At 72.9% G+C, this 95,214-nt stretch carries 90 protein-coding genes and 2 pseudogenes; 50 read left to right on the forward strand and 42 right to left on the reverse strand.

Annotated features, from left to right (window positions below; all coding sequences use genetic code 11):
* Both A2U95_RS00090 and A2U95_RS00095 read left to right on the forward strand, forming a co-directional pair.
* Window positions 1-1,027 (forward strand): 1-phosphofructokinase family hexose kinase (locus A2U95_RS00090; protein ID WP_338104396.1); only part of this gene is annotated, 1,027 nt, incomplete at its 5' end.
* Entirely contained in the window at window positions 1,008-1,850 is an 843-nt protein-coding gene (locus A2U95_RS00095) for a class II fructose-bisphosphate aldolase (RefSeq protein ID WP_166020167.1), read from the forward strand. The genes A2U95_RS00090 and A2U95_RS00095, both read left to right, overlap by 20 nt.
* Window positions 1,851-2,073: 223 nt before the next feature.
* On the opposite strand, the gene A2U95_RS00100 is transcribed toward A2U95_RS00095, so the two are convergent.
* The 3 genes from A2U95_RS00100 to A2U95_RS00110 form a co-directional block, all read right to left on the reverse strand.
* On the reverse strand, window positions 2,074-2,529 hold the full coding sequence (locus tag A2U95_RS00100) for a contact-dependent growth inhibition system immunity protein (RefSeq protein ID WP_166020169.1): 456 nt from the start codon (window positions 2,527-2,529) through the stop codon (window positions 2,074-2,076).
* A gap of 241 nt (window positions 2,530-2,770) precedes the next feature.
* Complete coding sequence (locus A2U95_RS00105; RefSeq protein WP_420856934.1) at window positions 2,771-4,297, reverse strand: helix-turn-helix domain-containing protein; 1,527 nt, start codon at window positions 4,295-4,297, stop codon at window positions 2,771-2,773.
* 114 nt (window positions 4,298-4,411) lie between these two features.
* Window positions 4,412-4,702, reverse strand: coding sequence for a helix-turn-helix domain-containing protein (locus A2U95_RS00110; protein WP_166020171.1), 291 nt, complete (start codon window positions 4,700-4,702; stop codon window positions 4,412-4,414).
* Window positions 4,703-5,190: 488 nt separating this feature from the next.
* Here A2U95_RS00110 and A2U95_RS00115 point away from each other — a divergent pair, with 488 nt between their 5' ends.
* The 3 genes from A2U95_RS00115 to A2U95_RS00125 all read left to right on the forward strand — a co-directional run bounded on the left by A2U95_RS00115 (window position 5,191) and on the right by A2U95_RS00125 (window position 7,510).
* Complete coding sequence (locus A2U95_RS00115; RefSeq protein ID WP_166020173.1) at window positions 5,191-5,973, forward strand: MEDS domain-containing protein; 783 nt, start codon at window positions 5,191-5,193, stop codon at window positions 5,971-5,973.
* Window positions 5,970-6,926 carry a sensor histidine kinase gene (locus tag A2U95_RS00120; RefSeq protein ID WP_166020175.1) on the forward strand — a complete coding sequence of 319 codons (957 nt, stop codon included), beginning with the start codon at window positions 5,970-5,972 and terminating at the stop codon, window positions 6,924-6,926. Before A2U95_RS00115 ends, A2U95_RS00120 begins: the two co-directional genes overlap by 4 nt.
* A 206-nt stretch (window positions 6,927-7,132) precedes the next feature.
* Window positions 7,133-7,510, forward strand: coding sequence for an STAS domain-containing protein (locus A2U95_RS00125; RefSeq protein WP_166020177.1), 378 nt, complete (start codon window positions 7,133-7,135; stop codon window positions 7,508-7,510).
* A 72-nt stretch (window positions 7,511-7,582) separates the two neighbouring features.
* Here A2U95_RS00125 and A2U95_RS00130 read toward each other — a convergent pair whose 3' ends face one another.
* From A2U95_RS00130 to A2U95_RS00140, 3 genes are all read right to left on the reverse strand, one after another.
* Entirely contained in the window at window positions 7,583-8,710 is a 1,128-nt protein-coding gene (locus A2U95_RS00130; protein ID WP_166020179.1) for an SGNH/GDSL hydrolase family protein, read from the reverse strand.
* Window positions 8,711-9,466: 756 nt separating this feature from the next.
* A complete protein-coding gene (locus tag A2U95_RS00135; protein WP_166020181.1) occupies window positions 9,467-10,033 on the reverse strand; it encodes a hypothetical protein in 567 nt (188 codons plus the stop codon).
* 1,037 nt (window positions 10,034-11,070) lie between these two features.
* Window positions 11,071-12,450: a cellulase family glycosylhydrolase gene (locus tag A2U95_RS00140; RefSeq protein WP_166020183.1), complete on the reverse strand. Its 1,380-nt coding sequence runs from the start codon at window positions 12,448-12,450 to the stop codon at window positions 11,071-11,073.
* A 310-nt stretch (window positions 12,451-12,760) separates the two neighbouring features.
* Here A2U95_RS00140 and A2U95_RS32290 point away from each other — a divergent pair, with 310 nt between their 5' ends.
* The 5 genes from A2U95_RS32290 to A2U95_RS00165 all read left to right on the forward strand — a co-directional run bounded on the left by A2U95_RS32290 (window position 12,761) and on the right by A2U95_RS00165 (window position 16,768).
* The gene (locus A2U95_RS32290) at window positions 12,761-13,000 is read left to right on the forward strand and encodes a DUF6411 family protein (protein ID WP_420857006.1); all 240 of its coding nucleotides are present in this window, start codon (window positions 12,761-12,763) and stop codon (window positions 12,998-13,000) included.
* A 66-nt stretch (window positions 13,001-13,066) separates the two neighbouring features.
* Window positions 13,067-13,996, forward strand: coding sequence for a polyphosphate kinase 2 (ppk2, locus tag A2U95_RS00150; protein ID WP_166024604.1), 930 nt, complete (start codon window positions 13,067-13,069; stop codon window positions 13,994-13,996).
* A gap of 443 nt (window positions 13,997-14,439) precedes the next feature.
* The gene (locus A2U95_RS00155) at window positions 14,440-14,868 is read left to right on the forward strand and encodes a phage holin family protein (RefSeq protein WP_206282920.1); all 429 of its coding nucleotides are present in this window, start codon (window positions 14,440-14,442) and stop codon (window positions 14,866-14,868) included.
* Complete coding sequence (locus tag A2U95_RS00160; protein ID WP_166020185.1) at window positions 14,865-15,314, forward strand: DUF3618 domain-containing protein; 450 nt, start codon at window positions 14,865-14,867, stop codon at window positions 15,312-15,314. The genes A2U95_RS00155 and A2U95_RS00160 overlap by 4 nt, the downstream gene beginning before the upstream one ends.
* Before the next feature lie 368 nt (window positions 15,315-15,682).
* A complete protein-coding gene (locus A2U95_RS00165; RefSeq protein ID WP_240957141.1) occupies window positions 15,683-16,768 on the forward strand; it encodes an acyltransferase in 1,086 nt (361 codons plus the stop codon).
* A 126-nt stretch (window positions 16,769-16,894) separates the two neighbouring features.
* Here A2U95_RS00165 and A2U95_RS00170 read toward each other — a convergent pair whose 3' ends face one another.
* Entirely contained in the window at window positions 16,895-17,542 is a 648-nt protein-coding gene (locus A2U95_RS00170) for a dihydrofolate reductase family protein (protein WP_166020187.1), read from the reverse strand.
* A gap of 699 nt (window positions 17,543-18,241) precedes the next feature.
* Between A2U95_RS00170 and A2U95_RS00175 the strand changes: the two genes are divergently transcribed.
* Window positions 18,242-20,566, forward strand: coding sequence for an FhaA domain-containing protein (locus tag A2U95_RS00175; protein WP_166020188.1), 2,325 nt, complete (start codon window positions 18,242-18,244; stop codon window positions 20,564-20,566).
* Window positions 20,567-20,831: 265 nt separating this feature from the next.
* Here A2U95_RS00175 and A2U95_RS00180 read toward each other — a convergent pair whose 3' ends face one another.
* Entirely contained in the window at window positions 20,832-21,818 is a 987-nt protein-coding gene (locus A2U95_RS00180; RefSeq protein ID WP_166020190.1) for a helix-turn-helix transcriptional regulator, read from the reverse strand.
* Window positions 21,819-21,881: 63 nt separating this feature from the next.
* Between A2U95_RS00180 and A2U95_RS00185 the strand changes: the two genes are divergently transcribed.
* A complete protein-coding gene (locus A2U95_RS00185; RefSeq protein ID WP_166020192.1) occupies window positions 21,882-22,268 on the forward strand; it encodes a VOC family protein in 387 nt (128 codons plus the stop codon).
* 509 nt (window positions 22,269-22,777) lie between these two features.
* On the forward strand, window positions 22,778-23,020 hold the full coding sequence (locus A2U95_RS00190) for a hypothetical protein (RefSeq protein ID WP_166020194.1): 243 nt from the start codon (window positions 22,778-22,780) through the stop codon (window positions 23,018-23,020).
* A gap of 138 nt (window positions 23,021-23,158) precedes the next feature.
* On the opposite strand, the gene A2U95_RS00195 is transcribed toward A2U95_RS00190, so the two are convergent.
* The gene (locus A2U95_RS00195) at window positions 23,159-23,521 is read right to left on the reverse strand and encodes a hypothetical protein (protein WP_240957142.1); all 363 of its coding nucleotides are present in this window, start codon (window positions 23,519-23,521) and stop codon (window positions 23,159-23,161) included.
* A gap of 265 nt (window positions 23,522-23,786) precedes the next feature.
* Between A2U95_RS00195 and A2U95_RS00200 the strand changes: the two genes are divergently transcribed.
* Both A2U95_RS00200 and A2U95_RS00205 read left to right on the forward strand, forming a co-directional pair.
* Window positions 23,787-24,350 (forward strand): SMI1/KNR4 family protein, encoded by a 564-nt coding sequence (locus tag A2U95_RS00200; protein ID WP_240957143.1) that lies wholly within the window; start codon window positions 23,787-23,789, stop codon window positions 24,348-24,350.
* A gap of 94 nt (window positions 24,351-24,444) precedes the next feature.
* Window positions 24,445-25,116: an MBL fold metallo-hydrolase gene (locus A2U95_RS00205; RefSeq protein WP_166020198.1), complete on the forward strand. Its 672-nt coding sequence runs from the start codon at window positions 24,445-24,447 to the stop codon at window positions 25,114-25,116.
* A 200-nt stretch (window positions 25,117-25,316) separates the two neighbouring features.
* Here A2U95_RS00205 and A2U95_RS00210 read toward each other — a convergent pair whose 3' ends face one another.
* From A2U95_RS00210 to A2U95_RS32295, 4 genes are all read right to left on the reverse strand, one after another.
* The gene (locus A2U95_RS00210) at window positions 25,317-26,045 is read right to left on the reverse strand and encodes an amino acid ABC transporter ATP-binding protein (protein WP_166024612.1); all 729 of its coding nucleotides are present in this window, start codon (window positions 26,043-26,045) and stop codon (window positions 25,317-25,319) included.
* 23 nt (window positions 26,046-26,068) lie between these two features.
* Window positions 26,069-27,022: an amino acid ABC transporter permease gene (locus tag A2U95_RS00215; RefSeq protein ID WP_166020200.1), complete on the reverse strand. Its 954-nt coding sequence runs from the start codon at window positions 27,020-27,022 to the stop codon at window positions 26,069-26,071.
* Complete coding sequence (locus A2U95_RS00220) at window positions 27,019-27,903, reverse strand: ABC transporter substrate-binding protein (protein WP_166020201.1); 885 nt, start codon at window positions 27,901-27,903, stop codon at window positions 27,019-27,021. Before A2U95_RS00220 ends, A2U95_RS00215 begins: the two co-directional genes overlap by 4 nt.
* Before the next feature lie 110 nt (window positions 27,904-28,013).
* Window positions 28,014-28,232, reverse strand: coding sequence for a hypothetical protein (locus tag A2U95_RS32295; RefSeq protein WP_240957144.1), 219 nt, complete (start codon window positions 28,230-28,232; stop codon window positions 28,014-28,016).
* A 757-nt stretch (window positions 28,233-28,989) separates the two neighbouring features.
* On the opposite strand from A2U95_RS32295, the gene A2U95_RS00230 reads away from it, so the two are divergent.
* Together A2U95_RS00230 and A2U95_RS00235 are read left to right on the forward strand one after the other, a co-directional pair.
* Window positions 28,990-29,757: an SDR family NAD(P)-dependent oxidoreductase gene (locus tag A2U95_RS00230; RefSeq protein ID WP_166020203.1), complete on the forward strand. Its 768-nt coding sequence runs from the start codon at window positions 28,990-28,992 to the stop codon at window positions 29,755-29,757.
* Between the two features lie 32 nt (window positions 29,758-29,789).
* Window positions 29,790-30,161 carry a MerR family transcriptional regulator gene (locus tag A2U95_RS00235; RefSeq protein ID WP_166024614.1) on the forward strand — a complete coding sequence of 124 codons (372 nt, stop codon included), beginning with the start codon at window positions 29,790-29,792 and terminating at the stop codon, window positions 30,159-30,161.
* Between the two features lie 146 nt (window positions 30,162-30,307).
* Here A2U95_RS00235 and A2U95_RS00240 read toward each other — a convergent pair whose 3' ends face one another.
* Window positions 30,308-30,589 carry a hypothetical protein gene (locus A2U95_RS00240; protein ID WP_166020205.1) on the reverse strand — a complete coding sequence of 94 codons (282 nt, stop codon included), beginning with the start codon at window positions 30,587-30,589 and terminating at the stop codon, window positions 30,308-30,310.
* 382 nt (window positions 30,590-30,971) lie between these two features.
* Between A2U95_RS00240 and A2U95_RS00245 the strand changes: the two genes are divergently transcribed.
* The gene (locus A2U95_RS00245; RefSeq protein WP_166020207.1) at window positions 30,972-31,637 is read left to right on the forward strand and encodes a class I SAM-dependent methyltransferase; all 666 of its coding nucleotides are present in this window, start codon (window positions 30,972-30,974) and stop codon (window positions 31,635-31,637) included.
* A gap of 173 nt (window positions 31,638-31,810) precedes the next feature.
* On the opposite strand, the gene A2U95_RS00250 is transcribed toward A2U95_RS00245, so the two are convergent.
* Window positions 31,811-32,443 (reverse strand): SMI1/KNR4 family protein, encoded by a 633-nt coding sequence (locus A2U95_RS00250; RefSeq protein WP_166020209.1) that lies wholly within the window; start codon window positions 32,441-32,443, stop codon window positions 31,811-31,813.
* Window positions 32,444-32,761: 318 nt separating this feature from the next.
* Here A2U95_RS00250 and A2U95_RS00255 point away from each other — a divergent pair, with 318 nt between their 5' ends.
* From A2U95_RS00255 to A2U95_RS00270, 4 genes are all read left to right on the forward strand, one after another.
* Window positions 32,762-33,364, forward strand: a complete 603-nt coding sequence (locus A2U95_RS00255) for a SigE family RNA polymerase sigma factor (RefSeq protein WP_166020211.1) — start codon at window positions 32,762-32,764, stop codon at window positions 33,362-33,364.
* Complete coding sequence (locus A2U95_RS00260) at window positions 33,361-34,227, forward strand: hypothetical protein (RefSeq protein WP_206282783.1); 867 nt, start codon at window positions 33,361-33,363, stop codon at window positions 34,225-34,227. Before A2U95_RS00255 ends, A2U95_RS00260 begins: the two co-directional genes overlap by 4 nt.
* A gap of 83 nt (window positions 34,228-34,310) precedes the next feature.
* A complete protein-coding gene (locus tag A2U95_RS00265) occupies window positions 34,311-35,141 on the forward strand; it encodes a pectate lyase (protein ID WP_166020213.1) in 831 nt (276 codons plus the stop codon).
* A 213-nt stretch (window positions 35,142-35,354) separates the two neighbouring features.
* Window positions 35,355-35,795, forward strand: a complete 441-nt coding sequence (locus tag A2U95_RS00270) for a winged helix-turn-helix transcriptional regulator (protein ID WP_166020215.1) — start codon at window positions 35,355-35,357, stop codon at window positions 35,793-35,795.
* A 220-nt stretch (window positions 35,796-36,015) separates the two neighbouring features.
* On the opposite strand, the gene A2U95_RS00275 is transcribed toward A2U95_RS00270, so the two are convergent.
* The 3 genes from A2U95_RS00275 to A2U95_RS00285 form a co-directional block, all read right to left on the reverse strand.
* Window positions 36,016-36,888, reverse strand: coding sequence for an aldo/keto reductase family oxidoreductase (locus A2U95_RS00275; RefSeq protein ID WP_166020217.1), 873 nt, complete (start codon window positions 36,886-36,888; stop codon window positions 36,016-36,018).
* Between the two features lie 378 nt (window positions 36,889-37,266).
* Complete coding sequence (locus A2U95_RS00280) at window positions 37,267-37,950, reverse strand: ABC transporter ATP-binding protein (protein WP_166020220.1); 684 nt, start codon at window positions 37,948-37,950, stop codon at window positions 37,267-37,269.
* On the reverse strand, window positions 37,947-39,035 hold the full coding sequence (locus A2U95_RS00285; RefSeq protein WP_166020223.1) for an ABC transporter permease: 1,089 nt from the start codon (window positions 39,033-39,035) through the stop codon (window positions 37,947-37,949). The genes A2U95_RS00280 and A2U95_RS00285 overlap by 4 nt, the downstream gene beginning before the upstream one ends.
* 172 nt (window positions 39,036-39,207) lie before the next feature.
* On the opposite strand from A2U95_RS00285, the gene A2U95_RS00290 reads away from it, so the two are divergent.
* The 4 genes from A2U95_RS00290 (at window position 39,208) to A2U95_RS00305 (ending at window position 43,549) form a co-directional block, all read left to right on the forward strand.
* The gene (locus A2U95_RS00290) at window positions 39,208-40,428 is read left to right on the forward strand and encodes a sensor histidine kinase (RefSeq protein ID WP_166020225.1); all 1,221 of its coding nucleotides are present in this window, start codon (window positions 39,208-39,210) and stop codon (window positions 40,426-40,428) included.
* The gene (locus A2U95_RS00295; protein ID WP_166020228.1) at window positions 40,425-41,060 is read left to right on the forward strand and encodes a response regulator; all 636 of its coding nucleotides are present in this window, start codon (window positions 40,425-40,427) and stop codon (window positions 41,058-41,060) included. Before A2U95_RS00290 ends, A2U95_RS00295 begins: the two co-directional genes overlap by 4 nt.
* Before the next feature lie 410 nt (window positions 41,061-41,470).
* The gene (locus A2U95_RS00300; protein ID WP_240957145.1) at window positions 41,471-42,718 is read left to right on the forward strand and encodes an alpha/beta hydrolase family protein; all 1,248 of its coding nucleotides are present in this window, start codon (window positions 41,471-41,473) and stop codon (window positions 42,716-42,718) included.
* 81 nt (window positions 42,719-42,799) lie between these two features.
* Window positions 42,800-43,549: a hypothetical protein gene (locus tag A2U95_RS00305; RefSeq protein WP_166020230.1), complete on the forward strand. Its 750-nt coding sequence runs from the start codon at window positions 42,800-42,802 to the stop codon at window positions 43,547-43,549.
* Window positions 43,550-43,645: 96 nt separating this feature from the next.
* Here the strand turns inward: A2U95_RS00305 and A2U95_RS00310 are convergent, their stop codons facing one another.
* From A2U95_RS00310 to A2U95_RS00320, 3 genes are all read right to left on the reverse strand, one after another.
* On the reverse strand, window positions 43,646-44,137 hold the full coding sequence (locus A2U95_RS00310) for an RNA polymerase sigma factor (protein ID WP_166020232.1): 492 nt from the start codon (window positions 44,135-44,137) through the stop codon (window positions 43,646-43,648).
* 73 nt (window positions 44,138-44,210) lie between these two features.
* On the reverse strand, window positions 44,211-44,864 hold the full coding sequence (locus A2U95_RS00315) for a class F sortase (protein ID WP_166020234.1): 654 nt from the start codon (window positions 44,862-44,864) through the stop codon (window positions 44,211-44,213).
* Entirely contained in the window at window positions 44,861-45,256 is a 396-nt protein-coding gene (locus A2U95_RS00320) for a Tat pathway signal sequence domain protein (protein ID WP_166020237.1), read from the reverse strand. The genes A2U95_RS00315 and A2U95_RS00320 overlap by 4 nt, the downstream gene beginning before the upstream one ends.
* A gap of 671 nt (window positions 45,257-45,927) precedes the next feature.
* Between A2U95_RS00320 and A2U95_RS33940 the strand changes: the two are divergent.
* A pseudogene (locus A2U95_RS33940) lies at window positions 45,928-46,179 on the forward strand (transposase); the annotation flags it as partial.
* Window positions 46,180-46,714: 535 nt separating this feature from the next.
* Window positions 46,715-47,272, forward strand: coding sequence for a hypothetical protein (locus tag A2U95_RS00330; protein WP_166020240.1), 558 nt, complete (start codon window positions 46,715-46,717; stop codon window positions 47,270-47,272).
* 260 nt (window positions 47,273-47,532) lie between these two features.
* Here the strand turns inward: A2U95_RS00330 and A2U95_RS00335 are convergent, their stop codons facing one another.
* Window positions 47,533-48,312, reverse strand: coding sequence for an SDR family oxidoreductase (locus A2U95_RS00335; protein ID WP_166020247.1), 780 nt, complete (start codon window positions 48,310-48,312; stop codon window positions 47,533-47,535).
* Window positions 48,313-48,412: 100 nt separating this feature from the next.
* Between A2U95_RS00335 and A2U95_RS00340 the strand changes: the two genes are divergently transcribed.
* Window positions 48,413-49,264: a helix-turn-helix transcriptional regulator gene (locus tag A2U95_RS00340; protein WP_166020248.1), complete on the forward strand. Its 852-nt coding sequence runs from the start codon at window positions 48,413-48,415 to the stop codon at window positions 49,262-49,264.
* Here the strand turns inward: A2U95_RS00340 and A2U95_RS00345 are convergent.
* From A2U95_RS00345 to A2U95_RS00355, 3 genes are all read right to left on the reverse strand, one after another.
* A complete protein-coding gene (locus tag A2U95_RS00345; RefSeq protein ID WP_166020249.1) occupies window positions 49,258-49,848 on the reverse strand; it encodes a transposase in 591 nt (196 codons plus the stop codon). The genes A2U95_RS00340 and A2U95_RS00345 overlap by 7 nt on opposite strands.
* Window positions 49,845-50,099, reverse strand: coding sequence for a helix-turn-helix domain-containing protein (locus A2U95_RS33670; RefSeq protein ID WP_277350926.1), 255 nt, complete (start codon window positions 50,097-50,099; stop codon window positions 49,845-49,847). Before A2U95_RS33670 ends, A2U95_RS00345 begins: the two co-directional genes overlap by 4 nt.
* 312 nt (window positions 50,100-50,411) lie before the next feature.
* The gene (locus A2U95_RS00355) at window positions 50,412-50,930 is read right to left on the reverse strand and encodes a MarR family winged helix-turn-helix transcriptional regulator (protein WP_166020251.1); all 519 of its coding nucleotides are present in this window, start codon (window positions 50,928-50,930) and stop codon (window positions 50,412-50,414) included.
* A gap of 93 nt (window positions 50,931-51,023) precedes the next feature.
* Between A2U95_RS00355 and A2U95_RS32300 the strand changes: the two genes are divergently transcribed.
* From A2U95_RS32300 to A2U95_RS00370, 3 genes are all read left to right on the forward strand, one after another.
* Window positions 51,024-51,599, forward strand: coding sequence for an NADPH-dependent F420 reductase (locus tag A2U95_RS32300; RefSeq protein WP_166020252.1), 576 nt, complete (start codon window positions 51,024-51,026; stop codon window positions 51,597-51,599).
* A gap of 139 nt (window positions 51,600-51,738) precedes the next feature.
* Window positions 51,739-52,176 carry a DoxX family protein gene (locus tag A2U95_RS00365; RefSeq protein ID WP_166020253.1) on the forward strand — a complete coding sequence of 146 codons (438 nt, stop codon included), beginning with the start codon at window positions 51,739-51,741 and terminating at the stop codon, window positions 52,174-52,176.
* A 245-nt stretch (window positions 52,177-52,421) separates the two neighbouring features.
* The gene (locus A2U95_RS00370) at window positions 52,422-54,248 is read left to right on the forward strand and encodes a glycoside hydrolase family 3 protein (RefSeq protein ID WP_166020254.1); all 1,827 of its coding nucleotides are present in this window, start codon (window positions 52,422-52,424) and stop codon (window positions 54,246-54,248) included.
* Between the two features lie 295 nt (window positions 54,249-54,543).
* Here A2U95_RS00370 and A2U95_RS00375 read toward each other — a convergent pair whose 3' ends face one another.
* A complete protein-coding gene (locus A2U95_RS00375) occupies window positions 54,544-55,662 on the reverse strand; it encodes a serine hydrolase domain-containing protein (RefSeq protein WP_166020255.1) in 1,119 nt (372 codons plus the stop codon).
* A 197-nt stretch (window positions 55,663-55,859) separates the two neighbouring features.
* Here A2U95_RS00375 and A2U95_RS00380 point away from each other — a divergent pair, with 197 nt between their 5' ends.
* Entirely contained in the window at window positions 55,860-56,519 is a 660-nt protein-coding gene (locus tag A2U95_RS00380) for a TetR/AcrR family transcriptional regulator (RefSeq protein ID WP_166020256.1), read from the forward strand.
* Between the two features lie 91 nt (window positions 56,520-56,610).
* Here the strand turns inward: A2U95_RS00380 and A2U95_RS00385 are convergent, their stop codons facing one another.
* From A2U95_RS00385 to A2U95_RS00405, 5 genes are all read right to left on the reverse strand, one after another.
* Window positions 56,611-57,144 carry a 2'-5' RNA ligase family protein gene (locus tag A2U95_RS00385; protein ID WP_166020257.1) on the reverse strand — a complete coding sequence of 178 codons (534 nt, stop codon included), beginning with the start codon at window positions 57,142-57,144 and terminating at the stop codon, window positions 56,611-56,613.
* 155 nt (window positions 57,145-57,299) lie between these two features.
* On the reverse strand, window positions 57,300-59,069 hold the full coding sequence (locus A2U95_RS00390) for a ThuA domain-containing protein (protein ID WP_166020258.1): 1,770 nt from the start codon (window positions 59,067-59,069) through the stop codon (window positions 57,300-57,302).
* 16 nt (window positions 59,070-59,085) lie between these two features.
* Complete coding sequence (locus tag A2U95_RS00395; protein WP_166020259.1) at window positions 59,086-61,947, reverse strand: PQQ-dependent sugar dehydrogenase; 2,862 nt, start codon at window positions 61,945-61,947, stop codon at window positions 59,086-59,088.
* A gap of 239 nt (window positions 61,948-62,186) precedes the next feature.
* Window positions 62,187-63,248, reverse strand: coding sequence for an ABC transporter permease (locus tag A2U95_RS00400; RefSeq protein ID WP_166020260.1), 1,062 nt, complete (start codon window positions 63,246-63,248; stop codon window positions 62,187-62,189).
* 123 nt (window positions 63,249-63,371) lie between these two features.
* Entirely contained in the window at window positions 63,372-64,547 is a 1,176-nt protein-coding gene (locus A2U95_RS00405) for a spore photoproduct lyase family protein (RefSeq protein WP_166020261.1), read from the reverse strand.
* 575 nt (window positions 64,548-65,122) lie between these two features.
* Between A2U95_RS00405 and A2U95_RS00410 the strand changes: the two genes are divergently transcribed.
* The gene (locus tag A2U95_RS00410; protein ID WP_166020262.1) at window positions 65,123-67,225 is read left to right on the forward strand and encodes a SpoIIE family protein phosphatase; all 2,103 of its coding nucleotides are present in this window, start codon (window positions 65,123-65,125) and stop codon (window positions 67,223-67,225) included.
* A gap of 313 nt (window positions 67,226-67,538) precedes the next feature.
* Here A2U95_RS00410 and A2U95_RS00415 read toward each other — a convergent pair whose 3' ends face one another.
* Window positions 67,539-68,015 carry a peptidoglycan-binding domain-containing protein gene (locus A2U95_RS00415; protein WP_166020263.1) on the reverse strand — a complete coding sequence of 159 codons (477 nt, stop codon included), beginning with the start codon at window positions 68,013-68,015 and terminating at the stop codon, window positions 67,539-67,541.
* Window positions 68,016-68,258: 243 nt separating this feature from the next.
* Between A2U95_RS00415 and A2U95_RS00420 the strand changes: the two genes are divergently transcribed.
* Both A2U95_RS00420 and A2U95_RS00425 read left to right on the forward strand, forming a co-directional pair.
* Window positions 68,259-69,161, forward strand: a complete 903-nt coding sequence (locus tag A2U95_RS00420) for a peptidoglycan-binding protein (protein WP_166020264.1) — start codon at window positions 68,259-68,261, stop codon at window positions 69,159-69,161.
* A gap of 7 nt (window positions 69,162-69,168) precedes the next feature.
* The gene (locus tag A2U95_RS00425; RefSeq protein ID WP_166020265.1) at window positions 69,169-70,104 is read left to right on the forward strand and encodes a helix-turn-helix domain-containing protein; all 936 of its coding nucleotides are present in this window, start codon (window positions 69,169-69,171) and stop codon (window positions 70,102-70,104) included.
* Between the two features lie 62 nt (window positions 70,105-70,166).
* Here the strand turns inward: A2U95_RS00425 and A2U95_RS00430 are convergent, their stop codons facing one another.
* Window positions 70,167-70,685, reverse strand: coding sequence for a MarR family winged helix-turn-helix transcriptional regulator (locus A2U95_RS00430; RefSeq protein WP_166020266.1), 519 nt, complete (start codon window positions 70,683-70,685; stop codon window positions 70,167-70,169).
* A gap of 111 nt (window positions 70,686-70,796) precedes the next feature.
* Here A2U95_RS00430 and A2U95_RS00435 point away from each other — a divergent pair, with 111 nt between their 5' ends.
* From A2U95_RS00435 to A2U95_RS00455, 5 genes are all read left to right on the forward strand, one after another.
* Window positions 70,797-71,210: an organic hydroperoxide resistance protein gene (locus tag A2U95_RS00435; protein WP_166020267.1), complete on the forward strand. Its 414-nt coding sequence runs from the start codon at window positions 70,797-70,799 to the stop codon at window positions 71,208-71,210.
* 162 nt (window positions 71,211-71,372) lie between these two features.
* Window positions 71,373-71,627, forward strand: a complete 255-nt coding sequence (locus A2U95_RS00440; RefSeq protein WP_166020268.1) for an HU family DNA-binding protein — start codon at window positions 71,373-71,375, stop codon at window positions 71,625-71,627.
* A gap of 15 nt (window positions 71,628-71,642) precedes the next feature.
* On the forward strand, window positions 71,643-72,029 hold the full coding sequence (locus tag A2U95_RS00445; protein ID WP_166020269.1) for an SRPBCC family protein: 387 nt from the start codon (window positions 71,643-71,645) through the stop codon (window positions 72,027-72,029).
* A gap of 497 nt (window positions 72,030-72,526) precedes the next feature.
* Window positions 72,527-73,414, forward strand: a complete 888-nt coding sequence (locus A2U95_RS00450; RefSeq protein ID WP_240957146.1) for a helix-turn-helix domain-containing protein — start codon at window positions 72,527-72,529, stop codon at window positions 73,412-73,414.
* Window positions 73,415-73,727: 313 nt separating this feature from the next.
* A complete protein-coding gene (locus tag A2U95_RS00455) occupies window positions 73,728-74,930 on the forward strand; it encodes an MFS transporter (protein ID WP_166020271.1) in 1,203 nt (400 codons plus the stop codon).
* Window positions 74,931-75,029: 99 nt separating this feature from the next.
* On the opposite strand, the gene tpg is transcribed toward A2U95_RS00455, so the two are convergent.
* Together tpg and tap are read right to left on the reverse strand one after the other, a co-directional pair.
* Complete coding sequence (gene tpg / locus A2U95_RS00460; protein ID WP_166020272.1) at window positions 75,030-75,587, reverse strand: telomere-protecting terminal protein Tpg; 558 nt, start codon at window positions 75,585-75,587, stop codon at window positions 75,030-75,032.
* Between the two features lie 12 nt (window positions 75,588-75,599).
* Window positions 75,600-77,837, reverse strand: a complete 2,238-nt coding sequence (gene tap / locus A2U95_RS00465) for a telomere-associated protein Tap (protein WP_166020273.1) — start codon at window positions 77,835-77,837, stop codon at window positions 75,600-75,602.
* 333 nt (window positions 77,838-78,170) lie between these two features.
* Here tap and A2U95_RS00470 point away from each other — a divergent pair, with 333 nt between their 5' ends.
* From A2U95_RS00470 to A2U95_RS32305, 5 genes are all read left to right on the forward strand, one after another.
* On the forward strand, window positions 78,171-78,692 hold the full coding sequence (locus A2U95_RS00470) for a Pycsar system effector family protein (RefSeq protein WP_166020274.1): 522 nt from the start codon (window positions 78,171-78,173) through the stop codon (window positions 78,690-78,692).
* Window positions 78,693-78,760: 68 nt separating this feature from the next.
* Entirely contained in the window at window positions 78,761-79,069 is a 309-nt protein-coding gene (locus tag A2U95_RS00475; RefSeq protein ID WP_166020275.1) for a transposase, read from the forward strand.
* On the forward strand, window positions 79,066-79,452 hold the full coding sequence (locus tag A2U95_RS00480) for an IS3 family transposase (protein ID WP_166020276.1): 387 nt from the start codon (window positions 79,066-79,068) through the stop codon (window positions 79,450-79,452). The genes A2U95_RS00475 and A2U95_RS00480 overlap by 4 nt, the downstream gene beginning before the upstream one ends.
* The gene (locus A2U95_RS00485) at window positions 79,449-79,679 is read left to right on the forward strand and encodes a DDE-type integrase/transposase/recombinase (RefSeq protein WP_166020277.1); all 231 of its coding nucleotides are present in this window, start codon (window positions 79,449-79,451) and stop codon (window positions 79,677-79,679) included. The genes A2U95_RS00480 and A2U95_RS00485 overlap by 4 nt, the downstream gene beginning before the upstream one ends.
* A 34-nt stretch (window positions 79,680-79,713) precedes the next feature.
* A complete protein-coding gene (locus A2U95_RS32305) occupies window positions 79,714-81,096 on the forward strand; it encodes an IS30 family transposase (RefSeq protein WP_420856935.1) in 1,383 nt (460 codons plus the stop codon).
* On the opposite strand, the pseudogene A2U95_RS00495 reads toward A2U95_RS32305, so the two are convergent.
* Both A2U95_RS00495 and A2U95_RS00500 read right to left on the reverse strand, forming a co-directional pair.
* Window positions 81,003-83,195 (reverse strand): annotated as a pseudogene (locus A2U95_RS00495) (FdhF/YdeP family oxidoreductase); the annotation flags it as partial. The gene A2U95_RS32305 and the pseudogene A2U95_RS00495 overlap by 94 nt on opposite strands.
* Window positions 83,196-83,390: 195 nt before the next feature.
* A complete protein-coding gene (locus A2U95_RS00500) occupies window positions 83,391-83,906 on the reverse strand; it encodes an SRPBCC family protein (RefSeq protein WP_166020278.1) in 516 nt (171 codons plus the stop codon).
* Between the two features lie 147 nt (window positions 83,907-84,053).
* On the opposite strand from A2U95_RS00500, the gene A2U95_RS00505 reads away from it, so the two are divergent.
* Window positions 84,054-84,545, forward strand: coding sequence for an AAA family ATPase (locus tag A2U95_RS00505; RefSeq protein WP_166020279.1), 492 nt, complete (start codon window positions 84,054-84,056; stop codon window positions 84,543-84,545).
* A 24-nt stretch (window positions 84,546-84,569) separates the two neighbouring features.
* Here A2U95_RS00505 and A2U95_RS00510 read toward each other — a convergent pair whose 3' ends face one another.
* From A2U95_RS00510 to A2U95_RS00525, 4 genes are all read right to left on the reverse strand, one after another.
* On the reverse strand, window positions 84,570-85,769 hold the full coding sequence (locus A2U95_RS00510; protein WP_166024622.1) for a phospholipase D-like domain-containing protein: 1,200 nt from the start codon (window positions 85,767-85,769) through the stop codon (window positions 84,570-84,572).
* A 225-nt stretch (window positions 85,770-85,994) separates the two neighbouring features.
* Window positions 85,995-86,468 carry a carboxymuconolactone decarboxylase family protein gene (locus A2U95_RS00515; RefSeq protein ID WP_166020280.1) on the reverse strand — a complete coding sequence of 158 codons (474 nt, stop codon included), beginning with the start codon at window positions 86,466-86,468 and terminating at the stop codon, window positions 85,995-85,997.
* A 95-nt stretch (window positions 86,469-86,563) separates the two neighbouring features.
* A complete protein-coding gene (locus tag A2U95_RS00520; protein WP_166020281.1) occupies window positions 86,564-87,376 on the reverse strand; it encodes a DUF305 domain-containing protein in 813 nt (270 codons plus the stop codon).
* 201 nt (window positions 87,377-87,577) lie between these two features.
* Window positions 87,578-89,005, reverse strand: coding sequence for an amidase (locus A2U95_RS00525; RefSeq protein WP_166020282.1), 1,428 nt, complete (start codon window positions 89,003-89,005; stop codon window positions 87,578-87,580).
* A gap of 198 nt (window positions 89,006-89,203) precedes the next feature.
* Here A2U95_RS00525 and A2U95_RS00530 point away from each other — a divergent pair, with 198 nt between their 5' ends.
* On the forward strand, window positions 89,204-89,956 hold the full coding sequence (locus A2U95_RS00530; RefSeq protein ID WP_166020283.1) for an enoyl-CoA hydratase: 753 nt from the start codon (window positions 89,204-89,206) through the stop codon (window positions 89,954-89,956).
* A gap of 358 nt (window positions 89,957-90,314) precedes the next feature.
* Window positions 90,315-91,634 (forward strand): alpha/beta fold hydrolase, encoded by a 1,320-nt coding sequence (locus A2U95_RS00535; protein WP_206282785.1) that lies wholly within the window; start codon window positions 90,315-90,317, stop codon window positions 91,632-91,634.
* Window positions 91,635-91,973: 339 nt separating this feature from the next.
* Here the strand turns inward: A2U95_RS00535 and A2U95_RS00540 are convergent, their stop codons facing one another.
* Complete coding sequence (locus A2U95_RS00540) at window positions 91,974-92,363, reverse strand: hypothetical protein (protein ID WP_166020284.1); 390 nt, start codon at window positions 92,361-92,363, stop codon at window positions 91,974-91,976.
* A gap of 390 nt (window positions 92,364-92,753) precedes the next feature.
* Between A2U95_RS00540 and A2U95_RS00545 the strand changes: the two genes are divergently transcribed.
* Window positions 92,754-95,153 carry an ATP-binding SpoIIE family protein phosphatase gene (locus A2U95_RS00545; protein WP_166020285.1) on the forward strand — a complete coding sequence of 800 codons (2,400 nt, stop codon included), beginning with the start codon at window positions 92,754-92,756 and terminating at the stop codon, window positions 95,151-95,153.
* Window positions 95,154-95,214 lie beyond the last annotated feature (61 nt).

Here is a 95,214-nt window from a genome sequence, read left to right on the forward strand (position 1 = left end):
ACCGGGCGGGGTGCGCCGGCGCCGGACCGGCCGCCCGGCGGAGCGCGGGCGGCGCGCGCGGCGGCGCCCGCCGGACGGAGGCCCGGCACCCGTGATCCTCACCGTCACCCTGAACGCCGCCCTCGACGTCACCTACGGCGTCGACGCCCTGCGCCCGCGCACCTCGCACCGCGTCGGCACCACCCACCGGCGCGCCGGGGGCAAGGGCGTCAACGTGGCCCGCGTCCTCGCCGCCCGCGGGTACGGCGCCACCGTCACCGGACTCGTGGGCGGTCCCACCGGCGCCCTGCTGCGCGACGACCTGCGCACCGTCGCGAACCTCCACGACGAGCTCGTCGCCGTCTCCGGCACCTCGCGGCAGACCGTCACCGTGGTCTCCCGCGACGACGGGGACGCCACCGTGTTCAACGAGCGCGGTCCGCACGTCGCCCCGCGGGAGTGGCGGACCTTCACCGACCGCTTCGCGTCGCTGGTGCGCGACGTCCCGGTCGTCGCCCTCTGCGGCAGCCTGCCGCCCGGGCTGCCGTCCGACGCGTACGCGCGCCTGGTCCGCATCGCCGCCCGGGCCGGAGCGCTCACCGTGCTGGACACCGGCGGTCCCCCGCTCCTCGCCGCGCTGGACGCCGGCCCCGACGTCGTCAAGCCCAACGCCGCGGAACTCGCCGCCGCCACCGGGTGCGAGGACGTCGTGGTGGCCGCGCGGCGGCTGCGCGCCCTCGGCGCGCGTGCCGTCGTGGTCTCCTCGGGCCCCGACGGCCTCCACGCACTCACCCCGGACGGCGGCTGGCGCGCCGCACCCCCGGAGCGGCTGGCCGGCAACCCCACCGGGGCGGGGGACGCCTGCGTCGCCGCGCTCGCCGCGGGGCTCGCCGACGGCCGGCGCTGGCCGGACGTCCTGCGCGAGGCCGTGGCCCTGTCGGCCGCCGCCGTCCCCTGCCCCGTGGCCGGTGACTTCGACGCCGCCACCCGCCGACGTATCCGTCCCGCCGTATCCGTGGAGGACCTCCATGCCCCTCACCCCCACTGACGACATAGTCGCTCCCGCCTCCCGGTCCGGTGTGGGTGTCGGGGCCTTCAACGTGGTACAGCTCGAGCACGCCGAAGCCATCGTGGGCGGGGCCGAGGCCGTGGGGCTGCCCGTGATCCTGCAGATCAGCGAGAACACCGTCCGCCATCACGGCGCGCTCGCGCCGATCGGCCTCGCGTCCCTCGCGATCGCGCGCGCGGCCCGCGTGCCCGTCGCCGTCCACCTCGACCACGCGGAGTCCGTGGACCTGGTGCACGAGGCCGTGGAACTCGGTTTCACCTCCGTCATGTTCGACGCCTCCAAGCTGCCCTTCGAGCAGAACCTCGCGGCGACCCGGGAGGTCACGGACCACTGCCGTGCCCGGGACGTGTGGGTGGAGGCGGAGCTCGGCGAGGTCGGGGGGAAGGACGGTGCGCACACGCCGGGGGTGCGCACCGATCCGCGGGAGGCACGGGACTTCGTCGCCGCCACCGGGGTCGACGCCCTGGCCGTGGCGGTGGGCAGCTCCCACGCCATGGTCACGCGGGACGCCGTCCTCGACTTCGCCCTCATCACCCGGCTGGACGAGGCCGCCGGCGTCCCTCTGGTCCTGCACGGCTCGTCCGGGGTGGCCGACGCGGCACTCGCCCGCGCGGTCGACGCCGGGATCACCAAGGTCAACGTCTCCACCCACCTGAACAAGGAGTTCACCCGGGTCGTCCGGACCTGCCTGGAGGAACAGCCGGACGTCGTCGACCCCCGCGTGTACCTGGGCCCCGCCCGAGACGTCGTCGCGGACGCGGTGGCACACCTGCTGAAGGTGCTGCGCGGCGGGCACGGCTGAAGCGCGGCCGACGCGCCTGCCGGGGCCGCCGGTGACCGTGGGGACGGAGCCGGGGCCAGGCTGCGATGCCCCGGCCCGTGCGAGCCGCGGGCGGCGAGCACCATGTCCTCGCCGACGGAGGGGGCGTTCCGCCCGCGGTACCGCCGACCGGTGGAAGTCCCAACGGCGTCACGCAGTTGCTGCCCCTTCGCCAGGGTCTCCATCCCTGGTTCGGATCACCGGTTCACTGCGGGTTCCTGGTTCCTTCGTCCGGTCGGCGAAGCGGTTCGGTCCGGGCGACGAAGCGGGCGAGTTCCTCGGCTCCGCCGCGGGGCAGACTGGCCACCGCCGCCTCCGGCAGTGCCATGATCACGGTGCGCACCCGTGCCGCGAGGTTCGGGAGCAGGGTCCAGGCCGACGCCGGAACGTTCACCGCGGCAAGCAACAGGTCTCCCTCGTAGAAGTAGGCGTCAAGCATCGGTTCATCGAGCAGCAGGTTCCCTGCGAGCGGAAGGACGTGGGGCAGCGCCACTTGCTGGGAGATGAGGGTGCGTAGATCCGCCGGCCCGAGCTCGCCCAGCGGAACCCGCCGCAGTTCATGCACCCTGCGCACCAAGGAGGTTGCGTCAGGGCCGGCAGGCGCCCAGCGAGGCGGGTCCAGCTCATCGAGCGTGCGGTCGAGGTGCAGCAGACGGTCCATGGGGGTTCATTGTCACTGGAACAAGGAGGGAATCCCCGGCTCACCTCACCAGGCTGTTCCCGCAGATCACCTGACAGCGTCATCCCTGTCAGGTCGATCGTGGTTTTCTGCGTCGGCATGCGGCCGACCGTGTTCACGCTCAGTCGGTGTCGCGCCTGTTCACTGGTGCCCGGTGCAGGCGAACAGCCCGGCGCCTGCCGCGATCAGCTGTTGCGGGACGGCCTTCAGTCAGGGGTGCCCTTCAGCCAGGGGTGCCGTCGAGGGTGTAGGTGTCCTTGATCTTGACTTCGGTGAGGGCGCGTCCCTCGGTGTAGACGGTGCGCCAGTCACCGGTCAGGTGGAGTTCGTCGGTGCCCATGACCCGCACCAGGGTGAGGCCTTGCTCGTGGGCCTTGTAGGCCTTGGTCCAGAGGTTGGCGAACGCCTGGGAGCGGATGATGTGCATCCAGTCCGGGCGGTAGAGCTGCCGGTTGTAGTTCGACTCCCCCATGGTCGAGACGAACTTGGAGTACATGGCCTTGACGTAGTCCAGGGTGAGGTCGTCACCGGCGGCGATGGCCCGGTCGCGGGCGTCCTTGAGCAGGACACGGAACTTCTCCAGCAGGTTCTCCGTCGCCCCGGAGGTGAACGACTCGTGGATCACGGGTGGCTCGCACAGGCCGTGGCGGGGGCCGGACAGGCGCAGCAGGAGACGCAGGGTGGGCTCGGTGACCCATACCGGGCCCGGTTCTTCCCGGTTGCCCAGTGGGTTGGGGAGGACGTCGTCGTGTTCCCAGCGGGGAGGGGTGATCAGGTGGACGCCGGAGCGGCGCCGGTCGTGGTGGGGGCCGGTGGAGTGTTCGAGCTGGCCGATGGGCAGGTGGGTCTTCAGGGCGGACAGGTAGGCACCGTTGATGTCGAGGGCGGTGACGTGGTGACGGCCCGTCGGGAGGTGGGGCCGGGTCCACTTCGGACGCGCCTCCCACACCTGGTCGGCGCCATGGGCGGTGGGCTTGCGGAGGATGTCGGGGATCCAGGGATGCGCGATGACGTCGTAACGGCCGCCTTTGCGGACGGTGTCGAGGAGCGTCATCGCGTCGGGGATGGCTCGCTTCACCAGTGCGGCGGCCGCCGCGTCGATGTCACCGTGATGATCGGCCAGGGCCTTGTCCACAGCCGCGGTGATGAGGTGCGCGGCGGAACCGGCACCCGTGATGGAGGCTGAATCACGACGGGCAGCAACCGGCCTTCCGGTGCCGGCGACAGGGGTGGGAGAAGGCGCGGCGGTGGGCGCCGGGGTCCGGAGCGGCGTGGAAGCCTCCCTCGGGGCCGAGACCGGGGACGCCGAAGGGCCGACCGCGGGAGAGGATGCGGCTCCGGCGCAGGCGTCGGGTGAGAGGTGCTGCGGGAAACCGGCCATCCGGTACCAGGTCGCCGCCGCGCACAGAACACAGGGCTGCGGAGCGGGAAGCAGCTCCACGTCGTCGTCCCCCGGCACGGCCGGCACCGCAGCGGAGGCGGCCTCAGGGGCGGAGGCGGCGGGGTTCTCCCGGGAGTCGCGCATCGGCGCGTCCTCGACGGCGGCGTCCTCGGGGGTGGCGGCACCGGTGAGAGCCGCCGGGGCTGCGCGGTGCGGGTCCGGGTCCGACGCGGGGTCGGGGCGGCCGGTGAGGCGGGTGCGGGCGCGGTCGAGGAAGTAGGCGTACTTCTCACGGGTGTCGCCCGCGGGATCACGGCCGGTCTCCCAGCCGGCGACGGTGGACGGGCTCACGCCCAGGGCGCGCGCCACCTGGGCGCGGGAGAGGCCCAGGCCCTCACGCAGAGCGCGGCGTTCCGCCGGGGGGCGGCAAAGGCGTGTGCGGGCCGGCGTCGGCGAGGAGGGCGTCGATGGCGTCGAATCCGGTCACCGGGCCACCGCCCGGGACGCGGCGCGCACGGTGACGCGACGGCGTCCGGCAGGCACGCGGTCGCAGGCACGGGTCGGGCCCGCGAAAAGATCGAGGACATCGATGCCGTAGTGGGCGGCGACCGCCTCGCAGTCCGCCAGGCTCCACGCCACCGTGCCCGACTGACGACGGCTGACCTGGGCCTGGGCAACGCCCAGCACACGAGCGAGGTCGGCCTGCGACTCGCCCGTCACCTGCAGGAGTGCTGCCACCGACAATCGGACCCGCTCCTCCAACGACACACCCATACCCCACAACTTAACACCCGTCACGCATCTCTCATGCGGAAAACGCATGAGAGATGCGGGGTGGAGGAGTGAGGACACGACCCCCGCACGCGTCCCGTGCGACCCGTCGTTTTCTTCACGGCTCCGCGGCAGGGGCTCCGGCCTGCGGGTCCGGCAGGACTTCCTCCTGTCGCTGATGACCCGGGGAGGGTGTCGCAGGGCCCGAAGGCATCGACGGACCTCTGACGAGGGGGCCGCGCAGCGGCTTCGCCCGAAGCCGGACCCCTGGCCGGTGCCCGCCCGGAAGCGGCCGTCCCCGTCCTCGGAGACGGCCGCTTCCGGGCTCTGCGCCACACCATCGCCCCGGGAGGCGGCCGCCGTCGCCCGCCGGACCAGGGACACGCGCCAGGCGGTGAAGATCGCGTTCAGGTCGCCCTGGCGCCCTCGAACGGCTGGCGGAACGGGCCGCGGATGTCAGTAGAGTGAGGCCAGGAAGCGAGGGAGGAGTAGTGAGAGCGCCGCGCACTCTGACAACCCTGGACGAGGTCGACACCGGTGACCACGTCTGCCAGGTGCTGGATCGCACCGAGGACGTCATCGACCGCAGCCGGGCCTTCGTCGCGGACGGAGCACTGCACGGTGACAAGGTGGTGATCGTCGGGCCCGCCCTCCAGGGAGGGAGCGAGTTCGCCCAGCTCGTCCTCGATCCTGCCCGGCTGGACGTCTCCCTCCTCGCCGCGGTGCGCCGTGAGGCGGCCAACGCCGGCCGCGAGGGGTTCCGCTCGCTCCGGGTGCTGCACCACGTCCGGCCCGGCTGCCCCGCGAAGCAGACGGGGGAGTTGCTGCGCAGCGAGCTGGAGCTCGAGGAGTTCGCCGCCGACACCGGATCCCTGGTGGTCTGCGCGTACAGCGGTGCGGGCTGGGACCCGTCCACGCTCGAGCAGATCGCGTGCGTGCACCCCCACCATCTGGGCAGCCGTGCAGCGTCAACGGCGTTCCGGGTGTATCGGGCCGGCCAGAGGGGATGGGCGGTGGACGGGATCGTCGACAGCGACGGCGCGGTGCTCTTCGGCACCGTCCTGTGCACTCTTCTCGCCCGGACGGCGACGGTGCGTCTGCTCTGTCATGCTCTGGAGTTCTTCGACGCCGCCGGGATGAGCGCCCTGGCCGATGCGGCAAGGCACCTTCCGGATCGCAAGGTGATTCTGGAAGGAACCAACGAGACCGTGCGACTAGCCTGGGAACTGTCCGGCTTCGCAGTCCCCGACATCCCGGTGGTGATGGCGCCATGACCGCCTCACTCCAGCCAGTCACCACCGCACCGGGCAGCGGGTACCGGCACGAGTTGTACCCGTACGCCGGAGGGGACGAGTTCGTCCAGGGCGCGCTGCGTTTCATCCAGGACGCGCTCGAGGGGGGCGAGGCCGTCGTCGTGGCCGTCCCGCAGGACAAGGCGTCCATGCTGCGGGCCGAGATCCGTGAGGACGAGGCCGTCCGTTACGTCGACACGAGCCGTGTGGCGCACCGTCCGGGCCGGCTCATCGACGCCTGGCAGGGATGGATCAGGAAGCACGTCGAGGAGGGGCGGCCCGTCCGCGGGATCGGTGAGTCCCCCTGGGACCAGGTCCGCAGTCCCGCCGAGGCCGCGGAGCTGCACTACCACGAGTGGCTGCTCAACAAGGCCTTCGCCGAGGGCCCGGCCTGGTGGCTGCTGTGCCCGTACAACGTCGCTCACGGCGGGAGCGGCCTGCGGGACATGGCCCGGTGTCACCCGGAGATGCGCAAGGACGGCCGGACGATGCCGTGCGGGGACTACGACCCGCAGGCGTCGTACGCCTTCGTTCCGCTCACCCGCCCGTGCGACCCGTACGAGGAGTTCACCTACACCGGCGGTGACCTGCCCGCCCTGCGGGGAAAGATCACCGCCTGCGCCGAGGAGCACGGCCTGAGCGGCCGGCGGCTGCGCGAACTGCACCTGGCCGCCACGGAGGTGGCGACCAACAGCATCCGGCACGGCGGCGGACACGGGGTGCTGCGCACGTGGAGCGAGGACGGTCGCCTCGTGTGCGAGTTCCGGGACGGGGGCTACATCGAGGACCCCCTGTCCGGGCGCGTGCGGCCGAACCCGCGACAGATCGGCGGACGCGGGCTGTGGCTCGTCCACCAGCTCGCGGATCTGGTCGAGATCCGCTCCTCGCCGGACGAGGGGACCACGGTGCGCCTCCACACCGAACTGCCGGGGTGAACATCACCGCTGCCGTCCCCCGCCTGGACGACGGTGGCATAGGGTCGGTACACGTGGTCGGCCCCTGCGGGAAGGACCACGTGGACGACGCACAGGCGAACGGGCGCGCCGACGTGTAGGCGGTGGGCCGGTGGGAAGGCGTGTGATTACGCCTGGTAGCGGCATGGCAGGCGAAATCGGGACGAGTCGGGAGTATCGAGTACGTCATGCTCACCGTGCGAATGCAGGGCGAGAACACGGCGGTCGTGCGGTTGCCGCAGCAGGTGGACTACGACAACGCCTCCGTCGTCGGCGCGGAGTGCGAGGAGCTGGTCAGGCGGGGCTGCACCACCCTGGTCGTGGACGCTTCCCTGATGGAGTACCTCGACTCCTCGGGCATCAGCATGCTCATCATGGTGTCGCGCACGGCCGACGCCCATGCCGGCACGCTGCGCCTTGCCGCCTTCAACGACCACTACCAGCAGATATGGCACATGCTCGGCCTCGAGACGCTGCTCCCGCTCTCGCCCACCGTGGGCGCCGCCCTCTCCGCCCCCGGCGCGGACGAGCCTGCCGAGGCGCTCGAGGCGTCCGACCACGCCTGAACGGCGCCAGGAGTGAGGCGCTCCGGCGGGGCGGGCGGTCCGGACCCCGCCCGGCCGGGACCGCCCTCCCGGTCACCAGTCCAGCGGCAGGGTGGCGAGGTACTGGTCGAGCAGACCGGAGATGATCCGGTGGTCGTGGAGCGAGGGGTGCCAGTCGCAGCCGAGCCGGTCCAGGGCGGGATCGTCGTAGTACCAGTGGCCGACCCGGTCGTCCCCGCGCGCGTTGCGGTCCCTGACGATGCCCCGGGTGGTCTCGGCGAAGGCGGTGCCGGACACCGAGGTGGCACTGACCACCAGGAAGGTGCTGCCGCCGTACCGGGCCCGCAGCTTGTCGAGGAAGCCGTGGTAGGCGTTCGTGTAGGCGGCGATCAGCTCGCTCTGCGCGGCCCACGGCTCGCCCGGCCGCAGCGGGGTCGAGAAGTCGTTGATGCCGAGGCCGACGACGACGACCTGCGGCCGCCAGGCCCGCGGCTTCCGCCAGACGTCGCCGGCGACGTTCAGCAGGGCCCGGTCGTAGTAGGTGCGGTAGTCGGTGCCGGGATCACTGCCGTTGTAGTTGCGGACCATGCCGCGGCCGGAGAACGCGTTCTGCTGGTGATCGGCGTCGAGTTTCCGGGCGGTGAGGGCGCCGAAGGCGAGATCCGCGTTGCTGTTCCGGTCGACTCCTCCGTTGGCCGAGCAGTCGCGCGTGCCCGAGGTGTTGCCGTACCCGGCGGTGTAGGAGTCGCCGATGAACTCGATCTGCCTGCTCCGCGCCGCGGGGGCGGGCAGGATCCTTCCTCCCCGAGCGGCGACGAACCCGCTGAAGCGGCCGACGGCCCACGGGCTCTCCGTCCGCTTGACGAGCCGCACGGTGTGCCGGGTGTCGGCGAGGTCCTCGACCCAGAACGTGGTCCGTCCGGGAGTCACCAGCGTGCTGACGGTCTCGCCGTCGATCTGGACGTCGTAGTCGTTGGCGGCGTCGTCGAGCACGATCCCGACGCCGGTGCCGCGGAACCGGCCTTCGAAGGCGATGCCGGGCCAGGTGTACTGCACCGAACCGTCGGCCGCCTCCTTGACCCGGCCCACCGTCCGGAACCCGGCGAGGGCGGCGGGCCGCGCGGAGCTGGAGGCGGCGGACGCCTGGGAGGGAACGGCGGCGGTGACGCTCGCGGCGGCGGCCGTGAGCAGTGCCCGCCGGGAGAGAGGGGGAGTGCGCATGAGCGGTCCTTCCGGTGCCGGGGATCTGCACGTGCGGAGGTACGGGAGCGCTCCCATCATGGCCGTGCGGGCGGGGCGTGGGGAGTGGTCGGTGGTGACGGGTACGGAACACGCCGGGCGTGACGGCCGCACGGACGGTCCGCCGAGGCCGGTCGGGTGCGGCGACCCGCCCGTCCCGCGAGCCGCCGGCCGTTCCCGGGCGGCCGCCACGTCGGCGGCTTGGGGGAGGTCCGGTTCGCGGAGGACGTCGAGCACCTGGAATCCGGGCTGCGGCAGTCGTGCGCCGGCCTGCCCGTGGGACCAGGGGCGCGCTTCGGTCGACGAGAGGCGTGGGTGAGGCTCCCGCACCTCCCGGTGCTCCCGCTCCCGTCGCCGACCGTCCCGGGGCCGGTCCGGAGCTGACGGTCATCGGCACCGCGGCCGTGGCGACGGGCCCACCGGTGCCTCACCGGGTCCGGCGCCCCGCACGCAGTCCGTGCCCGTAGTGCCGCCGCACGCGGACGACGACCCGCACGGCTGCCTCACCCGTCTGCGACCGGAGCCGGGCGCGCGGCTCGCGCGCGGCGGCGACGCCACGCGCGGTGCGACCTCGTTCCGCCACCCGCAGGGGTCCCGTCCCGGCCGGTGGCAGCCTGCGGCCCGCCGCGCGACCGGAACGCGCTCGAGGCCGGTGACGAGGAGGAAACGGGGTCCGGTTCCGGCCCGTCCCGAAGGCCTCCTCCTCCGCCGCGTGTGGTCGCCGGGGGGCGTGTACCGCTAGGCGCCGCCGGTCATGTTCGAGGTCACCTTGCGGAGCATGCCCAGCTTCTGCTGGGAAGGCCGCTGCTGTTCGCCGTGCAGGGCGTTGAGGACCAGCACACCGGCGGTCAACGCGGGCACCGCCCACTGGAGCATGGCCAGCTTGTGCTGAGCTTCCTCCAGGCTCATGGGGTGGGCGTCCTGCTCGGCGGCATCGGACATCGGCGAGGAGGCGAGCTCGACCTTCTTGCCCGCCACGCGGCTGTAGGCGGTCACCGCCAGCGCCGCGCCCGTCAGCACCATCTTGGCGACGGTCGAGGCGCCCACGCCCTGCTGGTACTGCACCCGCGCGCTGTTCGCGCCCAGCAGGCCCGCACCGCCCACGAGGTGCGCGCCGATCGCCACGGCGTTCACCGGCGTCCAGGCGGCCCAGCCGGCACTGGCGATGCGGGCGGTGGACATCTCGTCGCTCCCTGTCCGCTCGGCCGCCTTGTTCAACCCGACGGCGCCCATCAGCGAGCCGCCGAACCAGGCCGCCAGACCGATGTCGTGCAGGCTGCGGAGCACTGTGTTGCGTTCCGACATGTCATTCCTCTCCTAGGCGAGCGGGGCAACGATGTAAGCCTGGCGTCGGGCGGTGAAGCCGGCCAACCGGTGAACCCATACGGGTGGGCCCGGCCCCCGCCTCCCCGTCGGCCCCCGGAAGCGGACCGAGGCCCCCGCCACGGCCGACCGGCCGCGCCGGCCTCGAGGCCGGCGATCCACCCCTGCCAGGGCCGGAGGAAGTCCGCCTGACAAGGGCCCGGAAGCGGTCCGGTGGGGCGCCGCGAAACGCCCTGACGGGAGCGTTGCCGGTGTGACCGTCGGGCCGAGGCACGGTGGTTGTCACCGAGGCGGGGACGTCGTCACTTCGCGTCCGTCGGCCGGCAGGGACCATGCCGTCCCGGACGACGAAGGTGCCGCCGGCGATCAGCGCGCCGCGCGCGGGCCCACGGGCCGTGGTCCGCCCGCCGCGGCACCTCCACGGGCCCGTCGCGCGTCACGGCCCCGCCCTGGTGCTGAGGGAACGTCCGCGACAACCGGCCCGCCTTCCGGACCGCCTCGGCCCGCCTCTTCCGCCGGCCTGTTCGGCTCCGCCGCCGACGACAGACGGTGACGGTGCTCAGCTCCGTGGAGTTGCTGCGGGGGTTGTCCGAATGCGCCGCGAGCGGGGGGGACCGTAAGGTCCGGACATCATGAACACGTTCCTCCATCAGCCACGTCTCCCGGCCGGCGAGCTTGTCCGTTCCCTGCGCGCCTGCTTTTCCCGGGCGCGCCCGGAGCGGGCCACGACAGCCGCGGGCGTTGAGGTCATCGGTGTGTCTGTGGCGCGGGAGAGGGTGCGTGACGTCTGGGAGGAGTGGCGCGGGAGGCACGGCGAGACCGGCTGGTAGCCCTACGTCAGCCTGAGGTCACCGGATGACGTGGCCCGGGCCGGTCTGCAGGACGGCTTCGACGCGGCGGCCCTGGAGAGCAGTGCCGTCCGGTGGGCGGTGGGCGGTGGGCGGGCACCGGAGCGCCCCCCTGGTTCCCCTCCCCGCCGTCGGGACGGGGCTCCGGTCCGGCCGGAGCCCCGTCGACGGTCAGCTGGTCGGGAAGGAGTCCGGGGTGCTGATCCGGCTCTTGAGCAGCGCACCGGATTCGGTCAGCACGCCGCTGCTGCTGTAGTCGGTGCCGTTGCAGGTGCCCGGCTTGAACGCCGCGCTGCCCTCATCGGCGTCGGAGTACGTCCAGTTCGCGTAGCCGATCTTGTGCCGGTCCAGGAGGTCCAGCCAGGCCGTGGTGCTCGCCCGGTCCACCGCTCCGCCACCGGTGTAGGTCACCGTGCCGAACTCGGTGACGAACAGCGGGAGCCGCGTGGCCGCCCGGTTCACCACGGTGCGGTAGTTGTCCGTGTGGCTGGCGGCGTAGAAGTGGAACGCGTACATGATGTTGGTCGCGTTCACGGGGTTGTTGACGATCTCGCTCTCGTCGGAGCCGTCCGAGACGCCGAGCGAGGACCAGCCCCGGGTGCCGACGATGACGACGGCGTCCGGGTCGGCGGCCCGGATCACCGGGATGACCTGCTCCGCGTAGCTCTTGATCGTCGCCCAGCTCACGCCGTTGGGCTCGTTGGCGATCTCGTAGATCACGTTCTTCTTGGCGGCGTTGCGGGCCGCGACGGACGCGAAGAACGTCTTGGCGCGCTCGAGGTTGTAGGTCGGGTCGCCCGGCGTCAGCGTGTGGAAGTCGATCATCGCGTACATGCCGCGGGCCTCGGCCATGTCGACGAGGCTGTTCACCCGGCTGGTGAAGCCCGCCGGGTCGGTCTCGTAACCGCCCTCCTGGACGTACATGGCGGTGCGCAGCAGGTCCGACTTCCAGTCCTTCGCCAGCGCGTCCAGCGACGCGCTGTTGTAGCACTTGCTGAACCACTGCAGGCCGTGCGTGCTCATGCCCCGCAGCTGTATGGGACGGTTGTACTGGTTGCACAGGTTCACGCCGCAGACGCGGAGCTGCCCGTTGATGCCCAGGGGGGTACCGGTCGCGGGCGGCGGGTCGGTCGGCGAGGGGCCTTCGACGGAGCCCGTGCAGGCGACGCCGTTGAGCTTGAAGGACGTGGGCTTGGGGTTGGCGCCCGTGAACGAGCCGACGAATCCCACGTCGGTCGCCGCGCCGGTGGCCAGCGTGCGGTTCCAGTCGACCGCGGCGGCGGTGACGGTGGAGCCGGACTGCGACACGGTGGCGTTCCACCCCTGGACGACCTTCTGCCCGGCGTCCGGCCAGTCGAAGGTGAGCTTCCAGCCGGTGACGGGATCGCCCAGGTTGGTGACCTTCACGCCGGCCTGGAAGCCGCCCTGCCACTGGCTGGTGATCGTGTAGTCGACCTTGCAGCCGGTGGCGGCCGCGGCCTGGGGGGCGCTCAGCGCCGTGAGGCCCAGACCCGTCGCACAGGTTGCCAGGAGGGCCAATAAGCGTTTCAAGGTGTTTCTCCTCGTGTGGGGGTGCGAAGCGAGAACAACGAGATGGGAGCGCTCCCAAAGCCCATCGGGTCGAGACCGTACACCCGTACGCCGAGGTGCGTACAGAGAGTCGACCATGGAGGAATTACCGGCACGGAGCGGCGGGTGGCGGCGAAGCCGTCGGGTGACGGCGCCGGCCCCGGCCAGGACGGGCGGGGAAGGCTTCGGGCCCGCGCGACTGGTCACGGCGCAAGTGGGCACGCGGTTCACAGCGGGCGCGCGGTGCGTGTCCGTGTCCGGCTCCACCGTCGAGACTCAGGAGTTCTCCATGATGATCGTCGGCGTGGCAGGTGCCCGTGTCGTCCCGGCCGTGCCGGCCGTTCCGCCGCCCCGGTCGTCCCGGTGCCCGCGGAACGGCGCCCGGCGCGTGCCGGGAGCCGGTTCGGGCACCGGGTCCAGGGCTCCTGGCCCCCTGGGACGCCGGCTCGGTGAGCCCTTCGGTTCCCGTTCGCGTGCCGTGGGCCGCAGTGACCCTGTCGGCCGGCGGACGCACCGGCATCTGCCGGTCTGATCATCAGGAGAGAGAGGAGTGGACGTGGCCGAGGACGAGCTTCTCGACGGTCTGACGGTGAACGAGATGCGACCGGAGAAGCCGATCCTGCTCAACGCCGACGGCAGCCCCGTCGAGACCTGGCGGGAGAACCATCCCTATGACCGCAGGGTGCGCAGGGTCGAGTACGAGCGGCAGAAGCGGGTGCTGCAGATCGAGCTGCTGAAGATGCAGCGCTGGGTGAAGGACACCGGCCAGCGGATCGTCGTGGTCTGCGAGGGCCGGGACGCGGCCGGCAAGGGCGGCACCATCCAGCGGTTCACCGAGCGGCTGAACCCGCGCGGCGCCCGCGTGGTGGCGCTGGAGAAGCCCACCGAGCGGGAGGCGGGCCAGTGGTACTTCCAGCGGTACGTGTCCCACCTGCCCGCCTGCGGCGAGATCGTCTTCTTCGACCGCTCCTGGTACAACCGGGCGGGCGTCGAGCGGGTGATGGGCTTCTGCACGGAGGAGGAGTACCAGCGGTTCCTGCGGCAGGCGCCGATGTTCGAGCGGATGCTGACCGACGACGGCATCATGCTGGTGAAGTTCTGGTTCTCCGTCTCCCGGGCCGAGCAGCGCACCCGTTTCGCCATCCGCCAGGTCGACCCGGTGCGCCGCTGGAAGCTGTCGCCGACGGACCTGGCCTCGCTGGACCGGTGGGACGAGTACACGACCGCCAAGGTCGAGATGTTCCGCGCCACCGACACCTCGTACGCCCCCTGGACGGTGGTGAAGAACAACGACAAGCGGCGCGGCCGGCTGGAGGCGATGCGCAGCCTGCTCGACCGCTGCGACTACCCGGCCAAGGACCACACCGCCGTGGGCAAGCCGGACCCGCTGATCGTGGGTTCCGCCGACACCCTGCTGGAGCCCGGCGAGGAACCCGCCGACCTCTCCCCCACCCCGCTGGCCGGTGACCACGACGGTCCGGGGATCCATCCCGGCCGGGAGGACGAACGGCCGGAGGGAACCGCGTGAGCGCGCGCCCGGCGCCGCTGTCCGCGTCATGGGCGCCTCGCCGGCGGGACGGGGCCGCTGCGGTGTCCCGCCGGGAGGAGCCCGTGCCCGGGGTGGTGCGGGCCGACGGCGGTGACCGGTCCGGGGAACCGTTCACGGTGACGACGTTCCCGCCGGGTCCGCCGGCGATGCGGCGCCGCCCGCACCGGTGACCCGAGTGGCGCCCGGCACGGCCTGCGGGCCGGGCGCCTCCCGGCCACGACGACCCGTTGCCCGCCAGGGCCGCGAGGACGGGACGCGTACCCGGGTGAGGAGGGGCCCGTCCGCACCGGTCCGTGCAGATGAGTCTCCCCGGGTTGCCCTGAATCGGATCTTTCTGGGTATTCGCGTGCTTACCCGACGGTCCTGTGCGGCTCGTCGTCATGAATCAGAAGCGGAGATGGGAGGTGATCGTCGTGTCGACCATGCAGCCACCGCATGCCGGCGCCGGTCGCGGCAGTACTCACGGCGCCGACGAGCCGGTGAGCGAGCTGGTGCAGCGCGCGTCGCAGCAGCTGACGGAGCTGGTACGCGGCGAGATGAAGCTGGCGCAGGCGGAGATGAAGGAGAAGGGCAAGCGCTACGGCAAGGGCGGCGGGCTGTTCGGCGGCGCCGGGGTGATCGGCTTCCTGATGCTGCAGGCGCTGGTGACCACCGCGATAGCCGGCCTGGCGGTGCCGCTGCCGGTGTGGGCCGCGGCGCTGATCGTCACCGTGGTGCTGGGCGTGGTCGCCGGGGTGATGGCCCTGAGCGGCAAGAAGCAGATCCAGGAAGGCGCGCCGCCGACGCCCGAGCAGACGGTGCGCAGCGTGAAGGCCGACGTGGCCGAGATCAAGGAGAGTGCAAAGCGATGACCCAGCCGTCCCACGACGAGCCCACCGCCTCCGACTCCGAGGAACTGCGTGAGCGGGTCGAGGAGACCCGTCAGGAACTCGGCAGGACGGTCGAGGCACTGGCGGCCAAGGCCGACGTCAAGTCCCGCGCCCAGGAGAAGGCCGCCGAGGTCAAGCAGCAGGCCGCCGCCAAGGCCGGGGAGCTGAAGGCCAAGGCCGCCGGGACCGCGGCCCAGGTGCAGGAGAAGATCCCCGATCCGGTGAAGGAGAAGGCCGCGTCCGCCGCCGGGCAGGCCCGGGCCAAGGCCGCCCAGGCCGCCGATCTGCTGCAGGAGAAGACACCCGAACCGGTGCGGCAGAAGGCGGCCCAAGGAGCTCGGGCGGCGCGGGACAACCGCACCCTGCTGTTGACGGCAGCCGGTGTGGCCGTCCTGGTCTGGCTGGCATGCCGCCGTTCGAAGGGGTGAGCGGCTGAAGACCTCGGAGGTCGTCGGCGAGCCGGACGGTCTCGCCCCGGGAGGCTTCGAAGGCGGCCCAACCGGAGCTGCGCTCGCGTAGGCGTGGAGGGTGCCTGGCCGCGACGAGGACGCCCCGGCGCCACCGGTGAGGAACGCGCTCGGCCGAGGTGCGGTGCCGCCGGGCGCCACCTCGCCGGGCGCGCTCCTCGCCGGGGCTGCCGGGGCCACCGGGGCTGCCGGGGCTGCCGGGGCTGCCGGGGCCGAAAGCCGCCGGCGGTTCCGGAGGGCCCCCGCGGACAGTCAACCAAAACCCAGTGGCCACGACACGGTCACCCTTCCGCCAACTCCCGTACACGACGCCACCCGAGAGTTGCGCGGTGCAGAACGACACCGCCGTACGCATGCCGCGACAAAGGGGCAGCGTCGCCTCCGAAAAACCCACCGTCCCCGCGCGCGAACACCGCTTCGACATCGATCTGATGCGGCTGATCTGTTCTGCGACCATCATGCTGGGCCACGTGGGCGCCCAGTTCATCCACGCCACCGGCAACGACCCGGCGAACGGCGCGGGTGCGTACTGGGCGGGCCATGTCGCCGAGGGGATCAACGCCTTCGCCGTCCCCATGTACTTCGCCATAGCCGGCTGGGCCGTACTGGCCGGCGCGCCTCCCCGCGACGGCTCCCGCATGTGGCAGCGCGTCGTCCGCAACGTCGTCCCGCTCTTCGCCTGGACGGCGGTCTACCTGATCTGGGCGTGGCTGCGGGACCGCAACGACCGGCCCATGACCGAACTGGCGGCGAACTCCCTCTTCGGCTCGGTGCAGCCTGCCTACCACCTGTGGTTCATGTACGCCTACGTCCCGATCATCGTGCTGCTCGCCTTCGCGGTGCTGATCAAGGCGGGGCAGCGTCCCTGGGGGCTCGGGGCGGCGCTGCTCGGCATCGCCGTACTGCCGAGCGCGCTGACCACGATCGCCGAGGTGACGGGCCGCGGGACGCCCCCGGTGGCCTGGGGGTTCAGCACCTACTCGCTGGTGTACGCGGTCGGCGGCGCGCTGCTGTTCAGCCTCCCTGCCGGGGTCGTGCGCAAGCGGTGGCCGGCCGTGCTGCTGCCGTTCACCATGGCCGGGGCGCTCTGGTACAACACGCAGGTCCACTACGTGCTGCCCAACGCGCACCTGTTCGTCGCCGCGATGAGCGTCTGCGTACTGCTGCTGGTCAGCAGGGTCCGGGTCCCCGAGAAGTGGCGCCCACGGCTGCGGAACCTGGCCGATGCGGCGCTGGGCGCGTACATGGTGCACGTGCTGTTCGTCGAGGAGATCGTCCACCCGCTGGTGTCGCCGGACCTGGGCGGACCCGTGGCCGGGCTGCTGCTGGCCGGTCTGGTGGTCACCGTCATGGTGCTGTCGTTCGCCACCAGTCTGCTGTGGGGAAGGCTGAACCTGCGGCGGCTGCTCGGCTGACCCGCTCCCCCACCACCGGGAGCGGTGGCCCGCCGTACGGGCCGGACCGCCGCTCCCGCTCCCGCTCGCCGGGCGGCCGCGGCCCCCCGCACGGGCCGTGGCGGCGGCCGCCGGGCGGGCGTGCGGTCACCTCCGCCAGAACAGGTGGTGCGTCACCCCGCTCGCGCTCGGCACGACGTCCAGGTGGAAGCGGTCGAGCAGTTCGTCGGGGGATTCCCACAGGCGCAGTCCGGTTCCGTACTTCACCGGTGAGACCGCCACGTGCAGGGTGTCGACGAGGTCCGCGTCCAGGAACTCCCGGATGGTGGTGACTCCGCCGCCGAGCCGGACGTCCTTGCCCTGCGCCGCCTCCCGCGCCTGTTCGAGGACCGCGGCCGGGTCCCCGCCGACGAAGTGGAACGTGGTGTCGGACAGCGTGATCGAAGGGCGAGGGTGGTGGGTCATGACGAACACCGGGGTGCGGAACGGGGGCTCGTCGCCCCACCACCCTTGCCACTCGTGGTCGTGCCAGGGTCCGCGCTGGGGACCGAACTTGTTGCGGCCCATGATCTCGGCGCCGATGTTGCGGGCGAAGTCCCGCGTGAAGTAGTCGTCGAGTCCCCGGCTCCCACCCGGGTCGGTGCGCATGGGCCAGCTCGCCGTGGCGCCTGCCCAGGCGAACAGTCTCTCGGCGCCGTCGAGGCCGAACGGGTTCTCCAGGCTCTGGTTCCCGCCGGCGGCGACGCCGTCACTCGACACGTTGAAGTTCTGCACTCTCAGCAGTTGTTGGGCCACGGGCTTCCTCCTGTGCTGGGTGGCACGACGGTGAGGGGACTCCCCGGGCCGGGAGAACTCATCGTCGTGTCCACGACGGCGGTGCGGGAGGGGGGCGATGTGCCCCCGGCCCGGGTGGTGCGCCGGACAAGCATGGTCCGCGTCAGCCGGTGCCGGTCGTCGTCGGCGCGCCGACGGCGACCGCCGGGTCACGAAGGCGCAGGAAGGCGGTGCGGGGCAGCGGACCGTCCGGCGCACGGGATCCCTCGGCGTCGCGCGGATCGTCCGGGCGCGGGCCGGGCACGGACACGGCCGGTCCGCCCGCGTCCCAGGTGTCGCCGCGGGAGCGGACGGACGGCCGGCCCGAGGTCCGCCTCGCCCGCCGAGCCGTCGTCCGGCGGGCGTTCGCCGTTCCGGATCGGTTCAGGCGGGTGGCGGCGCACCCGAAGCCGCGGTCCCCGACGGGGGCGGGCTTCCGGCCGCCCTGCCCTCCGGAGCTCCCGGGCGTCCGTCCGGCGGTACACGTGACGTGGGGAAGTGCCAGGCCACGTGGCGCGCCGGCAGGCGGAGCACCACCGGCGGGCGCCGGTCACGGCCACCGATCCGGTGAATTATGGCGACACGCCGCGCATGATCACGCACGGCGGCTATATCACCACTATCCGCAATCTTTTCATTTCATCTGATTGCACCACGGCAGATCAACACCCGGAGGCTGCAATGGGGGCGCTGAACAAGATCGAACGAAGTTTCGAGACCTTGGTGAACGGCGCGTTCGCCAAGGTGTTCAAATCCGCGGTCCAGCCCGTGGAATTCATCGGCGCTCTCAAGCGCGAGTGCGACATCAACGCCAGGATCTGGGACCGCGACTGCGTCGTCGTGCCCAACTGCTTCGTCGTCGAGCTGAATCCGGGCGACCACGAACTGCAGAGCGGGTGCCTGGTCATGCTCGGTGAGGAGCTGGTCCAGAAACTGCGCGAGTACGCGGAGCAGCAGCACTACTCGTTCGTCGGTCCGCTGAAGGTGCAGCTGCAGCGGACCGAGAACCTGAAGGCCGGGCGGTTCCGCGTGCGCAGCCGCCTCGAGGTCCCGCCCGACGTGCAGCGTGTCCTGCAGGCCAATGAGCGTTACCACACCACGTGTGCCCTGTCGGGCGGACCGGCCGAGGGGATCCGCCCGTCCTGGCAGCCGCCCCCTCACATCCTGCGGGGGGAGAAGCGGGTCCTGACGGTGGAGCAGTTCATATCCCTCGGCCTGACGTTCACCCAGGACGGCATGCTCGCCCGTATCCACCCGCCGAGCGCTCCCACCTCCCCGCCGAAGCGCTCCCGCCTCCGGGAGCCCGCCGCGGACCGTTCGGGCGTGGCCGTTCTGCCTCGGACAGGTCACGACATGCCCGGTCTCCCTTCCGTGTACGGCGTACGTTTCGCGCTCGGCCCGACGGAGAGCCGTACGCCTCGCCGTGGGCGGGACATCGGCCACCGGCACGTCACCGGCTTGCCCGAGCTCCCGGCCAGGAAGCCGGCCGCGGGGAAACCGCCGCTCCCTCCCCTACCCCTCGGCGGTCCGCCGCGCACGGAGGCCCCCCGTCACCGGTCCGGCCGGCAGGCCCTGCCGCCGGCCGGGGAGCACCACCGTCGTCACGCCGCCGGCCCGGTGCCCGACGGAACCCTCACTCACTCGAAAGGACACACCGTGACCCACGCTCGCGAAACCTCCGTCGGCGGTCCCGCACCCGACAGGAGGCCTGAGGGACCCGACGGCGCCGGTCCGGTACCGCCCGCCTCCGGTACCGCCGACGAGCCCCAGGAGACCGCGGGTCAGGCTCCCCCGCCCCAGGCCACGGCGCAGCACCACCGTCCGGCGGCCACGGCGCACGCTCCCGGCGCCGAGCAGCCCTCCTCCCCCGCCCCTGCCCCTGCCCCTGCCCCTGCCCCTGCCCCTGCCAGCTGGGCGTACATGCCGCACGGCGCTCCCGGCCTGCCGCAGTACTACGGTCCACCGGCCCACCACGCTCCGGCGCACTGGCCGGGAGCGGACCGCGGCGGTCGCAACGGGACCCTGGGGCTGAGCGCCGCGGTCGAACTCTCCTCCGACCGGCTGCTGCGCAAGCGGCCCGGCGACCGCCGAGGCCGCGGCAGGCTGCGCATCGGCGGCAGGAAGGCGGAACGGGAGCGCGAGCAGAAGCTGGCCGTCCTGCGCACCCCGGTGACGCAGTGCCACAAGATCGCCGTCATCAGCCTCAAGGGCGGAGTCGGCAAGACGACCACCACGACCGCCCTGGGCGCGACCCTCGCCACCGAGCGCCAGGACCGGGTCGTCGCGATCGACGCCAACCCGGACGCGGGAACGCTCAGCCGACGCGTGCGCTGCGGGACGAGCGCCACCATTCGTGACCTGGTGGCCGAGATCCCGAACATCGACAACTACATGGCCGTACGGCGCTTCACCTCCCAGTCCCCGAGCGGGCTGGAGATCCTCGCCAACGAGGCGGACCCCGCGCTCTCCACGGCGTTCAGCGAGGAGGACTACCGGCAGGTGATCGGCTGTCTCGGACAGCACTACCCGATCGTCCTGACCGACTCCGGTACCGGCCTGCTGCACAGCGCGATGCGGGGCATCCTGGATTTCGCGGACCAGCTGATCCTGGTCGCCACGCCCAGCGTGGACGGCGCCACCAGTGCCAGCACGACCCTGGACTGGCTCAACGCGCACGGCTACGAGGACCTCGTCCAGCGCAGCATCACGGTGATCTCCGAGGCCCGCCGGAAGAGCAAGAACGTGAGGGTGGAGGACGTCGTGCACCACTTCCACTCCCGCTGCCGGGGCGTCGTGATCGTTCCCTTCGACGAGCACCTCGCCACGGGCTCGGAGGTCGTCCTGGAACAGCTGAAGTCGCGGACCCGCCAGGCGTACTTCGACCTGGCGACGCTGGTGGCCGCGGACTTCCCCCGCACCCAGCCCGAGGCCGTGGGCTGGGGCGCCTCCTACCCCCACGGGGGTTACAACGCGGCCAGTATGTTCGCCGCCCCCGCGTGGGGGTGATCCGCCACCGGGCCCGGATCCGCGCCGCGGGGTGAACTGCCCGTGCCCGTGCAGCTGACCGACGGGCCTGCCGCGGTCCTCTCCCCCTCAGGGCACGGCCCGTCGTACGACGACGGGCGTCCGCCTCCTGGCACAGTCTTCGGCTCCGGCGCCGCCGTTCAGGGGCGGCGCCGGAGCCGAAGGCATCCCCCGGGCCGCCGGGCCGGGGCGACGACGTGGTGATCAAACCGCTGCCGTGCCGCGCACGGCCGCGTACGCCCCTCCCCTACCGGAGCCGGTGGTCCTCGTTGTCCTCGTTGTCCTCGTTGTCCTCGAACAGCTCCCGGGTGCGGCGCAGCAGCGTCTCCCGTACGTGGTCCGGGGACAGTATCCGGAGCGGGGTGCCCAGGCCGAGGAGGTAGGTGACGAGCTGGTCGGCGTCGTTGCCGCCTATCTCGACGACGGTGGCGTCGGGGCCGTCCGGGTGGTGGGCGCCGATCGTCGGCGGGACGAGCCGCAGGGCCTGGTCCATGGGGTGCGGGAGCCGGACCGTCACGTAGAGCGGGTACACGACGCCGGCGATGCCCCGGGAGACGAGGAGGGCCGGGTCGGGCGGGTCGACGAGTTCGGCCGCCTGTCCGGTCGGCCGTGCCTGCACCACCCGGTCGGCCCGGAACGTCCGCCACTGGTCCCGCGCCACGTCCCGGGCGACGAAGTACCAGCGCAGGCCCGTGTGCACCAGGCGGTAGGGGTCGACGTCGCGGACGGTGCTCCTCCCCGCGTGGTCCCGGTACGACAGGCGGGTGCGCTCGCCGCGGCGGCAGGCGGCGGCCAGTTCCAGCAGCACGCCGGGCCGGACCACCTGACGGCCCTCGGGCCTGGGAGTGTGCACGAAGGTGGCGTCCATCGCGCCCAGCCTGTCCGCGATCCGGGGAGGCAGGGCCTGCCGCAGCTTCAGCAGCGCCGACAGCGCGGCCTGGTCGCCGCCCAGGACGCCGCTGAGCGCGGCCTCGCGCAGCGCGAAGGCCACGGCGAGCGCCTCCTCGTCGTCGAGGACCAGCGGTGGCACCCGGGTACCGCCGCCGAGGCGGTACCCGCCCCACGGGCCGGGGTCGGACTCGATGCCGTAACCGAGTTCCCGCAGCCTGGCGACGTCCCGCCGGACCGTGCGGTCGGTGACCGCCATCCGCTCGGCCAGTTCGCGGCAGGTCCACGTCGGCCGGCTGGACAGCAGCGAGACCAATCGCAGCAGGCGGGCGGAGGCGCTGATCACATCCCGGATTGTTCCTCATGACCAGGACCGCTTCTGTCCTGGTCGCGTCATAGCGTCCTCCCCATGAACACCGAACCCGTGTCCGCACCCGCGATCCGTCTGCTGTCCGTCGACTTCGACTGCCCGGACCCCGCCGAACTGGCCCGCTTCTACGGCAGCGCGCTCGACCTGCCCGTCGTCCACTCCAGCGACGACTTCGTCCTGCTCGGCCGCGAGGGCTCACCCGGGCTGGGTTTCGTCCGGGTGGCCGACTACCGGCGTCCGACCTGGCCGGACCCCTCCCAGGGGAAGCAGGCGCACATCGAACTGGGCGTCGACGACCTGGAGGCCGCCCAGGCCCGGATGCTGGCCCTCGGCGCCGTGGAACCCCCGGTCCAACCGCACCCCGATCAGCGGAGGGTCCTGCTGGACCCCGCGGGCCACCCGTTCTGCCTTTCCACATCGTTCTGAGCGTCCCCGGCCGGCGATGACCATGCCGTGCCCCCACGCGGGGTCCGGATGCCGGCGCGGCGCGGGATGAGCACGCCGGTGTCGTGGCCGACGGAGATGCCGTGCCCGGCGTTGACCGGCGGCGTGCCGCATGAGGAGGGGGCGGCCCGCCGGCTTCGAGGGCCGGCGGTCGTCGGCGGTCGGTGAGTGAGGAATTGGGTCTGCTGCCGTCGTGAAGCGCACCAGGGCCAGGGCGGAGGGAGGTCGGGCCGCTCCGGCCGCGGTGCGCGAGGACGCGGCCGATCCGGCACCACACGCTCATGCGGAATCGCCCCGAGGGATCCGGAAAATTCCTAGACTCCCCTCATGCCGAAGACCCCATCGAGCGCCCAGGTCCCTCAGGAAGTCGCGGCTGAGGCCAGGGCCGCCGCCCGTGCCGGCACGCGCGCCTGGTCGCCTGTCGCCGCCGGAGCACATCCAGTCACAGCGAAGGGGGAGGGTCCGCTGACGACGGCCGAGGTCTTCGGCGAGTGATCCCCGCGCGCTTCGCCCGCAGCGTGGGCGAGACCATCAAGTCCCTGACCGAGACCGACCGGGAGCAGGTCCGCGCCGCCGTCGAGCGTGCCTGCGCCGATCCGTGGAGCTGGCCGCGGGCCGGCAAGGACGACTTCGACGACGAGGTCCGCGTCATCACCACCTCGGCGGTGATCGTCCACTACGTGATCATCCCAGGGCCCGCCCCCCACCTCTGGGTCTTCGCCATCACCGCCTGAGCATCTGTTCCGTCGGCGGGTTCCCGCAGGAAGGCTTCATGTCCACGGGCAACGGACCCGCACCGACGGACGAACTCGCCGTCGCCACACGGCCGTGATCCGCCCTGCCGCTCCCGTACGGCCCCGGTGACAGCCCGCTCAGCGATCGGCCACCCAGCGCGCGCCCGCGGGCCAGGAGCCCGTACCGACGATCTGCTCCACGAGCCCGATCGCCTCACCGACGGGAACGGTGTCCTCGTCCGGGTACTCGTCGTCCTGCCCGTTGGAGAGGAGGAACCCCCTGCTCACCCCCTGAGCCCCGGGATCCACGGCGTGCTCGCCGGGATCGCCGTCGTCTTCGGACAGCATCACCATCGCGCGCTCGGTATTCGTCACGAAGGTCAGCAACCGTCCGGACGAACTGGTCAGCCGTGTCTCGAACCGCCCACTGCCGATCCTCGACCGAAGAACCTCCGGCACCACCGCGGACGACACCGGGACGGGACTGTCGTCACCGATCACCCAGGACTCGATCACGGACACGACGATCTCACGGACGGATCCGGGAGGCGCTCCCGAGGTGCCGGAACTGTCGGAGATGCTTCGGGAGACGGCGCCGGCCACGCCCCCGCGGGCGGCACTCCGGCCGGGTGTGACCCGGCAGGCGCCGCTCGAGCGTCGGTGCCGTGGGCATGCTGCGCCGCGGCCCGTCCCGTTACTGGTTCCCGGCGCGAGGCCGTCACCCCGGCGAGCGGGTAGCGGCCGGTGTGCCGGTAGCGTCCGTTTCATGATCGCCCTCGATGCGCTTGTCCGCCTCTGTCCGCCGCCCGCCGAGCCGCCGCCCCCGGTGGACTGGGGGCGGGCCGAGCGCGCCCTCGGTACGGCTCTGCCCGCCGACTACAAGCAACTCGTCGAGACCTACGGCGACGGCGTCTTCGACGAGACGGTCTGGCTGCTCGTCCCCGACTCCGCCCACGACGACTGCGACCTGCACGCGCAGGCGAGGGAACGGGACGAGATCCTGACCGGGCTGTGGGAGTTCGAGGACAAGCCCGCCGGCCTGCGGGAGGCGGGGGCGAGGGTCCTGCCGTGGGCGTTCGAGGAGGGCACCGGAGCCTTCCTGTACTGGCTGGCGCGGCCCGGGCAGTCCCCCGACGACTGGACCGTGCTCTACAACGAGGGGCGCGGCCCCCTGTGGGAGCACCACGGCATGGGGTGCCTCGCCTTCCTGCTGGCGGTGCTCACAGGGACGGCCAGGACGGACCACTTCGGCCACCTCCACGAAGTGCTGAAGCCGGCGGAGCACCGCTTCACGACGGCCGGCCAGGCCCTTGGACCGACCGAGCGGTGATGCCGGCTTCCGGACGAACGCCTGTTCCGCGCCTCCGCTGAGCCGTCAGCGAACGAAGACCTGGCCCGGCGAGGCGACCGTGCAGGCTGGGGGCATGGACGTGATCGAGGTGCTGCCGAGGCTGCGCATGCTCCGTTTTCCGGTGGGGGCGGCCTATCTGTGGCGGGACGACGACGGTTCGACGCTGGTCGACACCGGGACGGCGGACCGCGCGGCGGAGATCGAGGAGGTGCTGGAAGGCGAGCTGCGGTGGATCGTGCTGACGCACTGGCACGAGGACCACACGGGTTCGGCCGCCGAACTGGCCGTCCGGCACGGCGCGGAGGTGGTGGCCCATCGGCTGGAGGCGCCGGTGATCCGGGGCGAGGCGGTCGGGACGGCGCCGGTGCTGGAAGAGTTCGAGGTGCCGATCCGGGCCGCCCTTCCGCCGCTGCCGCCGCGCCCGCCGTGCCGGGTGGACCGGGAGGTGGAGGACGGCGACGTGCTGGAGTTCGGCGGCGGGGCGGTGGTGGTCGCGGTGCCCGGGCACACGGACGGGTCGATCGCGCTCCACCTGCCCGGGCCGGGGGTGCTGTTCACCGGGGACGCGGTCGCCAACGTCGGCCGGACCACGCTGGGTGTCTTCAACACCGACCGTGCCCGGGCCGTCGGGTCGCTGCGCCGGCTTGCCGAGCTGGAGGCCGACACGGCGGTTTTCGGGCACGGTGACCCGATTCCGCACGGTGCGGCGGCCGCGCTGCGAGCAGCGGCCGCCTCAACGGTGTGAGGGACGGCCGGTTCCTCGGCGGGCACGCGCACACTGGCGGCCCCGCACCGGCGTTCTGTTCCCGGGTCCGGGACTCCTGGCTTCCGGGCCGCTGAGACGTCACGGGCCGAGGCGCGGCATCGGCGTTCCCCGGGGTGCGTTCGGGTCACCCGGGCTTCGCCACGGCGGCACGTCTCACCCTGCCCCGGGTCCCCGGTCCCTCACAGGCGGCCCGCGTCCACGATCCGTCGCAGGAAGCGCCGCGTGCGTTCCTGCCGCGGGTCGCCGAAGACCTGCTCGGCGGCGCCGCGCTCCAGCACCACGCCGCCGTCCAGGAAGCAGACCTGGTCGGCGACCTCGCGGGCGAAGCCCATCTCGTGGGTGGCCAGCACCATGGTCATGCCGTCGTCCTTGAGGCCGCGCACCACGTCCAGCACCTCGCCGACCAGCTCCGGGTCGAGGGCCGCGGTGATCTCGTCGAGCAGCAGCAGCCGGGGCCGCACGGCGAGGGCGCGGGCGATCGCCACCCGCTGCTGCTGCCCTCCGCTGAGCCGGTCCGGGTAGTCGCCCGCCCTGCCGCCCAGCCCGAGCCTCTCCAGCAGTTCCCGGGCCTGCTCCTCGGCCCGGGCGCGGGGGACGCGGTGCACCCGGCGGGGGGCGAGCGTGATGTTGTCCAGCACCGTCATGTGCGGGAACAGGTTGTACGCCTGGAAGACCACGCCGATCCGGCGTCGCACCGCGTCCTGGTCGGCGCGCGGGTCGGTGATCTCCTCGCCGTCCAGGTGGATCGTCCCGTCGTCGACCTCCTCCAGGAGGCCGGCGCACCGCAGCAGCGTCGACTTGCCGGAGCCGGAGGCGCCGATCAGCGCGGTCACCGTGTGCGGGGGCACCTCGAGTCCGACGTCCCGCAGGACGACCGAGCCGCCGAAGGTCTTGCGCACGGACTCCATCCGCAGCACCGGCACGTCGCCGCTCACGTGATTCCTCCTTGCGCCCGCCGGCGGTCCGTGCGGGCCGTCACCCAGTCCGTGAGGCGGGTCATCGGGATGGTCAGGGCGACGAACACCAGCCCGGCCACGATGTACGGCGTGTAGTTGAGGCTGCGCCCCACGACGACGTCCGCCGCGCGCACGGCGTCGACCGCGCCCCCGATCGACACCAGGCCGGTGTCCTTCTGCAGGGAGACCAGGTCGTTCAGCAGCGGCGGCACCTGGCGGCGCACCGCCTGCGGCAGCACCACGAACCGCAGCGCCTGCCGGTTGGTCAGGCCCAGGGAGCGGGCGGCGGCGCGCTGCGAGGGGTGCACCGACTCGATGCCCGCGCGGAACACCTCGGCGACGTAGGCCGAGTACGTCAGCGTCAGCGCCGTGCCGCCGAGCAGCACCGGGTCGACGGTGACGCCCTGCAGCCGCAGCGCGGGGACGCCCAGGACCACGATCATCAGGTTGATGATCAGCGGCAGCCCGCGGAAGAAGTCCGTGTACGCCGCGGCCAGCACCCGCAGCGGGAAGAACACCGGGCCGCGCAGGGTGCGGGCCACGGCGACGAGCATGCCGAGGACCAGCACGGCGGCGCCGCACACCAGCAGCAGCCGCAGGTTCAGCCAGAGCCCTTCCAGGACCTTGGGGAACGCCTCGCGCGCGTACTCCGGGCTGAAGAACGTCTCCCTGGTGCGCGGCCAGCCGGGCGCGCCGACGACGAGCAGGTGGAGCGCGGCCCCGGTGACCAGGGTCGACAGGGCGGCGATCGCCGTGGCGCGGCGGGCCCGGGCACGCCGGTACCGCTCGCGCTCCAGCCTGCGCGGCGACGGGACGTAGGGGTCCGCGGCGCCGGGCGGGCCGGCCGGGCCGTCCCTCCTGTCCTCGTCGTTCCCGTCGTTCCCGTCGTCCGCGCCGTCGCGGCCGGGCTCGTCCTCGACGACGGTCACCTGAGCACCGGGGCGTCGACGGCGTCGGCCAGCCACCTCTGCTCGAGCTCCGCCAGGGTGCCGTCCTCGCGGAGCACGTCCACGGCGTCCGTCACGCAGCCGGTGAGCGCGCTGCCCTTGTCCAGCACCAGCCCGAACTGCTCGGGAGCGCCGCCCAGATCCTCGAACTGGCCGACGATCTCGGCGTCGGTCACCTCGGCGGCGGTGATGTGGAACGCGGTCGGCAGGTCGACGACGATCGCGTCGACCTGGCCGTTCCTCAGCGCGGACTTGGCCTGGTCGTTCCTGCCGTAGACGGCGGCGTCCCCGGTCGGCTTCACGACGTCCTCGATGTGGGTGAGGCTGGTGGTGCCCACCTGGGCTCCGAGCCTGAGGTCCTTCAGGTCGGCGACGCTCTTCGCCTTCGCGGCCTCGGAGTCCTTCAGCGCGACGACGGCCTGGCGCACGTCGTAGTAGCCGGAGGAGAAGTCCACGGCCTTCCTGCGCTCGTCGCTGACGGAGACCTGGTTGATGTCGAAGTCGAAGGTCTTCTCCCCCGGGGCGAAGGCCTTGTTGAACGGGACGCTCTGCCAGACCACGGCGTCCTCGCCGTACCCGAGCTCCTCCGCCACGGCGTACGCGACGGCCGACTCGAAGCCCTCGCCGTTGGCCGGGTCGTCGTCCTTGAACCACGGCTCGTAGGCGGGCTGGTCGGTGGCGATCGTCAGCTTGCCGGAGGTCTTCGTGGCGAGCTTGCCCGGGGCGCACGAAGGACCGGCCGACCCGGAGGGCCCGGCGGACGCGTCGGTCCCGGGTTGCGGGGCGCAGCCGACCGCTGTCGCGAGGAGGGCGACGGTGGCGCCGGCGAGGACGCGGCGCAGGACAGGAGGGACGAGAGGCATGGCGGGAGAGTGGCAGCGGTCTCCCCGCTTTGTCGAGGGCGCCCCGTGATGGTCCGCATGCTGGGAACGGGTGTTGCGGTTCTGCGAACAAGGACGGTGCCGCGCACCGGTCAACCGCGCGTGCCGCGCGTGCGGCGCCGGTGGTGGTGCACCGTGACCGCGGCCAACAGCGGTCCCCACGCCACCACCGGCAGGTAGCAGACGGTCATCACCCACTCGCCCCACAAAGTGATCGCCATGTCCGCACGCAGCGTGGTCCACACGAAGGCCACGCCGTGCACGGTGCAGGCGAGCGCGCCCAGCGCCCCGGTCACGGTCACGGCGAGCACCGGGACACCGCGCCCGCGCAGACCCGGGACCCACCGCGGCCACACCTCGCCCCACGGCCTCACCAGTCCGAGCGTCAGAGATGCCGCTGCCTCCTGCAGCAGGGACAGCAGCGGAAGGACGAGGTACCCCCCACCCGGGGATGAGCATCGCGTCGTACTCGGACACGGCGAGCCCCAGCGGAACACCGAGCACCGCGGCAAGCCGCCACAGTGCCGAAGGCAGGGAGATCCACAACACCGCGGCCGCGGCGCGCCGGGCCCATGGAGGCACCGGCGCGGCGGCAGGAGGAGCCATGGGTTCGGGAGATGGCGCGACGACGGTCATGGGATCAGCTCCTGGCCTTCCGGGACCGGCTGCTGTGCTGAAGACTCCCGCCTCTGCGCACCCCGCCGCATCGGCTTCCCGGATCGGACCGCGCGGAATGTCTGCGCCCCCTGGCGGACCGTCCGGGGGAGGAGCTGCGGCCCAGGGAGTACGGCCGGGTTGCCGGTGGCCCGGGGTGGTTCCGGAGTGCTGCGGCCTCCGCCGGACGACGATGGGGCCGGCAGGCGGGTCACCTCGTGGCCGGCACGGCAGCAGGTCTTCCGCAGCAGGCCGCCGCCGCTGATGGGCTTCGTCATCGAGGCGGGGAACGCGTCGAGGTCACCCTCGTGGAGGGGGATCGTGTTCCTCGGGGGGCGGTGCGGGGCGCCGGCCACAGGCCCACCGGGCGTCGCTTGACCCTGCCGCTGGCGGCAGGGTTGGACGATGGCCGGCATGGACAACAGCAGCAGCACCGCGTCCCGGACCGGCAGGACCGTCGTCGTCACCGGTGCCGGCACCGGTATCGGCAGGGCCACCGCGCGCGCCTTCGCCGCCGAGGGCGCCCGCGTCCTGGCCGTCGGCCGGCGGGCCGAACCGCTCGAGGAGACCGCCGCCGGGCACGACCGGATCACCCCGCTGGCCGCCGACATCACCGCCGACGGCGGGCCCGAGCTGATCGTCCGGACCGTACTGGAGACGCACGGCCGGCTGGACGTGCTGGTCAACAACGCCGGCATCGTGCGCAGCGGCGCCCTCGGCACACTCACGCCGGAGACGATCGCGCCGCAGCTCGCCACCAACCTGGTCGCACCCGTCCTGCTGGCCCGGGCCGCGCTGGCGTCCCTGGAGGCGTCCGGCGGAGTGATCGTCAACGTGAGTACGTCGGTGGGGCAGCGGGCCTGGCCGGGCAGCTCGGTCTACGCGGCGACGAAGGCCGCGCTGGAGACGCTGACCCGCAGCTGGGCGGTCGAACTGGCGCTCCGCGGGGTGCGGGTGGTGGCGGTCGCGCCCGGCGCGGTCGACACCCCGATCGGCGAGCACCAGGGCCTGACGCCGGAGCAGATGGCCGCGGTGCGCGAGTGGCAGCTGGCGCACACGCCGCTGGGCCGGATCGGCCGGCCGCAGGAGGTGGCCTGGGCGATCACCCGGCTCGCCGCGCCGGCCGCGTCGTTCGTCACCGGGGTGGTCCTTGCGGTCGACGGCGGGGCGGTCGTGGCGTGATAGGAGTGGTGCTCCGGAAGGGGGCGGGGCGGGTGCGGATCGGTGAGCTGGCCAGGGCGACCGGGGCGACGGCCCGTGCGCTGCGGCACTACGAGCAGGCCGGGCTGATCTCCTCGGAGCGGGCCCCCAACGGCTACCGCGTCTACGGCGAGCGGGCGGTGGTGCGGGTCCGCAACATCCGCCACCTCCTGGCCGCCGGGCTCACCCTGGACGACGTACGGGTCTTCCTGCCGTGCCTGGACGGGGACCTGACCACGGCACCGCCCTCCGACAGGGGCGTACGGGTGGCGCTGGAGCGGCTGGCGGTCCTCGACGAACGCATCGCCGCCCAGACCGCGGTCCGGGACCGCCTCCAGGCCGCACTGCACCGGGCGACCGGCGGCCGGGCCCGGCCGGTGGCCTGACCTCCCGCCCCGCTCGACGGATGCCGGGGAGCCGGGCGTCCTCGCACTCCGGGCCCGCACCCAGCGGGCCGGCCGCCCCGCGCGACGGGCTCCCGCTGCCGCTCGAGCGCCGGTTCCGAGCCGGAGGACCGGCCCTCTCCGCGTCGTCAGATCCTCAGACGGGCCCGGTCCCCGTCGATCCGGAGGAAGAACTTCTCCACCGGGTTCCCTCCATGGCCGGGGACGACGGTCAGTCCGAGTGCCACGACCGGCTCGAGTGCCGCCGCCATCTCCGCGCCGGTCCGGTGCGGGGCGCGCAGGACTGCCGACATGCGGTCGAACAAGGGCTTCACCGGCTCCCAGCCCGGTCCCGGAACCACCCGGAACAGCAGGAACGGCTGATCCGTCCCGTCGGGCACCAAGGTGGCCACCAGGGTGTCCCGCTGCATCAACTGCCATGTTCCGGTCGTGGGCACTCCTTCGGGAACACCGGTCCCGCCCCATGCCGAGACCGTGTGATCATATCTTCGCAGCCTGCCCCTGGGCCTCCTCACCGTCAGGCGTCGGTGGCCGGCGAGCCACTGGCGCCCAGGTCCCGCACCCGGCCTCGCGGAGAAACCGCTCGCACTCGTCGTCGCCCGGGAGTCGTCCCGCAGACGCAGGTCCGGATGGCCGCTCGGGCTTCCGGGAACCGGGGGCGTCGTCCGGCGGTGCCGGGCGCACCGGGTCTACCGTGAAACGGCGTCCCTGCGTGAGGCACCCCGTGGAACGCCTCATGACGGCGGCCCGCGCAGACCGGCACGCACGGCACGAGGAAGGCGGTGGCGGAAGATGCCACGAACGACCACCGGAAGACCGGTCTTCGCCCGCTGCTACGCCCGGGTGGCCGGCCCGGGGATGGAGCGCGCCGGAGCCACCGAACACCGTCGGCGGCTGCTGGCCCCCTTGGCGGGCGAGGTGCTGGAACTGGGCGCGGGAAACGGTCTCAACTTCCCGCACTACCCGCCGGCGGTGGCGCGCCTGGTGGCGGTGGAGCCCGAACCCAGGCTCCGCTCCCTGGCCGAACGGGCCGCCCGGGACGCTCCCGTACCCGTCGAGGTCGTGGACGGGACGGGTGAGCGGCTCTCCTTCCCCGACGGCTCGTTCGACGGTGCGGTGGTCTGCCTCACCCTCTGTTCGGTGACCGACCAGGCGGAGGTGCTCCGCCGTCTCCACCGGGTGCTGCGCCCCGGCGGGCAGTTGCGGTTCTTCGAGCACGTCCGGGCCTCCACACCGGGCATGCGACGCACCCAGCGCGTGCTCGACGCCACCGTCTGGCCGCTGCTGGCGGGCGGCTGTCACATGGGCCGCGACACCGCCGCCGCGATCACCGGGGCCGGATTCGCCCTCACCGAACTGGACCGCTTCGCCTTCCCCGACATTTCCTTCCCTCTCCCGTCCGCCTCCCACATCCTCGGCACCGCCGTCCGGGAGGGACCGGGCACGAACGAGCCGTGAGGCGGGCGACGCCGGGCCCGGCCCTCGCCGCACGGCTGCGCGGGTGACGGCGGGGAGCCCTTGCCGGCGGGTTTCGGTACCGCGCATTGCCGGACGAGTACGTGAACGCCGGTGGGAAGCGGGAGCAGCCGGTGGTTCGCGCCGGTGCGGCGGCAGGTCTGCGGGACCGGCGGTCAGGGTGGTCCGACGGGGGCCGGCCTCAGTGGGTGGCCGTCGATTTCCTCGCGGCCTTCCTCGTCCCACCAGAGCTCGCCTCGTGCGGTGAGGTAGGGGTGCAGCCCACGCACGCCACCGCCTTCGGTGAGCGCACGCGCGACTGCGTGGAGAAGGCTCGCCAGATCAGGCCAGGCGTCGGTGAAGTCGCCGCCACCGCCGTGGCCCGCCCAGCCGAGACGGCCCGCGTCCGGGCCGGGACGCTGGTCGATCACCTGTGCCCCGCCGTCGGCGCCCTCGGCCCAGGGAATCCAGAGAGGGTGCCACCAGGGCTCGTCGTCCCAGGGGCGACGGGTCAGACCGTCGTTCTCCGCCGCGACATCCCTGTACGTCCGCCAGCGGTCCACGACACCGCTCACCGTGAGCGGTGACTGCTCCGGCAGGAAGGCCGACCAGGCGCTCACCCCGTTGTGGCATCGCAGGGACTCGGCGAGATCACCGGGCAGCGGGGTGCCGAGAAGCCGCTCCGCCCGCTGGAGCTCGTCCCGCGTCGCCGGCGGATTGAGCCGGGCGGCATCGGATGCCGCGTGGGCCGCCAGCCAGGTGTCGATCCGGCGCCAGGATTCCGACGGGGGCAGGATCCGTTGTGCCATGACGCCATCCTGCCCCACTCCTCGGGCCTGCTCCGCCTTGACGGACCCGGTGGCCGTGCCGCCCAGGCCGTGACGGCGGCCGGAACGGACGTGCGGCCCGCGGGCCCGGCCGGTCCGCCGTGACCGCTCCCGTCACGCCGCCCGCCCGGACCCCGCCGCCCGCCCGGACCCCGTTCGACCTCCTCGGAAGCCCGGGAAAGATCACTGATACGCTCCGGAACCCGCGCCGGCACTCCGGACGCTCACGTGTCATCTACATGACATTCCATCACCGGTGCCCGGTCGGGTGCCCGACACCGCTGCGAGGGGAGGTCGCCCGTGGGCACCGTCGTCGACGACGCCGCCTCCGCGGAGTTCCACGCGTTCTTCGAGCGCCACTACGCCGAACTGTCCCGGCTGGCCCATCTGCTGACGGGTGAACCGGACGCCGCCGACGACCTGGCGGCGGACGCTCTGCTGGCGCTGTGGCAGCGCTGGGACCGGATGCGCGACGCCGACCATCCGGCGGCCTACGCCCGGGGCGTGGTCGCCAACCTGGCCCGCACCCGGATCCGCAGCACGGTGCGCGAGCGCCGCCGGATCGCCCTGTTCTGGCCCCAGCGCGAGGAGCGGACCGAGAACCCCGACGTGCCGGGGGTGGTGGACGTGCAGGAGGCGTTGCGCCGGCTGCCGTTCCGCAAGCGGGCGTGCGTGGTGCTGCGGCACGCCTTCGACCTCTCCGAGAAGGACACCGCGCTCGCCCTGGGCGTCTCGGTGGGTACGGTGAAGAGCCAGACCTCGAAGGCGATGGCCGAACTGCAGCGGCTGCTGGGCACCCAGGAGGTGCCCCGGCAGGTGCACGCGGCGGCCGCGTCCGCCCGCGGGGGCGGGGCCGGCAAGGCGCGTGAACGGGCCGGCGGGGCCACAGGAAGGGACCGGTGACGATGCGGCGGGACGTGCACGAGGAACTGCGCGCCCGGCTGCACGAGGCGGCCGAGGCGCACGAGCCCGACCGGGAGCGCATCCTGGCCCGGGTGGAGCGCGGCATGAACGGTCCGGCCCGGCCGGCCCACCGGGCGCGGCGCATGCCGGTGTTCGGCTGGGTGCGGGTGGCGGGCGCGGCGGCGGTGGCCGGTGTGCTGACGGTGGGCGGGTACGCGGTGGCCTCCGTGGTGAAGGGCGAGGAGGCTCCCCCGCAGCGGCAGGTGGTGGTCTCGCCGACGCCCACGCCGTCACCGCAGGCCACGAGCCGGGCGCCCGAGCCTCCGGCGGACCCCTCGCCGGACCCGGCGGACGGCCCCTCGGACGACTCCACCCGCCCGGCCGGCACGCCGGAGGCGTCCGACGGCAGCCGGCCGCCGGCCGGGGTCGAGGACGGGCCGCTGTGGTCGGACGGCTCGGTCGACCCGCACAGCACCGAGTTCTGGGCGCAGAGCAACGTGACGCTCAAGACGCGCGTCGAACTGACCGCGCTCACCGTGGAGCTGCGGATCGCGCAGACCGGCGGGGTGGCCTCCACGGGTGCCTGGCGCTCCCTGCCCGAGGAGGACTTCCGGCTCCGCGTCGCGGAACGGGACGGCTTCCTCGTCTACACGTGGACCCTCAAGGAGGGCCGCGCCGTCGCGCCGGGCGAGTGGGTGTTCGCCGGCCAGTACGACCACGAGCGCGGCGGCCGGGACGCGGGCGGCGACAGCTACACGGCGACGGCCGTCACCGGGTCCGGACAGGCCGCGGTGGGCGGCGACTTCGCGGCGCGTGACGACGGGGAGGACGACGGAGAGGACGCGGACGACGAAGACGCGTGAAAAAGATTTCGGACGGCGGCAACCTCGCGGGTCCCTGCGGCGACCAAGAGACGCAAAGACTCCCCACACGCAAGGACATCGCGATGACTGCACAACCCGAACAGCGCGTCTCCCACCGCCGCCGCACCACCAAGCGACGGGCCGTGATCGCCGGATTCTCCGCGCTCGGACTCACGGGCGCGGCGATCGTCACCTCCTCGATGCTGTCCACCGCCGGTGCCGCCGTGTCCTGGCCCTCCGACACCGGCAGCAAGCCGGTCACGAAGACCATCCCCGTCTCCGGCGTCCACGACGGCGGGATGAAGAAGTTCTACGGCTCCGGCCCTCTGGGCGGTGACAGCCAGGACGAGGGTCAGGACCCGATCTTCGAGCTGGCCGACGGCGCCACGCTGAAGAACGTCATCATCGGCACGCCGGCCGCCGACGGCGTGCACTGCAAGGGCAGCTGCACGCTGCAGAACGTGTGGTGGCTGGACGTCGGCGAGGACGCCGCCAGCTTCAAGGGCACGTCCTCCTCCGCCCAGTACCGGGTGATCGGCGGCGGCGCGAGGAAGGCCGACGACAAGGTGCTCCAGTTCAACGGCGCCGGCACGCTGACGGTGAGCGGCTTCCAGGTGGAGGACTTCGGCAAGCTGGTGCGCTCCTGCGGCAACTGCAAGAAGCAGTACAAGCGCACGATCGTGCTGAGCGACATCGACGTGACCGCGCCCGGCAAGTCGCTCGTCGGCATCAACACCAACTACGGCGACACGGCCACGCTGTCGAAGATCCGCATCCACGGCGACAGCAAGAAGAAGATCAAGACCTGCATCCGCTACCAGGGCAACAACTCGGGCAAGGAGCCGAAGGAGCTCGGTTCCGGTCCCGACGGGACGTACTGCAAGTTCTCGGCCTCGGACATCACCTACAAGTGAGCCGGCCGGACGCGTGAGCTCCGGGCGCCCCGCCGGTCCGTACCGGCGGGGCGCCCCGCTCGTCCGGCGCCGGCGGTCGCCCGCTCGACGGCGGTCCCCCGCCGGGCCGGAAGACGGCACCGCGAGCGCCCCGCTTCACCAGCGGGAGGTAGCTTTCCTCTGGGAAGAAGGCGTTTGACGGTGCGTGCGCACTCACGGCGGAAGGAGCGGCAGATGGCGACGACGGCGGCCCGGCGGAGGGAACAGGCCAAGGCGGAGCACAACGCCTTCGTGGCGGCCTGCCCCAGCCACAAGCTGCTCGACCGGATCTCCGACAAGTGGGTCACGCTGGTCCTGGCCGCGCTCGGCAGCGGCAGCGCGCAGCGGCCGGGGGCCGGGTGCGCCGGCGAGCCCCGGGCGATGCGCTACTCGGAGCTGGCCCGCCTGCTGGCCGGCGTCAGCCAGAAGATGCTCACGCAGACGCTGCGCTCCCTGGAGCGTGACGGTCTGGTGACCCGCACCGTGGTGCCGACCGTGCCCGTCACCGTCTCCTACGAGCTGACCGGTCTCGGCCTGTCGCTGTACGAGACGATACGGGGCCTCAAGGCCTGGGCCGAGGTGCACATGGACGAGGTGCTCGCCCACCGCGAGAGCTACGACGCCCGCGCCGTCTGAGGGGGCGCCGGGCGCCGTCCTCCCGCCGTCCCCGGCACGAGTCACCGCGAGGCCGCCGGGGAGAAGGACGCCGTCACGCCCGGCCTCGTCCGCGGGATCGCTCCGTGCCCGCTGGCGGACGCGTGACCGGTCCAGGTTCTCCGGCCGTGTCCGCCCGGTGCCGGTCCCCCGGCCGATGTCGCGGCTGCCCCGGCGGACCAGCCCTCGGACGCCGCTGCTGTCAGCGGCCGATCCTGTCCAGTTCGGCGAGATCCTCGTCGGAGAGCGGGAGACCCGCGCCCGCGATGTTCTCGCGCAGGTGCGCCACCGACGAAGTACCGGGGATCAGCAGGATGTTCGGTGACCGCTGCAGCAGCCAGGCCAGGGCGACCGACATCGGCGTGGCCCCCAGCCGGGTGGCGACGGCCGTGAGCGCCGAGGACTGCAGCGGCGTGAATCCGCCGAGCGGGAAGAAGGGCACGTAGGCGACGCCCTGCCCGGCGAGCTCGTCGATCAGTTCGTCGTCCTGGCGGTGGGCGAGGTTGTACATGTTCTGCACGCACACGATCGGCGCGATCGCGCGTGCCTCGGCGACCTGTTCCGGCGTCGCGTTGCTCACGCCGAGGTGCCGTATCAGGCCCTGCTGCTGGAGTTCGACGAGCGTCTCGAACGCCTCGGCGACCGAGCCGGGCCGGGTGCCCCGGGCGTCACCGAGCCTGAGGTTGACCAGGTCCAGCGTCTCGAGGCCGAGGTTCTCCAGGTTGTCGTCGACGGCCCGGCGCAGGTCCTCGGGCCTGCGGGCCGGCGGCCAGCCCCCCTGCTCGTCCCGGGTCGCGCCGACCTTGGTCACGATGTGCAGCGGGTCCGGGTACGGGTGCAGCGCCTCGCGGATCAGCCGGTTGGTGACGTGCGGCCCGTAGGCGTCGGCGGTGTCGATGTGGGTGATGCCGAGGGCCACGGCCTCGCGCAGGACGGCGAGCGCGCCGTCGTGGTCCGCGGGCGGGCCCATGACCCAGGGGCCGGCGAGCTGCATGGCGCCGTAGCCGAACCGGGTGACGGTCAGATCGCCCAGGGTCCAGGTGCCGCCTGGAAGCGGGACGGGGAGCGTGCTCATCGCTTGCCTTTCGTGTCGGGTCGGAAGGCGGTTTCCGAAAGCGCCTCGCACCATCCTCGGGAGGTGACTTTCCGAGGGGAAGAAGGCACTTCGAAGTGCGTAGGTCACCCGCGGGTGCGGGGAGCGGCGGACGTGACCGCGTCCGGGCGGAGCACACGGACGGTCACGACCGCCTGCGGGCCGGTGCTCGGCACCGGTGCCGCCGCCGTGGTGACCCCGCGCGGCGAACGCCTCGGCGGACGTGCGCACGGCCGTGGCCCGGCGCTCGTCGGCGGTGGGGCGCTGCCGCGTCCTGCTTCCGGGGAAAGCAGCGCCGGACGACGCCCCCACCGGCAGGGCGGAGGGGCCCGGCCCCGGGCACGTGATGCCTGAAGGAACCTAGCGGGGTGCGGCCGGGAGGCGCAGGCGCCCGTCGTGGACCTCGGCGATCCGGTCGACGGCGGTGAGGTGGACGCGGTCGTGGGTGACCAGGACGGTGGCGGTGGCCCGCTGGTGGGTGAGGCGGGTGATGAGGCCGATGACGGCGGCGCCGCGTTCGTGGTCGAGGGCGCTGGTGGGCTCGTCGACGAGGAGGACGGTGGGGTCGTTCATCAGGGCGCGGGCGATGTTGACGCGCTGGCGCTGGCCGCCGGAGAGCTGGTGGGGGCGGCGGCCGGCCTGGCCGGCCAGGCCGACGGCGTCGAGGAGTTCCATCGCCCGGGTGCGGGCGGTGCGGGGAGCGCGGCCGCCGATCAGGGCCATCACCTGGAGTTGTTCGACGGCGGTGAGGGAGGGCAGCAGGTGGGGCTGCTGGAAGACGATGCCGATCCTGTGGCGGCGCAGTTCCGTCAGCTCGCCGCGGGTGAGTCCGGTGGTGGCCTGCTCGTCGATGGTGACGGTGCCGGTGTCGGGGGTGATCAGGGTGGCGGCGACGGCCAGCAGGCTGGACTTGCCGGAACCGGAGGGGCCGGCCACGGCGGTCAGGCTGCCCTTGGGGACCTCCAGGCTCACCCGGTCGAGAGCGGTCAGGCGGGAGTCGCCGTCGGGGTAGGTGAGGGTGACGTCGGTCAGTTTCAGGCTCATCGGGCGCTCCCCAGGGCGGTCAGCGGGTCGACGGAGGTGATGCGGCGGACGGCCAGGGCGGCGCCGAGCGCGCCGAGGAGGACGATCACGGCGGCCGGGGCCAGGACGGTGGCGGGGGTGAGGAGGAAGGGCACGGCACTGCCGGACACCAGGGCGCCGAGGGCGGCGGCGGCGCCGGTGCCGATCAGGGTGCCGCCCACGAGCAGGACGACGGCCTGTCCGAGGGCGTCCTCGAGGAGGTCCGCGGTGGAGGCGCCCAGGGCCTTGAGGACGGCGACGTCACCGCTGCGCTGGATGGTCCAGACGGTGAAGAAGGCCCCGATGACGAGGGCGGAGATGGCGAACAGGAAACCGCGCATCACCTGCAGGGAGCCGTTCTCGGAGGCGTAGGAGCCGATCGCGGACAGCGAGTCCTCGGTGGTGACGGTCCTGGTGCCGGCCTGGTGGTCGACGGCGGCCGCGTCGGCCTCGGAGGTGGTGCTCAGGGCGACGACGGTCGCCCTCGGGCCCTCCCCGCCGCCGGTGGGCGGTGCGACCGCCTGCCAGGCGTCCAGGCTGATCCAGACGACCGGGGTGTGGCTGAAGTGGGCATCGCCCTCGACGGCGGCCACCTCCAACCGCCGGCCTGCCAGGGTGAGGGAGTCGCCGGGCCGCACGCCGAGGCCGTCGGCGGCCGCGGTGGACAGCACGGCCGCGCTGCCGGTGATCCGGTCGCCGTCCGGGGCGAGGCGGGAGCCGGGCTCGACGCCGAAGGCCGAGACCGCGGTGCCCCTGTCCCCGGCGGTGGCCCTGGTCGTGGTGATCCCCAGCGGCTCGGCGCTTTCGACGCCGGGCGCCTCGGACCACTTCCGCCACTGCCGCGGGACGACGGTGGAAGCGGCGTACGACAGGTCCTGCCCGCCGGCCGGGGCCTGGAAGGCGATCCTGTCGGCGGGCAGTTCCGTGATCGCGGAGACGTTCTGCCGGCCCAGTCCGGCGGTCAGCCCGGACAGCAGCCCGACCAGCAGGGTGATCAGCACGATGACGGTCCCCATCAGGGCGAAGCGCCCCTTGGCGAACCTCAGGTCTCTCCAGGCGACGAACACGGCCTCGGTCCTTCCTTTCCGGCGGTGGGAGCGGTACGGCTCCACCGTCGCGGCCGGCCCCCCGTGCGCGCGTCCGGCGCAGGACAGCACTCGGCGGGCCGGAAGACGGCACGCGGGTTCCACCTTTCGACAGAGGCCCCCGGGCGCCGGCCTCCGTAACCTGGGACGCACTGTGAACACCGCCGCCCCCGCCCCGACCCCGACCACCCGGGCCCTGGCCTGGTGCCTGCACCTGCTGGTCGTCGGCCTGCTCGCCCTGACCGCCGGCCGGGCCGGGGCCGACGGCGGGCCCCACGCCGGAGGGATCGTCGCCGCGTCGGCGGTGTGCGGTCTGGTGTACGCGACCGGGCCCGTGCTGCCGGTCGTGCGCCGTTCGCGGCGGGCCGCCGCCCTGTGGCTGGCCGCCGTGGGCGCCTGCTGGCTGGTGCTGCTCGCCCTCTCCCCCGACGCCGTGTGGCTGGCCTTCCCGCTGTACTTCCTCCAGCTGCACCTGCTGCCCCGCCGCGCCGGGCCGGCGGCGGTGGCCGCCACCGCCGCCGCGGCCGTCGCGGGCTTCGCCGCCCACCAGCACTCCTTCGGCCCCGCCATGGCGCTCGGTCCCGCGCTCGGCGCCGCCGTGGCGGTCGCGGTGGTGCGGGGGTACCAGGCCCTGTACCGGGAGAGCGAACACCGCCGCAGACTGATCGAGGAGCTCACCGCCACCCGCGCCGACCTGGCCGCCGCCCAGCACACCGCCGGCGTGCTGGCCGAACGCGACCGCCTGGCCCGCGAGATCCACGACACCCTCGCCCAGGGGCTCTCCAGCATCCAGCTGCTGCTGCGCGCCGCCGAACGAGCGCTGCCCCAGGCACCGCAGAACGCGGCCCGCCACGTCGGCCAGGCACGGCAGGCCGCCGTCGACAACCTCGCCGAGGCCCGCCGCTTCGTCGCCGCCCTCACTCCGCCCACCCTGGAAGGCACCACCCTGGCCGGCGCCCTGGAGCGCCTGTGCGCCACCACGTCCGCCCGGCACCGGCTCACCGCGCGCTTCCACCTCACCGGCGACCCCGCCCCGCTCCCTACCGCGCACGAGGTCGCACTGCTGCGCATCGCCCAGTCCGCCCTGGCCAACACCGTCCGCCACGCCGAGGCCACCACCGCCGAGGTCACGCTCAGCCACCTCGGTGACCACGTCGCGCTCGACGTCGTCGACGACGGTCGCGGCTTCGACCCCGCCCGCCTGCCCGCCCCCGACCCCGAGGCCGGCGGGTTCGGGCTGGCCGCCATGCGCGCCCGTGCCCAGGCCCTCGGCGGCACGCTCACCGTCGAATCCGCCCCCGGCCACGGCACCGCCCTGGCCGCCCGGCTGCCCCTCCCCCCGCCGGCCGAGACCGAACCCGAGGCACGCCCGTGACCGACACCCCCATCCGCCTGCTCCTGGCCGACGACCACCCCGTGGTACGGGCCGGGCTGCGCGCCGTGCTGGAAACCGAGCCGGGCCTCGTCGTGGTGGCCGAGGCCGCCACCGCCGAGGACGCCGTCACCCGCGCCGCCGAGGGCGACGTCGACGTCGTGCTGATGGACCTGCGGTTCGGCAGGGGCATGGGCGGCGCGGAGGCCACCGCCCGGATCACCGCCCGGCCGGAAGCCCCCCGCGTGCTGATCGTCACCACCTACGACTCCGACGCCGACACCCTGCCCGCCATCGAAGCCGGCGCCACCGGCTACCTCCTCAAGGACGCCCCGCCCGAGGACCTGGCGGCCGCCGTGCGCACCGCGGCCGCCGGGCGCACCACGCTGGCGCCCACGGTCGCCGACCGGCTGATGAACCGGCTGCGCACCCCCCGCACCACCCTGACCCGGCGCGAGACCGAGGTCCTCGCCCTGGTCGCCGACGGCCTGTCCAACCAGGCCATCGGCGCCCGCCTCCACCTGACCGAGGGCACCGTCAAGTCCCACCTGGCCCGCGTCTACACCAAGCTCGACGTCGACTCCCGCACCGCCGCCGTCGCCGCCGCCACCGACCTCGGCCTCATCCGCCGCTGACCCGGGCGTCCACGGACGTCCGGAGCCGCCGCAAGCCCCGCCGCCGTGCGGCCCGGCGGCGCTCCGCGGACACCGGCGCCGAACTCCCTCACGTCGCGGACCCGGTCGCCGCGGATCCGTTTCCGCCGGATCTCCGGGTGGTTCCCGGGGTCCGGACGGTGTCCGTGGGGGAAGGTCCTCCGGCGTCCGGGGACCGGAATCCCGGAGGTCACTCCGCCGCACCGGCGGCCTCACCGGGACGCACGGGATCCGTCGGAGCCGGGAGGGGGACGTCCTCGACGCCGGCCGTCCTGGGCCCGGTGCGGTCCGCGACCCCGAGAAGTCGCAGGGGGACGGTCGGTGGAATGCCGGGGAGCGGCTCCCCCGGCCGGCGGATGTGCCGTCGCGGGGACCGGGCCAGATTGGCCGTCATGCGAATCCGAACAGGCAGAGTCACCATCGCGGCCCTCGTCCTCTCCCTCTCCGCCGGTGCGGGCACGGTCGCCTCCGCCGCCTCCTCGCCCGAGCCCTCGCTCCCGCCCTCGGCGGATCACCGTGCCGTGCGGTTCGAGCTGCCCGGGCCGACGGGGCGGCATGCGGTCGGGAGCACCGAACTTCATCTCGTCGACCGGCACCGGCCCGACCCCTGGGTCGCCGGCGGGGAACGGGAGCTGATGGTCGGTGTCTGGTATCCGGCGCGTCCGGCGGACGGACACCCCCGGCAGCCGTACATGCGGCCCGGTGCCGCGCGCTTCGTGGACGGATCGGGCTCGTTCGGGCTGGCCCGTCCCGGTGAGGTGGACTGGGCCGCCGTCCTGACGGACGCGGCCTCGGCGGCTCCCGCCGACGACCGCCGCAGGCGGCCGGTCCTGCTGTACTCGCCGGGACTGGGGGTACCCCGCACGCTCGGCACGTCGACGGCTGTGGAGCTGGCGAGCCGGGGCTACGTGGTGGTCACCGTGGACCACACCCATGAGACCGCTCCGGTGGAGTTCCCGGACGGCCGGGTCGAACTGCCGAAGGAACCGATGACCGGGGTCGACACGGTCAGGAAGGCTGTCGACACCCGGGTGCGCGACATCCGTTTCGTCCTCGACCAGCTCGCCCTGGTGCGGGACGGCCGCGGTCCCGACGCCGGAGGGCGCCCTCTGCCCCGTGGGCTGGGCAGGGCGCTCGACCTGGACCGGGTCGGAATGTACGGGCACTCGGCAGGAGGCGTCACCGCGGCCGAGACCATGCGCGCGGACCGTCGCGTCGACGCGGGCATCAACATGGACGGCACGCTCCAGTACAGCGGCACCGAGTTCCTCCCCGTGGCCCTGGAAGGGCTCGACCGCCCGTTCATGCTCATGGGCAAGGCGAGTCAGACCCACCTGAACAAGCCGTCCTGGCAGTCGTTCTGGGACCGCTCGACCGGCTGGAAGCGCGACCTGAGCCTGGAGCGGGGCGGCCACTTCAGTTACACCGACGCCCAGACGATCGTGCCGGCCCTGGACGAGCACCTGGACGTCCCGGCGCGGACCCGCGAGCAGTTCATCGGCACCGTGGACCCCGAGCGCAGCACCGCGGCCCAGCGCGCCTACATCACGGCGTTCTTCGACCGGCACCTGCTGGGCCGGCAACGGCCTCTGCTGGACAGGCCCTCCCCGGCCCACCCCGACGTGCGCTTCGTCCGGTGAGTGCGGCGATCCCGCGGAGGACGCCTCCCGGTGACAGGATGTCCGCCGGGGAACCGGTCCGCGAGGTCATGGGGGTGCGGGGTGACGGGGACGGTGCCCGAGGCGCTGGACGAGGTGCCGTGGGAGCGCTTGAAGGCGGTGCTCGGGCGCCGGCCCGCCGAGGAGCTGCGGCGGGCGCTGCGCCGCCTGGTGCTCAAGGGCGGGGCGGCGACCGAGGAGGACTGCCACCCGCTGTCCGACTGCTTCGGGCTGGGCACCGCACGCGTCTCCCCCGTCGCGACCGCCGCGCTGCCGTTCCTCGTCGCACTCGCCGCCGATCCGGAGACGGGCGCCCGGGCCGTTCTCGTCCAGCTGCTGGCGAACTCGTCCCGGGCGGCGGCCGAGGCCGGTCCGGACCGGGTGGCCGTCGGTGCCGGACGCCGGCGCCGGCTGCGGCGTCGGCGCCCCGTCCCGGCCGGCCGGAGCTGTCATGACGGCTGCGGCGTGGGCGCCCCGGACTCCGGCGGTGCGTCCGAGGGTGAGGCGGGGGCGGGAGGGCGGGTGGTCGGGCCCGTGGGGGCGGGGAGCGGGTCGGAGGGGACCGGCAGGCCGGGAGAGGGAACGGCGGAAGCGGAGGGCCCGGGCGGGAAGGGGACGGTCGTCGAGGAGGTGGCCGGCGGAGGACTGCTCGCGGGGCGCGGGGAGGGTGGCGCGGCCGGGGAGGCGGGACCGGCGGGGACCGCCGGCCGGAGCGACAGGGCGACCAGGACGGCGACGGCGCACGGCAGTGCGGACGCGGCCGCGGCTCGCAGCAGCCGGCGGCGTGCGGCGCGGCGGCGGATCCGCCGGTAGCGGCCGGGGGGCGGGGCGAGGTGGACCGGGTCGGGGCGCAGGACGGCGGCCAGGGGGTCGTCGGGGCCGAGGCCCTCGTCGGGACCGGGGCCGTCGTCATCGGGCGTGGTCAAGGTTCCTCCTCAGGTGGGCGCGGAGCAGTTCCCGGGCTGCGTGGAGGTCGGCCTTGACGGTTCCTTCCTTGCGTCCGGTCATCAGGGATATCTCCCGGATCGGCATGTCTGCGTAATAGTGCAGGAGGACCGGGACGCGCAGGCGTCGGGGCAGTGACTGCACCAGCAGGCGGATGGAGGGGTCGGTCTGTTCGGTGTGGGGGCGCAGGGCGGCTTCGGTGGTGGCGCGGCGGACGGTTCTGCGTTCGCGTTCGAGCTTGCGCCAGTGGTCGCGGACCAGGTTGGCGGCGGTGACATAGAGGAAGCCCCGGGGCTCGTCCACGGAGGTCCAGCGGGCCCACAGCCGGGTGAAGGCCTCCGAGGCGATCTCGTGGGCCGTCTCGTCGTCGTCGGTCAGCCGGCGGCACCAGCCGGCGAGGGGCGGGTAGAGGGCCGCGAACAGTTCGGACGCTGCCGCGTGGCGGGACCGTTTCAATGCTCTCCATCGTCGTGGCGGAGGTCCGCGGGGGTGCCCTGCGGAGTGCGGTTGTCGGGGGGGTGAGGGCCGGTCAGGGGGGTGGGGAGCTCAGCGTGGCGAAGACGATCACGTTGTCGCGGTACTCGCCGTCGTCGAGCGGGCCGCCGCACGTGACGAGCCGGAGCTGGGGGGTGGCGGTGTCTCCGTAGACCGCGTCCGTGGGGAAGTCCTTCTTGGCGACGGTGCGGACCGTGTCGGTGGTGAACACCGTTTCGGTGCCGTTCTCCAGGCGGGCCACGATCCGGTCGCCGGCGCGCAGCCGGGCGAGGTGGCGGAAGACGCCGTCCCCGTGGACCCCGACGGTGACGTGACCGAGGATCACGGAGGGGCCCCTCTGTCCGGGTGTCGGCGAGTGGCGGTACCAGCCGGCCCGGTCGTGGGCGGTGACCGGGGGAACCCGCACGGTCCGGTCGGGCGCCAGCCCCAGGGACATGACGGGTGTGTCGACGCCGATGGCCGGGATCTCCAGCCGGACGGGGACCGAACGCCCCACGGGCCGCGGCGCCGTCCCCGAGGAAGCTCGCGGGGAGGTCCGGGAGGGCGGCGGTGTGCTCCGCCGTGTGCTCTGTGCGGTGCCGGCGGAGCGGCCTCCCCCGGCGCCGCCGGGCGGACGGCCGCCACCGCAGCCGGCGAGCAGGGAGCCCACCGCCGCGGTGACGAACGCGCGTCTGGGGAACGGGTTCACGCTCCGGTCGCCCTCCGGCGGCGCACGAGCAGAACCGCCGCGCCGGCCACGGCGAGCGTCCCGGTGCCCCCGGCGATCAGGACGCCGCGGTCCGCCGGGTCGCCCGCCGACGCGGTCCGCACCGGCTCCTCACCGGTGTCGGGCGCGCCGCTCGGGACGACGGTGACCGACCCCGCCCCCTCGGACGGGGCCGGAGGCGCGGCGCCGTCGTCCGGTCCGTCGGACGGGGCCGGGGTCGGGGCCGGAGGCACGGACGGGGACGGCACGGGGGCCGGGGCCCCGGACGAGGTGGGTGCCGGCGCCGGGGAGGCGTCGGCGGCGAAGGCGGGGGCCGCGGACACCAGCACGGCCGTGCCCACCAGTGCCGCGGCGTTCAGAACGGTTCGGCGCATGGCTCTGCTCTCTTTCGTCGGTGCGCACCCGTGGGGGCGGGCACGTTCATGGACCGCACGGAGAGACGAGGCGGCGGCGACGCGCGTTGCAAAGGAAAGGCAAAGTCCGACGTGCCGCGAAGACAGGGTCCCGTGGATCGCCGCGCGGAAGTCCTCCCCCGCCCCGGCACGGTGAGGTTCCCGGCCGGTGCCCCGTCCCGGAGCGGGCGGGGGACGAGGGCCGTGACGGTGAGCACCGCCCGGGCAACGCCCTCGGGGTCCTCCGCTGCCCCGGTGGAGGACGCTCGGGCGGCCGGGGTGTTCAGCACGTGCTCACGCGAGGCGTGGACCGCGCGGCGCAGGGCGTCCCGGCACCCTCCCGCGCCCGTTCCGGCAGGCCCACGGCCTGCGGTGTGAGGGCTTCGCGCCGCGCTTCGAGGAAATCGCCCAGAGGGGTCCTGTCGCTCATGACCCCGGCCTGGAGGCCGCCACGCCGGTGGCCCGAAGCGGACCGGGCCGTTTCCCGGGGCGGCCGACTCCTAGTACTCCAGTGAGACTTCGTTTCCTGAGCTGGTGGTTGTCGTTGTCTGGGTATGGAGGCGATAGCTGAAGTCGGCCGGTAGCAGGCTGAGTTGGATTCGGTGTTCGCTCGGGTGGCGGGACGGTTTGCTCGGGCGGATCTACGGCGGCGGATGCGGGACTACGTGCGTGGTCTGCTGGCGCCGGTCGAGCGGAAGAACGGTTGGCAACTGGCCGAATGGGCCGGCCACCGCGACCCGGCGGGCCTGCAGCACCTGCTCAACGGCGCCCGTTGGGACGCCGACGCGGTCAGGGATGATGTCCGCCACTATGTGGCCGAGCGGCTCGGCCCCGGCGGGGTACTGATCATCGACGACACTGGGTTCATCAAGAAGGGCACCACCTCGGCCGGGGTCGGCCGGCAGTAATACCTTGCCTACACCCCCGTCGGCATTGAGATCGCCGAGCTGGCCCGCATCGCCGGCTCCCGCTGGGCGATCGCGGAGTGCTTCCAGGCCGCGAAGAACGAGCGCGGCCTGGACGAGTACGAGGTCCGCCGCTATCCCGGCTGGTATCGGCACATCACCTTGGCCATGCTCGCCCACGCCTTCCTCACCGCACTCGCCGCCCAGACCGGCGGCGGTGAAAGGGCCGCAGAAACGGATCAGCCCTCGTCCCACTCACCGTGGCAGAGATCCGGCACCTGCTGGACGCCCGCCTGCCGCACCCCCAGCCTCACCAGGACAGACGCCTACATGCCTTGAGCTGGTCGCACTGGCGCAGACGCCACCAAGCCACAGCTCGCTGCTGCCACTACCGAAGAAGAACCAGCTCAGAACCCGAAATCCAACTGAAGTACTAACTGCCGCGTTACAAAGTTGAGATCTCATTGCTCTGCAACTTCACGGCCCGCCGATCGTCTACCTGGGTGAAGCGTTCAACACTATGGGGGAGTTGCTCATGACCAGAAGCCGGATGCGTGCAGTGGCTGGGGCGTGCGCGACGCTCCTCTCGCTCGGCCTCACGGGGGCCGCACAGGCAGCGCCGCAGGCTTCGGGCACCGAGCCGGTGACCACCTACGAAAAGGGGCATGTGGTGGAGTGCACCGCGCAGCTGGAGCGGTACGACACCGTATATGTGTCGCTGTACAGCAACTCCGCGCACGGCAACCACACCCAAGTGGTGATCAGCAGCGCCGAGTCGGAGTACGCGGGCGCTGCCCAGCCCGAGAAGCTTTTCAGTCATGGCGCGATCCGGACCGTGGTGCCCATCTCGCCTGTCGACGGGCGTGTCGAGTCCGCCAGCAGTGCCGTCGTCCACGGTCGCTACGCCCCTGTTGGCGAACCGACGCCGTACAGCGACGAGATGTACGACGCGGGGTATCGCATCGTCACGACAGGAACTCATCAGGACATTAGCACTCGCCTCACCATCAAGGCCTTCGGCGAGAGGGCACCCCTTCAGTGTGACAACGCCCTCGCCTACGACCTGAGGATCACCAAGACTCCCGTCGTCTGAGGACCGCCCACCGGGTTCCTGCAGCGGCTGCCACAGCCCTCGTGGCCTGTGATGTGGCGGCTTGCCGTATGCAGGCGTGCCCGCTGTACGGACGGGCGTGGGCACCGTCCGTACGGCGGACGCCTCGCGGTCCGTCAAGACCGCCACAGGAAGCGGAGTTGCCTCGTTCGGTGGACTGCGCGTACCACACCGGGTGGACCGGGCCCGTGAGCCCGTGGTCCTGGCGGGTGACTCGGCCGAAGGCCGGGGGATGTCGGAGGTCAGACCCCGCCGGGCTGCTTGCCGTGCGGATCGGAGGCGTTGATCGTCGCGACGACCCGGTCGTAGTCGCCGCGGGCCTCGCCGTAGCGCAGGAACTTCACCCGCTCGACCTGGATCTCCTTCGCGTCGGGTTGCGTTTCCAGCAGAGCGACGGTCTCGGCCACGAACTCGTCCAGCGGCATGGCGAGTTCGTTGTCCTCATGTCCCGGCAGCAGAGCGGTGCGCACGGCCGGCGGCACGAGTTCCACGACCTTGACCGAGGTGCCGGCGAACTGCAGCCGGAGTGACTCGCTGAGCATGTGGATCGCCGCCTTCGACGCGTTGTAGCTCGGGGTGACCTTCAGCGGCGTGAACGCGAGGCCCGAGGAGACGGTCATGATCGTGGCGTCCGGCTGCGCCTGCAGGTGTTCCACGAACGCGGCGATGAGCCGGATCGGGCCGACTACGTTCGTGGTCACCGTAGATTCCGCGGAGGCGAGGAACGACGCGGGATCGCGCCAGTCCTCGATGTTCATCACGCCGGCCATCGTGACGAGGACGTTGAGGCCAGGGTGGTTCGACAGGACCTCCTTCGCGGCGGAGGCGATGCTCGCGGCGTCCGTGATGTCGATCCGCACCGTGCCGATGCCGGGGTGCTCGTCCGCGATCCGGTCCAGCAGCTCGGCGCGCCGGCCACCCACGATGACGGTGTTGCCCCTGGCCCGCAGCTCGAGGGCGAGGGCGAGACCGATGCCGCTGGTGGCGCCGGGGATGAAGACGGTGTTTCCGGTGATGTTCATGCCTCGACTGTCACCGCTTCGGCGCCGCAGGTGCAGAGACCGGTTATCGGGGGATCGGCGATCCCTGGCCCGCCCACCGTGACCGGGCGACAATCGAGCTATGGACCGTGCAGCACTGGCAGACTTCCTGCGCCGCCGCCGCGAGGCGCTCCAGCCCGAGGACGTGGGGCTGCCCGTCGGCGTACGCCGCAGGGCCCCCGGTCTACGACGCGAGGAGGTCGCGTCCCTCGCCGTGATGTCGACCGACTACTACACGCGGCTGGAGCAGCAACGCGGTCCGCAGCCGAGCGAGCACATACTGGCGTCGCTCGCCCGGGCCCTGCGGCTGACCGGCGACGAGCGCAACTACCTGTACCGGGTCGCCGGGCACAACGCTCCGGTGCCGCTGTCGTCCTCGGTGCACGTCGCCCCCGCGCTACTCCGCGTGCTGGACCGCCTCGACGACACCCCGGCGTGCGTCCTGTCCGACCTCGGGGAGACGCTCGTGCAGAACAGGATGGCCGCCGCCCTGCTCGGCGACGCGTCGGGATACACGGGCCTCGCCCGCAGCGCGGTCTACCGCTGGTTCACCGATCCCCTGGAGCGATCGCGCTACCCCGAGGCCGACCGGGACCGCCACAGCCGTGCCCAGGTCGCGAGCCTGCGTGCCGCCTACGGGCTGCGGGGGCCGCGGTCCCCGGCCGGCAAGCTCGTGCGCACCCTGCAGAAAACGAGCGGGGAGTTCGCCGAGCTGTGGGAACGACACGAGGTGGCACAGCGCTTCGAGGACCACAAGACGCTCATTCATTCCGAACTCGGAGCGCTCGAACTGGACTGCCAGGCCCTGTTCACCGAGGACCAGTCCCAGACCCTCCTCGTGCTGACCGCTCCGCCTCGGACCGAGAGCCACGAGAAGCTGCGGTTGCTCGCCGTGCTCGGACTGGACCGCTTCGCCGGGGCGGAACACTACTGATCTTTTCGTAAGTTCGGTGGGTGTGTTGGGTGGATGGTCAGGCCGGTATGGGCGAGGAACGACCATGGCAGTTGTGGGTTGCGGTTGATGCGGTGGATGCCTTGCTCGGTGGCGTCGGCGACATCGGCGAGGTGGCCGCCGGCGAGGTTGGCCAGTTCACGCTTCTTGAGCGAGGACCACAGCAGTTCCACCGGATTCAGCTCGGGAGCGTAGGCAGGTGATCGTTCCAAGGTGAGCCGGTCCTGTTCGGCGACCCAGGCCCGCATCGCCCGGCTCCAGTGGGCAGACGGGCCGTCCCGGACCAGGACCACTCGCTCGCCGCGGTAGAACACCTTCATCTGCTCCAGGACCTCGACAAGGGCGGCGGTGTCGTAGCTGCCAGGCTTGAGGTGGAAGCACAGACGAGCCCCGCGATCGGGGTCGGTGGAGTGGCAACCCAAAGCCCCGGCCATCGACGCGCGCTTCCAGTTCAGACGGTGCCGCAGGAGCGGAGTTTGCCCTCGAGGCGAGTAGGTTCGGCGGATCTGAGGGAGCAGGCAGACGCCTGATTCGTCGAGGAAGACGATCCAGGCACGTGTGTTCACAGCCCCTTTTTAATGCGCGGCCACTCGTGCGCGATCCAGCGGGCGATCTCCGCCCCGTCCCGCTCGACCGCCCGCCGCTCGGGCCGCTGCAGACTCCATCCGAGCCGGCCGGTCAGCGGCCGCCACACCGATGCCCTCGACAACACCACCCCCGTTGCCCGGGTGACGACCGTGCCGACTCGCTCCAAGGTCCACAGGTCAGCCTCGAAGCCGTGTGCCTGGGCACCTTGCTCCAACGCGGCCCGGACCATCTCGACCTGGGTGTCGTCCAGCTTGGGTGGGCGTCCGGTGGCTGCCCGGCGCCGCAAGGCCGAAGCACCGCCTGCTCCCACACCCGCCACCAACGCCGCACACTCTCGGCACACACCCCACCGCCCTCGCGATCTCCACGTTCGAGACGCCGCCCTCGAACAACTCGACTGCCCGAACGCGACGCGCCTCCGCCAACTGAGGCCGCGACAAAGCAGGAAAGGAGGAACCAGCAACCGAAGGGGAAGGTTGATATGCCACCCCGACAGCCTCCCACCCACACGGCTACCGAACCCACCGAACTTACGAAAAGATCAGTAGGAACCCTGCCCGGGATCCTGTTCCTCGTCGTAGTGGGTGTAGAGCACGGCGCCCTTCCCGGACGGGTCCAGGGCGGCGAGGACGGCGTCGCCGATGGCCGTGAGCTGATCCACCTGCTCGTCGGTGAGCGCGTCGATGACGTAGCGGCGGACGGCGGCGACGTGTCCGGGCGCCGCCTGCAGCACCTTCGCCCAGCCCTCCTGGGTGAGCCGGGCGTTGGTGGCCCGGCGGTTCTCCGGACACGGGAAGCGTTCCACCAGGCCCCGCTTCTCCAGGCGCGCCACCACGTGGGAGAGCCGGGGCAGGGTGGCGTTGGTCCGTTGGGCCAGACCGGTCATGCGCAGCGTCCGGTCGGGCGCCTCCGAGAGCATCGCCAGGGCGGTGTACTCGAACTCCGTCAGGTTGGCGTCGTTGCGCAGCTGCGTGTCGAGCGTGCCGGGCAGCAGCTCCAGTACCGCGCGCAGACGTATCCAGGCGCGCAGCTGCCGCCGGTCGAGCCAAGGTGTGTTCACGGTCACATCGCCACCCGGAATGGTTGTAGCTACAAGTTTGCTGGAGACGGTGTTCGTCCATTGTCGCCACAACCATTCCACGAGGAGGACGTCATGGCACATGTGAGCATCATCGGCACCGGCACCATGGGATCGGCCCTCGCCGGCATCGTCCGCAAGGGCGGGAACACCGTCGAACCGCTCGGCTCGGGGGACGCCGGCAAGCCGGTCACCGGCGAGATCGTCGTCCTGGCGGTCCCGTACCCCGCGCTGGCCGGCATCGTGGCGCAGCGCGGTGAACAGCTCGCCGGCAAGGTGGTCGTCGACATCACCAACCCGGTCGACTTCGCCACGTTCGACTCCCTGGTCGTCCCGGCCGATCGTTCGGCGGCCGCGGAACTGGCCGACGCCCTGCCGCGCTCCCGGGTGCTGAAGGCGTTCAACACCAACTTCGCGGCGACCCTGGCCTCGGGCTCCGTCGGCGGGCAGCCCGTCACCGTGCTGATCGCCGGTGACGACGCCGACGCCAAGTCGGCGCTGGCCGCGGTGGTCACGGCGGGCGGCCTGCGCGCCGTCGACGCCGGGTCGCTGCGCCGGGCGCGTGAGCTGGAAGCGCTCGGCTTCCTCCAGCTCTCCCTCGCGGCCGGCGAGAAGATCGCCTGGACCGGCGGGTTCGCCGTCACCGGCTGACCGGCCCCGGCGGACCCGGCCGGGCACCCGTACGGCGCGAGTGCCCGGGAGCCCCGCCGCGAGTGCCGGCCTCGCCCATCACCTCCGCCGGGGCGGCCCCCGCCGTCCCCGGCCCCTCCACACCACGACAGGATCCGACATGACCGTTCCCACCACCGCCCGTGACCTCGCACTCCTCGTGACCCGCGTCGCCGTCGGCGCCGTCTTCCTCGCCCACGGCTGGCAGAAGCTGTTCACCAACGGCATCGACGGCAGCGCCGCCTTCTTCGACCAGGCCGGCGTGCCCGCCGCGACCGCCTCGGCGTGGTTCGCGGCCGTCGTGGAGCTCGCCGGCGGCGCCGCGCTCATACTCGGGCTCGCCGTGCCCGTCGCGGGGGTGCTGCTGCTGGTCGACATGATCGGCGCGTTCGTCTTCGTGCACGCCGGCAACGGCCTCTTCGTCGACGCGGGCGGCTACGAGTTCGTCCTGGTGCTCGGCGCGGCCTCCCTCGCCCTGGCCGCCGTCGGCGCCGGGCGCTTCAGCGTCGACCACCTGCTCACCGGCCGCCGCCGGACCGCGCAGCACGTCAGCGCCTGACGGACGGGGGCGCTCCGGGCAGGGGGCGCGGGCCGTGGGACGGTCGCCGGTTCGGCACACACGTGCGGGCCGGCTTCCCCCCACACCCTCGCGGCGCCCGACGGCGGGCCCTCACTTGTCTGGACCTATTTTGTCTAGACCTCTTGCCCCGTCCGTGATCCGCGGGCTACGTTTCCCGCTGTTCGGAGCACCGCACGTTTCCTCCAACTCCCTTGCTGAGCAAGGCTGGAAGGGGCACGTCCGCCATGCAGCACCGGAGTCCGTCCAGACGAACCGTCCTCGCCTCCGCGACCGTGGCCGCTGCGACCGCAGCGGGCGTCGTGGGCGGGACGGCCACCCCCGCGATCGCGCACCGGCGCGACGACCGCCTCAAGAAGATCATCTCCCGGATGAGCGTCGAGGCGAAGATCGGCCAGCTCTTCGTGCCGTACTTCTACGGCACGTCGGCGACCTCTCCCAGCCAGTTCGACCAGGACCGCAACCTCAAGGAACTCGGCGTCCGCACCGTGGCCGAGCTCATCGCCAAGTACCACATCGGCGGTGTCATCTACTTCTCCGGCTGGGCGAACAACATCCTGGACCCCGCCCAGGTCGCGGACCTGACGAACGGTGTGCAGCGGGCCTCGCTCGCCCTGCCCACCCCCGTCCCGTCCCTGATCTCCATCGACCAGGAGCACGGGGCCAACGTCCGCATCGGCAGCGGCGCCACCCAGCTGCCGGGCGCGATGGCGCTCGGCGCGGGCCGCTCGGTCTCCGACGCGCGCACCGCCGGCCGGATCTCGGGCTCCGAACTCGCCGCCCTGGGCATCCACCAGAACTTCGCCCCGGTCGCGGACGTCAACGTCAATCCCGCCAACCCCATCATCAACGTCCGCTCCTTCGGCGCCGACGCCCACGAGGTGGGCCGCATGGTGGCGGCCCAGGTGACGGGTTACCAGCAGGCCGGCGTCGTGGCCTGCGCCAAGCACTTCCCGGGCCACGGGGACACCGGGGAGGACAGCCACACCGGACTGCCCGTGATCACCCACACCCGCGAGGAGTGGGAACGCGTCGACGCACCCCCCTTCAAGGCCGCGATCGCCGCCGGCGTCGACTCCATCATGACGGCGCACCTGCAGGTCCCCGCGCTCGATCCCAGCAACGACCCCGCCACCCTGTCGCCCGCGATCCTCCAGGGCGTGCTGCGCGGCGAACTCGGCTTCGACGGCGTGATCGTCACCGACGCCCTCAACATGCGCGGCGTGCGCACCAAGTACGGCGACGACCGCGTGCCCGTCCTCGCCCTCAAGGCGGGCGCCGACCAACTGCTGTTCCCGCCGGACATCGACGTCGCCTACAACGGCGTCCTGGCCGCCGTCCTCGGCGGGGAGATCACCGAGGACCGGCTCGACGAGTCGGTCCTGCGCATCCTGCGGCTCAAGGACAAGGTCGGCCTGCTCAGCGGCAGCCCCTACGTCTCCCCGAAGGAGGTCGACCGGGTCGTCGGCGCCCGCAGGCACCGGCTCGCCGCGGCCCGGATCGCCGAGCGCACCACCACCCTGCTGGTCAACGAGGGCGGGGCGCTCCCGCTGCGCCGCGGGCAGAGGAAGCTGCTCGTGGTCGGCGCCGGCCCGGCCTTCCCGACCGACGCCACCCGCAGCACCGTGCCCGAACTGGCCAAGGCGTTCGACGAACTGGGCTACGGCACCACCCACCTCGCCACCGGCCGGGCACCCGACGCGGCGAAGATCGACGAGGCCGTGGCCGCGGCGCAGGGACGGGACGCGGTGGTGGTCACCACCGACAACGTCGGCGCCACCAGCGCCCAGCGCACCCTGGTGTCCCGCCTGCTCGCGACGGGCGTCCCCGTCGTCCACCTCGCGGTGCGCAACCCCTACGACATCGCGCACCTCGGCGACGTCCCGGCCTCACTGGCCTCCTACTGCTGGACCGAGGTCGAACTGCGTGCCGCCGCCCGGGTGATCGCCGGCCTGGCCGAGCCGCGGGGCAGGCTGCCCGTGCCCGTCCAGCGGGCCGACGACCCGGCCGCGGTCCTCTTCCCCGCCGGTCACGGCCTGTCGTACGACGACTGACGCCCACGGTCCCCGCACGTCCTCCGGCCCCGGTGCTCCCCCCTTCGCGAGCACCGGGGCCGGAGGCGTCACCCGGGGGAACCGGTCCGCCGTGCCGGGCAGCCGCGGTGTCGGGCCGTCCGGATCCGGTACCGCGCCTCCGGCCGCGCCTCGAGCCCGGCCGCGGGGGACGCCCCGTCCCGCCGGCGGGACATCGCCGGAACCCGCCCTCCGATCCGCCGCACGGCACCATGCCGGCACCACGGGCGGCGCAGGACCGGGCGACGGGACCGCCTCCCGCCGCCCACGGCACGGATCACCCGTACATCGCCACGCGGTGGAAGGCCCCGAGCGCGTCGTCGATCGGATGGGGCAGCGGTTCACCGGACGGGCCGAGCCCGTTCCACCTCTGCAGGTTCACCGCGACGGCCATCTGCCGCCGGCCGTCGGCACGGGCCATGGCCAGCGCTCCGGCGCCCCAGACCGTGCCGCCGTGGCCCCAGAAGGTCTCCTGGCCGGGGAGCTCCATGGGGTGCAGGCCGAGGCCGTAGTCGATCGTCCGCCCTTCCTGGGAGACGACCGGGACGGTGCGCTGCATCTGCTCCAGCGACGACGGGCGGACGATCTCGCCGGCCAGCAGCTTGCGGAGGAAGCGGTTGAGGTCCGCGACCGTCGACACCAGCGAACCCGCCACTCCCACCCAGGACATGTCGTAGACGCTGTAGTCGCGCGGCGGGTCGATCATGCCGAACCACGCCTCGTAGATCTGCGAGTGCGGCCCGTGGACGTGGGGGTCCGAGGGGAGTTCGGTGTCCCGGAGCCCGGCGGGCTCGATGACGCTGCGGGTGATGTGCCGCTCGGCCGGCTCACCGGTGACCCGTGCCAGGAGTTCGCCCAGGAGCAGGTAGTTGGTGTTGGAGTACAGCCCCGGAGTGCCGCCCGGGGCGCCGACGGCGGGTGCGGAGACCCCCATCCCGATCAGCTCGGTGGGATGGAACCGCGTGAACCGGTTGTCGTCCAGGCTCCGCGGATCGGTGTCCGCGAGGGCGGGCAGCGCCTTGAGGGAGGGGTAGGCGTACGGGAGGTACTCGGCGAGGCCGCTGGTGTGGTTGAGCAGCATCCGGACCGTGATCGCCTCCCCGCGGTCCTTGGGCACCAGCTCCGGCAGGTAGCGGCCGATCGGCACGTCGAGGCCGATCCGGCCGCACTCGACCTGCTGCAGGACCGCGGCGGCCGTGAAGGGCTTGGTGATGCTGCCGACACGGTGCCGCATGTCGGCGGTGACGGGGCGACCGGTGGTGACGTCGGCGACCCCGGCGGCACCGCGCCAGACCTGGCCGCCGTCGCGCACCTCGGCGAACAGGCCGGGCACACCGGCCCGTTGGACGTTCCGTAAGGCGGCGCGCAGCTCCGCCGCGTTCAGCGGGTCCCTCATCGCATGCGTCCTTTCTTCCTTCCCGGGGCAGCCGGGCGTCACCGGCCCGGCCTGGGCGACCGGGCATGACCGTCACGCCGATCAGCCCGCTGCCGGGCCCTCGGCACGCTCATGCCCCGATTATGCACGCGGTGCGTGCAACGGCAAGTGCAACGCTAAGCGCATGGGTTAGGCTGAGGCCCGGCGAGAGGAGTGGGATGACGGGCCGAAGGCGCTGGTCGACCGAGGAGATCCTGGACGCGGCGGCGGAGCTGCTGCGCACGGGCGACGCCGAGTCGTTCAGCGTGCGCAAGCTCGCCGCGGCGCTCGGCACCGACTCCTCCAGCCTCTACCGCCACTTCCGCAGCAAGACGGAGTTGCTGCGTGCGGTGGCCGACCGGATCCTGCTCGCCGCCATGGACGGCCACCGCCCCGAGGGGGACTGGAAGCAGCGGATCACGGCCCTGGCCCTGCGCGTGCGGGAGGCCTTCGGCCGGCAGCCTCAGCTCGCCGCCGTGTGGGGGCGTTACGCGTCGAGCGGCACCGGTTCCCGGCTGGTCATGGAAGAGGTGCTGCAAGCTCTGCGGGCGTCAGGGCTGCCCGACGAGGAGATCCCCGCGCGCTACCACCGGATCGCGGTCCTCATCGCCTCGTTGATCGCCTCCGAGGCCGGGGTCAGCACCGTCTCCGCCGAGGAGCAGGAACAGGCGATGGAACTGTTCCGCGTCGCGGTGCTGGGCGCCGACCCCGGAGTCTTCCCTGCCCTGGCGCACTTCGCCCGTGACGTCCGTCCCCTCGGCGTCGACCGCCGGGCCGCGTTCGAGGAGATCCTCGCCGCCCACCTCGCCCACGTCGAGGCCGCGATCCCCTCGGACTAGCCGACGGGTGGCGTGGCTCCGGCCCACGGCTCCCCGCCCGCCCCTCGCCCGCGCCGCCCGCCGCCCCGCGGGCGAGGCCGGCGCGCCGGTGTCAGGGACGGGGGTGCAGCATCTCCAGGGCACCGGTCTCGGTGTCGTAGCTGCGCAGGGTGGTGAGCCGGACCGACAGCGGCGGCGCCGGCAGCAGCTCGTGGACGCGCCGGTCGGCGAAGGCGCCGGCCCGCCGGCTCCGGCCGAGGGTGACGTGCGGGGTCCAGCGCCCGGGCGCGTGCAAGGGGTTGAGGTCCTGGAGCGGGTTGTCCGCCGTCACCGCCTCCCACACCCTGCGGTGCAGGCCGGCCAGGGTGGCGTCGCAGTCCAGTGCCCAGGCCAGCACCGAGGTGGGGCGCTCGAACCGGATCACGCCGGTGAACCGGACCGGCAGCGGCAGGGCGGCGGCCACCCCGGCGAGTTCCCAGCGGATCGGGGAGGTCAGCTCCGGGCAGGCGGCCAGGGTGAGGTGCGGGCTGTTGGTCGGTGAGCGATGGCGTGCCTGACTGGGCAGCCCCGCGTCCGCGAGCAGCCGCCATGCCTCCCGGACCGCCAGGTCCGCCGCCTCGTCCAGCAGGACCTCGACCGTGCGCACCACCGCAGCCTACCCGCGGGACCCGTCCGGCAGGGGGCGGGGCACCGCGCGGGCGAGTGGTCCGACGCGCGTCGCGGGGCGCTTCGTCCCGCTCACGCCGTGAGCGGGACGAAGCGCCGGTGCGGAGGCGGCCGGGTCACCGCCACCGGGATCGGTCAGGGCAGGGTCCACTTCTGGTTGGCGTTGGCGTGGCAGGTCCACAGGTGGACCGCCGTGCCGTCGTTCCAGGTGCTGCCGGAGGCGTCCAGGCACTTGCCCGAGGCGGGGTTGCGGACCGTGCCGTCGGCCTGCGCGGACCACGCCTGGGCGCCCGTGCCGTTGCACGTCCACAACTGGACCCTCGTCCCGTCGGCGCTGCCGCCGCCCGACACGTCCAGGCACTTGCCCAGCGCCCGCACCGTACCGTCACCGGGCACCGTCCACCGCTGCGCGGCGGTGCCGTTGCACGTCCAGATCTGCACCTTCGTGCCGTCCGCCGTCCGCGCCCCGTCGACGTCCAGGCACTTGCCGTTCACCCCCTTCACCTCACCCGAGCGGGGGCCGGGTTCCTGCCCCCCGCCGTGCTTGACGCGGATGTTGCGGAAGGACACCTCGTCGCCTTCCCCGTGGTTCTGGATGCCGATGTGTCCCTGCCGCAGGCTCCGCGCGGGATCGGTGTTGGTGAAGTCGTTGATCTTCCGGCCGTTGAGGAAGATCTCCAGGCGTTCACCGGTCACCCGCAGTTCGTAGGTGTTCCACTCCCCCGGCGGGTTCAGCGCGGCGTCCCGTGCGGCGACGTCCGCGGAGCGGAAGCCGTAGACGGCGCCGGTGGTGCGGTTGGCCGCGTCGGTGGCGTCGATCTGGATCTCGTAGCCGTTGTCCACCGCCGTCCAGGGGTCGCCGGAGGCGGGGAAGCCGAGGAAGACGCCGGAGTTGTCGTCCCCGGCCATCCTCCAGTCGAGCTTGAGGGAGTAGTCACCGGTGAATTCCTCGGCCGAGTACCAGTACAACCCCATCCCGCCGGTGGAGGTGAGGGTGCCGTCCGCGAGGGTGAACGCGCCGGGACCGGCCTGGCTCCAGCCGGCGGTGGAGGAGCCGTCGAACAGGGACGTGTAGCCCGTCTCCGGCCGGCAGTCGGCGTCGGTCGTCCCGGCCGCCCAGCGGATGCCGCCGAGGATGTGCCGCCGGAACGCGGTCTCGGAGTAGGACTCGTCGGTGTGGCCGCCGCCGGTGTAGAACGCGCGGCCGCCCTGGTACTCCTTGCACCAGGCGATGGGGTGGTCGCCGGACATGGTCCCGCCCGAGTAGCTGGACTCGTCGAGGGAGGCCAGGACACGGGCGGTGGTGCGCGGGTTGGTGCGGTAGTCGTACCACTCGTCGGTGCGCTGCCAGGTGCTGCCCAGATGGGCCGTGGCGGCGTGGGCGCGGTCCTCCACCTCGACGGTGGCGGACTGGACGGCCGGGTGGGAGCGGAAGAGCGCGCCGGCCAGGCCCTCGTAGAAGGGCCAGTCGTACTCGGTGTCGGCGGCGGCGTGGATGCCGACGTATCCGCCGCCGCCCTGGATGTACTGCTCGAAGGCGGTCTGCTGGGCGGCGTTCAGCACGTCGCCGGTCGTCGAGAGGAAGACGACCGCCTCGTACCGGGCGAGGTTGCCGCCGGTGAAGGCCTGGGCGTCCTCGGTGGCGTCCACGGTGAAGTTGTTGGCGGCGCCGAGGGCCCGCAGGGCCGATATGCCGTCGTCGATCGAGGAGTGGCGGAAGCCCGCCGTCCTGGAGAAGACCAGGATCTCGTACGCGGGGTCGGCGGCGGTGCGCGTGTCCGCGGTGACGGATCGGGGTGCCGCGACGGGGTGGTCCGCCTCTGCCGGCAGTGCGGTGGCCTGGGGTGCCAGGCAGAGCACGGCGGCGGTGAACAGACCGAGGGCCGTCCTGGGAATGGTGCGCATGGTCGGTTCCTCCCTTCTAGGGCAGGGTCCACTTCTGGTTGGCGTTGGCGTGGCAGGTCCACAGGTGGACCGCCGTGCCGTCGTTCCAGGTGCTGCCGGAGGCGTCCAGGCACTTGCCCGAGGCGGGGTTGCGGACCGTGCCGTCGGCCTGCGCGGACCACGCCTGGGCGCCCGTGCCGTTGCACGTCCACAACTGGACCCTCGTCCCGTCGGCGCTGCCGCCGCCCGACACGTCCAGGCACTTGCCCAGCGCCCGCACCGTACCGTCACCGGGCACCGTCCACCGCTGCGCGGCGGTGCCGTTGCACGTCCAGATCTGCACCTTCGTGCCGTCCGCCGTCCGCGCCCCGTCGACGTCCAGGCACTTGCCGTTCACCCCCTTCACCTCACCCGAGCGGGCCGGGTCGCCGGAGGTGGTGAAGGAGAACTCGTCCACGTCGAACAGGGAGCCGCTGCCGCCCTTGAAGACGAGGTGGAGGGAGGTCGTGCCGGCGGGCCCGCCGCTCAGGCCGGCCGTGACGTCCTGGAAGGTCTCCCAGCCTCCCGTGACCGGCACGGTGGCGGTGCCGAGCAGGGTGCCCGTCGGGGATCCGGCCCGCACCTCGATGGTGCCGCCGGCGCCCGCGGAGGAGACGCGTGCGGAGAACCGGGTGGCGTTGCCGAGGGCGTAGGGCTTGAAGGAGATCCAGTCCCCGTTCTCGATGTGGCCGACGGTCCTGCCGCCGTGGGCGGGCGTGTGGTTGACGACCTGGACCCCGGCGGAGTCGGAGTGGTGCTCGGCCTGCCGGTGGGAGGGCTGGGTGATGTGCTGGTCGTGGGCGGTCAGCGCGGGCTGGCCGCCGGCGCCCTTGTCGGTGTACTCGGCGTCGACGACGCCGAAGATGTTGGCGTTGGGGTCGTGTTCGCCGTCGGCGAGGGTCTGGAGCCGCCCCTCGCACCCCGTGGCCGAGGTCTGCGGATGGCCGTGGCTGTCGTGTCCGACGATGAAGGTGACCTTGACCCTGGAGCAGTCGATCGCGCCGTCCTCGGGATCGGTCACCGTCACCTTGTAGGGGATGGCGTCACCGAAGTCGTGGATGCTCCCGTCCGCGGGCAGGTCGAGCCTGACCGTCGGCGCGGTGTTGCCCACCGTGACCTGGACGGACGCCGTGGCGGACTTCCCGGTCGCGTCCGTCACCTTCAGCGTCGCCGTGTACTGGCCGTCGGCGCCGTAGGTGTGGGACGGGTCGGCGGCCGTGGAGGTGGCGCCGTCGCCGAAGGTCCAGGAGTGGCTGAGGGCGTCGCCGTCGGGATCGGAGCTGCCGGCGGAGGAGAACGAGACGGTCAGGGGCGCCTTCCCGGAGGTGACGTTCGCCTTCGCCTGGGCGATCGGCGCGCGGCCGCCGGTGACGTGCTCGATGCGGTACAGGGCGGAGTTCGCGTCACCGCTGAAGTAGCCGGTGCCGTAGTCGAGGACGTACAGGGCGCCGTCGGGGCCGAAGGCCATGTCCATCACCTGGGTGCCGGTCCAGGGGAAGGAGTTGATCGACTGCACGGTGCCGCCGCTGCCGGTCTCGATGCGCTTGATCCACCTCCGGCCGAACTCACCGGCGAAGAAGTCGCCGTCCCATTCCTGGGGGAACTTGACCTCGGAGGTGGAGTTCGCGTCGTACCGGTACACCGGGCCGCCCATGGGTGATTCCGAGCCGCCGCCGAACTCCGGGACGGAGTCGCCGTTGTAGGCGATCCAGGCGGGCCTGGCCGGCGGCAGGTCGGTCAGGCCGGTGTTCCTCGGCGAGTTGTTCTTCGGTGCCGCGCAGTCGAACGCGGCCCCCGAGGCGCCGGTGGCGAAGTTGTGGTCCGTGTAGGCGTCGTTCTTGCCCGTGCAGTACGGCCACCCGTAGTTGCCGGCTTCGGTGATGCGGTTGAACTCGACCTGGCCCTCCGGGCCCCTCGCCGGGTTCGCGGTGCCGGAGTCGGGACCGTAGTCCCCGAGGTGGACGACGCCCGTCGCCTTGTCGACGCTCATCCGGAACGGGTTGCGGAAGCCCATCGCGTAGATCTCCGGCCGGGTCCTGGCGGTACCGGGCGGGAAGAGGTTGCCGTTCGGGATCGTGTACGAACCGTCCGCGTTGACCTTGATGCGCAGGACCTTGCCGCGCAGGTCGTTGGTGTTGCCCGAGGAGCGCTGCGCGTCGTAGGCCGGGTTGCGGGAGGCCCGCTCGTCGATCGGGGTGAAGCCGTCCGAGGCGAAGGGGTTGGTGTCGTCACCGGTCGAGAGGTACAGGTTGCCCTGGGCGTCGAAGTCGATGTCGCCGCCGACGTGGCAGCAGGTGCCGCGGGAGGCGGGCACGTCGAGGATCTTCTTCTCGCTGGTGAGGTCGAGCGTCCCGTCGGTCCTGAGGACGAAGCGGGACAGCCTGTTGACGCCGTCGAAGGGAGTGAAGTCCGCCGCCGTCCCGTCGGACGGGGCGTCACCGGCCGGTGTGGTGAGCCGGGGGGCGTAGTAGAGGTAGACGTGCCGGTTGGACGCGAAGCCGGGGTCGGCGGCGACGCCCTGCAGGCCTTCCTCGTCGTGGCTGTAGACGTCCAGCCTGCCCGCGACGGAGGTGGTGCCCGCGGCGTTGGTCAGCCGGAGCGTGCCGTCGCGGGAGGTGTGCAGGACCGAACGGTCCGGCAGCACCGCCAGCGTCATGGGCTCGCCGGTCTCGGCGACGCCCTTGGCGAGCGTGACCTGCTGGAAGTCCTCGGCCGCGGCCGTGGTCCGGGCACGGCCCCGGTCGCCCGGGCCGTCGGGCTGGGCCACGGCCGGGGACGTGGTCAGCAGATGTGCGAGGACGCCGGCCGCCGCGGTTAACAGCAGGCGGACGCGTCGGTGTCCGAGCGGTCTTGTGCGCACAGAGTTCTCCCCAGGGAAGTGGGATGACGGCAGGCCCGAGCGGGCTGCCACGAGGAGCACAGGCGCGCGCCGTCGCGCCTCGACCGGTCGCCCCTGTTCCGTGACCGGCTCATTACAAGGAAGCTAGCGGGCTTTGCCGCATCCCGTAACCCGAAGCGCGGGGGATCTCGATACTTTTTCCCGCGGCAAGACAAAGTGAGGCCCCCGCGGCCCGGCCCGGAGGGCGGGACGCGGGGCCGTCAGGAGCCGGCGGGCTCCGGGCGGCGTTCGCGGCCGCCGGGATGCCGGTGCCGCCAGATCCAGAAGACCGCGCACGACAGCAGGGCCCACCCACCCAGCACCAGGAACGGGAACGCGTGCTGGTGCCCCCGGAAGTACACCGCCGTGTGCTGTGCGTTGACCGAGGCGCCGGGCGGCAGCCACTTGCCGATCTCGCCCAGCGGGGACGGCAGCAGCGGCCAGGACACCGCGCCGCCGGACGAGGGGTTGCCCAGGAGGATCATCAGCCCCCACGTCGGCAGCATCGCCCAGCGTCCGACCAGGGTGTTGAACATGGTGAAGACCATTCCGGCGGCGAACAGGGTGAGCGCCAGGATCAGCCACGACTCCACGAACGGCAGGTCGAGCGCGCCGAGCAGCCAGTCCACGGTCGCGGCGACGGCGAATCCGCCGAGCAGCGCGTAGGCGAGGGTGAACGCCACACGTTCCAGGGGCGTCAGGGCCCGTGCGTGCACACTGAGCTGGATCGCCCCGAGGAAGCCGATGACGACGGCGGCCAGCGAGATGTAGAAGATCGCCAGCCCGCGCGGGTCGCCCTCCTGCAGCGGGTTGAGGTCGCGGACGGTGACCTCGACGCCCGTCTCCCTCCCCACGGCCGGCGCCGTGTCGGCGAGCACTTCCGCGACCGAGGCCCCGGAGGCGCCCGACAGGTCGAGGGCCACGGTCCTCCCGTCGTCACGGATGTCGAAGACCGCGAAGATCTTCTGCTCGTCCATGGCCTCACGGGCACCGGCCGCGCTGTCGTACCGGTGCACCTTCACGGACGCGTTCAGCGCCTCCTCCAGGCCGTCCAGGAATGCCTGCCCCCGGGCCCGCTCGTACGAGCCGACCACGGCCACGGGGATCGAGCGCGGCGTCGGATCGGCCATGGCGAAGGTGTACGAACCGGCGAAGAGACCGGCCGCGGCCGCCAGGATGAGCGTCAGCACGACGGCGGGGGTCAGCGGCGACTGCCGCAGCTCGGACCACCGCCGGCCACGCGTCGGCGGCCGGGCGTCGGCTCCAGGGGACGTGTCGGCCATGGTCAGGACATTTCCACAAGAACGCCTGGAGGGCATCAAAAGCGCCGCCCCCCGTGACGCGCACCGTGAGGGGCGTGCGGCGGCGTCACCCGCTCCCTTCGTCCCGGTCGCGGACCGCGACGGTCAGAACGCGTACCTGATCCGCAGCCAGGGGGCGTGGGCCGCGATCAGCTCCCGCAGGCGGGCGAGGGCGTCGCTCTTGACCTGGCGGGCGTAGCGGACGTTGAGGGCGCCGTTCTCCGAGCGCTTGACCTCCTGGGCGCCCGGCTGCCACAGCAGGTCCTCGGCCCGGGGGTGCCAGCCCAGGTTGACCTCGTGGAGCTGCTGGTTGTGGGTCAGCATGATGATCTCGGCGGCCGCCTGTTCCTTCACCCGGCCGGGAAGGACGTCGTCCAGGTGGACGAGCAGGTCGGCCCAGTCCTGCTGCCAGCCGGGGCGCAGCACCACCGGGGAGAGGTTGAAGTGGACCTCGTAGCCCGCGTCGAGGAAGTCCGCGGCGGCGGCGATGCGGTCGGCGACCGGGCTGGTGCGGATGTCCAGCAGGCGGGAGTCCGTGGCGGGCATGACCGAGAAGCGCACCCGGGTACGTCCCTGCGGGTCCATGGCGAGCAGGTCGGGGTTGACGAACTTGGTCGCGAACGACGCCTTCGCGGTGGGCAGCCGGCGGAACGCGGCGACGAGGTCGGCCGTGTTGTCGCAGACCAGGGCGTCGACGGAGCAGTCGCCGTTCTCGCCGATGTCGTACACCCACGCCTGGGGATCGCACTGGTTGGGTTCCCGTTTGGGGCCCTGCGCCTGCACGTGGCGCCGGACGTGGGCGACGATCGCCTCGATGTTGGTGAACAGCGTGATCGGGTTGGCGTAGCCCTTCCGGCGCGGCACGTAGCAGTAGGCGCAGGCCATGGCGCAGCCGTTCGAGGCGCCTGGCGCGATCCAGTCGGCCGACCTGCCGTTGGGGCGGGTGGTGAGGGTCTGCTTGACGCCCAGCACCAGGGTCTCGGTCTTGACGCGGGTCCATCGCGCGACGCTGCCGTCGTTGCCGTGCAGGGAGGGGATGCGCCAGTGGCCGGGCACCTCCGTGACGGGGACTCCCGGCAGCCTGGCCAGGATCTGCCGGCCGCGGGGGGAGGCGAGCGCGGCGGGTTCCGCGTACACCTGGCGCACGTCGAGCATCCGCCTGGCCTGTGGGCCGTCCCGGAATCCGCCGCCCGGCGGCGGAGCGGGCGCGGCGTCCTCCCAGTCGAAGAGCGTCTGCTGTCCGAGGTCTTCCGGGGAGGACCCGGGCGGGGTCCGGTGCACAGCGCTGCTCCTGTCGATGTCGCGGTGGCGGAACTCCCGGCCGGTGCGGCCGCGGGCGGTGGCGGCGGGCCGCTCCGCCGGGGAGAACTCCTCCCCGAGCTTATGTCCGCGGCGCGGCCGGGGAGGCGATCGGCACGACGGGCGGGCCCCGACGTCGGCTTCGAGGCGCGCCCCGTCCCCTCTTCCCCCTTGCGGCGGCACCCGGCCGGTCCGGCGGTCCTGCGTCCGGCACCGCTCGCGGGAGGTGTCCGGATGCCGTCGGACCAGGACGGGCATATTCTACGATATGTGGATGATGTTCGGTATGACTGGTGTCCTGCGGCCCTGCCGGAACCGTCGGGACACCGCCGCAGGTACCGCCGTCCCGAGCACCGGCATGCGGGCCGGCGGGCGCGACGCCGTCGGCGGGCCGCCGACGGGACGCGGCGGGAGGTGTTCCCGGCGAGCGCCTGCCGCCGGGGAGGCGGGCGCGCCTCCTGTCGCGTGACCCACCGGGGCCCTGGAGCGAGCAGGGTCGCCGAACGGGCCGCGACCGGGCCCGCTCCCCCGTCACCACGGGTTCGGGCAGGCATCTGATGGAGACCACGCTGACCAACGTGCTGCGCGAGAGCCGCGCCGCCGGCGGGCTGCTGTACGCACTGTCACAGGACGGGGACGCCCTGTGGCTGGTCCTGCTGACGGAAGGGCTGCAGGAGATCACCGTTCCGTGGACGAGGGTGGCGGTGACCGACCCGATGCCGGTGGCGGACGCCGTGCGCGAGCGGCGCCTGGTGTGGATCGGCGGCCGGGAGGACATGGCGCGCCTCTACCCGCGGGCGGCGCTCCTGCTGCCCTACGACTTCGCGCTGGCGGCCGCCCCGGTCGTCTCCGGCACCACGGTCCGGGGCGGGCTGGTGCTCCTGTGGTCCGGCGACCATCCGCCGCAGCTCGCCCATGACGAGCGGGCCGCCGTCGAGATCGGCTGCCGCCGTCTGGGCGGGCTCCTGCGCCAGGCGGTCGACCGCGGCGATCCACTGCCGCCCGCCGGACGGCCTCGCATCCTTCCTCCGCCCCCGCCCCCGCCCCCGTCACGGGGGCCGGCTCCTTCGCCCGCCGAGGCGGCGGAGATCGCGGCGTTCCTCGCCCGCCTGCCGGAAGGGGCCTGCTCGCTGGACCTGCGGGGCCGCATCACCTTCATCACCCGGACCGCCGCCGACCTCGTCGGCGGCGATCCCGCGGGCCTGCTGGGCAGGGTGCCCCGGGACGTGCTGCCGTGGCTGGACGTCCCCCAGGTCGAGGACAGCTACCGGGCGGCGCTGGTCAGCCGGCAGCCCCATGCCTTCACGGTCCTGCGCCCGCCCGACAGGTGGCTGTCCTTCGAGCTGCACCCGGACTCCTCCGGCATCAGTGTCCGCATCAATCCCGTCGGCAGGGCCCAGGACGCCCCCGGGCCGAAGACGGTGCCCGCCGCCGGCCCCGGCCGCGCCACCGTGCTGTACCAGCTGATGCACCTGGCCACCACCCTCACCGAGGCCGCCGGCGTGCAGGACGTGGTCGACCAGACCGCCGACCAGCTCCTGCCCGCCCTCGGCGCGCAGGGAATGGTGCTGATGACCTCCGAGGACGGCCGGCTGAGGATCCACGGCCACCACGGCTACACCACCGAGCTGATGGACCGCTTCAACGCCACCACCCTGCGCCAGGACCTCCCCGCCATCGACGTCCTGACCACCGGCGAGCCGGGCTTCTACCCCACCTTCGCCGACATCAAGCGCTCCTACCCCGCCATCACGCACGAGGACGGGATGGCCTCGTGGGCCGTCCTGCCGCTGATCGCCTCCGGCCGCCCCATCGGTTCCCTGCTCCTCTCCTACGAACGGCAGCACGACTTCCCGCCCGACGAACGCTCCGTCCTCACCTCCGTGGCCGGTCTGGTCGGCCAGGCGCTGGACCGCGCGCGGCTCTACGACAGCAAGCACGACCTCGCCCACCGCCTGCAGTCCGCCCTCCTGCCCCACACCCTGCCCCGCGTCCCCGGCCTGGAGGTCGCCGCCCGCTACCTGCCCGCCGCCCGCGGCCTGGCCATCGGCGGCGACTTCTACGACCTCATCCGCCTCGACGCGCACACCGCGGCCGCCGCCATCGGCGACGTGCAGGGCCACAACGTGGACGCCGCCGCCCTGATGGGGCAGGTCCGCACGGCCGTCCACGCCCACGCCACCGTCGGCGCGCCCCCGGACCACGTCCTCGCCCGCACCAACCGCCTGCTCACCGACCTCGACCCCGGCCTGTTCACCAGCTGCCTCTACGCCCACCTCGACCTCGCCCGAAGACGCGTGCGCCTCGCCACCGCCGGGCACCCGCCACCCCTGCTGCGCCACGCGGACGGACGCACCGAGCTCCTCGACATCCCGCCCGGCCTCCTCCTCGGCATCGACCCGGACGTCCAATACCCGACGCTGGACCGTTCCCTGCCCCCCGGCAGCGTGCTCGTCCTCTACACCGACGGGCTCGTCGAAGTGCCCGGGGTCGATCTCGACGATGCCGTCGCCGCCCTGGCCCGGCTCGTGGAGCGGGCGGACGCGACCGATCTCGACGCCATGGCCGACGCGCTCGTCGAACACTCCCCCTCCCCCGGGGACGACATCGCCCTGCTCCTGATCGCCTTCCGGCCCGGCTCTGGATCCGGCCCCGCCTGATCCCGGAGAGGGCGCCGCCGCCCGGCCCGGGCAGGGGTCATGGCGCGCCACGCCTTTTCACCCGTCCGAGTAGCTTTCCCGAGGTTCCGTTCCGGTGTGGGCGGTTTGTCTCGACCCTGGAGCTGTGGCGGACTTCGCCGGACGAGGGAGGGGACGACCGGTGTGCGGGGGAAGATCGGTGACGGATGTGGAGCACGCAGCGGTCGCCGGAGGCGGCGTCGGCGGCTCCGCCGGGGCTTCCGGGACGAGGCGCGGCCGCGCGCACCGGAGGAGGCGGAGCTCCGGTGCGCGCGGCCGGTGGCGTGCCGGGAGGCTACAGCGAGTGCGCGAGGCGCTTGAAGGCGGCGCGCGTGCCGGAGCCGGCGATGCCGTCGACGGCTCCCTTGTAGCCGTGGTAGCGCTTCAGGTAGCGCTGCAGTCCCTTGATCGTTCCGCTGCCGACGATCCCGTCGATCGGGCCGCTGTAGCTGTAGTGCTTCTTCAGGAAGCGCTGCATCGCCTTCCAGCTGTTGGTGCCGAGCCTGCCGTCGACGGCGCCCGTGTAACCCCACCGGGCCTTGAGGACGCGCTGGACCTTCTTGGCCTCGGCGGCGGTCAGGCCGAGGTTGGCCACCGCACGCGGGGCGACGGCCTTCACGTGCGCCGCGGGGTGCGTCACCGCCGCCTTCGCGGCGGGGGCGGACGCCGCGTGGGCCACGCCCGCCGTGGTCACGCCCGCTGTGGTCAGGCATCCGACGGCGATCGCGGCGGCGGTGGTGGCACCGAGGGCGGTCCTCGTCATGGCGCGCATTCTTTTTCCCTCCAGACGGTCCGGGCCGACCGCACCGGCCGGCTCCGCAACGAGAATGCGGTCCGACGGGGAGCAACCGCCACAATCGCCGCGGAAGTGACGTACGCACGGGCCGTCCCGGCCACCGACCTGCGGGGACGCGTGTCGCGGAGTCGGTGTCACGGGACGCGGGACGTGGGAACGGACGGCCGCCGCCGGGAGGCCGGGACCCACGTGACGGACCCCGGAGGCGAGTGAGGGAACATGCCGCGCTGGAAGGAACTGCCCGCCGAACTGGACGCGCGCGCCCGTCACCTGGTGGTGCGGCTGCGGCGCCTCAAGGACCACAGCGGGCTGAGCATGGCGCAGTTGGCCTCGAGGACGGGGTACAGCGCCAAGTCGTGGGAGCGGTACCTGAACGGCCGGTCGCTGCCACCGGTGGAGGCCGTCTCGGCGCTGGCCCGGATCGGGGGTGAGGACCCGGTACGACTGCTCGCGCTGCACGAGCTCGCGGCGGAGGGGTGGGCGACGGGACGCCCGGGCGGGCATCCCGTCCCGGCCCCGCACCTGGTCCCCGGGCCGGCTCCGGTTCCGGCCCCTCCTCCGGCCCCGGCCCCTTCTCCGGCTCCGGCCCCGCGCCCGGCGCGGGAGCCCGCCTCCTCGCCGGAGCCGACGGCCGGCACGGCGGCGGCGACGGCCTCCGCGTGGCGGGAGCCGCTGCGGGGACGGCATCCGCGCGTCGTCCTGCTTCTCGGGGTGGTGCCGGCGCTGGCCGTCGTCGCGTCCGTGCTCCTGCTCGCCGTGAGGCTCACGGATTCCTCCGGGGGCGACGGGAAGGCGGCGGCTCCCGCCGCGGAGGCCACGGCCGCCGCGTCGTGGGCCGTGGCCGAGTACACCTGCCGTCCGGAGCGGATCGACGGCCTCACCTACGCGGGCAACAGCCGCACCATGGTCACCGTGGTGGCGTACGGGCACGCCGGCCCCGAGGTGGCCGAGGCGCAGTGTCTGCTGCGCGAGGCGGGGCTCGACCCCGGCGACCTCGACGGCATCTTCGGCCCGCTGACCCAACGCGCCGTCCAACGGGCGCAGCGCCGGGCGGAGCTGCCCGCGGACGGCATCGTCGGGCCGCACACCTGGAAGGCCCTGCGGAGCATGGCACGGGGATGACGCGACGATGGCACGGAACACGCCGTCACCGGAGCGGGCGCGCCTGGCCGCCGCCCTGCGGGAACTGAAGCAGCGCACCGGCCTGAGCCTGGCGGCCATGGCGGACCGGACCCCGTACAGCAAGTCGTCCTGGGACCGCTACCTCAACGGCGGCACCCTCCCGTCCCGTCAGGCGGTCCGGGACCTGTGCGCCCTGGCCGGCGAACCGGAGGGCCGCTGCCTGGCACTGTGGGAGATCGCGGAGGCGGAGTCCAGCGGCCGTGCGGCGACGGCGGCCCCGGCCGCCGCCCCGGCACCCGCGGACGAGCCGCGCCCCTCGGCGGGGAGCGGTCACGGGACCGAGGTACCGCCGGGCGGTCGGGGGAACGCGGCGGCTCGGGGCGCGGTGGCCCGGAGCGGGCGCGGGAGCGCGGTGGCCCGGAGCGGGCGCGGGAGCGCGGTGGCCGTGCTCGCGGCGGTGGGCGCGCTGCTCGTCGGCTGTGGCGCGGCGGCCCTCCTCCTGCCGCCGGACCGGGCCGGCTCCACGACGCCCCCGCTCCGCGCCCCGTCCGCCTCCGTCCCGGTTCCCGGCCCGCGCTGCCGGGGTGCGGCCTGCGAGGGCCGGAACCCCCTGCACATGCGCTGCGCCGCCTCTCCCGGCTCCCTCCTCACCGCGCGCACCGCCACCGGCGCCTGGATCGAGCTCCGCCACAACGAGCGGTGCGGCGCGGTGTGGGCCCGCACCTGGGGCACCGGGATCGGCGACCGCGTCGAGGTGACCGCCGGCGGCCCCACCCGCGCCGCGGAGGTCGTGGACGAGATCGACGTGGAGTCGTACGTCTACACCCCGATGACGGCAGTGCGCCCCGGCGGTGTCGTCCACGCCTGCTTCCGCCCCGCGGGGAGCGGCGCACCGGAGTGCTTCACGCAGCGGGCGGAACAGCGGGGGCAGCGGGCGGAATAGCGGGGACCGGCGCGCCCCGCGGGCTCGCGGTGTCCGTGGGACGCGGCCCGGCGGCGGCGTGGTCAGCGAGTGCCGGGCGGGGCCGTTTCCGGCCGGGCGGCTTCGTCGAGGGCGCCCGTGAGCCTGGTCAGGAGGGTGCGCAGGGTGCGGGCGTCGTGGTGGTCGAAACCGGTGGCGGCGGCGACGCGACGGGGGACGAGGCGTGCCTGTTCGCGCAGGGCGACGCCCTCGGGGGTGAGGTGGACGTGGACGGAGCGCTCGTCGGCGGCGGACCGCTGCCGGCGGATCAGACCGGCCGCCTCCAGCCGCTTGAGCAGGGGGGACAGGGTGCCGGAATCCAGGCGCAGGCGCTCACCGAGGTGCTTGACCGGTGTCGTGCCGTCCTCCCAGAGGACGAGCATGACCAGGTACTGGGGGTAGGTGAGACCGAGGTCCTTGAGGACGACGCGGTAGAGGGCGGTGAAGGCGCGGGAGGCCGCGTTGAGGGAGAAGCAGATCTGGCTGTCCAGGAGGAGGGCCTCGTCGAGGCCGGGGCCGGCTCCCCCCTCCCTGTCCGCGCGGCCGGGGTGCGGGGTGTCCATGGGGCCAGGATAGCGGCCCACATTTTGATTGTGCACAACTGAATTGTGTGCTTAGCTTGAGCGCGACGGGACCGGACCGGTCCCGCCTCCGCACAGGGAAGAGGAATTCGCATGGACGCGCTCTACACCGCTGTCGCCACCGCCACCCACGGCCGCGAAGGCCGTGCCGTGGCCTCGGACGGGAAGCTGGACGTCCAGCTGGCGCCCCCGCGCGAGCTGGGTGGCAGCGGAGAGGGAACCAACCCGGAGCAGCTCTTCGCGGCCGGCTACGCCGCCTGCTTCGCCAGCGCCCTGGGCGCCGTCGGGCGGCAGGCGAAGATCGACGTCTCCGACGCCGCCGTGACCGGTGAGGTGTCGATCGGCAAGGAGGGCCCGGGATTCGCCCTGGCCGTGACGCTGCGGATCGAGCTGCCGGAGTCCGTGGACGAGCAGACGGGGCGCAAGCTCGTGGAGCAGGCGCACCAGGTCTGCCCCTACTCCAACGCCACGCGGGGCAACATCCCGGTGGACCTGGTCATCGAGTGACGCCCACCCGCCGACGGCCGGCACTCCCCCGGTCCGGGGGCCGGACGCCTTCCTGGTGCGTGGTCGGCGGGACGGTGCCACGATGGTTGCGCCGGGGCAGTGCGCGGGTGGAACCCGTCGCGGCCCTCCGGGAAGGCGAACCTCGAGGAACGGGTGCATCGCATGGACAGGTCCGGGCTGGTCGAAGCGGTCACACGGAAGGCGGCCGAGGGCGGTGATCTGACGTCCGAGCAGGTCGGCCGGGTCGTCGACGCCCTGTTCGGCACCGTCGACCGGGCGGGGGCGATCGCGGAGGCCCTCAGGGGAGGTCAGACCGTCACCCTCGACGCCTTCGGCAGTTTCCATCACCGGAACGGCGAGACGGGCCTGCGGCCGGGCAAGGCCCTCGACGAGTTCGTCAACGGTCAGGTCGGCTGAGCGGGCTCCCCGGCGATGGCCTCGGTCGTCCTCCGCGCCGCGGGCGCCGCCCGGGCCGAGGAGGTCTGGCGGCGTTACGTGACGCCCGCCCGCTGGCCGACGTGGTCGCCGCAGATCAGGGCCGTCCGCACGGAGGGTGACCGGATCACCCCCGGCATGCGGGGAGAGGTCGTCTCCCTGCTGGGGATCCGGGCCGCCTTCGTCGTGGACGACGTCGACGAGGCGGGCCGGCGGTGGGTCTGGCGGGTGCGGATCGGGCCGGTGCGGATGCGGCTGCACCACGCGGTCTCCCCCCACCCGCGCGGATCGGCCACCACGCTGCGCGTCGAGGGGCCCGCCCTCGCCGTCGCCGCGTACGCCGGCCCCGCCCGGTGGGCGCTGGGGCGCCTGGTCCGCGGCTGAGCGCACCGGCACGTCCGCGGCCCGGCGGCGGTGCGGCTGCGCGACGGACCACGACGGGGAACCTGCGGCCCGTCCGCCGGGACCGGTGGACGGGCCGCCGCCGGGGAGCCGGGAGGAGCGGTCGCGCCGCGGGTCCGCCCGCCGGTCCTGCGCGTCGTCCCGGGACGGGAGCGGCGACCCGGGCACCGGTGCCCTGCCCGGACCACCGGGCCCAGGAGACGACGTCCCCTCCACCACCGAACCATCAACAACAGACATGGCAATCCCTTCGAGAAAGTGCGACCGAAGGAATCGTGCGACGCACGCCGCCGGCTACCCAGTCCCCGAAAATGACGCCCCGCCCCCCGGCCAGGCAGCCCGTGGGTAGTCATGGCTTGACCACCCACACCGGGAAGTGACCTGACCGCCCTGGCCGTTGGACACGGTGACAGCCGCTCCACGTCGGACGCTCGATGCCACCGGCCACCGCCGGCCGCCTACCGCCGAAAGGACACGCCGTGCGTGATTACTCCGAGCTGAGCGACTTCCTGCGCAGCCGCCGAGCCGCCCTGACTCCCGAGGAGATCGGCCTCCCCCAGCTGGCCGAACGACGTCGCGTGCAGGGTCTGCGGCGCGAGGAGGTCGCCCTGGCCGCCGGAGTCAGCCTCACCCACTACACACGGCTCGAACAGGGCCGTGCCCAGCACGTCTCCGACGCCGTCCTCGATGCCATCGCCCGCACCCTGCGCCTGACCCCGGACGAGCACATCCATCTGATGGATCTTGCGCGGCCCGAGCACGCCGCCCCCCGCCGCCCTCAGAGCCCGCGTCCCGCGTGCGCCGACCACGGCCTGCGCCAGCTCATCGACACCTTCACCGACACCCCCGCCCTCATCCTGGACCACCGCAACGATGTCCTCGCCTGGAACCCGATGGGCCACCTGCTGCTGGCCATGCACATGGACTTCGACGCCCCCGCCGTCGCCTCCCGCCGCCCGAACCTGACCCGCATGCTTTTCCTCGACGAACACGTCCGGGACCTGTACCCGCACTGGCACGACGAGGCACAGCTGGCCGTGGCGTCACTGCGGCTGGTCGCCGGCCGTCACCGGCATGACCGGCAGCTCGCCGAACTGATCGGCGACCTCATGATCAACAGCGAGGAGTTCGCCGACCGATGGGCACGCCATCCGGTGCGCACCTGCGTCGCGGGCGTCAAGGAACTTCACCACCCCCTGGCGGGGCCGATGACCCTCTCCTTCCAGAGCCTGCTCGTCCCCACCGACGGCGGCCAACGCATGATCGCCTACAGCGCCCAGGCGGGTTCCACCTCGGAAGCCGCACTGCGTCTGCTCGCCGCCACCCTGCACGTCACTCGCACCGACACACCTGCGACCACCGACTGAACACACCCCCGGCCCCGGGCCTCGGGCGCGCCGCGGCAAACCTGCCTGCCCCGCCGCCCCTCATCCCAGCAAGCTGTTTCCGTCCCTTGTCGCAACAACAGGAAGTTGGCGAAGCAGCCGCCAACCGCACCGCATTCCGCGGGCCGGCAGGAACAACAGGGCTAACGTCATTGCCCGGTGCCCCCACCGGTCCGTCCGCGGCCCCCCCTCCGCGGACGGACCAGCACCCGCCCGGCCCACTTCCCCCTTCGCGCTCTTGCCGGGCAGGCCCGGGCACGCACACGTCCTCATCCACCCAGCACTAGGAGACCCCGTGCCCTTGGCCCTTCTGGCACTGGCCATCGGTGCCTTCGGCATAGGCACCACCGAGTTCGTGGCCACCGGCCTCTTGCCCCAGGTGGCGGACACCTTCGGCGTCTCCATTCCCGCGGCCGGATATCTGGTCACCGCCTACGCCGTCGGCGTCCTCGTCGGCGCGCCCGTCATGACCCTGCTGGGCACTCGCACTTCCCGCAAATCGATGCTCGCGCTGCTCATGCTGATCTTCGTCGCGGGCAACGCCCTGTGCGCGGCCGCACCGAACTTTCCCCTGCTCCTGGCCGGCCGGATCTTGGCCTCCTTCACCCACGGAGCCTTCTTCGGCATCGGATCGGTGGTCGCCGCCGGCCTGGTCGCACCCCAGCGCAGGGCCGCTGCCATTTCCATGATGTTCACCGGCCTCACGGTGGCCAACGTCGCAGGGGTCCCCCTCGGTACCCTGGTTGGCCAGGCAGCCGGCTGGCGCCTCACCTTCGTCCTCATCACCGTTCTGGGAATTCTCGGAACCCTGGGAATTCTCCGCTTCGTCCCCGCCGACCCCCGCCCGCAGACGGCCGGGATCAGCGGCGAGATATCAGCACTGCGCAACCCCCAGGTGCTCTTGGCGATGCTCATGACCATCCTCGGCTTCGGCGGGGTCTTCGCCGCCATCACCTACATCGCGCCGATCCTGACCGAGGTGTCCTCCTTCACCGACTCCTCCGTGGTCTGGATCCTCGCCATCTTCGGAGCAGGCCTCGTCCTCGGCAACATCATCGGCGGCAGACTCGCCGACACCCACCTGATGCCGATGCTCTGCACCGCCCTGCTGCTGCTGTGCGCGACACTCCTGTGCTTCTACCTCACCGCCACACACCAGGCAGCCGCAGTCATCTGCACCTTCCTCGTCGGCTTCTTCGGCTTCGCGACGGTCCCGCCCCTGCAGAAACGAGTCCTCGACAACGCGGCAGGAGCGCCCACACTCGCCTCCTCCCTCAACATCGGCGCCTTCAACCTCGGTAACGCACTCGCCGCATGGCTCGGCGGCCTCACCATCACCGCCGGACACGGCTACCACTCCCCCACCGCGGTCGGAGCCGCCATGGCCGCCACCGCACTCCTCACCGCCATCGCCTCCCACCGCCTCGAAACCAGACGCAAACAACGAAGCAGCATCCCCACCCACCACACCCATGCCGAAGAAGTGACTGCTCACTGAGCGCTTCGGCTCGCCAGGTATCCCAACGGCTCGGACACTCATCCGCCTTCTGAAGCACTCAGCCGCACCGAGGCTCGCCGGCTGTTCGGGGCGCGGCTGTTACAGCTCGAACTCCAGGTGCTCCACGTCGGTGAAGCGGACCTCCTCGAGGCTGCCGGCGCGGCGGCCGCTGTCCTGGAAGTAGACCTCCTTCAGTGCTTCGGCGGCGATCTGCTGGAGTTGCTGGTCGCCGGCGCCGGCCTCCTGGGCGTCGAAGAGGCGGGCGGCGTGCTGCGGGGGCAGGGCGACGGTCAGGTGCCGGATGCGGTCCTGGTCGGTCGATCCGATCGGGGCGGTGTAACCGAGGCGGGCGCGGGTGTCGATGACGATGCCGCCGGTGGTGGCCGCCTTCTGCCGGGCCTTGGCCCGGATCTGGGGCTGCCACCGCTTCCTCACCTCGCGGTCCAGGCGCGCGGCGAGGTGAGGGCGGGGCTTCTTGATCTGGTCCTTCACGTAGCGTTCGACGGTGCGCTGGGAGATGCGCAGCATCTGAGCAACCGCCTTCGTGCCCTTGAGCTGTTTGACCAGGTAGCGCATCTGCGCGCCCGCGCTCTTGGGCGCCGGGCGGGTGAACGCCTTCTGCACCGCGGCGTCCAGGCCGTCCCCGAACAGGCTCATCGTGGCCTACTCCTACTCTCCGTTGTCGGCGTCGGTGACGGTGCCGTCCTTGATGTACCGGGCGAGGTTGAGTTCCGGGGCGTTGAACCGCTCGCGGACCTCCTCGCCCCACAACAGCGGCTGGGTGCCCTCGTGCTTGACCAGGCCCGGGTTGATGCCAAGCTTGAACCCGCCGGGCAGCGGCTTGCCGTCGCGGTAAGGCAGGAAGTCCAGCGGCGAGGGTCCGGCGGCCGCGTAGACGACGCAGTCGGACAGGATCGCGATGGGGTACTGGCCGGTGAACGCCGCGTGCTTGACGATCTTGCGGTGGAGGTTGATCCGGGTGCGGGAGATGACCGCGGCGCGGATGTCCGGCCGCCATGTCGGGCGGGACAGGGCCCGCCAGGGTTCGCCGGGCCTCCAGCCCTCGCCCCGGGGCCGCTCGCGCAGTTTGCCCAGGCCGCCCTTCACCGTCGCTTTGATGGCGGAGACGACGAGCGCCAGCTCCGGGTCGCGGTCCTTGTAGCTGTCCATCGCGGCGAGGAAGTCGGCCGGCTCCATGTCGGCGTGGACGCCGAGGTCGGCCATGGTGGCGAGGTAGGCGTCACGGAGCCGGTTGTACCAACCGTCCAGGTAGCGGCCGTTCTCCCGCCGCACCCATGCTTCGGTCGGGCGGACTTCATAGCCGAGCTCCACCGCGTACGCCACGGTCGGAGTGGCGTACCAGGCCGGCCCTTCGGGGCGTTCCCCCTTAGGCGTGAACGGACTGGGCAGCAGGTCTGCGTCCAGTTGCGCCCACTCCTTGCCGATCTTGACGCGGGACAGGTCGACATGGGACAGGTCGACCAGCCAGGAGCCGGGCAGCTTCGGGTCGAACGTGGGGTTCTTGACGTGCGTCGGTGCGCCGAGGCCGACGGTCAGGCCATTGGCTCCGGCGGCAAAGGCCATGTTGACGTCGATGCCGACCAAGTGCCGCATGGTGCACTCGTCGTCGGTCATCGGTCGTGCCCAGTCGTAGGCTTCCTCGAACAGCTTCTCGGCCGGGCCGCGGACGTGGAAACGAGGCAGGTCCTTGAGGACCGGGTGACCGTCGGGGGCCTCGCACGGCGCCGGGTCGACCGGGTTCTTGCCCAGCGAGCCGGGGTTGTGTTCGGAGTGCCGCTTGCCTGTCTCATCGGCTTCGGAGGCGCGGGTCGGCGGATGCAACGCAGTCATCAGTTCCAGACCGGTTACGGCTGCGGAACCGCGCGGCGTCATCACCCGGGACGCGTAGACGCCCAGCACGCGGGCGAGTTCGGCCGGCGGAAGCTGCCCGGCCTTGCCCCAGTGCCGAGTGTCCAGCGCGTGCCAGGACGGGATGCACAGCTGCACGCAGGCACGCTCCGAACCGGTCGCGGGACGGTAGATCCGCGCCCACGGACCGAAACCGCGTTTGGTCAGTTTCCACTCCGCTCGCGCGAGCTGCTTGACGACCTTGTGGCTCTCCGGCAGACGCCCGGCGAGCCGTTCCTCTTCCGTGAGCGTGACGGGCAGACCGTAGCGTTCCAGCGCGGCCTCGGTGAGCACCAGCAGCGGGTCGGCGTCCTTGCCCGGCCCCGACAGTTTCGGTTGCCCGAGCCTTGCATCCTTGAGCGTCCAGTCGACCAGGGCCGGGATGCTCTTGGCAGGCACGTCCAGGATCAGGCCGCCGGTGCAGTACGCCACCGTCTTGCCGTCTGCGACGTCGACGACGGCCAGCGGTCCGTTCTCGAACCGCGGGTCAACGCCCGCCGGGGTGCTGGCCGGAGCAGCCTTTTTCGCGCCCGGGGGGCGGGACGCCGACGGCGTCCTGGCGGTGCGTGCCGGGCGGGATGCGGCGGCCGGAGCAGCCGCGACGGGAGCAGGGGGCTGGGTGTTCTGGGTTGTGGCCCCGGCCGTGGCCTCGAGGGCCTGGCCCGTGGGCGGAGTTCGCGTTTCCGTCGGGTCGGGTGCCGCGCCGGTAAACCTGGCGGGTGGCGGGGTGACCGGCTGCTCGGATGCTGGCGCAGCAGGGTAGAGCTCCGCGAGTTGCCGCAGCAGTCGCGCGTACGCCTCACGTTCCGGGCCTCGCGGCTCGGTCGGTTTCTTCACCGACTCCCAGCCGGAGACCGTGGCCCGCCGCACCTTCAGCGCGGTGGCCACCTCGTCCAGCGTCAGACCGTGTGCGACGCGCAGCCGCTTGCGTTCCTCCGCCGGCGGTAGCGGAGAGCGGGACGCCACCAGCGCGTCGACCGCGTCGAACAACTCGGACATGGGACACCTCCTGCCCCTACCCTATCCCGCTTAGCGCACGCATCGCGTACTTTTAGCGTACGGATCGCGTACGGAATGCCCGGATGCAGTTGTGGTGTGCGTTACAGCCGAAGCGATGGCCAGTTCGGGCGGGCCGACTCCCGCCCAGAGGTCTGGTCACTACGGTCCTGCACATCAGGAAGGCAACGGCTCCTCGGCGGCTTGGCACACGCCCTGTCTACTGCGTGATGGACGACGCCTGGGCTGTGCCCGCTGGTGGGCACAGTCACCGGACGGAACGGAGCACAGTCGAACCGGCCGGAACGACGACCAAGACTTCTTCAGATGCCGGGGGTGGCGGATGGACAGCAGGACCGGTGGCGCGGCGGGGCGGATCAGCAGTCGGTGCAGCGGCTGCGCACCATGATCGCGGACATGATGGTCGAGTTGCAGCGAGCTGACGGCAAGGCCACTGCGCTGTGCGGAGCCGCAGGAGGGCTCCTGGCCGCCTGTGTGGGAGTGCTGTCCGGAATGGACGCAGCTCCCCAAGGTCTGGTTGTCGCTCTGCTGTGGGCGTCGATCGTGTTGACAGCAGCGACGGGCACGGCTTTGCGGGCTCTTCGTCCGGTGCTTCCCCGGCCGAGTTCTCCCGGAAAGCTGCTCGGCGGGCAGCGAGGCACGGATGTCTTGCCGCTGATCGCGTCTCTTGCCGCTATGAGCGATGACGATCGACTGCATGGGGAGGAGGAACGGTTGGCGGTGATGGCTGTTCTTGCACGGCGGAAGTTCCGGATGGTCCGCATCGCAGTTGATTTGCTCGCCACCGCCCTCACAGTGGCCGGAATTGCACTGTTGGTGGCCTACGTCCCCGGTTGAGATCTGAGCTTGCTTCAGTTTGACGGACATCCGAGATCAGGGGTTGAGCCCCCGGAAGGATGTCCACCATGGAGAGCATGGGGAAGAAGAAGCCACGCCCTCGCCGCTCGTTCACACCGGAGTTCAAGGCCGAGATCGTCGAGTTGTGCCGGCGAGGTGACCGCACGATCGGTCAGGTCGCCCGGGACTTCGACCTGACGGAGACCGCGGTGCGGCTGTGGGTCAACCAGGCCCAGATCGACGCGGGTGAGAAGAACGGCCTGACCAGCGCCGAACGGGACGAGCTGGCCCTTCTGCGACGGGAGAACCGCCGGCTGCGCGAGGACGTCGAGGCCCTCAAGCGAGCCACAGCTTTCTTCGCGAAGGAGACCCGGTGAACGTCCACCCGTTCATCGAGGCGGAGAAAAACGCAGGTCACAGCGTCAAAAGAGCCTGTGACCTGCTCAAGGTCTCCCGAGCCGCCTTCTGCGCCCGCCGCTCCGACAAGCCTTCCGAACGCCGCCGCCAGGACGCCGGACTCACCGAACGGATCAGCCAGGTCCACGCCGGCTCCCGCGGCGCCTACGGCTCCCCGCGCATCCACGCCGCACTCCAGCAGGCGGGCACGTCATGCGGCAGACGCCGCATCGCCCGGCCGATGCGCGAAGCCGGCCTCACCGGCCGCTGCCGCCGACGCCGCGTCCGCACCACCGTCCCCGACCCCCACGCCACCTTCCGCCCCGACCTCCTGAACCGCGACTTCGCCCCCCCACCAGGATGAACACACGATGGTGCGGCGACATCACCCACATCGCGACCTCGGAGGGCTGGCTCTACCTGGCCACCGTCATCGACATCGCCTCCCGCAAGGTCGTCGGCCGGGCCACCGCCGACCACCTGCGGACCTCCCTGGTCACCAAAGCCCTCACCGCCGCCTGGCAGACCCGAAAGCCCCGGCCCGGACTGACGTTCCACTCCGACAGAGGCTGCCAGGGCGGATTCAACTGATCGTCGCAACACCCCCTGACTGCAGGAGTGCTGGATGGTTCGTCGTCAGCAGGCAGCGGATCGAGCGGTGCGTCCGAAGTTGAGGTCCCCGGGGCATCCGAAGTATCAGCGGCACGTCGAAGCGGCGTTCTGGGCGGAGATCGCCAAAGGGCTTCTGGCCGAGGAAGCCGCCGCTGTCATTGGTGTGGCGCCGGCAGTGGCCACACGCTGGTTCCGGCAGTGTGGCGGCATGCGACCGTTCGACCCGACGCCGTCTTCTGGCAGGTACCTGTCCTTCCGTGAGCGTGAAGAGATCGCGCTTCTCAAGGCCCAGGGCAAGGGCGTGCGTGAGACCGCCCGGGACGTCGGCCGTGACCCAGGGACGATCTCCCGAGAGTTGCGACGCAACGCGGCCACCAGGTGCGGAAAGCTCGACTACCGGGCGTCGGTCGCGCAGTGGAAGGCCGACATGGCCGCACGCCGCCCGAAGACGGCGAAGCTGGTAGCCAATCCGCGGTTGCACGCGTATGTCCAGGAGCGACTGTCCGGACAGATCAGCACGCCCGGCGGCAGGGCGGTCGCGGGTCCTGCGACCGGTGTGTGGACGGGACGGAACAAGCCGCACCGCAAGGACCGTGCGTGGGTGCAGGCGTGGAGTCCGGAGCAGATAGCGCACCGGATCAAGTTCGACTTCCCGGATGATGAGTCCATGCGCATCAGCCACGAGGCGATCTACCAGGCGCTCTACATTCAGGGCCGCGGAGCGCTCAAGCGCGAGCTGATCCTGTGCCTTCGCACGGGCCGTGCACTGCGGGCACCGCGTGCTCGCTCGCGTCGGAAGACCTGGGCACACGTCACACCCGAAACGCTCATCAGCGAACGGCCGGCCGAGGCCGAGGACCGCGCCGTTCCCGGTCATTGGGAGGGCGACCTGATCATCGGGCTGGAGCGTTCTGCGATCGGCACCGTCGTCGAGCGGTCCACTCGGTTCACGATGCTGATCCACCTCCCCCGTGAGGAGGGCTATCGGCACAAGCACACAGTCAAGAACGGGCCCGCGCTGGCCGGCTACGGGGCGATCACCATGAAGAACGCCCTTGCCGGCGCGATGTCGTCACTGCCTGGGCAACTGGCACGGTCGCTGACGTGGGACCGGGGAAAGGAGCTGTCGGCGCACGCCCAGTTCAGAGTCGAGACCGGCATTCCCGTGTTCTTCGCCGATCCTCACAGTCCGTGGCAGCGCGGCACGAACGAGAACACCAACGGGCTCCTGCGCCAGTACTTCCCGAAGGCCGCCACCGCCCCCGTCAGGGCCTCCGCCCCGGCCGCCGCGGCCCGCTCGCGCGGCTCCAGGCGGACCACGACGCCCTTGGAGGTGGGCGTGTTGCTGATGTCGGCCACGCTGTCCAGCGGCACCAGCACGTTGGTCTCCGGGTAGTACGCCGCCGCGCAGCCCCGCGAGGTGGGGTAGGGGACCACGCGGAAGTCCTCCGCGCGGCGCTCGACGCCGTCGCGCCAGACACCGACCAGGTCGACGGCGGCGCCCTCCGCGAGTCCCAGGGCGCGCAGGTCCGCAGGGTTGACGAAGACCACCCGGCGCGACCCGTGGATGCCGCGGTACCGGTCGTTGTCCGTGTACGGCACGGTGTTCCACTGGTCGTGCGAACGCAGCGTCTGGAGGATCAGGTGGCCCTCCGGGGCGCTCAGCGCCTCGAACTCGTTGCGGCTGAAGAGCGCCTTGCCGCTCGGGGTGGGGAAGCGGCCCTCGTTCACCGGGTTGGGGAGCCCGAAGCCACCGGGCCGGGAGACCCGGGTGTTGAAGTCCTCGAATCCCGGGACCACCCGCGAGATGTGGTCGCGGACGCAGCCGTAGTCCGCCTCGAACCGCTCCCACCGCGCGGCCGGCACCTTGTCGCCCAGGGTGGCACGGGCCAGCCGGCTCAGGATGGCGACCTCGCTCAGCAGCTGCTTGGACGCCGGCTCCAGCACTCCGCGCGAGGCGTGCACCTGGCTCATCGAGTCCTCGACGGTGACGAACTGCTCGCCGCCCGCCTGCACGTCGCGCTCCGTGCGGCCCAGCGTCGGCAGGATCAGGGCGGTCTCGCCGCAGACGGCGTGCGAGCGGTTGAGCTTGGTGGAGATGTGCGCGGTCAGCCGGCAGCGCCGCATCGCCGCCTCGGTGACCTCGCTGTCCGGGGTGGCCCGCACGAAGTTGCCCGCGAGCCCCAGGAACACCTTGACCTTGCCGTCCCGCATCGCGCGGATGGCGTTCACCGAGTCCAGGCCGTGCTCGCGCGGCGGCTCGAAGTCGAACTCCCGTCCCAGGGCGTCGAGGAAGGAGTCCGGCATCCGCTCCCAGATGCCCATGGTGCGGTCGCCCTGCACGTTGGAGTGACCTCGCACCGGGCAGGCGCCCGCGCCGGGGCGGCCGATGTTGCCCCGCAGCAGGAGGAAGTTGACCATCTCCCGAATGGTCGGCACGCCGTGCTTGTGCTGGGTGATCCCCATCGCCCAGCAGACGACGACCCGCCGGCTCTCCAGCACCATGTCGCGCACCTCCTCGATCTGCGCGCGGGTCAGCCCGGTGGCCTCCTCCACGCGCGGCCAGGAGAACGAGGCGCGCAGGTGTTCGGCGAACTCCTCGAAACCCTTGGTGTGCGTGCCGATGAACTCGTGGGCGAGCACCGTGCCGGGGGCGGCCTCCTCCGCCTCCAGGAGCAGCATGTTGAGCGCCTGGAAGAGCGCCAGGTCGCCGCCGACCTTGATGTGCAGGAACCGGTCGGCGATCTGGGTGCCCCGCCCGACGACGCCCCGCGGCTTCTGCGGGTTCTTGAACCGGGCCAGCCCGGCCTCCGGCAGCGGGTTCACGGCGACGATGCGGCCGCCCCGCCGCTTGGTCTCCTCCAGCGCGGAGAGCATCCGCGGGTGGTTGGTGCCGGGGTTCTGGCCGACCGTGAGGATCAGGTCGGCGTGGTGGATGTCCGGCAGGCTCACGTCGCCCTTGCCGATGCCCAGCGTCTCGTTGAGGGCAGAGCCGCTGGACTCGTGGCACATGTTGGAACAGTCGGGCAGGTTGTTGGTGCCGAAGGCACGGGCGAACAGCTGCAGCACGAACGCCGCCTCGTTGCTCGCGCGGCCGGAGGTGTAGAAGACGGCCTCGTCGGGGGAGTCCAGGCCCCGCAGCTCGTCGGCCAGCAGTTCCAGGGCCGAGCTCCAGCTGATCGGCTCGTAGTGGCGGGAGCCGGGCCGCTTGACCATGGGCCGGGTCAGCCGGCCCTGCTGGTTCAGCCACCGGTCCGACTTCGCGGCCAGCTCGTCGACCGAGTGCCGGGCGAAGAACTCGGGCGTCACCCGGCGCGAGGTCGCCTCGTCGTTGGTGTGCTTGGCCCCGTTCTCGCAGTACTCGTTCATCGGGCGCTTCCCCGGGGCGGGGTCGGGCCACGCGCAGCCCGGGCAGTCGAACCCGGGCTCCTGGTTCAGGTTCAGCAACGTCAGTCCCGTGCGGCGGGGCGACGTCTGGGAGAGGGAGTACTCCATCGCGTGATACACCGCCGGCACGCCCGCGGCCCACGTCTTGGGCGGTGTCACCTCGAGGCGGTCGTCGCTCCGCTCACCGCCGGGTCCGTCGCTCGAAGACTTCTGCAACGTGATCTCTCCTCAACTCTTCGATGAAAGCCGGTGACCTGCCACCTGCCACCGGCCGCCTGCCACCGGCCGCCTGCCACCGGCCGGTCAGCCGGTGGGCCAGGTCGGCACCTCGCGCGTGGCGTGACGGGAACCCGGACGCACGTGGCTCCCGCTGATCTCGCCGCGCCAGGTGCCGGTCTCACGGCCCTGGCCCTCGACGAACTCCTTGAAACAGCTCAGCGAACCGTCCACCCAGCGCCGCACCAGCCCGAGCGTCGCCGCCAGCCGCTCCAGCAGCCCGTGGGAACCCTCCGCCTCGATCCGCAGGGTCACCCGGCACCGTTCGCCGTCCAGCGGCTCGAAGGTCACCGTCCCGGTGTGCCGCGGCGGGTCCAGCGCCTCCCAGCGCATCCGCCGGTCGGGGACCTGCTCGACGATCTCGGCGTCGAACTCGACGGTCCGGCCGCCGATCCGGGTCACCCAGTGGGTCAGGGCCGCCTGCGTCTGGTCGACGCGTTTCACCCCGTCCATGAACCGGGGGAAGGTCTTGAACTGGGTCCACTGGTTGTACGCCACGCGCACCGGGACCTCGACATCGATCGACTGTTCGATAACGCTCATGGCCTCGCCGTCTTCTCGCCGCGCTGGGGGATCCGGGTCCCCCGGGAACGCCGTCCCATGCCGGGCGGGGTTTGGAGGGCCGGACACCGGGACACACAGGCGCCGGGCGGGCGGCACGCGAGGGCGGGGCGGTTCCAGGAGGGCGTGATGGCGTCGAGCGGCGAGGCCCGGCCAGACGTGGCCGTACTGGTCGGGCTCCAGGCGTCGGGGAAGTCGACCTTCTACGTGCGCTGCCTGGCCCACCGGTACGCCCTGGTCAGCAAGGACCTCTTCCCGCGGCGGGCGCGCGGGAAGCAGTCGCGGCAGATGCGCCAGGTGGCGGAGGCGCTGGAGGCCGGACTGCCGGTGGCGGTGGACAACACCAACCCGGGGCCGCAGGAGTGGGGTCCGCTGATCGAGGCCGGGCACGCGCACGGTGCCACCGTGACGGCGTACTGGTTCCCGCCCGACCTCGCCGGCTCGCTGCGCCGGAACGCCGCCCGCGCGGACGCCGCCCGCGTGCCCGACGTCGGCGTCCGCGCCACCTTCCGCAAGCTCCGGCGCCCCACGACGGCGGACGGTTTCGACGCCGTCCTGGAGGTCCGCCTCGACGGACGCGGCGGCTTCGATGTGCGCCCGGCCCCCACCGGGCGGCCCTGACGGCCCCCGGGGCGCCGGGCGGGGTCACAGGAAGCGGCGGATCGGCGTCACGGACGCCTCCTTCAGGCGCTGCACCGCCGCGCGGCGACGCCACCGCTTGCGGTCGATGGCCACGCTGCGCTCGATGTCCGCGTCGAAGTCCCGGTCCAGGGTCGCCGTGAAATCCCTGTCGAGCACCGCGAGCATGACCTCCTCGTCGTGCTCCAGCGAACGCCGGTTGAAGTTGGTGGACCCGACGAGGGAGGCCACCCCGTCCACGGTCACGATCTTGGTGTGCAGCATGGTCGGCTGGTACTGGTGGATCGAGACGCCGCAGTCCAGCAGGCGCGTGTAGAAACCCTGGCCGGCGAGCTGGCAGGCCCGCTGGTCGGTGTACGGACCGGGCAGCAGGACCTCCACCTCCACGCCGCGCCGCGCGGTCGCGCAGAGGAGGTCGACGAAGTACGAGTCCGGGGCGAAGTAGGCGGTGGCCAGCCGGAAGCGCTGTTCGGCGGAGGTCAGCATCACCCGCAGCAGGGTCTGCATGTCCTGCCACCCTATGGACGCCGATCCCCGGACCACCTGGACCACCGCGGAGCCGCACTGCGGCTGGCTGGGGAAGCGGTCGCGCTCGTCGAACAGGTCGTCGTGCGACTCGGCCCAGTTCTGCGCGAACGCGGCCGCGAGCCCGTCCACCGCGGGGCCCCGGAGCCGGACGTGGGTGTCGCGCCACTCCTGGGGGCTGCGGGCGTCGCCCGCCCACTCCTCGGCGATCCCGACGCCGCCGGTGAAGGCGACGGTCTCGTCCACCAGGAGCACCTTGCGGTGGCAGCGGTGGTTCTGCTTGAACGGCGACAGCCAGAGCGGTCTGCGGAACCAGGCGACCTGGACCCCGGCGTCGTCCATGCCGTCCAGCAGGTCCTTCTCGATCCTCTGCGCGCCGAAGCCGTCGAGCAGCAGCCGCACCCGGATGCCCGCGCGGGCCCGCTCCGCGAGCGCGGCGGCGAAGTCGCGGGCGATCTGGCCACGCCAGTAGACGAAGGTCATCATGTCGATGGTGTGCTCCGCCCCGCGGATGGCCTCCAGCATGGCCGGGAAGATCTCGTCGCCGTTCCGCAGCGGGACCAGCTCGTTCCCCTCGGTCGCCGCGACGCCCAGCAGCCGTTCCAGGCGCCGTCGCAGGCGCACCACCTGCGCGTCTTCGGCCGCGTCCGCGGCTCCGGGAGAGGGCTGGGATATCGGCAGGGGGCTCACCGCCGGACCTCCGTGACACTGGGGGCGGCCGCACGGCGCAAAGCGTCGCGGGAGACCCGGAAGGGCATGGGCACCGGGTCCGGAAGCCACACCTGCCCCTGGGTCTCTTCACCAAACCTGCCAGGTCCGCCCCACGGGCGGCACGGCCCCGGCCGCCCCGCGGGTGTTCCGCGGGCCGGCCGGCGCCGTGCCGGGCCACCGGGCCGGGCGGACCGCTCAGTCGAACTGGCCCGGACGGTAGTCGCCGGCCGGCATCCTCAGCATCACGTTGAGCCGGTTGTAGGCGTTGATGAGGGCGATCAGCCCCACCAGGGCGGCGAGCTGCTCCTCGTCGTAGTGCTCGGCGGCGTGGGCCCACGCCTCGTCGGTGACGCCGCCGGCCGCGTCGGCGATCCGGGTGCCCTGCTCGGCGAGTTCCAGGGCGGCGCGCTCCGCCTCGGTGAACACGGTGGCATCCCGCCAGGCCGCCACCAGATTCAGGCGCAGTTGGCTCTCCCCGGCAGCCGCGGCGTCCTTGGCGTGCATGTCGGTGCAGAAGCCGCACCCGTTGATCTGGCTGGCGCGCAGCTTCACGAGCTCCTGGGTGAGCACCGGGACCGACGAGTCGGTCAGGATCTTGCCGGCCGCGCCGAGTCGCTTCACGAAACCGGTCGCCAGCGGGCTGCCGAAGGCATTGATACGGGGTTCCATCTCGAGGTTCCTCCTGGCCGTGTGAACGGGTTCACCAGCTGGACGGAACGGGTGCGACGGGATGTGACACCCCTGGGCCGTGACCTGCGTCACGCCTATTCGGTGCCCTGGCCGGAGATCGTCCCCATCTCCCGGACCTGCCCGGACTGGGTGTCGAGGATCGACCGCGCCATGTCCTTGGCGGGCTGGTACTCGCCCTGCTCCGTCTCGGTGCGGGCCAGCTCCATGGAGCCCTCGTGGTGCTCGGTCATCAGGGAGACGAACAGGTCGTCGAACTCGGTGCCGGACGCCTGACGGAGCTGGTTCAGCTCCTCCTCGGTGGCCATGCCGGGCATGGCGCCCCCGCCGGTGGGACTGGCGGTGCCGGTGGGACTGGCCGTGTCCGTCGGGCTGCCGGTGCCGGTCGGGCTGCCGGTGCCGGTGGGGCTTCCGGTGTCCGTGGGGCCCGGGCTCCCGGTTCCCGTCGGGCTCTCCGTACCGGTGGGGCTCTCCGTACCGGTGGGGCTCCCGGTGTCCGTCGGACTCGCCGTGCCGGTCGGACTGGCCTCGGGGACGGGCTCCCCCCAGGAGTCGAGCCACTGCGTCAGCTGCTGGACCTGCGGCTCCTGCTCCTGCTCGATGTCCCGCGCCAGCGTCTTGACCTGCTGGGACTGCGCCCGCGTCTCGGCGAGGTCCGCCATCTCGATCGACTGGCGGTGGTACTGGATCATGCCCTGCGCGAACGACACGTCCTGGGTGTCGTGCGCCTGGCCGGTGCCCGTGGGGGAGGGGGAGGCGGTCGGGCTGCCGGCCGGCGTCGGGCCGGAGGACGACGCGCTGTCGGCGCCGCAGGAGGCCAGCGACAGGGCGGCGGCGACGGCGACGGCCACCGCGGCGGACGCTCGGGCCGGGGAAGGGTGCGTGCTCATGGTGGTGCGGCTCCTGGGGACGGCCCCGGTGGGGGCGGGGGACGGGGCGGCCGGCCGGGCGGCATCAGCGTATGCGGCACGCCCGTCGCCCGGCCCGTCGTGGTACGCCACCCGTGGCCGCCCCTCCCGCGGACGCCGTCCCGCGCGGCCGTCCCGCGCAGGCCCGTCGCCCGGCCCGCCGTGGCCGTGCGGCCCCGGCCCTCAGCTCCCCGCCGCCTCCAGTTCGTACGCCGCCTCCAGCAGCGTCCGCTCCTCCCCGATCCGCCCCGAGAGCATCACTCCCACCGGCAGGCCGTCCGGCGTCCGCCCCGGGCCGGGCAGGGAGATCGCGGGGCTGCCGCACACGTTGTTGACCGGCGTGAACGCCACGTAGGACTTCAGGCGTGCGATCAGCTCGGGGAAGGGCACGGCCGGCGACAGGTGCCCCAGCCGCGGCGTGGTGTGGGCGAGGACGGGGGAGAGGACCACGTCGTACCGGGCGGCGTCCTCGTAGCCCTCCCGCGCCGCACGCCGCAGGCGCCGCAGCACGCCCGGCGTCGAACGCCACTGCCGGAGGTACTGTCCGCGCAGGCCCTGGCTGAGGCCGTCCATCCGGCGTCGGTCGAAGCGCCGGTCCATCAGGAGGCGGCCGGTGGCGCCGGCGAGGAACGCCAGCATGCCCCAGTAGGTGACGAAGTCCTCCTCGAACCGCGCGTCCAGCGGCATCCGGTACGGCTCCACCCGGTGCCCGAGACCCTCCAGCGTGGTGGCCGCGGCGGTGACGGCGGCGCGGGTGACGTCGTCGGTGACCGTTCCGGTGGGGGAGTCCAGGAGCAGGCCGACGCGCAGCCGCCTGCCTCCCGGTCCCTCCACCCTGCCGATGGGCGGCAGTTCGGGTGCGGGCCTCACCTGTTCGGCCGCGGCGAGGAAGGCGGCGGTGTCGCGCACGGTGCGGGTCACCGCCCCGTCCACGACCACGTCGATCGGCAGGCTGCGCCCCGTCTCGTTCGCGGCCATGCGGCCCCTGGTCGGCTTGAGCCCGACCAGACCGCAGCAGGCGGCGGGGATGCGGATCGAGCCGCCGCCGTCGTTGGCGTGCGCGATCGGCACGGCCCCGGCCGCGACCAGGGCGGCGCTGCCACCGGAGGAACCGCCCGCCGAGAACTCCGTGTTCCACGGGTTGCGGACCGGTTCCGCGTCCTCGAACTCGGTGCTGGCGTTGAAGCCGAACTCCGGCAGGCGGGTCTTGCCCAGCACGGTCATCCCGGTGGCGGTGAACTGCCGGGTGAACGGGGCGTGCCGGGACGCCGGGCGGGGCGTGAAGGCGGCCGTGCCGTGACCGGTGGGCAGGCCCGCGTAGGTGGTGTTGTCCTTGACCAGGGTGGGGACGCCCGCCAGCGGGCCGTCACCGGGGACCGGGGCGGTGCCCGCCTCGAAGGCCTCCACCCGCATCGCGTTGAGCCGGCCGTCCACGGCGCGTATCCGCTCCACCGCGGCCCGCGCCACCTCCGCCGCGCTCACCTCGCCCGCCTTCAGCCGCGCCAGCAGGGCGACCGCGTCGTCCGTGCCGAGCGCGTCGTCCCGGAAGGCGAGCACCGGCGCGGGCGGGCCGTCCGGCACCGGGTCGAGGGACGCGTCGGCTGCGGTCATCGGGTCCTCCGTACGTCGAGCGGTCACCCCGGGCCCGGGGCACGGCGAGCGTACTCGGGCCGCCGACGGGCCGGACAGACCCCGGCGGAAGGCGGCGACCGCCCCGTGGCGACGCCCCGTGGTGCGTGAGGACCGAGGTGGGAGATAGGTTCCCCCGGACCCCGGCACCGGCCGGGGAGAAGCGAGGAAGGGGCGCGGATGACGAAGGTCGACCTGGTCGAGGACGGCGGCCGCTGGACGCTGACGCTGAACGATCCGGACCGCCGGAACTGTCTCGACGAGACGATGTGCCGGGAACTCGGCGAGGCCGTCGCCACGGTGGCGGGTGATCCGGGCGCCCGGACCCTGGTGGTCACCGGGGCCGGTTCCGCCTTCTGCGCCGGGGCGGACCTGCCCGCGCTGTTCGGGGACGCGGGGCGGCCGGTGGCCGAGGTGCGCGAGCACCTGCACCGCGTGTACCGGAGCTTCCTCGGCCTCCGGGAGCTGAGGATCCCGACCGTCGCCGCGGTGCAGGGGCCCGCCGTGGGGGCCGGGTTCAACCTCGCGATGGCCTGCGACGTCCGGGTGGCCGGGCCACGGGCCTCGTTCGCGGCGACGTTCACCCGCATCGGGCTGCACCCGGGCGGCGGCTGCACCTGGTTCCTGGTCGACGCGCTGGGGCCGCAGAAGGCGCTCGCCCTGCTGCTGGACGGCGGAACGCTGGGCGCCGAGGAGGCGGTGCGGGAGGGAGTGGCGCTGAGCGTCGCCGAGGACCCGGCGGCGGCGGCCCGCGAACTCACCGAGCGCTGGGCGGCGGTGGACCCCGCGCTGGTACGGGACATCAAGCGGGCGGTGGGCATCGCCCGGACCGGCGACTTCGGCGCGACGCTGGAGTTCGAGTCCTGGGCCCAGGCGTCCACGGCCACCGGTGAGGAGATCCAGCGGGCGGTGGAGCGCTTCCGCAGGCGCTGAGCACGCGGCCGGGAGCCGCGGGCCCCGCCGGGACGGCGGGGTCCCGGGCACGGCCGGCTGTGCGCCCGTCGTGCCCGGGGCCGCCGCGATGGGCCCCGGCACAGTTCTCGCCCGGTCCGTCTTGCCGCGGCGGGGAGCCCTCGGGAAGGTGCCGGGACGAGCCCGTTCCCGAGCCGTGTGCGAGAGGTGGAGCACCGTGTCACGAGACACCGCGTCACGAGACACCGCGTCACGAGACACCGCGTCACGAGACGCGTCACAGGACGCCGCAGCGCCGGGCGCCGCGTCACAGGGCGCCGCATCGCAGGACACCGGGTCGCGGGCCGCCGCGGCACGAAGGTCCGCGCCGGCAGCCGCCGTGCTCGCACGGGTCGTCGCCCTGCTGTCCGCGTTGGTGGTGCTCTGCGCGCTGCCGACGCCCGCCCTGGCCGGGCAGGACGGCGCCGGAGACGCGGACACCCTCCGTCCGGTGATCTTCGTGCACGGATCCAGCGGCTCCGGCGGGCAGTTCGAGACGCAGGCCCGGCGGCTGACCGGCAACGGCTTCCCGGCCGCGCTGATCGAGGCCCACGAGTACGACTCGACCTTCGCCACCACCACCCCCGACGCGGTGTACACGGCGCTGGACGCGCGGATCGACCGGCTGCTCGGGCGGAGCGGCGCCGACCGCGTCGACCTCCTCGCCCACTCGCTGGGCACCCTGCTGATGCAGAGCTACCTCCGGAGCTCCCCGGACCGCGCCGCCAAGGTCGCCCACTACGTCAACCTCGACGGGCGCACCTCGCCCGACCTGCCCGGCGGCGTGCCGACCCTGGCTGTCTGGGGCGAGGGGGACCCGGCCCGCGCCGTCGGCGGGGCGCGCAACGTGTACTTCCCCGGTCAGGGCCACACCGAGACGGTCACCTCCGAGGAGACCTTCGCCGCGTTCTACCGCTTCTTCCACGGCGAGGCCCCGCGCACCACCCGCGTCGTGCCCGAGCTGCACATCACCCTGGCGGGCCAAGCTCAGCTGTTCCCCTCCAACGTGCCGGTGGAAGGCGTGCGGCTGGAGATCCACCGGGTCGACCCGCTCACCGGGGCCCGGCTCGGCGGCGGGCCGGAGGCGGTCCAGGTCCTCGGGGCGGACGGAGCCTGGGGGCCGGTGAGGGCCAGGGGGTCGGCCCACTACGAGTTCGCGCTGGTCTGGGGCGAGAACTCCACCCACCACCTGTACTTCCCGCCGTTCGAACGCTCCGACCACCTGGTGCGGCTGCTCACCAGCCGGCCCGGCGAGGGCGTCTCCGGCCAGGTCGAGACCGGCGACGGGCACGCGGCGCTCACCATCAGCCGGCAGAAGGAGTGGTGGGGCGACCAGGGAGCGGCGGGGGACACCCTCTCCGTCAACGGCACGCAGCTGCTGAACGCGGCCAACACCCCGCGCGCCAAGCGGACCATCGGCGTCTTCGCCTTCGACGCCGGCTCCGACGGGGTCACCGATCTCTCGGCCCCGCTGTCGCCCTTCTTCGAGACCCCGTTCCTCACCGGGGTGGACGTGTACCTGCCGGCCGGTTCCCGGTGGTCCCGGCCGCTCACCCTGGTGTCCCGCCCGCGGAACGAAGGCGGACGCGTCGACGTGCTGAGGGTGCCCGCCTGGCCGTCGAGCACCGACCGGATCTCCGTGCAGTTCAACGACCACTGACCGACGGTCCGCCGACCGACGGTCCGCCGACCGACGGTCCGCCGACCGGCGGGCCGCCGCTCGGCGGACGGGGCCGCCCGCGCGTCGGCGAGCGCGTCGAGTTCGCGCACCGCTTCGGCGCGCACGGAAGTGGGACGGGCGGTCGCCGGCCACCCGTACGCCTACGTCACCGAGGCGCCGGGCGCACCGGACGCGGTCCTCCCGGTGGAGACCACCCCGGAGCCGCGCCGCGTCGGGGCGCCGACCCTCCGACGGCCCCGCACCCCTCCCCGCACACGGCACGGGGGCCGGCCGCCCGACGGGCGAACCGGCCCCCGACGCCTGCGGGAACCACAGCGGTCAGCCGCGCTTGCGGCGGACGACCATCCAGACGAGGGCGGCGCCGGCACCCGTCATGAGGGCGGTGCGGTAACGGCCGACGGCCATCACGGTCCGCACGGCGGTGAACGCCTGGGTGGCACCGGCCTTGACCGGGGCGGGCACGGACTCGCCCACCTTGCCGGTGACTCCGGCCGCGCGGGTCTTCAGCTCACCCGCCCTGGCGGTGATCTGCGGAGCGACCTCGGCGGCCTTCTCCCGCGCCTTGGCCGTGGTGCCCGACAGGGCGGCCGTGGCGCGGGCGGTGGACGCCTGGGCCGTCCGGCCCAGCTTCTTTCCGCCCTCACCGGCCTGACCGCCCAGGCCCTTCAGCCCGGAGGTCAACCGTTCCTTCTGCTCTGTCCTGCTCACGAGCGGCACTCCGTTCATGGTGGGTGGATGACCGGGGCCTCCGGCGGCCGGGACCGCCGGACACCCCCTTCCTCCCCTGATGGCCCCGATCGCCGCACTCACACCCCTTCAGGGCCGGACACTTCGCTCCGGCCACCGGCGGCGGGCGTGCGCACACGGCCATCCAGCGCACCCGGGGCCTCGCCGTACGGCGTCTTTCGGCGTTCCCCCGCGCGCCGGGTAGGCGCATCCCCGTCGGCGTGCTGCCATGGCGGACGACCGGACGTACGACGGCCGGCACCGGCGGGCGCCCTTCCTCGCGGACTCCTCCTCCCGGTGCCGCGCGCCGGGCGACGCCCGGGCGTCATCGGCGCGGAACGTGGAGAGTGAGGCGACTTCGTGGGTCCGACCGTGCGACCACCGGAAACGAACGTTCCTCCGGGCGGGCTGGTGGCCCTCCTGGTGGACGCGGGCGGCGTGGTGAGGCAGTGCACGGACACCGTGCGGGAGCTGACCGGCCGGGACAGGGAGGAGGTCGTGGGCCGGCCCATGGACGAACTCGTCGCCGCGCCGCCCGGCTTCGCGGAATGGGCCGGTGACGGCGGGTCCAGGGAGTTCGGCGCGGCGGTGCGGGACGCCGGGGGACACCGCGTCGACGTGGACGTGGCGATGGTGCCGCTGCCGCAGAGCGACGCGGTGCCCTACCTGTTCCTCCTCGTTCCGGCCTCCCACGCCCTGCGCCACCGGCAGGGGAGGGCCCTGGTCCGCGCGCTGCTCACCCAGGAACGGGTCGGCCTCGTCCTGCGCGACGCCGCGCCCGACGGGAACTGTTCCACCGTCAACCCGGGCTTCTTCGGGCTGCCCGCGTCCGGACAGGGCGGTCCGTCACGCCTGGTGCTGTCCGACGTCCTGGTCGCCAAGGACGCCGAGGTGATCGACGGGCGGCTGCGGGAGGTGCTGCGCACCGGCGAGCCGCTGGTCGACTTCGAACACGCCGCTCGCCGGCGTGGCGGCACCGCGGACCAGTGGGTCTCCGTCTCGGCGTTCCGCCTGAACGACGCCGCCGGACAGCCCGCCGGGGTCGCGGCGCTCTTCGTCGACGTCACCGAGCAGTTCGCCGCCAGGCGGCGGCTGACCCTGCTGCACGCCGCCGCGAACCGCCTGGGGGAGTCCCTGGACGTGACCCGCAACGCCGAGGAACTCGTCGCGGTCCTGGTCCCCGGCTTCGCCGACCACGCGTGCGCGGACGTGTCGGACACGGTGCTGCGGAGCGGCGAGACCTCCAGGATGGAACCCGGCATGAAGCTGCGCCGCGCGGCCGTCGCCTCGGCGGACGGGACGTGGCCGGCGGAGATCTACCAGCTGGGCGACGAGCTGCGCGTCCGGGACCTCGAGAGCGACGCCCTCGGCTCGGTCGGAACGATGGTGGTGCCCGACCTCGCGGCCCTCTCCGACGAGCTCCCGGTCGACGCGGAGCGCATGCGCCTGCTCTTCCCCGCCTCGGCCACCTCGGCCCTGTTCGTGCCGCTCATGGCGCGCGGCCACATCCTGGGCGTGCTGGGCCTGTGGCGCGGCGCCGGCCGTCAGCCGTACTCCGCCACCGACGTGCCGCTCATCGAGGAGATCGCCTCCCGGGCGGCCCTGAGTCTGGACAACGCCCGGCGCTACGCCCGTGAGCGCGACACCGTCGAGACGCTCCAGCGCAGCCTGCTGCCCGCTCCGGACACGCGCACGTCCGCCGCGGAGACCGCGGGCCTGTACGCCCCGGCCAGTACGCCCGCGGGCACCGGAGGCAGCTGGTACGACGTGGTCCGCCTGTCGGGCGTCCGGATCGCCCTGGTGGCGGGCAAGGTCGTCGGCCACGGGATGCACGCCGCCGCCGCCATGGGGCGGCTGCGTTCCGCCGTGCAGACCCTGGCCGACCTCGACCTGCCGCCCGCGGAACTCCTCACCCACCTGGACGACCTGGTGAAGCGGCTCGGCGAGGGCGACCGGTCCGAGGGACGCCCGCTCGCGGGCTCCCTGTACGGCGCGACCTGCCTCTACGTCACCTACGACCCGGTGACCGGGGAATGCCACATGGCGTCCGCCGGTCATCCCGGCCCCGTCCTCGTCCGCCGGCACTCGGCCACCGTGTCCGATCCGGTGGTGCGGCCGGGACCACGGCTCGGACGCGGCGCCGAACCCTTCGACCCCGTCGAACTGACGTTGCAGCCCGGTGACGTCCTGGTCCTGCACAGCGGCCCCCCGGTCGGCGTCGCGCCGGAGGACACCCCGGACCTGGGCCACCTGCACGGCAGCGCCCTGGCCGCGGCACGGGACGACACCCCCCTCTCCCGGCTCGCCGAGCGGCTGCTGCGCGACCTCAACCGGGAGCCCCGCCAGGAGGACCTCGCCCTGCTCCTCACCCGCGTCGGCCGGGTTCCGCCCGACCGGACCGCGTACTGGCAGCTCCAGGCCGACCCCGAGCAGGCGTCCCGGGCCCGCGATCTGACCGCCCGGCAGCTGGCCGAGTGGGGACTGGACGAGATGGCGTTCGGCACCGAGCTGATCATCAGCGAACTGGTCACCAACGCCATCCGCTACGCGGGCGGCCCCATCGGCCTGCGCATGGTCAAGGACGACCGCCTGGTGTGCGAGGTGTCCGACCCCAGCCAGGCCCAGCCCCACCTGCGCCGTGCGCGCACGTCCGACGAGGGCGGCCGGGGCCTCTTCCTCATCGCCCAGCTCGCGGACCGGTGGGGCAGCCGTTACACCCTGGACGGCAAGACCATCTGGACCGAGCAGACCTACCCCTCCGACCTCGGGTGACGCGCCCGCGCCCGCGCCCGCGCCCGCGCCCGCGCCCGCGCCCGCGCCCGCGCCCGCGCCC

Source organism: Streptomyces chilikensis (assembly GCF_001642695.1).
Classification (GTDB): Bacteria; Actinomycetota; Actinomycetes; order Streptomycetales; family Streptomycetaceae; genus Streptomyces; species Streptomyces chilikensis.

Coding starts and splice junctions, on each gene's coding strand:
- A2U95_RS00095 (WP_166020167.1), top strand. CDS start 1,008: ATGCCCCTCACCCCCACTGACGACATAGTCGCTCCCGCCTCCCGGTCC.
- A2U95_RS00100 (WP_166020169.1), bottom strand. CDS start 2,529: ATGGACCGTCTGCTGCACCTCGACCGCACGCTCGATGAGCTGGACCCG.
- A2U95_RS00110 (WP_166020171.1), bottom strand. CDS start 4,702: ATGGGTGTGTCGTTGGAGGAGCGGGTCCGATTGTCGGTGGCAGCACTC.
- A2U95_RS00120 (WP_166020175.1), top strand. CDS start 5,970: ATGACCGCCTCACTCCAGCCAGTCACCACCGCACCGGGCAGCGGGTAC.
- A2U95_RS00125 (WP_166020177.1), top strand. CDS start 7,133: ATGCTCACCGTGCGAATGCAGGGCGAGAACACGGCGGTCGTGCGGTTG.
- A2U95_RS00130 (WP_166020179.1), bottom strand. CDS start 8,710: ATGCGCACTCCCCCTCTCTCCCGGCGGGCACTGCTCACGGCCGCCGCC.
- A2U95_RS00135 (WP_166020181.1), bottom strand. CDS start 10,033: ATGTCGGAACGCAACACAGTGCTCCGCAGCCTGCACGACATCGGTCTG.
- A2U95_RS32290 (WP_420857006.1), top strand. CDS start 12,761: ATGATCGTCGGCGTGGCAGGTGCCCGTGTCGTCCCGGCCGTGCCGGCC.
- ppk2 (WP_166024604.1), top strand. CDS start 13,067: ATGCGACCGGAGAAGCCGATCCTGCTCAACGCCGACGGCAGCCCCGTC.
- A2U95_RS00155 (WP_206282920.1), top strand. CDS start 14,440: ATGCAGCCACCGCATGCCGGCGCCGGTCGCGGCAGTACTCACGGCGCC.
- A2U95_RS00160 (WP_166020185.1), top strand. CDS start 14,865: ATGACCCAGCCGTCCCACGACGAGCCCACCGCCTCCGACTCCGAGGAA.
- A2U95_RS00175 (WP_166020188.1), top strand. CDS start 18,242: ATGGGGGCGCTGAACAAGATCGAACGAAGTTTCGAGACCTTGGTGAAC.
- A2U95_RS00185 (WP_166020192.1), top strand. CDS start 21,882: ATGAACACCGAACCCGTGTCCGCACCCGCGATCCGTCTGCTGTCCGTC.
- A2U95_RS00200 (WP_240957143.1), top strand. CDS start 23,787: ATGATCGCCCTCGATGCGCTTGTCCGCCTCTGTCCGCCGCCCGCCGAG.
- A2U95_RS00205 (WP_166020198.1), top strand. CDS start 24,445: ATGGACGTGATCGAGGTGCTGCCGAGGCTGCGCATGCTCCGTTTTCCG.
- A2U95_RS00210 (WP_166024612.1), bottom strand. CDS start 26,045: ATGGAGTCCGTGCGCAAGACCTTCGGCGGCTCGGTCGTCCTGCGGGAC.
- A2U95_RS00220 (WP_166020201.1), bottom strand. CDS start 27,903: ATGCCTCTCGTCCCTCCTGTCCTGCGCCGCGTCCTCGCCGGCGCCACC.
- A2U95_RS00230 (WP_166020203.1), top strand. CDS start 28,990: ATGGACAACAGCAGCAGCACCGCGTCCCGGACCGGCAGGACCGTCGTC.
- A2U95_RS00240 (WP_166020205.1), bottom strand. CDS start 30,589: ATGCAGCGGGACACCCTGGTGGCCACCTTGGTGCCCGACGGGACGGAT.
- A2U95_RS00245 (WP_166020207.1), top strand. CDS start 30,972: ATGCCACGAACGACCACCGGAAGACCGGTCTTCGCCCGCTGCTACGCC.
- A2U95_RS00250 (WP_166020209.1), bottom strand. CDS start 32,443: ATGGCACAACGGATCCTGCCCCCGTCGGAATCCTGGCGCCGGATCGAC.
- A2U95_RS00265 (WP_166020213.1), top strand. CDS start 34,311: ATGACTGCACAACCCGAACAGCGCGTCTCCCACCGCCGCCGCACCACC.
- A2U95_RS00270 (WP_166020215.1), top strand. CDS start 35,355: ATGGCGACGACGGCGGCCCGGCGGAGGGAACAGGCCAAGGCGGAGCAC.
- A2U95_RS00275 (WP_166020217.1), bottom strand. CDS start 36,888: ATGAGCACGCTCCCCGTCCCGCTTCCAGGCGGCACCTGGACCCTGGGC.
- A2U95_RS00280 (WP_166020220.1), bottom strand. CDS start 37,950: ATGAGCCTGAAACTGACCGACGTCACCCTCACCTACCCCGACGGCGAC.
- A2U95_RS00300 (WP_240957145.1), top strand. CDS start 41,471: ATGCGAATCCGAACAGGCAGAGTCACCATCGCGGCCCTCGTCCTCTCC.
- A2U95_RS00320 (WP_166020237.1), bottom strand. CDS start 45,256: ATGCGCCGAACCGTTCTGAACGCCGCGGCACTGGTGGGCACGGCCGTG.
- A2U95_RS00330 (WP_166020240.1), top strand. CDS start 46,715: ATGACCAGAAGCCGGATGCGTGCAGTGGCTGGGGCGTGCGCGACGCTC.
- A2U95_RS00335 (WP_166020247.1), bottom strand. CDS start 48,312: ATGAACATCACCGGAAACACCGTCTTCATCCCCGGCGCCACCAGCGGC.
- A2U95_RS00340 (WP_166020248.1), top strand. CDS start 48,413: ATGGACCGTGCAGCACTGGCAGACTTCCTGCGCCGCCGCCGCGAGGCG.
- A2U95_RS33670 (WP_277350926.1), bottom strand. CDS start 50,099: ATGGTCCGGGCCGCGTTGGAGCAAGGTGCCCAGGCACACGGCTTCGAG.
- A2U95_RS32300 (WP_166020252.1), top strand. CDS start 51,024: ATGGCACATGTGAGCATCATCGGCACCGGCACCATGGGATCGGCCCTC.
- A2U95_RS00365 (WP_166020253.1), top strand. CDS start 51,739: ATGACCGTTCCCACCACCGCCCGTGACCTCGCACTCCTCGTGACCCGC.
- A2U95_RS00370 (WP_166020254.1), top strand. CDS start 52,422: ATGCAGCACCGGAGTCCGTCCAGACGAACCGTCCTCGCCTCCGCGACC.
- A2U95_RS00375 (WP_166020255.1), bottom strand. CDS start 55,662: ATGAGGGACCCGCTGAACGCGGCGGAGCTGCGCGCCGCCTTACGGAAC.
- A2U95_RS00380 (WP_166020256.1), top strand. CDS start 55,860: ATGACGGGCCGAAGGCGCTGGTCGACCGAGGAGATCCTGGACGCGGCG.
- A2U95_RS00390 (WP_166020258.1), bottom strand. CDS start 59,069: ATGCGCACCATTCCCAGGACGGCCCTCGGTCTGTTCACCGCCGCCGTG.
- A2U95_RS00400 (WP_166020260.1), bottom strand. CDS start 63,248: ATGGCCGACACGTCCCCTGGAGCCGACGCCCGGCCGCCGACGCGTGGC.
- A2U95_RS00410 (WP_166020262.1), top strand. CDS start 65,123: ATGGAGACCACGCTGACCAACGTGCTGCGCGAGAGCCGCGCCGCCGGC.
- A2U95_RS00415 (WP_166020263.1), bottom strand. CDS start 68,015: ATGCGCGCCATGACGAGGACCGCCCTCGGTGCCACCACCGCCGCCGCG.
- A2U95_RS00420 (WP_166020264.1), top strand. CDS start 68,259: ATGCCGCGCTGGAAGGAACTGCCCGCCGAACTGGACGCGCGCGCCCGT.
- A2U95_RS00425 (WP_166020265.1), top strand. CDS start 69,169: ATGGCACGGAACACGCCGTCACCGGAGCGGGCGCGCCTGGCCGCCGCC.
- A2U95_RS00430 (WP_166020266.1), bottom strand. CDS start 70,685: ATGGACACCCCGCACCCCGGCCGCGCGGACAGGGAGGGGGGAGCCGGC.
- A2U95_RS00435 (WP_166020267.1), top strand. CDS start 70,797: ATGGACGCGCTCTACACCGCTGTCGCCACCGCCACCCACGGCCGCGAA.
- A2U95_RS00440 (WP_166020268.1), top strand. CDS start 71,373: ATGGACAGGTCCGGGCTGGTCGAAGCGGTCACACGGAAGGCGGCCGAG.
- A2U95_RS00445 (WP_166020269.1), top strand. CDS start 71,643: ATGGCCTCGGTCGTCCTCCGCGCCGCGGGCGCCGCCCGGGCCGAGGAG.
- tpg (WP_166020272.1), bottom strand. CDS start 75,587: ATGAGCCTGTTCGGGGACGGCCTGGACGCCGCGGTGCAGAAGGCGTTC.
- tap (WP_166020273.1), bottom strand. CDS start 77,837: ATGTCCGAGTTGTTCGACGCGGTCGACGCGCTGGTGGCGTCCCGCTCT.
- A2U95_RS00475 (WP_166020275.1), top strand. CDS start 78,761: ATGGAGAGCATGGGGAAGAAGAAGCCACGCCCTCGCCGCTCGTTCACA.
- A2U95_RS00485 (WP_166020277.1), top strand. CDS start 79,449: ATGAACACACGATGGTGCGGCGACATCACCCACATCGCGACCTCGGAG.
- A2U95_RS32305 (WP_420856935.1), top strand. CDS start 79,714: ATGGTTCGTCGTCAGCAGGCAGCGGATCGAGCGGTGCGTCCGAAGTTG.
- A2U95_RS00500 (WP_166020278.1), bottom strand. CDS start 83,906: ATGAGCGTTATCGAACAGTCGATCGATGTCGAGGTCCCGGTGCGCGTG.
- A2U95_RS00505 (WP_166020279.1), top strand. CDS start 84,054: ATGGCGTCGAGCGGCGAGGCCCGGCCAGACGTGGCCGTACTGGTCGGG.
- A2U95_RS00515 (WP_166020280.1), bottom strand. CDS start 86,468: ATGGAACCCCGTATCAATGCCTTCGGCAGCCCGCTGGCGACCGGTTTC.
- A2U95_RS00520 (WP_166020281.1), bottom strand. CDS start 87,376: ATGAGCACGCACCCTTCCCCGGCCCGAGCGTCCGCCGCGGTGGCCGTC.
- A2U95_RS00525 (WP_166020282.1), bottom strand. CDS start 89,005: ATGACCGCAGCCGACGCGTCCCTCGACCCGGTGCCGGACGGCCCGCCC.
- A2U95_RS00530 (WP_166020283.1), top strand. CDS start 89,204: ATGACGAAGGTCGACCTGGTCGAGGACGGCGGCCGCTGGACGCTGACG.